Raw genomic sequence first — 113,705 nt, 5'->3', positions numbered from 1 at the left:
CGCCGACGCCGAGACGCTGTGGCGCACGCTGACCGCCCTGCTCGACCGGCTGGACGTGCCCGCCGCCCTCGCCGGCGTGGGCATCGGCTGCGGCGGCCCGATGACCTGGCCGGAGGGGGAGGTCTCGCCGCTGAACATGGGCGGCTGGCGCGGCTTCCCGCTGCGCGGGAGGCTGGCCGCGCGCTTTCCCGGCGTCCCTGTCCGCATCCACAACGACGCGATCTGCCTGGCCGTCGCCGAGCACTGGTGCGGCGCGGGGCGGGGGAGCGCGGCCATGCTGGGGATGGTCGTGTCGACCGGGGTCGGCGGCGGGCTGATCCTCGGCGGCAGGCTCATCGACGGTGGGACGGGCAACGCGGGTCACATCGGTCATGTCGTGGTCGATCCCGAGGGCCCGCCGTGCGGCTGCGGCGGCAACGGCTGCCTGGAGGCGATCGCCCGCGGCCCCGGCCTCGCCGCATGGGCGCTCGCCCAGGGCTGGTCTCCGGGCGATGCCGTCACCGAAGGGGACCTCTACCGGGACGCTCCCGGGGAGCTCTACCGGGAGGAGGGGACGGCCACCGCGCGCAGGCTGGCCGCCGACGCCGCGGCGGGCGACCCGATCGCGCTGGCCGCGATGGCCCGGGCCGGGCGCGCCCTGGGCGTTGCGATCGCCTCGGCCGTCAACCTGTGCGACCTCGACCTCGTGACCGTCGGCGGCGGGCTCAGCCAGGCGGGCGACCTGCTGTTCGGGCCCCTGGAGGAGGCATTGCGGGAGCACACCCGGATGGGGTTCGCCGGGCGGGTGCGGGTCGTGCCCGCCGCGCTCGGCCAGGACGCCGGTCTCGTCGGCGCCGCCGCCCTCGTGATCGCCGGAGACAGATACTGGTCGCCGGGCCTCTGAGGCGTGTCCCTCCCGGGAACCTGTGATGATTGGCGCATGGCTGTCCCACAGGTGACGTACGAGGACGTCGTCGCCGCGCGCGAGTTGCTGTCGGAAGTGGCGGCGCTGACGCCCGTCCTGCACTCACGGGTGCTGTCCGAGATCGTCGGCGGCTCGGTGCACCTCAAATGCGAGAACCTCCAGCGGGCCGGGTCGTTCAAGATTCGCGGGGCGTACGTGCGGGTCGCGCGCCTGAGCGAGGAGGAGCGGGCCAGGGGCGTGGTGGCGGCCAGCGCGGGCAACCACGCGCAGGGCGTGGCGCTGGGCTCGTCGCTGGTCGGGGCCAAGTCGACCGTCTACATGCCCGAGGGCGCGCCGCTGCCGAAGGTGGAGGCCACCCGGGCGTACGGCGCGGACGTGGTCTTCGCGGGGCACACGGTCGACGAGGCCCTTCAGGCGGCCAAGGAGCACGCCGACCGGACCGGCGCGGTGTTCATCCATCCGTTCGACCACCCCGACGTGGTCGCCGGGCAGGGTACGGTCGGCCTGGAGATCCTTGAGCAGCTTCCCGGCACGGCCACGATCGTGCTGCCGATCGGCGGCGGCGGTCTCGCTGCGGGGGTCGCGCTCGCGGTGAAGTCGCAGCGCCCGGGGATCAAGGTGGTGGGCGTGCAGGCCGAGCGGGCCGCGGCCTACCCCGACTCGCTGGCCGCGGGCCGTCCCGTCATGGTCGAGCCCACATCGACGATGGCGGACGGCATCGCGGTCGGGCGGCCGGGCGAGCTGCCGTTCGAGCTGATCCACTACCTGGTGGACAGCGTCGTGACGGTCTCGGAGGAGTCGCTGTCGCGGGCCCTGCTGCTGTGCCTCGAACGCTCGAAGCTGCTGGTGGAGCCGGCCGGGGTGGCGGGGGTCGCGGCGCTGCTCGACCAGCCGCACGCGTTCGAGCCGCCGGTGGTCGTCGTGCTGTCGGGCGGCAACATCGACCCGCTGCTGCTGGCCAGGGTGCTGCGGCACGGCCTGGCGGCGGCGGGCCGATACCTCGCCTTCCGCATCCGGCTGACCGACCGTCCCGGGGCGCTGGCCGCGCTGCTGGCCCGGCTGGCCGAACTCGGCGCCAACGTGCTCGACGTGGTGCACGAGCGGTTCGGCTCCCGGCTGCATCTGGAGGAGGCCGAGGTGCTGCTGCAGTTGGAGACCCGCGGCCCCGCGCACTGCGACGAGGTGCTGAGCGCCCTGCGGCGGGACGGCTACAAGCTGCTGTTCTCCTAGCCTCTCCCGAGCCGGCGGGGTCGTCCGGCGGTGTGGACCTCAGGTGATCGGGGCGGGACGCTTCGGCTGGAACAGCCAGGCGTCGAACAGCCCCTTGAGGTTCTTGCCGGACACGCGCTCGGCCAGCGCGATGAACTCCTGCGTCGTGACGTTGCCGTACCTGTGGGCGTCGGTCCACGCCCTGATCAGCGGGAAGAACTTGGCGTCACCGATCTCCCTGCGCAGGGCGTGCAGCGTCATCGCGCCGCGGTTGTAGACGGCCGCGCTGAACAGGTCGCCGGCGCGGGCCGCGCCCGGAGGGTAGGCCCAGATCGAGTCCGCCGCGTTCGCGTAGAAGCGCTTGAAGGCCGAATCGGCCGTGTACTGGCCGGTGTGCTCCGCCCACAGCCATTCGGCGTACGTCGCGAAGCCCTCGTTCAGCCACAGATCCCGCCAGCGCCCGATGCTCAGGCTGTCGCCGAACCACTGGTGCGCGAGCTCGTGTGCGATGATCGCGGGCTCGGGGGAGAAACCGCCGTAGATGGGCTTGGTCTGGTTCTCCAGCGCGTACCCCGCCGCGTAGTCGTCGATCACGCCGCCGGTCGAGGAGAAGGGGTAGGGCCCGAACACGGTCGACCAGTAGTCGGTGATCTTCCCCGTCTGCGTGAGGAGCTGGTCGAGCGAGCCGCGGAAGGAGTCGGCGACGGCGACGTAGATCGGCAGGCCCTTGTCGCTCGTGCCGGTGCGGACCTGGAACTTCCCGGTCGTCATGGTGGCGAGGTAGCTCGCCATCGGGTGCTTCTCCCGCCAGACGAAGGTCGTCTTGCCGCCCTTGGTCTGCGGCGTCCCCGTCATCTCGCCGTTGGCGATCGCGGTCAGCCCCTCGGGGACGGTGATCTGGAAGTCGTAGGTCGCCTTGTCCGACGGGTGGTCGTTCGACGGGAACCAGGTCTTCGCGCCGTTCGGCTCACATGTGACGAACGCACCGTCCGCGGTGGAGATGAAGCCGTACTCGCCGAGGTTGGCGGAGTCGCGCATCGGTTCGGGCACGCCGGAGTAGTCGACCGTGACCGCGAACCGGTCGCCGTTCGAGATCCGCTTGCCCGGCTCGATCACGAGCTCGTCCTGGCTGCGGGTGAACGAGGCCTCCCCGCCGTCCACCGTCACCCGGCTCACCGTGAGCCCGTGCAGGTCCAGGTCGAACGACGTGAGGTCCTGTGCGGCCTTCGCCTCGATCGTGGCGCTGCCCGTGAGCTTCCTGGACGACGGGTCGTACGACAGACGCAGGCCGTAGTGCTGGACGTCGTAGCCGCCGTTGCCGTCGCTGGGGAAGTCCGGGTCGCCGATGCCCGGGGCGCCGATGGTGCCCCTCGACGCGCCCGCGCCCGGCGATGCCGGGGCGACGGCCGCCTGGGACGGCGCGACCGCGCCCTCGGACGGCGCGCAGGCCGTTGTGGCCCCCACGGCCACGGCGCAGATCAGGGCGAGGACCGACCTGCCGGCCCGCCCGCCGGTCGGCGTGGCGGTCGGCGTCGTGGTCGGCGCTGGGCGCGGAGGAAGACGATGCGTGGACATATGTCTGGCAACTCTACGCGAGGCCGCGGTGTGGTCCGGGTAGTGACTCCGGACGTTTTCCCTGCTCGCAGGGGTCGCCGGGGGTCGCCGGGGGTCGCCGGGAGTCGCGGGGCGTCTCCGGGAGGGCGGGTCTCAGGCGTCCACGACGAGCGTCCGGGCCGCCTTGTCGTGCAGTGCCTGCCTCCTGCGGTCGAACAGGATCCACGCGAGGTTCACCAGCCCGAGGCAGCACAGCGAGCCCAGCACGATCTCCACCGCCTGCCGCACCGCGATCGGCCCGGGACCGGCCGGCTCCCCGGTCTCCCGCACGACGCGCATGCCGAACAATCTCTTGCCCATCGTCTGGCCGTTCCAGAACGACTGGAGCAGCCAGTAGTACAGGAACCCGATCACCCCGAGGAGAAGGCCGTTGCCGACCGGGACCCGCGCCACCGCCCCCGTCGTGCTGTCGTACACGACCCTCCAGTTGTCCCAGGTGAGCGGCGATGTGACGAGCCCGACGAGCACGGCGTCCACGATCCCGGCGAACAGGCGGCGCCAGCGGCCGGCGAGCCGCGGCGCCGTCTGCCCGAAGGGCGGGGGCGTCCAGGGAATCCTCGGTTCCTCGTACGGGCTTCCCGGAGGCGGCGGTGTTCCCATGGCTGAATGGTCACCCCGCCGCCCTTCGGGCAAAGCCGGGCGCGCGCAAAGGCTGGGGAGTGTCTGGCAAATCAAGCCTGCCGCGCGTGGCCCGGGCGGCGCCTCGCCGCGTTGGAGTCGCGACCCGAGGTCAGAGGGTGCCGCGGCGTTCCTGCTCGCGCTCGATGGCCTCGAAGAGCGCCTTGAAGTTGCCCTTGCCGAAGCCGAGGGACCCGTGACGCTCGATGAGCTCGAAGAAGACGGTCGGACGGTCCACCACCGGCTTGGTGAAGATCTGCAGAAGGTAGCCGTCCTCGTCGCGGTCCACGAGGATGCGGCGCTTCTTCAGCTCCTCGACCGGCACGCGGACCTCGCCGATGCGGGAGCGCAACTCCGGGTCGTCGTAGTAGGAGTCGGGCGTGTCGAGGAACTCGACCCCCGCCTCGCGCATGGCGTCGACCGTCGTGACGATGTCGTTGGTGGCCAGCGCGATGTGCTGCACGCCAGGGCCGCCGTAGAACTCCAGGAACTCCTCGATCTGGGACTTCTTCTTGCCCTCGGCGGGCTCGTTCAGCGGGAACTTGACCTTTCGGGTGCCGTCCGCGACGACCTTGGACATCAGCGCCGAGTATTCGGTGGCGATGTCGTCGCCGATGAACTCCGCCATCTTGGTGAAGCCCATGACCTTCTCATAGAACTCCACCCATTCCTCCATGCGCTCGACGTTGCCGACGCAGTGGTCGACCGCCTGGAAGAGCCGGCCGTTCTTCACCGCGGGCGGCGCGACGATGGGCTCGGCCGCGACGTATCCCGGCAGGTAGGGCCCGGTGTAGTTGGCGCGGTCGATCAGCGTGTGCCGGGTCTCGCCGTAGGTCGCGATGGCCGCGACCACGACCTTGCCGTGGTCGTCCTCGACCACGTGGGGCTCCTCCAGCCCCCGCGCCCCCTGCTCCAGCGCGTGGCGGTAGGCCGCCTCCACGTCCGGCACGTCCAGCGCGAGGTCGATCACGCCGTCGCCGTGCTCGGCCACGTGACGCGCGAGCGGTGTGCCCGCGCGTACGGCTCCGCGCAGCTCGAACCGGGCCGAGCCCGATACGAGGACGTACGCCACCTCGTCGCGACTGCCCGTCTCCGGCCCCCGGTAGGCCACCAGGCGCATCCCGAAGGCGGTCGAGTAGTAGTGGGCGGCCTGCTTCGCGTTGCCGACCGCGAAGACCACCGCGTCCATGCCGTGAACCGGAAAGACATCGTTCATACGCCAACTGTCCGTTGGCGTGGCCAATTTGCGCAACAGTGAGTTGATTCGGTGGACAATATGCTCAGTCTTCGCCTCGTACAAGGGGAAATCGTTATGACGATTGACCATCTCGACGCCCGGCTCGTCGCACTGCTGGCCACCGAGCCCAGGATCGGCGTGCTCGAGTGCTCCCGCAGGCTGAACGTCGCCCGGGGGACGGTGCAGGCCCGGCTCGACCGGATGGCCGAGAAGGGGGTCATCACCGGCTACGGCCCGGACATCGATCCGGCCGCGCTCGGCTTCGACGTGACGGCGTTCGTGACGTTGCACATCAGGCAGGTCGCGGGGCACGTGCCGGTGGCCGACCAGCTCGCGCTCATCCCCGAGGTCCTGGAGGTCCACACGATCACCGGCGGGGGAGACATGCTCTGCCGCGTGGTCGCCCGCAGCAACGCCGACCTCCAGCGCGTCATCGACCTGATCGTGGACGTGCAGGGCGTCGTGAGGACCGAATCGGTGATCGCGCTCGACACGCCGGTGCCGTACCGGACCCTTCCGCTCGTCCGCGCGGCAGGGGGCTGACGCGGTTTTCCCCAGGGGCCTTTGCCTGAGGCAGGCTTTTCCACAGACGTCGCGGGAAGTGCCGGACCATCGATGGCCATCGTTTACCGTGGTTCCATCCGCCCAGCTCAGAGGGCACAAGTGGGCGTAGCGGGGGTATCGGACTTATCGGGGGTCACAGCGTGGACAGCGCCGAGGAGGGCCCGATCGGGGAGGGCGCCGCGGATCCGCGGGCGTCACTCGGCGGCCCGGACGGGGGAGGAGGCGGCGGGGACGGCGGTGCGCCGGAGCCTCGCCGGCGAAGACGGCTGCCGCGTGTCCTCCTCGCGAGCCTGGCCACCGGGATCGTCGGGCTCGGGGTGTTCCTCGCCGTGGTGTGGGCGCTGACCCCCATCCCGGACAGCACCCAGGAGCTGGCGACGGCCCAGGGCTCGGTGATCTACTACCGGGACGGCAGGACGGTTCTCGCGACCGAAGGCGTCAACCGCAAGAACGTGCCGCTCACGCAGGTCCCCCAGGTCGTCAGGAGCGCGGTCATCGCGGCGGAGAACCGGACGTTCTATCAGGACCAGGGCGTCTCCCTGTCCGGTACGGCCCGCGCCGTGTGGTCGACGGTCACCGGTCGCCAGCTCCAGGGCGGCTCGACGATCACTCAGCAGATGGTCCGCAACTACTACAGCGGCCTGGGTCAGGAACGCTCCATCGGGCGCAAGCTCAAGGAGATCATGATCGCGCTGAAGGTGGATCGTTCCAAGCCGAAGGACTGGGTGCTGGAGCGCTACCTCAACACCATCTACTTCGGCCGGGGGGCTTACGGCATCCAGGCCGCCGCGCGGGCCTACTTCGACAAGGACGTGCAGAACCTGACGGCGGCCGAGGGCGCCTACCTCGCCGCCGTGATCCAGCAGCCCACCCGTTTCGCCAACCCGGCAGGGGTCGCGCTCGACGCGGTGAAGGCCAGGTGGACGTCGGTGATCAAGGGCATGCGCGAGATCGGCGCGATCACCCGTGAAGAGGCCGGCGCCCAGGTGTTCCCCACACTCGCCAGGCAGCGGGCGCCGCTGTCCCTCGGCGGCCAGAACGGCTACATGCTGGCGCAGGTGCGCGCGGAGCTGAACCGGCTCGGCTACACCGACGAGGACATCAACCACGGCGGCCTGAAGGTCACCACGACGTTCGACAAGAAGCTGATGGCGCAGGCCCAGCAGGCGGTCAAGTCGGTCCTGCCGGACGACACCCCCAAGAAGGTCCGCACCGGCCTGGCGGCCGTCGATCCCGCGACCGGCGAGGTCGTCGCCTTCTACGGCGGTCGTTACGAGACGAACCAGTACGACAACGCCTTCTCCGCCAAGGTCCAGGCCGGCTCGACCTTCAAGCCCTACACGCTGGCCGCCGCGCTCGAGGCCGGATACGGGCTCGACACGCTGGTCTACGGCAACTCCCCCATCCGCATCGGCTCCGCCGACATCCCCAACTCCGGGGGCAAGTCGTACGGGCAGGCGATCACTCTGCTCCAGGCGACGCAGTTCTCGGTCAACACCGCCTTCGTGGACCTGGGGCAGCGCATCGGCCTCGACAAGGTCGTCGCCGCGGCGCGGGCCGCCGGGATCCCCGCGGCGCAGCTCGCCCCCCACCAGAGCGCCGCCACGTTGCCCCTCGGCGTGGCGTCGGTGAGCGCCGTGCAGCAGGCCTCCGGCTTCGCCACCTTCGCCGCCGGGGGCATCCATCATGAGCCTCATGTGATCCGTGCGGTCACCGACAGCACCGGACTCACCCGGAAGTTCGCCCCACCCGGCACCCGCGCCTTCGGCGAGAACACCGCCGCCGACACGACGTACGCGCTGGAGCAGGTGGTGCGCAGCGGCACGGGCACGGCCGCGCGGCTGTGGGACCGCCCGGTGGCGGGCAAGACCGGCACCACCGACGAGTCGGCGGCCGTCTGGTTCTCCGGCTACGTCCCCCAGCTGGCCGTCGCGGTCGACATGTTCCGCGACGACAACAAGCCGGTGACCGTCCCCGGTTACGGCGAGTTGTACGGCGGCACGCTGCCCGCCGAGATCTGGAGGACCTTCATGAGCACCGCCATGGAGGACAAGCCGGTGCGGGAGTTCCCCGACCCGGTCACGTGGAACCCCTACTACTGGGACACCTACGGCATGGCCATGCCCCAGCAGAGTGGGGCTCCCACGGCGTATCCGTCGGGGCCCGCCGCGTCGCCGATGCCGTACGGGACGGGTGACGGGGTGACGGCGCCCGGCACCGGCGCGCCTGGCGCGCCCGGTGTGCCCGGCCCGCCCACAGGGGCGGACGAGGAGCAGCAGGGCGCGACCGGTCAGGACGGCGAGGCCGGCCCGAGAGGCGGCGCGAACGGCATCAGTGGTGCGACCGGCCCGAACGGCCCGACCGGCACGGGCCGTTCCCGCGATACGGGTGCCGCGGACCCCGCCACCCGCGCCGCCCCCGAGACGGGGACCACCAGGTCCGACGCGGGCGCCACCGGTACGGGCGCCAGGCGGACCGGCCAGACCGACCCGGGCGCCAGGCGGACGGGCCAGAACGGCCAGAACGGCCAAAATAGTCAGAACGGGCAGGGCGGCCAGAACGGGCAGGGGGGCCAGGGTGGTCAGACCGGCCCGGTCGCGCAGATCCCCGGACCGCAGCTCCCGGTCGCCCAGGTTCCCGCCCGCTGACGGCCCCAGCCGGGCACTCCGGCGGCGGGCGACCGGGACCTTCAGGCGAGGACGGGGAAGTTGCCGCGGAAGACGCCATGAGGGTCGTGGCGGCGCTTGACGTCACGGAGGCGGTCGAGCACGGCGGGGGTGAAGGCGTCGGCCACGCTCTCCTGCGGGTTGAGGAAGGTCAGGGGCTTGCGCCCGCTGACGGGGAGGGCTTCGACGAGTGCGCGCTGCGTGGCCCTGATCGCCTCGGCCGTCGCCGGGCCGGCCGGAACACCGAACAGGTAGAGCGCGTACGGCTCGGCCAGCGGTCCGTGCGGGCTGTCGGAGGGGCGGGCGAACGCGCCGCCCAGATGACGGATCTGCACGCTCAGCAGCGGGGCGACGGGGCCGGCGAGCAGCGTCTTGGCCGTCGTGTCGTCCAGCCCGGTCAGCAGCTCGCCGCGAGAGGAGCCGGCGCCGGGGTCGGTGGGTTCGGCGGTGATGGACCCGAGCTCGGAGACCGTCATGGTCCGCCGGGTGTCCGACAGCGGCCGGGGAAGGCGGGCCAGGGGAGCCAGCAGGTCGCGAGCCTCGGACGCCTCACCGAGGTATGCGGCGTCCACGGCCACCATGGGCGCTGAGCCGGGGAAATGCAGCAGATCCAGCCAGACGGTCAGCTCGTCCGGCGCGGCGGCGGTGATCCGCCGGTAGGCGTCCATCACGTCCGGCGCGTGCTCGGCGGACCACAGCACCCGCCCTCCATGGAGTCGTGGCGCGGGGTGGAGGGACAGCTCCAGCGCGGTGACGATCGCGAAGTCGCCGCCCCCGCCGCGCAAGGCCCAGAACAGGTCGGGGTCGGCGTCGGCCGTGACGCGCCGCTGCCGGCCCTCGGCGTCCACGATGTCGAAGGCCGTGACGCTGTCGGCGACCCAGCCGTGTGCCCGGCCGAACCAGCTCAGCCCGCCGCCGAGGGCGACGCCGGCCACGCTGACCACCGAAGAGCTGCCCGGCAGGCCGGTCAGGCCGTACGGCGCGGCGGCGGCCTGCAGCCGGCCCGAGGACACTCCGGCTCCGACGCGGGCCCGCCGGGCGACCGCGTCGATCTCCACGGAGTCCAGTGGCCGGGTGCGCAGCAGGACGGCGCCGTCGGTGCGGCCGGTGGCGCCGTGCCCGTTCGGCTGGGCGGCGACGGTCAACCCGGCGGCGCGTGCATGCCGGACCAGCGCGGCGACGTCGTCGGCGTCGGCGGCCTCGACCACGGCCGCCACCGGTTGTTCGACGGCCAGGTTCCACGGACGGCGGGCGGCGTCGAAGCCGGGGTCTCCGGTCGACCAGACCCGGCCGCGGACGGCGGAGCGCAGGGTGCTCAGAGCGTTCACGATCGTTTTCTTTCCGTGATGGCAGGTCAGACGGCTTCCGCACGGCCGAAGAAGGCCGTGGGATCGCCGGTGTACCAGGCGTTGTGGATGCGCATGCGGCGGATGACCCAGCGCTCGCCGTCCCGGACGAGTTCCACGTCGTACGGATTCTTGAGCAGGGCGAAGGTGGCGTGGTCGGCGGTGAGCAGGTGCTGGGCCTCCACCAGGGCGGTCAGGCGCGCGGTGTCGCCGTCGACCGAGATCCGGGGATTGGTGATCTGGTGGGTGGTGTCCACCCGGCCGGTGAACATGGCCAGGATCGTGCTGACGATCACCTCCCGCCCGGACATCAGGGGTGGCCGGCCGCCCCACCTGGCGGCCGCGGGGCGGAAGTCCAGCTCCGCCTCGGCGGCGAAGGCCGAGGCGAACAGTTCCTCGTCCTTCAGGTCCTGGCCCAGGCCGAACCGGTACAAGGCGTCCAGGATCTCGGCGTGGTCCCGCAGTTCCCGGACGACCGCGGTCATGTCAGCGGACTGGGTGGAGTGAGCGGACAGCGCGGATTCACGGGTGACGAACATCGGCCACTCCCGTCGCAGGTCTGAGGGGTCTTTCGAACGGGTCCACTCTCGGCCGGAGCCGGAAGCCGATCAACGCGGTCCTGTGCAATGATCGTGAAGCCTGAGTTAACGATGGGGGGAGCATGCTGGAGCGGCACGAGCTGGAGGCGTTCCTCACCCTCGCCGAGGAGTTGCACTTCGGCCGCACCGCCGAACGCCTGCGCGTGTCCACCGCCCGGATCAGCCAGACGATCGCCAAGCTCGAACGCCGTGTCGGCGTCCCGCTGTTCGACCGCACCAGCCGCCGGGTGGAGCTGACCCCGCTGGGACGCAGGCTGCACGAGGAGGTGCGGCCCGCCTGGCAGCAGATCACCTCCGCGTTCGAGCAGGCCGTCGCCGCAGGCCGTGGCCTCACCGGCACGCTGCGGGTCGCCTTCGTCGGCGCCGCCGGCGGGCAACTGCTCGTCGGGGCGGCCGAACTCCTGCGACAGCGCGAGCCCGGTTGCGACGTTCAGCTCCGGGAAGCGCAGATGGTCGATCTCATGCCCTGGCTGCGCGCCGGGGAGGTCGACGTCGCGCTGGGCACCTTCCCCATCGAGGAGCCCGGCATCGCCACCGGGCCGGTCCTGGTGTCAGAGGCGCGCATGCTCGCGGTGCCGTCCGGGCATCCGTTCGCCCGCCGGGAGTCGGTCTCCCTGGAGGACCTGGCCAGGGTTCCCCTGCTCCAGCTCCCCGGCACGCTTCCCGACTCCCTGCGCGAGGACCGCACCCCGCGCACCACGCCCTCCGGACGGGTGATCGAACCGGGCCCCTCGGCCGCCACGTTCAACGAGATGCTCACCCTCATCGGCGCCGGCCACGGTGTCTTTCCGGTCGGCGCCCAGGCCAGGCGCTACTACGTCCGGCCCGACGTCGCCTACATCCCGTTCAGCGACGCCCCACCGCTGCGATGGGGCCTGCTGTGGAGAGCCGACAACTCCACCGCACGCGTCCGCGCCTTCGTCCGGGCGGCCGGCGATCTGGTCGGCGGCCACGCCTGACCTGAGGGCGTCCCGCCCTGCCGCTTCCGCCCGTATTGCTTCTGCCCTGTCGCTTCTATCGGGCCAGTTCGGCGCGCAGCTCGGCGGGCGTGGTGACCGGCGCCCGGCAGGTGAACCGCCGGCACACGTAGGCCGCGGGCGAGCCGTCGACCATGCCCCGCCCCTCGAGCAGCGGCACGTCCACCGGCACGCTGTCTGCGGGCCCTGTGCCGACCTGTCCTGTGCCGGCGTGTCCTGTGCCCAGCGCGACGACCAGCCCCGGCGTGCCGGACATGAGGGCCGCCCTGTGCAGCGCGCGGGTGCGGGCGTCGTCGGCCGGGCCGACGATCGCCACCTCGGCGGGGCCGCGTAGCGCCGCCTCCGCCACCGCCAGACCCCACCCGGCGAACCGGGCGTACCGCTCCGCCAGCGCGGAGACCGTGCCCAGCGCCGCCTCGGCCGCCTCCCGGTGCCGGGCCGAACCGGTGAGCGCGGCGTACGACAGCAGCGCCCCCGCCGCCGCGAACTGGCCCGAGGGCGTCGCGTTGTCGGTCGGGTCCTGAGGCCGCTGGAACAGCCGCTCGCCGTCGTCGGGAGCGTCGTAGAACCCGCCCGAGCCGTTGGGGAACCGCGTCAGCACGGTCTCCAGGAGGTCCCCGGCGCGGTGGAACCACCGGCTCTCGCCGGTGACGCCATAGAGGGCGAGGAAGCCCTCGGCCGTGTTGGCGTAGTCCTCCAGCATGCCGGCGTTGGCCCCCGCCCGGCCGTCACGGGAGGTCCGCAGCAGCCGGGCCGGGGCGCGGCTCACCGTGTGCAGGTCGTCGAGCAGCTCGGCCGCCTCGCGTGCGGCCTCCAGCAGGTCCGGCCGGTCGAATAGCGCGCCCGCCTCGGCCAGGGCGGCGATCGCGAGCCCGTTCCAGGAGGCCACGACCTTGTCGTCCCGGCCGGGCCGTGGCCGCTGCTCCCGCGCGGCGCGCAGGGCCGTACGGACCCGGTCGAACCGGGCCGGGTCGTCCGGGTCGGCGAGAAGCTGGAGCACCGACGTGCCGTGCTCGAACGTGCCGGTCACCTCGAACACCGATGCGGCCCAGGCGGCATCGTCCTCCCCGAGGACCTCGCGGAGCTGCTCGGGGGTCCAGACGTAGAACACGCCCTCGCCGTGAACGCCGTCCGGTCCCTCGCTGTCGGCGTCGAGGGCCGAGGCGAACGCGCCTTCGGGCGTGCGCATCTCCCGCAGCAGCCATTCGGCGGTCTCCAGGACCACCCGCTTGGCCAGGATCGAGCCGGTCGCGCGCCACCAGTGGGCGTAGACCCGCAGCAGCAGGGCGTTGTCGTAGAGCATCTTCTCGAAGTGCGGCACCACCCAGCCGGCGTCGACCGAGTAGCGGGCGAAACCCCCGCCGAGCTGGTCGTACATGCCGCCCCTGGCCATCGCCTCCATGGTCGTCTCCGCCATGGCCACGGCCTCCCGGGTGCCGTGCCGCAGCAGGAACTCCAGGACCATGGACGGCGGGAACTTGGGTGCCCCGCCGAATCCGCCGCGCCGCTCGTCGAAGCTCTCCGCGAGGTTCCGTACGGCGAGGTCGAGGGTCTCGGCGGTGGGCAGCGGGCCCGAGGGCGCCCCGGTGCGCTCGCTGAGCGCCTCCACCACCTTCTCCCCCTGGGCCAGCACGCCCTCCCGGTCCTGCCCCCAGGCCTGCGACACGGCGTGCAGCAGCCGCTGGAAGTGCGGCCGGGGGAAGTAGGTGCCGGCGTAGAACGGATGCCCGTCGGGGGTGGCGAAGACCGTCATCGGCCAGCCGCCCTGCCCCGTCATCGCCTGGACCGCGCCCATGTAGACGGCGTCCACGTCGGGCCGCTCCTCGCGGTCCACCTTGACGTTGACGAACAACTCGTTCATCAGCCGCGCGGTGGCCTCGTCCTCGAACGACTCGTGCGCCATCACATGGCACCAGTGGCACGCCGAATAGCCGACGCTGATCAGCAGGGGGACGTCGCGCCCGCGCGCCTCCGCGAACGCCTCCTCGCCCCAGGGGAACCAGTCCACCGGGTTGTCCGCGTGTTGCAGGAGGTAGGGAGAGGTCTCGCCACCCAGCCGGTTCATAGGGCCAGCCTCTCACACCGTCGGAAAAGGACGATCCGAGTGAGGACGACGTGGTGGTCCGGCCGTTACGGACGCAGTTCCAGGGAGACGTACGGGGACAGCGCGCGGAGGAAGTCGAGGGCGTCGAAGATCTCGCCGGCGGAGGCGACGCCGACGGTCCTGGTCCGTCCGGTGAGGATGCGGTCGACCGCTTCCACCACCAGCGGCGCGGTGATGGCGTAGATGTCCTGGCCGCTCGCCACGGCACGCCGTTCGCTGCCGCCGGAGCGCACGACGACATCGACGAGGAAGGTCTGGTCGGACCGCCCGCGCTCGTCGACCGGGGCCGGCGCCGGCGTGTCCGGGTCCGACAGGTCCCTGGCGGCCTCGACCGTCATGTAGGTGCGCACATCGGGGATGGGCAGGTGGCTGGGAATGGTGACGACGTCGGCCATCGTGAACTCCCCGATGACGGCCCGAGGTCCCATCGGGTCGGGGAAGGGCCACTCCAGGGTCGGCGCCTTGTCGTCGCGGTACTCCAGCCGGCCGTTCGCGTAACGGACGCGCCGGCCGCCCCGCCGCTGCCCGGAGACCACGCCCGAGGCACGTGTCCCTGCGGTCGGGTGCCAGCTGCTCAGCCCGTACGCGACGTGCGCCTCGTCGGCCGCCGTCCAGTCGCCCATCGCGGCGGTGGCCAGCAGGTCGCCGAAACCGCCGTAGAAGGCCATCGCGGGGACGATCACGGCTCCCGCCGCACGGGCGCGCTCCGCGAAGTTCGCGAACGTGTCGACGTTGGCCTCGATCTCGGCGGCCACATCCACGTACGGGATCCCGGCGCGCAGTGCCGCCTCGATCACGGGAGCGGCCGTCGCGGCGAAGGGTCCGGCGCAGTTGACCACGGCCGCCGCACCGGCCAGTGCGCGGTCGAGCGAGGCCGGGTCGTCGACCGACGCCGGGCGGGCCTCCAGCCCGGATTCTGACGCCAGCACCTTCAACTTGCCGGCGTCGCGCCCGGACAGAACCGGAACGAACCCGCGATCGCGCAGCTGTGCCACCACAAAGCGCCCGGTGTGCCCGTACGCGCCGAACACCGTCACCGTGAGACCCGATCCCATCGGTTCTCCTCCTGCTCGAACGTCCCCTGCGATCTGTCGTGGACATCCTGACGAGGATGGGCGTCTCACACGAGTGTCCGGAACGCCATCACCCGTACAATTCCGGACATGAGCACTGTCGCGCTGGCCGTCACCGACGGGATGCTGCATTTCGAGCTGTCGTTGGCGTACGAGGTCTTCGGGACCGACCTGACCCACGTGGCCGATCCCTGGTACAGCCTCGTCGTCTGCGGGCCGGGCGCGGTGCGGGCCGGCCGGTTCCGGCTGGAGCCCGACCACGGTCTCGACCGGCTCCCGCACGCCGACACCGTGATCGTCCCGGGCTGGGCCGACGTCGACGTCGATCCACCCGCCGATCTGGTCGACGCGGTGCGCGCGGCCCACGAGGCGGGCGCGCGCGTGGCCTCCCTCTGCACGGGCGCTTTCGTGCTGGCCGCCGCCGGCCTGCTGGACGGGAAGCGCGCGACCACGCACTGGGCGCACACCCGGGATCTGGCCGCCCGCCACCCCCAGGTGCAGGTGGACCCGGACGTCCTGTACGTGGACAACGGCAGCGTGCTCACCTCCGCGGGCAAGGCCGCGGCCATGGACCTGTGCCTGCACCTCGTCCGCCTCGACCACGGCTCCTCGGTCGCCAACACGGTCGCCCGCCGCCTGGTCGTGCCGCCGCACCGGGACGGCGGCCAGGCCCAGTTCGTCACCACCCCGGTGCCCGCCCCCGACAACCATCCGCTCGCCGAACTGTTCCCCTGGGTGATCGAACGGCTGGACCACCCGCTGACCGTGGAGGACCTGGCCCGCCAGGCGCGGATGAGCTCGCGCAATCTGAGCCGCCACTTCAGGTCGGTCACCGGCACCACTCCGCTGCAATGGCTGCTGACTCAGCGGATCCGCCACGCCCAGGAGTTGCTGGAGACCACCGACGACGGCATCGACGCCATCGCGGAGGCCACCGGCATGGGCACCGCCACGACACTGCGCCGGCACTTCAACCGCACGGTCGGCGTGCCTCCGGACACCTACCGCCGCACCTTCCGCTCGCGGACCCGCCCCGGCCCGGGCGAGCCGCCACGTCCGGGGAAACTCGTGGGGGACCGCGGGGATGTGTTCCGGCCCGTCCCAGCGTAGGCTCACAGGACGTGGGCTTGGATCTGGACTTCGCTATCAGGCACTCGGGACGCCCCGCGGCCGCCATGACGCGGCGCGACGTCGCGCGGGTGCTGCTGGCCGTGCCGTCCGGACAGGCCCTGGTCGCCCTTCCCGACCTGCGGCGGCAGTTGCTCGCGGCGGGAAACCCGCTGTCGCCCAGGTTCTGGGAGTCGGCGAAAGCCGTGCTGATGAGCATCGAGTCCGGCGTGGCGACGGTCGGCGACGTGCAGCGCTGGCTGGAGTCCAGCGGGACCGAGCCGATCATGCTGACCCGCAGCTACTTCCTCTGGCCTGAGGAGAGCGAGCGCGGCCCGGTGGCCACCGAGATGTACGAGCGGCTGGTCGAGTTCCTGGAGGAGCGGCTGGCGGCCGGGGAGATCGACGCGGACGCGCTGGCCGCGGGGGATCCCGACGCCCGGCACGCCTACGAGGAGCTCCAGGAGCGCTGGCTCGGCACTCCGCTGCCGGACGGCCGGGTGCCCAACGTCGTGGTCAACGACGAGCAGGACCAGGAGCTGTACGCCGCCTGGGACGAGGAGGAGGCGTTCGCGCTGAGCGAGCTGCGGCGGGTGCTCGACGACCTGCCCGAGCCGCCCTTTCCTGCGGACGATCTCCGCTCGGCCGCCCGGCGGCTGCGCGTGACGCTGACCCGGCCCGGTTATCCGGGCAACGTGCTGCGCGCCTGCGCCGGGCTGGAGGACGGCGACCTGCCCGAACGGGACGAGGACCTGTGGCTCACCGTCGCCGCCGGGATCGCCGCGCCGATCTCCGACCTTCCGGACGAGGAGGACGCCGCCCGGTTCTTCGACATGGAGGGCGAGCTCAGCCACGAGGACTCGATACTGGCCTCGTTGTGCGCCATCCACCACGCCGACTGGCTCGCGTCGGTGATCACTCTGGTCCGCTACGGCCCGGGGGTGCTCGCCTCGCCCGAGCGGATCGCCCGGTTCATCGCCGACTCCGAGGACGTCGATGTGGACCCCGACGAGCCGGAGGACCTGGAGGCGACGGAGATGCTGTTCACGGCGGTGACGCCGCTGTGGGCGCACCTCGGCATCGTGGACCGGGCCGAGGTGCTGACCCCGCTGGGCTGGTGGGGCCTGCCCAAGGCGCTGGAGCGCGCCTGGTCCTCGGGCCCCGCGCTGCCCGACTGAGCGGCTCCCGGGCGAAAGGCCACACCGCCCGGCTGAGGGATCAGCCGGGCGTGTCGACCAGGTCCTGGTAGTCGTCGTCCACCAGATCGCGGTATTCCGGATGCCGCTGGATGTAGTAGGCCACGAACGAGCACAACGGCACGACCCGCAGGCCGGCCGCCCGGGCCCCGTCGAGGGCCCCGCCCACCAGCCTGCCGCCCAGCCCGCGGCCCTCGAACTCGCCGCGCACCTCGGTGTGCGGGAGGACCATCGAGCCGTCCCGCAACCGATACTGCGCGAACCCGGCGACCACGCCGTCCACGACGATCTCGTAACGCGACGCGGCGGGGTTGTCGACGACCCGGGTGCCCGCGCTCACGCCTCGGGCCCGTTCCCGCGCCGTTCGTCCTCATGGTGGTCGTGCGGCACCTGGATCTTCCGCATCTGTTTGTTCATGTTCTTCAGCAGGAAGAACAGAGCCAGACCGATCGCGGCGACGACGACGAAGCCCAGGAGACCCGGCCCGTAGCTGGTTGCATCCACGACTTCAGCTTACGAGCAGGCAGGGGTGACCTCGGCGGCGATCCCCGCGAACAGGTCGTCCTCCGGCAACGTGGTGTCCACGAGCGACCGCGCGAGGTGGTAGTCCTCGGTCGGCCAGATCTCCTCCTGCAGCTCACGCGGGCAGACGAACCAGAACCCGTCCGGGTCCACCTGTGTGGCGTGCGCGAGCAGGGCGAGATCGCGGATCTCGAAGTACTCCGCGCACGGGACCTTCGTGGTGACCTCCCACTTCTGGGGCCGGTCCTCCCACCGCGCGATCCAGTCGGCGTACGGCGAGCCCATGCCGCGCTCGGTCATGACGTTGTGCAGCGCCTCGAACCGCTCCCGGGTGAAGCCCATGTGGTAGTAGAGCTTCAGCGGCTGCCACGGCTCACCCGTGCCGGGGTAGCGGTCGGGATCGCCGGCCGCCTCGAACGCCTCCACCGACACCCGGTTGGTCATGATGTGGTCCGGGTGCGGATAACCGCCGTTGTCGTCGTAGGTGAGGATCACGTGCGGCCGGAACTCCCGGACGGCGGCGACGAGCGGCGCCGACGCCACCTCGAGCGGCTGCAGCGCGAAGCACCCCTCGGGCAGCGGCTCGTTCTCGTCCTCGGGAAGCCCGGAGTCGACGAAGCCGAGGAAACGCTGCTGGACGCCGAGGATCTCGCGCGCCTTCTCCATCTCCTGGCGGCGCACCTCGCCCATGTTCTCCAGAATGTCCGGCCGGTCCATCTTGGGGTTGAGGATCGAGCCGCGTTCACCACCCGTACATGTGACGACGAGCACCTCCGCGCCCTCCGCGACGTAGCGGGCCATCGTGGCGGCGCCCTTGCTCGACTCGTCGTCTGGGTGCGCGTGCACGGCCATCAGCCTCAACGGTGCACTCACGTCTCTCCTCAGGTGTTCTATGGCTACGAAAAGAGGTTAGCTTCTAAGGGACCGTGCGTTCCGGACCCGGTATGGCCCGCGTCGCCGACACGGTCGACTTGTGCGGACGATCGTCTCGCACAACACCGACAATCCTCAGGGAGATTCCGCGATGCCCACCGATGAGGCCGGCGGTCAGGGGACACGCCCGGTGCTCGGCACGCCGGACGACTTCGCGCCCCGCCCGGCGCGGCCCGCCAGGCTGGTGCCGTACATCGTGATCGCGCTGATCGTGGCGGTGATGGCGGGCGGCTGGGGCTATGTCATGCTCCGCGCGAACGGGAACCCCTCGGTGAGCGCCGACGTGATCACCTTCGACGCGAGCGCAGCGGACTCCGCCGTCATCACCTTCACCGTGCACAAGCCCGCCGACCGGGCGGCGATGTGCCGGATCCAGGCACTCGACACCCAGCACCTGGAGGTCGGCAGCCGTGAGGTCGACATTCCCAGGGGCCGGTCGAACCTCGAGTTCACCGAACGGTTGAGGACGAGTTCCCAGGCCACAGCAGTACATGTCGACTACTGCGATCTCGTATAGTGGAATCTTTGGGGAAGCGTTCGAAGGCGTTAACTTGACAGCCTTTCGAGTCACTTACGGAAACAAGGAGAGCCCGTGGCCGTCTCCCAGAACGACAACGTCACCTGGCTGACGCAAGAGGCGTACGACCGCCTCAAGGAGGAGTACGAGTACCTTTCGGGCCCGGGTCGCACCGACATCGCCAAGAAGATCGAAGCCGCCCGGGAAGAGGGTGACCTCAGGGAGAACGGTGGCTACCACGCCGCCAAGGACGAGCAGGGCAAGATGGAGGCCCGCATCTTCCACCTCCGGCAGATCCTGGACAACGCCAGGGTCGGTGAGGCTCCCCGCGCCGAGGGCGTCGTGGGTCCCGGCATGACCGTGACGGTCCGCTTCGCCGGCGACGACGAGGAGGTCACCTTCCTGCTGGCCTCCCGCGAGGAGAGCGGCGCGCCCATCGACGTCTACTCGCCGAACTCCCCCCTCGGGTCCGCGATCAACGGCAAGAAGATCGGGGAGAAGGCGACGTACACGCTGCCCAACGGCAGGCAGAACACCGTCGAGATCCTCGAGGCCGTTCCGTACATCGGCAACTAGGTTCCACCCTTTTCGCCCCGGCCGGGAATTCCAGAACCGTTTGCGGTATTCCCGGCCGTGCGGCAGTCTCGTCGTGGACCGGACCATTCGCCGCGGGAGGGGTGAGATCGTGCTCGATCGCCGAGCGCGTCCGTCCGCCCGTTTAGGCAGGAAGCTCGCGAGGGCCGTGTCCGAGGCTCGTCAGGATCTCGCCTTTCGCCCCCGTCTGCCCCGTCCGGGGCGCCTGCGCAGGACGGTTCCCCTCATCGCCGTGGCGCTCGTCGCCGTGCTGACGATCGACGTGCTCGTCCTCGGCGACCTCGGGTCGGAATCCGCCGACTCGGGTGTGATCACGGCCCTGTCCGAGCGGCGCACGGGCAACGGCTACGTGGCGGCGGCCCGGCAGGCCCGCGACGTGTCGGCCCCGACGCCGGGACGCCAGGCCCCGGCCGCCCAGACGGTGACGCAGCAGCCGGTGGCTCCGCTGGCGCGGCTGATCCGGCCGCACCTGTTCGTGGTGGCCAACCGGCCCCTTCCCCCCGAGGTGGTGGAGAAGGTGCGCAAGGAGAAGGGCGTGACCGCCGCCGAGGTGACCGGCGCGGCCGACGTGGCCGTGGACGGCAAGCGGGTGCCGACGATGGGCGTCGACCCGTCCACCTTCCGGTCGTACACGCCGAAGGTGACGGCATCCTCCGACGAGCTGTGGCGCAACATCGCCGCCGGTGACATGGCGGTCTCCTTCGAACTCGGCAACGACGGCGGCGTGCAGCTGGGCTCGCAGGTCCACAGCGGCGCCAGGCGCCTGCGCATCGGCGCGTACGCCACGGTGGGCATGGGCTCGATCGCGGCGATCGTCTCGAAGGGGACGGCGGCGGCGCTCGGCATCCCGGACGGCAACGCCCTGGTCGTGAGCGCGCCGAAGGTCGACTCCCGCAAGCTCCGCCTCAGGCTGCTGAAGATCCTGCCCAAGGGCAGTCAGGTCGCCACGATCAACCCGGTGGTGGTGACGCCCAAGGGACGCACGGTGTGGCCGCAGACCGCGTTCATGTCCGCGGAGCAGCTCAAGGTCGCGCTCACGGCGGCCGTCAGCAAGCTCGGCCGGCCGTACGTGTGGGGCGCAGAGGGGCCCGACAGCTTCGACTGCTCCGGGCTCGTGCAGTGGGCGTACGCGCAGGCGGGCGTGCGCATGCCGCGGGTGACGTACCAGCAGTGGGTCACCGGTCCGCAGGTGCCGCTGTCGCAGGCGCAGCCGGGAGACCTGCTGTTCTGGCGCAACGATCCGACCAACCCCGGCTACATCTCGCACGTCGCCATCTACTGGGGCAACGGGAAGATGCTGCACGCCCCGCACACCGGCGACGTCGTGAAGATCGCGAACGTCTACACCAAGAACCTCGCCGGGGTCGTCCGGGTCAGTCCGCAGATCTCCGCCCGCGTCCGCTGACCGCGCCGGCGGCCAGACCGTCCATGACGAGCGAGAACAGATGCTCGCGGCGCGCGGCGACGACAGGGCCCTGCTCGGCGATCCAGCCGACGGCGCTGATCAGCGCGAACACGTCCATCCCGTCGGCGTCGGGCCGGATGTGGCCGTCGTCCTGGGCCCGTTCGACCAGCCGTCCTGCGGCCTCCCGCATGGCGGAGCACGACGCGTGGAGGGGGGAGTCCTCATCGCTGATCGTCGTCATCATCGAGGTGGTCAGACCGCGGTAGGCGCTCGCGCCGCGGAGGAACTCCCGCAGCCACTGTCGTAGCGCCTCGTGGGAGTCGTCCGCCTCCTCCAGCTTCTCGGCGCGGGCCGCCAGATTGTCGAACCGCTGCCGGAGCAACGCCTCCAGCAGGGCCTCTCTCGTGGGGAAGTGCCGGTAGAGCGTGCCCATGCCGACCTCGGCGCGCCGGGCGATGTCGCGCAGCGACGCCTGAGTCCCCTGCTCCTCCACCACTGTCCTGGCGATCTCCAGGATGCGCTCGTAGTTGCGTTGCGCGTCCGCACGCTGCTGCCGGCCGGTCATGCGTCGATCCTCGCACCTCGGCATCCCGAGCATTGACATCCGGAGCGGTGCTCCGATTATTATCTGGAGCACCGCTCCGAATCGTAGTCGTCCAGGAGGATCGATGTCCGAGATGAAGGCCGTCCGCATGCACAGGACCGGCGAGCCCGGCGTTCTGGCGCTGGAGGAGGTTCCCCGCCCCGAGCCGGGAACCGGAGACGTGCTCGTCCAGGTGCACGCGGCCGGGATGAACCCGCCCGACTGGTACGCCCGCAAGGGCTTTTCGAACATCCCGGAGGAACTGCGGCCCGTGTTCCCCCTGCCGTACACCCCCGGCTCGGACATCTCCGGGGTGGTCGCCGCCGTCGGCCACGGCGTCACGGAATGGCAGGAGGGCGACGAGGTGTTCGGCCTCGTGCGCTTCCCCTCTCTGGAGCACGGGGGAAGGGGCTACGCCGAATACACCACCTCGCCCGCGCTCCACCTGGCCCGCAAGCCGGCGAACCTCAGCCACGTGGAGGCGGCCGCCGTGCCGATGGCGGGGCTCACCGCCTACCAGTTCATCTTCGACCACATCAAGCTCGACGAGGGCCGCAGAGTGCTGGTCAACGGCGCCGCCGGCGGGGTCGGCCACTTCGCGGTGCAGCTCGCCAAGGTGCTGGGCGCGTACGTGATCGGGGTCGCCTCGGGGCGGCACGAGACGTTCCTGCGCGAGCTGGGGGTCGACGAGTTCCTCGACTACACGACCACCCGTGTGGAGGACGAGGTGCGGGACGTGGACGTGCTCATCGACACCGTGGGCGGGCCGGACGGGCACCGCTTCCTGCCGGTGCTGCGGCCCGGCGGCGTGATCAGCCCGGTATTCCTCGGCGAGTACCACCGGGAGCGCGCGGCGGAGCTGGGCATCTCCTTCCGAGGCGGTCAGGTCCACTCTGACGGGGAGCAGATGGCCGAGCTGGGACGCCTGCTCGAAGAGGGCCGGCTGCGCGTCGGCCTGGACTCCGTCTTCCCGCTCGCCGAGGCCGCGAGGGCACATGAACGGGCCGAACGCGGGCACATCCAGGGGAAGATCGTCCTTCGGGTCGTGCCGGACTAGATCGGCAGCCCGGCCTCGAGATAGCCGAGAGCCTCGTCGACCAGATCGGGCAGCGGGGTGGCGCCGTCCCGCTCGACCCAGGTGAACAGGGCAGGGAGCAGGACCCCCATGACCGCGCCGACGAGGGCCCGTACGGCGAGGGCGCGGGGGTCGCGGCCCGCCCGCTCGGCCACCGCGCCCGCGAGCATGTCGATCGTGTCGAACAGCCCGTCCATGGTCCGCGCTCGCAGGGCGGGGACGGAGGCGGACAACCTGGTCCGGGCGAGCACCTTGTCGAGCTCTTCGGCCCGCATCGACGCGAAGGTCGTACGGAAGGCGGCGCGCAGCGCGGTCAGCGGAGGCAGGTCCGGCGGCTGAGCCTTGATCGTCGCCATGAGGATCGGGTCGTAGTCGCCCTGGGCGACCACGTCCTCCTTCGTGGGGAAGTAGCGGAAGAACGTGCTGGGGGAGACCTCCGCCGCCTCCGCGATCTGCTCGACCGTCGTGGCCTCGTACCCCTGCTCGGCGAACAGCCGCAGGGCCTCCTCCTGGATGGTCCTGCGGGTCTTGGCCTTCTTGCGCTCGCGCAGGCTCGTGACAACGCCGTCCGAGGGGTGCGTGGACCGGTCAGCGCGCTGTGGTGAGCTCATGTCCCGATTCTGCCGTTTTTCCATCCCTGCCCGTACTCCCCGGTAGGAGGACGCACTGACACGCACTGGGCCATTGCCGAGTAGCGATGTAATGTTGATTACATGTCTGCAGAAGAACAGTTGAGCGCCTGGTTCGCCGGCCGGTTGCCGGAAAACTGGTTCGCCGAGTCCCCCAAGGTCGTGGTGGACCGCGAGGAGATCACCGTGCTGGGCACGCTTCCGCCGCTGTCGGTGGCCGAGGGGCTCCCGGACGTGGAGCGCGCGGCGGCGATGGAAGGGTACGTCGAGCGGTTCCGCGAGGAGACGCGCGAGCGCAGGATCGACATCGCCAAGGAGGCCGAGCACCGCTTCCGCCGCAAGGTCTCCTGGGGCGTCGTCGTCGGTGACGAGACAGTGATGTTCACCACTCTTTCCGTCCCCGTCATGACCCGGCTGCGCCAGCCGGAACGGCAGGTCCTCGACACCCTGGTCGCTGCGGGTGTCGCACGCAGCCGCAGCGACGCGCTGGCCTGGTGCGTCAGGCTCGTCGGCAAACACACCGACACGTGGCTCGCTGACCTGCGCGATGCCCTCCAGCATGTGGACCGGATCAGGGCGGAAGGCCCCGGCGGATTGGACTGAACCAATTCCCGGAGAGGTCTGGACCATTCGAATTGGCCTATACCAATGTGTAAGGCCGGTCAGGCGGGTAAGGGGGAGAAGGACGTTTTTTCGACAGGGCCAGAGTGGGTAAGGTCCCACAACATCGCGGCCGCTGCCTGCGCTGATGCTGTCCGAGGCCGTGAAGTCGAGAATGGCGCCGATTTAACGGAGTGGAAACACGATGGTCTACTCCAATTGGATTCGGAGGCCATTCGTCGCTGATGATGCTCTGGCCCTGAGAGATTAAGGAGCCGCCCCCGTGTCCATTTCAGTAGAGGTACCGACGCCCACCACTCACAGCGATCTGGCGGCCTGGGTGACGCAGATCGCGGAGCTGACCCAGCCGGACCGGATCGAATGGTGCGACGGCTCCGAGGCCGAATGGACGCGCCTGACCAACCTTCTGGTCGAGCAGGGCACGCTCAAGCGGCTGGTCAAGCGTCCCAACAGCTTCTACGCGGCCTCGGACCCGAGCGACGTCGCCCGCGTGGAGGACCGCACGTTCATCTGCTCCGAGCGTGAGGAGGACGCCGGGCCGACCAACAACTGGATCGCGCCCGACGAGATGCGCCGCACGTTCGCCACGCTGTTCAAGGGCTGCATGCGGGGCCGGACGATGTACGTCGTGCCGTTCTGCATGGGCCCCCTCGGCGGGACCATCTCGCAGCTCGGCGTCGAGATCACCGACTCGCCGTACGTCGTGGTGTCGATGCGGATCATGACCAGGATGGGCGAAGCGGCGCTGCGCCTCATCGAGGAACGCGGAGCGGCGCGAAAGGCCCGAGAGAGCGAGGCACGAGCCAACGAGGGCCGCGGCAAGCGCGACCATGAGCACAGCGACTTCGTCAAGGCGGTCCACTCGGTGGGCGCGCCGCTGGAGCCGGGCCAGGCCGACGTGCCGTGGCCGTGCAGCCAGACCAAGTACATCAGCCACTTCCCGGAGACCCGCGAGATCTGGTCGTACGGCTCGGGCTACGGCGGCAACGCGCTGCTGGGCAAGAAGTGCTACGCGCTGCGGATCGCCAGCGCGATGGCCCGCGACGAGGGCTGGCTGGCCGAGCACATGCTGGTCCTCAAGCTCACGCCGCCGCAGGGCGAGGCGCGGTACGTCGCCGCGGCCTTCCCGTCGGCGTGCGGCAAGACGAACCTCGCCATGCTCCAGCCCACGATCCCGGGCTGGAAGGTCGAGACGATCGGCGACGACATCGCCTGGATGCGTTTCGGCCCCGACGGCCGGCTGTACGCGATCAACCCGGAGGCCGGCTTCTTCGGCGTCGCGCCCGGGACCGGCCAGTCCACGAACGCCAACGCGATCAAGACGCTGTGGGGCAACAGCATCTTCACGAACGTCGCACTGACCGACGACGGGGACGTCTGGTGGGAGGGCCTCACGGACGAGCCGCCCGCGCATCTCATCGACTGGAAGGGCCGCGACTGGACGCCGGAGTCCGGCGAGCCCGCCGCCCACCCGAACGCCCGGTTCACCACTCCGGCCGAGCAGTGCCCGACGATCGCCCGCGAATGGCAGGACCCGGCAGGGGTGCCGATCTCGGCCATCCTGTTCGGCGGCCGCAGGGCGACCGCGGTGCCGCTGGTGACCGAGTCGCTGAGCTGGCAGCACGGCGTCTTCCTGGGCGCGAACGTGGCCTCGGAGAAGACCGCGGCGGCCGAGGGCAAGGTCGGCGAGCTGCGCCGCGACCCGTTCGCGATGCTGCCGTTCTGCGGCTACAACATGGGCGACTACTTCGGCCACTGGCTCGAGGTCGGCAAGATGACCGACCCGGAGAAGCTGCCCAAGATCTACTACGTGAACTGGTTCCGCAAGGACGCGAACGGCCGCTTCCTGTGGCCGGGCTTCGGCGAGAACAGCCGGGTGCTCAAGTGGATCGTCGACCGGCTGAACGGCGTGGCCGACGCCGTGCCCACGCCGATCGGCAACCTGCCGGCGTCGCTCGACACCGAGGGCCTCGACATCGCGCCCGAGGACATGGAGCTCCTGCTCAGCGTCGATCCCGAGGTGTGGCGCGAGGAGGCCGCGCTGATCCCGCCCCACTTCGAGACCTTCGGCGACCACATGCCGAAGGAGCTGTGGGACGAGTACCGCGCCCTGGTGCAGCGGCTCGGCTGAGCCCAGCGGCTCGGCTGATTCGGGCCGTCCGGCCGGTCCGGGAGGCACGAGGGGCACACGAGGGGCCCCCGGACCTGGCCGAGGCCCTCGGGGCCGAGCTCGCCTCCCGGCCGCGGGCACGTGGGCGCCTCCGACCGCGAAGCGGGTTACTCCGGCCGTGCCCAGGAAAGCCTGAGGGCAGGGCATGCCGGTTCGCCCGCGATAATTGGTGATCGAGCCCACCGTCGCGAGGAAGAGGGTCGCATGAGCATGCGCGATCTCGTGTACAAGCTGTACGAGCGCAGGCTCGAACGGAAGCTGTCCTCCGACCAGATCCCCCGCCATGTCGGCGTCATCGTGGACGGCAACCGCAGGTGGGCGCGGGCCATGGGCCTGCGGGACGTCAGCCGGGGCCATCAGAAGGGCGCCGACAAGATCTCCGAGCTGCTGGTGTGGTGCCGCGAGGCCGGGGTCGAGTACGTGACGCTGTGGCTGCTGTCCACCGACAACCTCGCCAGGGACAAGGCCGAGCTCGAGCCGCTGCTCCAGGTGATCGAGAACCTCGTGCAGGATCTCGTGGACCAGGGATGGCATCTCAACCCCATGGGCTCGCTCGACCTTCTGCCCGATCACACGGCTCGTGTCCTCAAACACGCAAAAGAAACCACATCGCATCGTCCAGGCCTGATTGTGAACGTTGCCGTTGGGTATGGAGGAAGGCGTGAGATCGCTGATGCGGTGCGCTCCCTCCTCCAGGAGCACGCCAGCAAGGGCGCGAGTATCGAGGACCTCGTCGAGGTCCTCGACGTCGAGCACATCGCGGAGCATCTCTACACGCGCGGCCTGCCCGACCCGGATCTCGTCATCCGGACCTCGGGAGAGCAGCGACTCTCCGGATTCCTGCTCTGGCAGAGCGCCCACTCCGAGTTCTACTTCTGCGAGGCCTACTGGCCCGACTTCCGCAGAGTCGACTTCCTGCGGGCGCTCCGCTCGTACGCCGCACGGCACCGTCGGTACGGCTCCTGAGACGGTACGTGACCAGCATCTTTTAGCCTGCGTAAATCTATTGGGCTGGGGAGATTCGTTACGTAACGTGGTAGCTGAGCGGCCGTCGAGGGGATCGGCGGCCACCACCTCGGGAGAGGGCCCGTCCTTGCGCGACCACCATGCGAGGAGGGCCGGAGCCCCGGTCTGCCTTCGCAGGTCACGGGCCCGGTCCGTTCACCACCAGTCAAGGCAGGGCGCCCACCTCAGGCGCCCGGGGGAGAACGCGTGGCAGTGTCCTCGAGCAACCCGTCCACATCCCGCACCTACGTTCTGGACACGTCTGTCCTGCTCGCCGACCCGGCGGCGATGAGCCGCTTCGCCGAGCACGAGGTCGTCGTCCCGATCGTCGTCATCACGGAACTGGAGGCCAAGCGTCACCACCCCGAGCTCGGCTACTTCGCCCGGGAGGCGCTGCGCTTCCTCGATGACCTCAGAGTGCGGTACGGACGGCTGGATGAGCCCATGCCGATCGGCGACGGGAACATCCGGGTCGAGCTGAACCATAGTGATCCATCCTGCCTCCCGGCGGGCTTCCGCCTGGGCGACAACGACACCCGCATCCTCACCGTCGCGCAGAACCTCGCGGCGGAGGGCAAGGACGTGGTGCTGGTGTCGAAGGACCTTCCGATGCGGGTCAAGGCGGCGTCCATCGGCCTCAGCGCGGAGGAGTACCGCGCCGGCATGGTGGTCGAGTCCGGCTGGACCGGCATGGCGGAGCTCCAGGTCACCACGGAGGAGATGGACGCCCTCTTCGAGGCCGGCACGGCCGACATCGACGAGGCGCGCGACCTGCCGTGCCACACCGGCCTGCGGCTGCTGTCGAGCCGCGGATCGGCGCTCGGCCGCGTCCTGCCGGACAAGTCGGTACGTCTGGTGAGGGGCGACCGTGAGGTCTTCGGGCTGCACGGCCGGTCGGCGGAGCAGCGGATCGCGCTCGACCTGCTGATGGACCCGGACGTCGGCATCGTCTCGATGGGCGGCCGTGCGGGCACCGGCAAGTCCGCGCTGGCGCTGTGCGCGGGCCTGGAGGCGGTGCTGGAGCGCCGTCAGCACCGCAAGATCATCGTCTTTCGCCCCCTGTACGCCGTGGGCGGCCAGGAGCTCGGCTACCTGCCCGGCTCGGAGAACGACAAGATGGGCCCGTGGGCCCAGGCGGTCTACGACACGCTGGGCGCGGTGACGTCCCCGGAGGTCATCGAGGAGGTCATCGACCGGGGCATGCTGGAGGTCCTGCCGCTGACCCACATCCGCGGCCGTTCCCTGCACGACGCCTTCGTGATCGTGGACGAGGCGCAGTCGCTGGAGCGCGGCGTGCTGCTGACCGTGCTGTCCCGCATCGGGGCCAACTCGCGGGTCGTGCTGACCCACGACATCGCCCAGCGCGACAACCTGCGGGTGGGCCGGCACGACGGCGTCGTCGCCGTGGTGGAGAAGCTCAAGGGCCACCCGCTGTTCGCCCACATCACGCTGACCAGGTCCGAGCGGTCGCCGATCGCCGCCCTGGTGACCGAGATGCTGGAGGACATCACGCTCTAGGGAGGGCACAGATCACGGGGGGAGATGGCCGTCCTTGGGGGCCAGATCCCAGAACTCCCGGCAGGTGTGGACCTTCAGGGGGCCGTTCCTGTCGGGAGTCGCGTGAGCGATCTCCACGGCCCAGATCTCCGGGCGCAGCCGCGCCGTACAGGTGATCTGGGCCATGGCGGTCCTGGTGATCTTCCAGCCGCTCACGAACAGCCGTACGCGCAGGCTGAGGGTGTTGTCGGGGTCGTTGCGGCTGCCCGCGTCCGGGACGTACCTGACGAGCTGCACCTGGGCCAGCGTGAGCCCGGTCAGCGCGGTGGACAGTCGGTTCGACGTCCGCCCGCTGGCCGCGAACAGCGCGTCCAGCACGTCGTTGACGTGCGGCGAGCGCGCCGCGACCCGGGTGGGCCACAGCCGGCCGTCCCGCAGCAGGTAGATCGTGACGAGGGTGGGAGTGCCGCTGATGACCGGCGCAGGACCGGCGTCGACCACCCCGGTCGGCACGACCCCGCAGGCCGCCGGCGCCATGAGCAGCCCCGCGAGCAGGGCCGCGGCCGCGCGCCTGATCCGTCTCCCGCTCATGGTTTCGGGATCCAGACGCGAAAGAGGGTGCCGGGGTCGCATCGCTCGGCCATGATCGCGCCGCCGTGCAGTTCGGCGTTGGCCTTGGCGATGGCCAGGCCGAGGCCGCTGCCCACGCTCCTGGCCCGGTCGGTGCCCGCCTTGTAGAAGCGGTCGAAGACGTGGGGGAGGACCTGCTCCGGAATGCCGCTCCCGTGGTCGCGCACGGTCACCTCGAGCGCTCCGTGGTTCTCGCCGCCGACCGCCACCCGCGCGCTCACCACCACGGGGGGCGCGCCGTGGTTGAGCGCGTTGCCGACGAGGTTGGCCACGATCACGTCGAACCTCCGGGCGTCCAGGGAGAACGTGAGCCCGACGGGCACGGTGAGCTTCACCCGGTCGGCCCAGCCCCGCACCTCCAGGCAGTCGGCCAGCGTGTCGCCCACGTCGACGGTCTCCCGGCGGAGCGTGGCGGCGCCCGCGTCGAACCGGCTGATCTCGATGAGGTGCTCGACCAGCACCCGCAGCCGGTCGATCTCGCGGACGACGATCCGCACGGCCTCCCCGGCGTCGTCCGGCAGGTCGTCGGCGTCCTCCGACAGCATGTCCGTCACCGCCGTCATCGCGGTCAGCGGCGTGCGCAGCTCATGGGAGACGTCCGCGACGAACCGCCGCGACATCGACTCCAGCGTCCGCAGCTCCGAGACGGTGTCCTCCAGCGCCGCCGCCGTCTCGTTGAACGTCGCGGTCAGCTCCGCCAGCTCGTCCCTGCCCCGTACGGGGAGGCGGACCTGCAGCTCGCCGGCGCCGAGGGCGCGGGCGGCCGCGCCCAGCCGCCGTACGGGCAGCAGTACCCGCCGGGCCGACAGCAGGGCCAGGGTCAGCGCCAGGATGAGCGTGATGCCTCCGGCCTGCGCGAGGGCGGCCTTGAGGCGGGACAGCACGGCGTTCTCCTCCGACAGCGGCACGAAGACGTAGGCCGTCAGGCCCGTCGGGCGCAGCACGCCGTCGCGGGTGGCCCGCTGGATCTGCGTGGCGACGATCAGCCACGGATGGTCCCTGAGCAGCACCCTCTGGTAGACCAGCCGCCGAGCCGCCTGCCACCGGAGCTGGTCGGGCACGTCGGTCATGGTGAACCTGGCGCCGGTGTTGGAGCGCCGGTGGTCGCCGTAGGTGACGATGACGGTCCGCTCCGGGGCCTCGAGCGCCTGCACCACCCCGGCGAGGTCCTCCTCGGTGACGGTGGTGTCGCTCGGCCAGACCACGTCGCTCGCGCCGATCGGCAGGGTGATCCTGGACAGCGTCTCGCGCACGTCGGCGACCGCGCCCCGCTCCGCGCGCTCCAGGAGACCCCGCCGGACGATCTGGTATCCCAGGCCGGCCACCATGGCGGACGCGGTGACCGCCACCAGCAGGAAGGTGATCACCAGCCGGGCCCGCAGCCCGGTGGGCACCCAGGTCATGGCGGGCTGAAGCGGTACCCGAAGCCGCGCACGGTGTGGATGTAGACGGGGTCGGCGGGCACCGGCTCGATCTTGGCCCTGATGCGCTGCACGCACGCGTCGACCAGCCGCGAGTCCGCCACGTGCGTGTGGTCCCAGACGGCGCGCAGGAGGTAGCGGCGGTTGAGCACCTGACCGGGGTGGCGGACCAGTTCGAGCAGCAGGCGCAGCTCGGTCGGGGTGAGGTGGATCTCCTTGCCCGAGAGGCTCACCTTGAGGGCTCCGCGGTCGATCACGAGGTCGCCGAAGGTGAGGCGGTCGGGCGAGGCCGACTCGAGGCGGCGCAGGATGGCGCGGATGCGGGCGTCCAGGACCCGCGGCTCGACCGGCTTGACGACGTAGTCGTCCGCGCCGGCCTCCAGCCCCACCACCACGTCGAGGTCGTCGCCCCTGGCCGTGAGCAGGATGATCGGCAGCGGGTCGAGCCTGCGGATGCGGCGGCACACCTCGACCCCGTCGATGCCGGGCAGCATGACGTCGAGGATCGCGATCTCGGGACGGCGGGAGCGTACGTGGTCCAGGGCTTCCTCACCGGTGGCGTACGCGGTCACCGAGTGGCCCTGCCGGGTGAGCGCGAGCTCGAGTCCGGCACGGACCGAGGGGTCGTCTTCGACCAGGAGGATGCCTGCCACCAGGTCATTATGGTGCGGACCTCACCAATTCCCCTATTTGTCACAGTCCTGTGACCTCGTCCGCACGCCATCATCAAGAAGCAGGAGCAGGCTGGTGCCGGGCACCCATGCCTCTCCCTGTGGCGCAAAGTGTGACCAAAATCACATTATGGGGGAAAGTCCATGTGATCAGCGGTCGGGTCAAGACGTCACCAAACAGGTACCACGATTCGGTTGCGGAGCACCCCCCACCACAGGGCAAGCTCATAAGCCGTGAGCTCTGGTCAGCAGTTGAAGGATCGCCCCCGCGCCTCCCGGCCCCGGCGGGGAGCCGGCGGCCGCTCCGGGTCGGGCCGGCTGACTCCCAAGCGGATCGCGATCCTCGGCGTCAGCGTGGCCGTGGTCGCGGGCGGGACGGCCTTCGTGGTCCGCACCTCGATCGAGCACAGCAACGCGCCCAAGCAGGTGCTGGGCCCGGACAGCTTCCTCGCCCTCGATCCGAACGCGCCCGACCCCGAGACCGACATCCTCAAGGAACAGGCGGTCCAGGCGCTGCGCAAGGACAGGCTGCAAAGCACCCGTGACGACCGGAAGAAGGGTCTCGACCCGGTCGAGATCGCGCAGAAGGCCCCCGGCGGTGGCGGCTTCACCCCGGCCGACTTCCCGCCCGGCTCCACCCCGGACCCCGGCAGCAACAAGGCGCTCGGCAAGCAGATGGCCGAGGCGCGCGGCTGGGGCGGCGAGTGGGGCTGCCTGGAGAAGCTGTGGGACAGGGAGAGCCACTGGAACGAGCGGGCCATGAACCGCTACAGCGGCGCCTACGGAATCCCCCAGGCGCTGCCGGGCAGCAAAATGGCGAGCGCGGGCTCCGACTGGCAGACCAACCCCGCCACCCAGATCAAGTGGGGCCTCGGCTACATCGCCGGCCGCTACAAGACGCCCTGCGGCGCCTGGGGGCACTCCCAGTCCACCGGCTGGTACTAGACCGCGAAACTCTGGTCAGGGTTTCTCGACCTTTCGGCAAGCCCGCGCGTACGGCGGGGGTCGCACTGCACCCTTGGCCTCATGGGTGTGAAGGTCAGCGTGGTTATGCCCGTGTCCAACCCCGGGCTGTCGAATGACGCCTTCGGCGCGTGTGTGCGCTCGGTGCTGGAGCAGTCGCTCCCGCCGGAAGAGTACGAGGTCGTCTTCGCGGACGACGGGTCGACGGACGGGACCCGCAGGCGGCTCGACGTGATCGCCGAGCAGCGCGACAACGTGCGGGTCCTGCACCTCGACCACAGCGGCTCGCCCGCGCGCGGGCGCAACGTCGGCCTGTCGGTGGCCCGCGGTGAGTACGTCTACCTGCTCGGCCAGTACGACAGGCTTGAGCCGCACGCGCTGGAGCGGATGTACGACAGGGCCGTGGAGACCGACGCCGACGTGCTGATCGGCAGGCTCGCCGACCAGGGGCCGCCGCCGGCCGCCTTCGCCCGCGACCGGGACCGGGCCGACGTGCTGCGCGACCACCTCCTCGCCCTGCCGACGGCGAACAAGCTGTTCAGCCGCGACTTCCTGGAGACCTGCCAGCTCCGCTTCGCCGACCGGCCGCTGTCCGAGCAGGCGTTCGTGACCAGGGCGTACCTCGCCGCGAAGGTGATCGCCGTGCTGGCCGACGAGATCTGCTGCCACCTGGGCCCGGCTTCCTCAGGGACGGCGGAGGACGTGCCGGACGCCGAGGCGCTCTTCGACGGCCTCAACGCGATCTTCGACGTGGTGGACGCCTACACCGAGCCGGGCTCGCAGCGGGAGCGCATCCAGGCCCACTGGTATCGGACGCTCGGGCTGCGCCGTCTCGCGGGCGCGCGGTTCCTCGCCGCCGAACCGGACGAGCGGATGGTCCTGTTCTCCTTCCTGCGCCGCTTCACCCTCGACCGCTTTCCGGCCGCGCTCGACGTCCACCTGCCCGCGCACCTGCGCGCCCGTACGGCGCTGCTGCGCCTGGACCGCCTCGACGCGCTGGTCGCGCTGGCCGAGGCGTCCCGGGGCACCAGGCTCAGCGCGGAGCTGCGGGAGCTGCGCTGGGACCAGGGCGTGCTGCTGCTCGACCTGAGTGTGGAGATCCTTCGGGCCGGGGGCGCCCCGCTGTGGCTGCGGCAGCGGGGCGACCGGCTGCTGTGGACCCCGCCTCCCGGGGTCGAGGGCCTGCTCGACGGCCTGCTCGACGACGAGGGCGCCGACGTGACCGACGCGGTGCGCAGGGCCCGCGTGGAGGTCTGCGTCCGCCACGTGGAGACCGGCGTGGTCCACTCCCTGCCGGTCACCTGCTCGGTGGGCCGCGCGGGCCTCGGGGACCAGGCGCGCGGTGGTCAGGTGCGCGTGTGGGTGAACGGCCAGGCCCGCCTCGACGCCGGCGCGGCGGCCCTCGGACGGCCGCTGCCCGCCGGGCTGTGGGAGGTCCACGTGCGCATGCGGGGCGTCCATGCGGGCCGCACCCGGGTGGCCCGCCCCGCCCTGCCGATGAGCTGCGCGGGCGCGCTCGCCGGCGAGCCCAGGCGGCTCGTCGTGCCGTGCTGGTCCGAGCGCGGCGAGCTGGGCGTCTGCGTGGAGCCGAAGTCGTTCCCCGAGTCGATCGCGCTGGTCTCGTCCCGGGCCACCGTGGCCAGGCAGGAGGGGCACGTCTTCGTCGTCGTGCCCGTGCCGTACGTGCCGCCGAGCGGCGGGCCGCCGGCCGAGCTGGTGCTGCGCGAGCAGGACGGGCGCGGGCGCAGCATGGTCGTGCCCGCGCTGGTCGAGCCGGGGATACCCGGCCGGGTCGCCGGGCAGCTCGTCGCGCGGGTGCCGGTGAGCCGGATCGGCGGGGACGACTGCCTCGGCCCTGGGTCCTGGCGGCCCGCGCTCCGGGTCGACCAGAAGGACGTGGACCTGCTGTTCGGGCTGACGGTGCGCCGCGGCGGGCAGGTGCACGTCCTGCCCGCCGGGGCGTCGCCACAGGCCCCCTCACTGCTGCGGCGCATCGCCGTCCGCGTCCTGCGCGAGCGCCGCTGACCTCGGATCGCGCAGGGCTATCCGCGCAGGTGCGCGAGCAGCGCCGCGCGGAACTCCGCCGGCTTGTCGATGTGCGGGCCGTGGCCGGCGCCCTCGACGACGACCTCCCGGTAGACGCCGTAGCGGTCCAGCGCGGCCCGCGTCTGGGTCACCATGGGCTGGGCGGGCGTGCCGTCCCAGCCGGGCACGGCGCCGATCGCCCCCAGGTGCGCGAGGTCGAACAGCGACGTGTCCGAGACGATCACGTCCTGGTCTCCCCTGATCCAGAGGATGGGCGGCTTCGGGTCGATCTCGTGCAGGTCGTCGATCCGGAAGTTGGTCGGCGCGATCGTGTTGAGCACGCCCCGCTTGCCGGGGACCACGCCCGGCCAGGCGTCCGAGGGCAGGGAGTCGCCCGGGTAGTGGTCCTCGCCGATCCGGGTGGACAGCATCGACTCCACGAACGCGTCCTCCTCCTCACCCAGGTCGGTTCCTGCGGCGACGTACGTGGCGCGCAGCACGGACCGGGGCGAGACGGGGGAGTCGGCCGACCGGTCGCCCGCCTGGAGCGCCGCCACGAACTCGGGGTTGGCCGCGCCGCCGCCGGAGCCCACGCCGTCGGGGCTGGTGAGCACACCGTCCGTGCCCGTGGTGCCGCCGAAGCCGTACGGCGAGACGGGGTTGACCAGCGTCGCGCTGCGGACCGCCTCGGGCCGGTCGCGCATGGCCTGCATGACGACCCCGCCGCCGAGGCTCCAGCCCACCAGGTGCGCGGGCCCGAGCTGGTCGAGCAGCGCGAGCAGGTCGTCGGAGTAGTCGCGCACGCCCCGGCTCGCGTCCACAGGCTCGGGGTCGGAGTCGCCGAAGCCGCGCAGGTCGAGCGCGTAAGGACGGAACCCCTCCGCCGCGATCGCGGTCATCGTCGAGCGCCAGAACGCGCTGGAGGAGACGTTGCCGTGCACGAACACCACCGGGTCGCCCGACGAGTCCGGCACGGACAGGACGTTGAGGGTCAGCCGGGACGTGCTGACGCGCTCGGCGGATATCGGCAGGGTCATGGTGTTGCTCCCAGGGTGCAGGTGTTCTCGAGGTCGCCCGTGGCCGGGCGAGGCAGGGTGGCGTTCGGGGGCGGCGGCGTGCCGGTGCCGATCCACGCCTCCAGCGCGGTGAACGCGCTGCGGAAGCAGGGCAGCAGGGGCCGCAGGCGGTCGGGGAAGGCCGGGTAGAGGCTGTCGACGTGGTTGCCGCCCTCGACGCGGTAGTAGCGCAGCAGCCGGTCACGGTGCCGGTCGGCGATCATCTTGGCGTAGACGTCGGAATCCTCGCGGATCGGCAGCAGCGTGTCCAGGGTGCCGTGGACGACGATCAGCGGGCGCTTGATCTTCCCGCTGAGGCTCACCCTCGCGACCGCCTGCTTCACGGCAGCGGGCCTGGAGGCGTAGTCGTAGTCCGTGTCGCAGCCGGGCGTGCCGGAGGCGCAGAACGGCGTGCCCGCCTCGGCGTCGCCGTCGTAGGTCGGGTCGAACTCCTCGCGGTAGAGGCGCTGGGTGAGGTCCCAGTAGTACTGGTAGTGGAACGGCCACAGGAAGTCGGACTCGGGCGCGAAGCCCGCCGCCGCGACCCCGGCCGTGTCGCCCTTCGCGTACGCGCGCAGCGCGGGCGGCAGGAACGTCAGCAGGTTGGGCCCGTCGGCGGTGAAGAGCGTGCCCTCCCAGTCGACGCCGCCGTCGAACAGGTCGGGACGGTTCTCGATCTGCCAGCGGACCAGGTAGCCGCCGTTGGACTGACCGGCCGCGATCGTCGTGCGGGCCGGCCTGCCGTAACGCTGGCGGACGACGGTCTTGGCGGCGACCGCCAGCTCGCTGACCCGGCGGTTCCACTCGGCCACCGCGTCGCCGGGCCGTACGCCGTCGCGGTAGAACTGGACGCCGGTGTTGCCCTTGTCGGTCGCGGCGTACGCGTAGCCCTTGGCCAGCGCCCAGTCGGAGATCGTGAAGTCGTTGGCGTACGTCTCCCGGTTGCCGGGCGACCCGGCGACGACCAGGCCGCCGTTCCAGTGCTGGGGCAGCCGGATGACGAACTGTGCGTCGTGGTTCCAGCCGTGGTTGGTGTTCCCGGTTGAGGTGTCGGGGAAGTAGCCGTCGATCTGCATGCCGGGCACGCCGCTGGGGTTGACGGCGCCGGGGGAGTTGAGGCCCGACCAGTCCGACTGGTCGGTGTGCCCGGAGGCCAGCGTGCCCTTCGTGGTGAGGTCGTCGAGGCAGGCGATCACCTGCTTCTGCGCGCCGGGCACGGTCACCCCCGGGCAGGCGGCGGCCTCGGACGGGACGGCGGCGGCCAGGGGGAGGGCCAGCGCCAGCGCGGCCAGCATGACGGAGCCGAGGCGCATCAGGCCTCCTTCACGATCGCGGCGGCCTTGGCGGCGCCCGAGGTCGGCTCGATGGCGGACAGGTCGCGGTCGCGGGTCTCCCTGGAGGCGATCACCGCGATGATCGTGAGGATCGCCGCCGCGACCACGTAGACGGAGACCGGCACGCTCGATCCGTACGCGTCGAGCAGGGCGACCGCGATCAGCGGGGCCACGCCGCCGGCCGCGATCGAGGCGAGCTGGTAGCCGATCGACACGCCCGAGTAACGCATCCGGGTGGCGAACAGCTCGGAGAAGAACGCCGCCTGCGGGCCGTACATCGCGCCGTGGAGCAGCAGGCCGACCGTCACCGCCACGGTGACCAGCGCGAAGTTCTTGGTGTCGATCAGCGGGAAGAACGCGAAGGCCCACAGGCCGACGCCGACGGCGCCGAGAAGATAGACGGGCCTGCGGCCGATCCGGTCCGACAGCGCGCCCCACAGCGGGATCGTGATGAAGTGGAACGCCGAGCCGATCAGCACGGCGTTGAGCACGGTGCCCTTGGGCAGGCCCGCCGCCGTCGTGCCGTACACGAGGACGAACGCGGTGATCACGTAGTAGGAGACGTTCTCCGCCATCCGGGCGCCCATCGCCACCAGGACGTCGGCCCAGTGGTGGCGCAGCACGCCGACGATGGGGGCCTTCGGCGCGGGCTCCTGCCGCTCCAGGGCCTCCTGGAACACCGGCGACTCGGTGACCGTCAGCCTGATCCACAGGCCGATCAGCACGAGCACGCCGGACAGCAGGAACGCGATCCGCCAGCCCCAGGCGAGGAAGGCGTCGTCGGGCTGCACCGCGGCCAGCAGCGCCAGCACACCGGTGGCGATCAGGTTGCCGCCGGGAGCGCCGGCCTGTGGCCAGGACGCCCAGAAGCCGCGGTTGCGGGGGTCGCCGTGCTCGGAGACCAGCAGCACCGCGCCGCCCCACTCGCCGCCGAGGGCGAAGCCCTGCACCAGGCGGAGCGCGGTCAGCAGCAGCGGCGCGCCGGCGCCGAGGGCGGCGTACGTCGGCAGGCAGCCGATGAGGAACGTCGACCCGCCCATCATGAGCAGGCTGATGACCAGTAGTCGCTTGCGGCCGAGCCGGTCGCCGTAGTGACCGAAGACCAGGCCGCCGAGGGGCCGGGCGACGAAGCCGACGGCGTAGGTGAGGAACGCCAGCAGCGTGCCGGTCAGCTCGTCCTCGGTGGGGAAGAACAGCTTGTTGAATACCAGGGCGGCGGCCGAGCCGTACAGGAAGAAGTCGTACCACTCGATGGTGGTGCCGATCAGGCTGGCCCCGACGACCTTTCCGATCCGGGCAGGTGGGGTGTTTGCCATGGGAACTCCTCCGATGGGGGGTTCCGCACACGGTATGCAGTGACCGAGGTCACTCCTATGGGGCGCCGCCACACACCTCAGGCGTCCGGCATGTGGGTGCGCAGCCGGTGCAGCCGCAGGGCGAGCTGGATCTCCAGGGCGCGCTCGGGCTCCTGCCAGTCCTCGCCGAGCAGCTGCCCCACCCGGTCGAGCCGCTGGGTCACCGTGTTGACGTGGATGTGCAGGGCCTCGGCCGTACGCGACAGCGAGCCGCCCGTGCCGAAGTAGGCGTTCAGCGTCTTGACCAGGGCGGTTCCCCGGCGCGCGTCGTAGTCGAGCACCGGCCCGAGCGCGCCGGACAGGAAACCGGACACCTCGCGCCGCTCGCCCACCAGCAGGCCGACGAAGCCCAGCTCCTCGGCGCTCGCGCCGTCACCCGTACGGCCGAGGGCCACCAGCGCCCCGGCGCAGCGCCGGGCCTCCTGGTAGGCGGACGCCACCGCCGTCACCGGCCCGGAGGCCGGCGCGGCCCCCGCCGTCGCCGGGCGGCCGAGCGAGGCGCTCAGCTCGGCCGCGACGCGCCGGGCCAGCGCGCCGGGCCGGTCGCCGGGCAGCAGCAGCACGACCTCGTCGCCCCGGGCGGTGGCCAGGCCGTGCGCCAGCGTCGCCTGCGACGACGCCCAGAAGGCGCCGCGCTCCCGCTGCCCGTCGTGCCGTGCCACGACCAGCACGTGCGGCGCGTCGAGATCGACGCCGAGCCGCCGCGCCCGGTCGTCCAGCCCGCGCAGCTCGGGACGGGAGACCAGGTCGTCGAGCAGCTCGCCGCGCACCCGTCCCTCCGCCTCGGCCACGCTGCGGCGGAACAGCAGCAGCAGCGCGGTGACGATCGCGGCGCGCTCCAGGATCCGCTGGTCGGTGTCGGACACCGGGTCGTCGGTCCGCAGGACCAGCGTGCACAGCGGCGCCGCCCCGACGTCCACGGACGCGACGTACGCGTCGCCCCGCTTGACCGTGCGGCCCAGCGCCCGCGAGGACTGGGCGGCGTCGAAGACACCCGTGTCCAGGTCGCCGGACTCGCCCACGAGGGGGCGGCCCTCGTCGTCCAGCACGGTCAGGCGGCCGCCCAGCACCTCGGTGACGACCGCGGCGACGTCCTCGACCCCGCCGCCGCGCAGCACGAGGCCGGTCATCCTGTCGTGCGCGTCCGCGGCCCGCTCGATCGACTCGCTGTGCGCTCTGATCAGCGTGTTCGCCCCGCTCAGCTCGGCCAGCGCGGCCCGGGTCTCCTGCAGCAGCCGGGCGGTGTCGATGGCCACGGCGGCGTGCGCCGCCAGCGAGCACAGCAGCGCCACCTCCTCCTGCGCGAACGGCCTGGCGCTGCGGTTGGCCGCGAACAGCACGCCGATGACCTGCGTGCCGAGCCGCAGCGGCACCCCGAGGATCGCCACCAGGCCCTCCTCGTGGACGGCCACGTCGATCGTGTTCGTGTGCCGGAACCTGGGGTCGGCGAAGTAGTCCGCCGTGTTGTACGGCGTGCCGCTCTGCGCCACCAGCCCGCCCAGCCCGGCGCCCATGGGCAGCCGCAGCCGCCGGAAGCTCGCCGAGATCGACCCGTCGGTCACCCGCATGTAGGTGTCGCCGCGCTCGGGGTCGTTCAGCGTCATGTACGCGATGTCGGTCGCGAGCAGTTGCCTGGCCCGGTGCACGATGGCCTCGAGCACCGCGTCGAGGTCGCGCAGCCCGGCCAGGTCGCTCGCGGTGTCGAACAGCGCCGACAACTCCGCCTCCCGCTTGGCCCGCCGCCGCAGCACGGCCCGCACCTGCAGCGCCGCGACCTTGGCCCGCTCCAGCTCCTCCAGCGTCGCGGAGTCGGCCCCGGCCGCCCTGGCCTGCAGGATCGGGCCCTCGAACTCGACCGCCGAGGCCTCACGGGCGAGCAGGTCGAGGTAGGCCCGGGCGCCGTCCGTGTGCTTCGGGGCCGTCGCGTTCTTGGGAACCGGAGTGGTCAGCGCGCGCTCCATCCTCCGTCGACGGGGATCGAGACGCCGGTGACGAACGATCCCTGCGGGCCGCACAGGTAGGCGACCATCTCGGCCACCTCGTCCGGCTCGATCAGCCGCTTGATCGCCGCGGGGGCGAGCATGATCTGCTCCACCACCTCGTCCTCGCTGATCCCGTGGGTGCGCGCCTGGTCGGCGATCTGGTTCTCCACCAGCGGCGTCCGGACGTACGCGGGATTGACGCAGTTGGAGGTCACGCCGTGCGGCGCTCCTTCGAGGGCGATCACCTTCGACAGGCCCTCCAGCGCGTGCTTGGCCGTCACGTAGGCGGCCTTGAACGGCGAGGCGCGCAGGCCGTGCACCGAGGAGATGTTGACGATGCGGCCCCAGCCGCGCTCGTACATGCCGGGCAGCACGTCGCGCGCGAGCAGGAACGGCGCCTCGACCATCACCCGCATGATCTTGCTGAAGATCTCGGGCGGGAACTCCTCGATGGGGGCCACGTGCTGGAACCCCGCGTTGTTCACCACGATGTCGGCCTGGAGGCGGGTGTCCGGCGAGGGCGGGAGCTGGCCCCGCCAGGCCATCAGGAACTCCGGATCGGACAGGTCGACGGCCACCGGCGTGCCGCCGATCTCGGCCGCCACCTTGCCCGCGGCCTCGGCGTTCATGTCGGCGACGACGACGTGTGCGCCCTCGGCGGCCAGGCGCCGGGCACACGCCCGTCCGATGCCGCTCCCCGCGCCGGTGACGAGGGCCGTACGCCCTTCAAGGCTCATGCTGCCTCACGATAGGAACCAGGTTCCGCCCGGCACATGGCCGCCGACGACATAGATGCCCGCCTTCCTATGTGGGGCGGGTCATGGACAGCACGTCCAGTGCCTGGTCGAGCTGCTCCTCGGTCAGCGCGCCGCTCGCCACGTGGCCGCGCTCTATGACGACCTCCCGGATCGTCTTGCGCTCCTTCAGCGCCTGCTTGGCGATCTTGGCGGCCTCCTCGTACCCCACATATCGGTTGAGCGGGGTGACGATCGAGGGCGACGACTCGGCGTACTCGCGCAGGCGCTCCACGTTGGCGGTGATCCCGCCGACGCACCGGTCGGCGAGCAGCCGTGACACGTTGGCCAGCAGCCGGATCGACTCCAGCACGTTGCGGGCCATCACCGGCAGCATCACGTTGAGCTCGAACGATCCCGAGGCCCCGGCCATCGTGATCGCGGCGTCGTTGCCCACGACCTGCGCGGCCACCATCGTGACGGCCTCCGGGATCACCGGGTTGACCTTCCCCGGCATGATCGACGAGCCCGGCTGCAGGTCGGGCAGGTTGATCTCGGCCAGCCCCGCGCGCGGGCCCGACCCCATCCAGCGCAGGTCATTGGCGATCTTGTTGAGCGAGACGGCGATCACCTTGAGCATGCCCGACAGCTCGACCAGCCCGTCACGCGCGCCCTGCGCCTCGAAGTGGTCCCTGGCCTCCGTGAACGGCAGGCCGGTCGTCCGGCTCAGCTCGGCGATCACGGCCTGCGCCCAGCCGGGGCCCGGCACGTTCACGCCGGTGCCCACGGCCGTGCCGCCCAGCGGCAGCTCGGCCAGGCGCGGCAGCGCGGCCTGCAGCCGTTCGAGTGCCAGCTCGATCTGGGTGGAGTAGCCGCCGAACTCCTGGCCGAGCGTGACCGGCGTCGCGTCCATCAGGTGGGTGCGGCCCGACTTCACCATGTCGGCGAACTCGGTCGCCTTCTCCTCCAGTGCGGTCGCCAGGTGCTCCAGCGCGGGCGTCAGCTCGTGCACCACGGCGTACGTCGCCGCGACGTGGATGGAGGACGGGAAGACGTCGTTGGACGACTGGGCGGCGTTGACGTGATCGTTCGGATGGACGGCCCGGCCGAGCCGCTCCTGCGCGAGCGTGGCGACCACCTCGTTCATGTTCATGTTCGACGAGGTGCCTGAGCCGGTCTGGAAGACGTCCACAGGGAACTGGTCGTCCCAGCGTCCCTCGGCGACCTCCTCGGCCGCCTCCTGGACGGCCTGCGCCATGTCCTTGTCGATGACGCCGTACTCGGCGTTGACCTTCGCGCAGGCGGCCTTGATGCGGGCGAGCGCCGCGATGTGCGCCGGCTCGAGCCCCCGGCCGGACACCGGGAAGTTCTCCACCGCCCGCTGCGTCTGGGCCCGCCACTTGGCACGGGCGGGCACCCGGACCTCGCCCATGGAGTCGTGCTCGATGCGGAATTCGTCCATGTCCCAGTCCTTCAGCCTCTCCCCGTCGCATCGTTCCTGCCCGGATGCGCGCCTTCTGAACGGTCGGTCTCGACCACCGCGCCGCCCGTGACCTCTGCGGGCAGCTCCGAGCCCGTCGCCCTCCGGAAGGCCGCCGCGACTCTTTCAGGGTCGTTCCGGTACTCATCACGCAGGTCTGCCGTGATCGCCTCGATCGTCTCCCGCATTCCCTCGGTGAGTCGCCACGCGGCGGCCAGGTGCTCCACGGCTTCTTCGCTGTAGCTGAAGAGCTGGGCGGCGGAGCGGAGATCCGCGGCCATGACCGCCGGCTCGGCGGCAAGGGCCAGCCCGTCGAGTTCCGGGTCGCCGAGAAAATGCACCATGTCGAGTGTGTGAGGACCCGGCAGGGGTCCGTCCTCATCCCGCCCGGGTCCGAAGCCACCCACGCGCCGGTAGGCGGCATGGCCGATGTATCGGACGATCAGGTTGCGGTTGCCATGCCGGAATATCCGCTCGACCTGGAAGTGCCGGACCAGGCTCTCGAATGCCTCTCCGCTCAGGCGCGCGTACCAGAGAGACGTCAGGTGAGGCCAGGAGTAGACGGGACGCCTGTCGCCGGGGAACAGCCGGTCGGCGGTGATTCCGTCGGCGACGAGGGAGGCGAGGATCACGAGGTTGGCCGTGTAGTAGGCGCACCGGGTGACGAACGTGTTCCTCCCGGGCCGGTAGTCGGTGTGGCTCTGGACGGTCCGGGTCTCGGCGCCGTGCAGCAGCCGGACGAGCAGGTCCGTGGCCGGCTCGCGATCGAGAGCGGGCAGCAGGTCGCGGAGGAACGCCACGATCGGCTGTCGTTCGGTGAGCACCGAGAACGACAGCAGCGCGTAGAGGAGTCCGTCGTCCGGCTGCGGGCGGCCGGGGAACGGGTCGGCCGCAGTCGCGATCTCGCGGGCGACCATGCCGCGCAGGACGTCACGCGTCATCCGGGCGACCAGGTACTCGCCGAAGGTGGCGTGCAGGAACTCGTACGTCTGTAGCGAGGCGTTGTCCCGCACGGCGGACGCCTGGTGGACGAAGAAGAACTTCCCGATCACCCGGTCGGCTCGGGAGAGGGGTGCCTGGAAGCTCGTCGTCTGGGCCGCCGGAGCCGGGAGTAGCGCGGCCAGGTCGCCGTTGAGGTCGTCTGTCGTGACCCACTGCCTGCCCCGGTTGAACATCGCGAACGCCGCCACGGCCAGGGTGCGCAACTCCAGCTCCACGGCCTGCGCCGCCGCCGTCTCCGGCAGCCCCGGCTGGTGCTTGTCCACCTCCCGGCGGGCGAAGCGGGTCAGCAACCGCTCGTACAGTTCCGCCTGGCTGAGCCCGGTCTCACCGCGTTGCAGGGCATTGGCGTCGGCGTCGTACAGCGCGAGCATCAGCAGCAGCAGCGGTTGCGACGCCAGGTCGCCCTGCGCCAGCGCGGTCTCCGGCGACAGCGGTTCCAGGTCATGCGCGGTGAAGTAGTCCTGGTTCGCGGCGTTCCATACTGCCAGCCAGCGGTGGACCTGCTCCGCGCTGAAGGGGTCGAGCCGGATCGTCAGGCATCCCGGCGGGAAGCGCATCCGGTCGGCGACAGCCGTGCGTGTGGTCACGAGCACGACCGCAGGGCGGCCCAGCTCAGCCTCCCGGCGCTGGAAGTCGGCCACCCGGCTCAGATAGTCGGACCGGTGGACGCCCGTGGCCTGGAGCAGCTCGTCCAGCCCGTCGAGCATGATCACCGGCAGCGCGCCCTCCGCCGACCGCGTCAGCTCAGGCCAGCTGAGGTGCTCCCCGATGGCCTCCCGCACGGCGGCCTCGATCTGCTCCTGGATCGTCCCGTCGGCAGGCACCTCCCGCAGCGGCACCCGCACCGGGAGATAGTCGCCGGCCGGGAGGCGACCGGCCAGGATCTTGGTGAGCACGGACTTCCCGGCCCCGGGCTGGCCCAGCACGACCAGCGGCGTCCTGGTGGCCTCTGCCGAAGTGAAGTAGCGGGCCAGGAAGCCTGCGATGTCGTCGCGCGGCTCCCTCTGGTCCCACCACGATTCGGCGCTCGGATCGGCCTGCTCTCCGTACTCGGCCGGCCGGAAGTCCGGGTTCACGTACGCCTCGACGAGGGTGGGCATGCGCATGCCCGGGGGGACCTCGCCGGACTGTGCGATCGGGCGGTCGAGGACGGCCCGATGGGCGCGCGACAGCGTGTGCCCGTGCTCGGGTGCTCGGGTGCGGGCCGCGACCTCGGTGAGCAGCATCTCCAGCTCGCCCAGCCCGGTGGCGAGTCGCCGCCGCTCGATCACGTCCCGCCACAGCGCGAACTCGGGGATGTCCAGAGCCAGCCGCCGGTGCAGCTCCTCGTACTTCCGGCAGGCGGCCTCGGGCAGTTCCTCCTCGATCGCCGTTTTGGCGCGTGCCCATTCGGTCGCGTCCAGCCGGTCGCGGACCGCCAGCCCCGAGACGAACCCGGTCAGCGCCGACGCGAGCCCCTCGTAGTACTCCTCGATGGAATCGAGCAAGTCCGCGTAGGAGCGATCGGCCCGTAGACCGGCCGGCGCGATCCTCATCAGCGTGTCGACGATCGATCCCGGTCGTGGGCCGGATCCGGCCAGCATCCCCTCCTCGGCCCTGGTGAGGCGGAGTTCCTTCGGATCGAACGGCAGGGGCAGCTCGCCGAGGGCTTCGAAGAACGCCGCGACGACGAGGACGGCCTGGGCCGCCTCCAGCCGGGCCGTACGGTCATACCGGTTGAGGCCCGTCGCCCGGTCGCGAAGCACGCCGGTCGCCTCGCCCACCAGCCGTACGGCCTCGTCCTTGATGTCGAACAGGGACAACCCCGGCACGGCGTCGATCAGGGTGCCGGTGAGGGCCTTCACGACCTTGCTCTCCTGCCCGAGCAGGCGGACGGCATCGGCGTAGCTGATCCCTTTGCGCACCGGTCACTCCAGGGGATACCGAATCACTTGGCGAAGATGAAGACGCCCAGGAGGATCAGCACGAGGACGCCGAAGAGCGCGATCACCATCGTCACGAGCACCCGGACCTGCGTCTTGGCGTCCGGGCCGGCGGGACTCTGCATCGCGAACAGGTCCGTGCCCAGGCTGGGCGGCCTTCCCGGGCCGCCGTCCCCGGGCTGGAAGGCGCCGGGCTGGAAGGTATCGGGGTACGGCGGGCCGGCGGGAGGCCCCGGCATGACGGGCACGGGACGGTTCTGGGCGACAGGGCCGGGTGGCGGGGGCGTCGCCGGTCCCCGGCCGGGCAGCCTTCCGGGCACCGTGGTGCTGTGCCTGTCGGCGGCGTCGGGGACGGGCTCGCCTGCGGCGCCGTTCTGGGGCCCGCCCGGGGGCGGGGAAGGGAGGCGGAGGCCGCCTGCGGGGCGGGGGACGACCATGGTGCGGTTCGCGTCGTCCTCGTCGTCTCCGGTCATGTTCCCTCCGGGGGGTCGGGCGGCCGCCCCAGTGGCGGCCCCAATGGCGGCCCCAGTGGGGGCCGGGGCGCCGCCGCGAGACTCCGCGACGGGGGCATGGTCGGCCGAGCCGTTACCGTCAGGGCGCGCCTTCGCCTCACCTGGGGGAGCGGGGGCAGGCGGGGGCGATGCCGGGGGCATTGCGGGCACCGCGGGAATGGAGCCCGTGGGGGTGTCGGCGATCAGGCGCAGCATCGCGGCGGCGCGCTCCGGCGTGAGGCGCGCGGTGTGGTCCTTCACCAGCAGCCCGTCCAGGACCTGCCGCAGCGGCCCGGCCTGGGCGGGCGGGTCGGCCTCCTCTGTCATCAACGCGGCCAGCGTCTCGCCGACGGTCGAGCGCTCGTAGGCCGGTCGTCCCTCGACGGCGAAGTACAGCGTCGCGCCGAGCGACCACAGGTCGGACTCGGGGCCGGTGTAATCGCCCCGGGCCCGCTCCGGGGCGGTGTACCCCGGCGAGCCGATCACCATGCCGGTCTGGGTGAGCGCGTGGTCGCCCAGCGCCTTGGCGATGCCGAAGTCGGTCAGCACCACTCTGCCCGTCTCGGTCAGCAGCACGTTCGCCGGTTTGACGTCGCGGTGCAGGATGTCCTGGGCGTGGGCCGCCCGCAGCGCGCCGAGCAGGTCGTAACCGATCTCCGCGACCAGACGCGGCGGCAGCGGCCCCTCCTCGTCGATCACCTGTTCCAGCGAGCGGCCCTCGACGAGCTCCATGATGATCCACGGGATGCCGTCGGACACGATCACGTCGTGGATGGTGGCGACGGAGGGATGGCTCACGCGCGCGGCCATGCGGCCCTCGCGCATCATGCGTTCGCGCAGCTCCTGCCGTTGCCGTGGGCTGAGCGAGGGGTCCTGGCGGATCTCCTTGACCGCGATCTCCCGGCCCAGCGACCGGTCGTACGCCCGCCAGACGGTGCCCATGGTTCCCCGGCCGATGCGGGTGCGCAGCTCGTAGCGGTCGGCGAGCGGCCGAGGGTGCTGTTCCGGCATATCTAGAAAGATAGCGATTCCACCTTGGAAATCGCTTTCTGGTTACTTGATGAAGATTCTCGGCCAATACCGGCGCGGGAGCAGGATCTTGATCATCTTTGCCACGTGCCGCATCATGGGGATGCGTACGACGTGGTGGAGGGCGGGCTCCGGCGGCTTGCGGTGCAGGCCCTCGCTCGGCCGCCGCCGCTGGGACGGCACGGCCGGCGCCTCCCGCGAGTAGCCGAAGTCACGCGGATGGCCGCGGTGGTGGCCGGACTGCCCCGACTGCTGGTGCGGGCCGCTGAAGGAGCCGCTGTGCTGCCCGCTGTGTGGCCCGCTGTGCGGGCTGCTGTGCCGCAGCTGACCGCTCTGGCCGAACTGTCCATACTGTCCGGACTGCCCGTGCGGGCCGTACAGGTCGTACCGCCCGGAGGTGTACGGGTCGTACGACTGGGGCTGGACGTACTCCGCGGGCCGATGCGGCTGGCCGTACGGCCCCTGCTGGCGGTGGGGCCCGGAGTCGCGGTCACGCGGGGTCACCTTGGGTGTGGGCCGCGAGTCGGCCCGGTGCTGTCCCCGCTGGCTGCGCTGCGGCGGCTTGCGGGGTTCGGGAGCGGTGGGCTGCGGGGCGGTGGGCGGCGGCGTGGGCCGGCCGGCCCGGAACGGGGACCCGAACGGGTCCTCGGCCATTCCTCCGGCCGCGATCCTGGACAGCGCGTGGGCCGCGCGGACGCCGTCGAGCCTGGCCGCGGGGTCGATCTGGAGCAGGCCGCGAAGGACCGGGGCGAGCGGCCCCGCCTTGTCCATGGGGATCGGAGCGCCGCTGGTCAGCGCCGCGAGCGCGGCCGCCGCCGTACGGCGGCCGTGCAGGCCGCGGCCCTCGACCGCGGTGTAGAGGGTGGCGCCGAGCGACCACAGGTCGGCCGCCGGGCTCGCCTTGTCGCCGAGGACGCGTTCCGGGGCGATGTAGCCCGCGGAGCCGAGGACGATCCCGGCCTGGGTGATGGAGGCGTCGCCCTCCAGGGCGGCCAGCCCGAAGTCGGTCAGCACCGCCCGGTCGTCGTCGGTCACCAGCACGTTGCTGGGCTTCACGTCCCGGTGCAGGATGCCCTTGGCGTGGACGGCGCGCAGCGCGCCGAGCACCTGCCTGCCGAAGTCGGCCACCCGGCGCGGCGGCAGCGGGCCCTCCTGGCGGATCAGCTCCTCCAGCGACCGCGCCCTGAGCAGCTCCATCACGATCCAGGGACGGTCGTCCTCGGTGATGACGTCGAAGACCGTGATGACCGAGGGGTGGGCGACCATGGCGGTCGCCCGGCCCTCGCGTTCGGTGCGCGCGCACAGCTCCGCCCGCAGCTCCTCGTCGAGGACCAGCGGGAGCCGCACCTCCTTGACAGCAACCTCACGGTCGAGCAGCTCGTCACGCGCGCGCCACACAGTGCCCATCCCGCCGCGCCCGACCGGCTCGATCAGCCGATAGCGCGCGGCTAACAGGTATCCGGACGGCGCACGCATGGGTGGCAGCTTACCGATTTGTGCAGTGCGACCTGTAGAGACCATGCCGGGAAATTGTTGAGATCTTCTGTCAAAGATCCTGACAACCTCCCTGCAGATCAGCGCCGCCCGATGGTAAGGACGGGACCGGTCGTGTCGGCGAAGAAGTCGTTGCCCTTGTCGTCGACCACGATGAAGGCGGGGAAATCCACGACCTCGATTTTCCAGACCGCCTCCATGCCCAGCTCCGGATATTCCAGGACCTCCACCTTCTTGATGCAGTCCTGGGCCAGCCGGGCGGCCGGGCCGCCGATCGAGCCGAGGTAGAAGCCGCCGTGCTTCTGGCACGCCTCGGTGACCTGCTTGGACCGGTTGCCCTTGGCCAGCATCACCATCGAGCCGCCCGCCGCCTGGAAGCGCTCGACGTACGAGTCCATCCGCCCGGCGGTGGTGGGGCCGAAGGAGCCGGACGCGTAGCCCTCGGGGGTCTTGGCCGGGCCGGCGTAGTAGACGGCGTGGTCCTTCATGTACTGCGGCATGTCCTCGCCGGCGTCGAGCCGTTCGGCGATCTTCGCGTGGGCGATGTCGCGGGCCACGACGAGGGGGCCGGTGAGCGACAGCCGGGTCTTCACCGGATACTTGCTCAGCTCGGCGAGGATCTCCGGCATCGGGCGGTTGAGGTCGACGCTGACCACGTCGCCGCCGAGGTGCTCGTCGGTGGTGTCGGGCAGGAAACGGGCGGGGTCGGTCTCCAGCTGTTCGAGGAAGACGCCCTCCGGTGTGATCTTCGCCAGCGCCTGCCGGTCCGCGCTGCAGCTCACCGCGATGGCGACCGGGCAGGACGCGCCGTGCCTGGGCAGCCGGATGACGCGCACGTCGTGGCAGAAGTACTTGCCGCCGAACTGCGCGCCGATGCCCAGCTTCTGGGTCAGCTCGAAGACCTTCTTCTCCATCTCCAGGTCGCGGAAGCCGTGCCCGCTCGGCGAGCCCTCCGTGGGGATGGAGTCGAGGTAGCGGGCCGAGGCGTACTTCGCCGTCTTCAGGGCGTACTCCGCGCTGGTGCCGCCCACGACGATCGCCAGGTGGTACGGCGGGCAGGCGGCGGTGCCGAGCGAGCGGATCTTCTCCTCCAGGAAGGCGAGCATCCGCTTCTCGTTGAGCACCGCCTTGGTCTCCTGGTAGAGGAACGACTTGTTGGCCGAGCCGCCGCCCTTGGCCATGAACAGGAACTTGTACTCGTCCGGGTGGCCGTTCGGGTCCTCGGCGTACAACTCGATCTGGGCCGGCAGGTTGGAGCCGGTGTTCTTCTCGTCCCACATCGTCAGCGGCGCCATCTGCGAGTAGCGCAGGTTGAGCCTGGTGTAGGCGTCGTAGACGCCCCGGCTGAGGTGCTCGGCGTCGTTCCCGTCGGTCAGCACGTGCCGGCCGCGCTTGCCCATGATGATCGCGGTGCCGGTGTCCTGACACATCGGCAGCACGCCGCCGGCCGAGATGCTCGCGTTCTTGAGCAGGTCGAGGGCGACGAAGCGGTCGTTGCCGCTCGACTCGGGGTCATCGACGATCTTGCGGAGCTGGGCCAGGTGGGATGCCCGCAGGTAGTGCGAGATGTCGTGGATCGCGGTCTCGGTGAGCAGCCGCAGCGCCTCCGGCTCGACCTCCAGGAACCTGCGCCCGGCGGCCTCGGTGACCCGCACCCCCTCGCTGGTGATCAGGCGGTACTCCGTCTCGTCCGGTCCAAGCGGGAGCAGGTCGGTGTAGTCGAACTCCGGCATCGTCCTCGGTTCCTCGTGGTCTGCCTGGTCGGGCGCGCCCGCCGTGCGGACCGCCCATGGTCTTTGCACAGCGTACGGCGCGCGGGCGGCGGTCATCATGTCCGGGCTATGAGTAGGTTTTGAACAACTTCACACTGAATATTCGGCCACAAAGCGGGATAATTGAGACATGGGACAATAGGGGGGAGGGGTCATGAACGCCGAAGTATGGGTCATGGTCATCTTCGCGATCGGCATTCTCGTGGCCCTGGCGGTGTCGCTGCTCACGCTCGTGCTGCGGCAGGTCAAGGACGGCGACATCACCTGGTGGTCCCCTCCCGGGAGGCGAGTGACGCCGCGCGAGGAGCCTCGGCCGGCCGAGCAGCCTGCCGAGCACTCTGAGGAGCGGGCAGGCGAGGTGAGGGCGAGCGGAGCCCGAGGGCGATCCCGCTGATCACGAGGGCCGCTCCCGCGAGGTCGGCCACGGAGGGGACGGCGATCCCCAGAAGGGCGGCCGTGGCGAGCGCGCCGACGGGGATCATCCCGGCGAACAGCCCGGCCCGGTCCGCGCCCAGGTGGGGCAGTGAGCGGTACCACAGGAAGAACGCCACGGTCGTCACCACCAGGGCGAGGTAGGCGAGGCCGCCGGCCTCCGCGGCGGTCGGCACGCGCAGCACGTGACGACCGTCCAAGGCGAGACCGGCGACCAGCAGGAACGGCACCGCCAGCGCGGACGTCCAGGCCGACAGCCTGAGGGGGCCGATCAGCGGCAGCAGCGGCAGGGCCAGCAGCGAGAAGCAGAGCTCGCAGACCAGGGCGCCCAGGGACCACAGCAGTCCGGCCAGGTTGCCGCTGCCGGCGCCGGTCGCCAGCGAGGCTCCGGCGACCACCACCAGACCCGCGGCCACGACGCGCGGGGACGGCCGGGCCCCCGTGAAGACGGGGCCCACGAGGGCGAGCGCCAGCGGCACGGTGCCGAGGACGATGCCGGGCAGCGCGGGCCCGGCCGCACGGGTCGCCTCGACCACGCAGATGTTGAACAGCACGAGCCCCGTCAGCGACAGCGCGGCGAGCAGCGCCCATTGCCGCGGCCGGAGCCGCACGAGGCCGAGGCCGCGCCCCCGGGCGACGGCGAGCAGGATCACGGCGGCGAGGGCGTAGCGGAGCGCCTGACCCCCGTAGACCGGATAGTCCGCGATAACGCCGGAGACCGCCGCCAACGTCCCCACGAGGAACATCGCACCCGCCGCTCCGGCCACATGAGTGTTCATGTCAGGTGATGCTAGGGACGGCTTGGTCCTGGTTCATGGTCCAATCACCGGCCATTAGAGTGGGCCAATGGCCGATCTTCATCTCGTGGTCGACAGGGCCGCGGGCGGGCTCGCCGGGCAGATCGCCCGCGAGGTGCGCGAGGCCGTCCGGTCCGGGCGGCTCGTCCCCGGAGTCCGTCTGCCTGCCACCCGTGACCTCGCCCGCGATCTCGGCCTGTCGCGCGGCGTCGTGGTCGAGGCGTACGAGCAGCTGGTGGCCGAGGGAGTCCTCGAATCCAGAACGGGCGCGGGCACCAGGGTCGCGGCGGGTGCCGCGCGGCAGCCCGCCCCCGGGAGCCCCGGGGACGAGCGGGAGAGCTGCTGGCCCCACTACGGCCATCGGCCCACGTCGCCGGACCTCGGCCTCTTTCCCCGGCAGGCATGGCTCGCCGCCGTCCGTCACGTCCTGGCCACGCTGCCCAACGACGCGCTCGACTACGGCGACCCGGGCGGTGTGCCGGCCCTGCGCCGCGAACTCGCCGCGTACCTCGGCAGGGTGCGCGCGGCCGACGTGTCACCGGACGACGTCGTGGTCGTGACCGGGGTGGCTCAGGGGCTCAGCCTCGTCGTCCAGGCCCTGGTGCGGGACCGGGGCCGCCGCATCGTCCTGGCCGTCGAGGACCCGACGAGCGCGCGTCAGCTTCCGCTGCTCCGGCGCGCCGGGGCGGACATCGTCCCCGTGCCCGTCGACGGCGAGGGGATCATCGTCGGGGCCCTGCCGGCCGACGCCGACGCCGTGGTGGTCACTCCCGCGCACCAGTACCCGACCGGCGTCGTCCTGTCCCCGGCCCGCCGCGCCGCGCTGGTCGACTGGGCGGCCCGCACGGGCGCCCTCGTGCTCGAGGACGACTACGACGCGGAGTTCCGCTTCGACCGCGACCCCGTCGGGTGCCTGCAGGGTCTCGCGCCCGACCGGGTCGTGCTCGCCGGCAGCGTGAGCAAGGCCCTCGCCCCGGGGCTGCGGCTCGGCTGGATCGCGGCGCCCCCGCGCGTCGCCCGTGCCGTACGGCTCGCGCGCGGGGAGTTCGACCTCGGCTCGCCGGTCATCGACCAGTACGTGCTCGCCCACCTCATCGACGGCGGGGCGTACGACCGGCACCTGCGCCGGATGCGCCGGGAGTACCGGCGGCGCAGGGACGCCCTCGTCGACGCCCTGGCCGAGCACCTGCCGTGGATCACCGTGCGCGGCATCTCGGCCGGGCTGCACCTGTACGCCGAGGTGAACGGCGGGATGGACGGCGGGATGGACGGCGGGGACGACCCGCCCGGCCTGGCCGAGGCCGCCCGCGCCGCGGGCCTGTCCGCGGAGGTCGTGACGCCGGCCCACGGATCGCCGGGGCTGGTGCTCGGCTTCGCCCGCCTGCCCGCCCACCGTGTCGCCGAGGCCGTACGCGCCCTGGCGGGGAACGCCGGGGGGGATGTCAGGGGGTGACGACGGTGGTCGCGGTGGCCGGGTCGGCCGTACGCGGCTGGAAGCCGCGCGCGAGCAGGATGATCGCGGCGGCGAGGACGAGCGGCGCGGCGAAGGCGACGCGGAAGCCGGAGGCGTCGGCGAGGCCGCCGACGAGCGCGGCTCCGACGATGAACCCCACGTAGTTGAACATGTTGACCCGGGCGATCGCCACGCCGGTGCCCGCGGGGTCGAGGCGGCCGGCCGCGGAGAACGACTGCGGGGCGACGACGGACAGGCCGATCCCGGTGAGGGCGAAGCCCGCGATCGCCAGCGGCACCGTCGGGGCCGCCACGATCGCGACGAAGCCCAGCGTCGCGACGGCGCCCCCGGCGCGCACGATGGCCGCCGGGCCCCACCTGCGCACCGCGAAGTCGCCGCCGACGCGCACCAGGAACGTGGTGAGCTGGTAGGCCCCGAGGGCCAGCGGGATCACGGTCGCCGAGGCGTGCAGGACCTTGTCCATGAAGACGGTGCCGAAGTTGGAGACCGACGAGTCGCCGACGTAGAGGAACGCCATCGCGAGGCAGAGAGGGATGATCGGGCGCCACGCGACCCCGGCCGACCTGCCGGCGCCCGCGCTCGCGCCCGCGTCCTCGGCCCGGAGCGCGGCTGCGCGGTGCTCCTCCTCCGGCCGGTAGAGCCGGAGCGAGGAGAGGACGGCGACGGCGGCGGCCGGGACGAGGACGATCGTGAACGTGGCGGGCAGGCCGAGGCCGAGCGTGGCCGCCGCGGAGGCCCACAGCGACCCGATGACCGCCGCCACGCTCCACAGCGCGTGGAACCCGGTGAGCACCGCCCGGCCGTACTCGCGTTCGACCGCGACGCCCTGCATGTTCATGCCCGCGTCCACCCCGCCCAGGCCGAGGCCGAACAGGACGTTGGCCGCCACCAGCATGGGGACGTTCGGGGCGAGGCCCGCGAGCACGACGGCGGCGCAGGCGAGCGGCTGCACCAGACGAAGGATCAGGCGGCTGCCCCACCGCGACGCGGCGGCGCCGGCGAGCGCGCTCCCGGCTCCCGCGATGAGCGGGACGACGAGGAGCAGGATGGTCAGCTCGCCGTCCGACAGGCCGTGCTTCTTCTGCAGCGCCGCGACCTGGGTGAGCAGCGTGGCGAAGGTGAGGCCCTGAACGAAGAACACCGCGAACGTGGCGAGCCGCGCCTGCCGGTCGCGAGAAGCCGGCGCCGTGTCCGCTGCCGGCGCCGTGTCCTCCACTGGCATCGCGGGCCTCCAGGAACATGAGGGGGGTTCAAGTTTTCGCCAGCGTAGGAGCCGCCACCCGCCCGGTCAATGGGGTGAGCGGGTCAGGACCGGCCGCCGGCTTCGCGTGCGGCCATCCAGGCGGCGATCTGGGCCCGGGAGGCGAAACCGAGTTTGTCCAGGATGTGCTCGACGTGGCCCTCCACCGTGCGCTGCGAGATGACGAGGGTGGAGGCGATCTCCTTGTTGCTCCGTCCCTGGGCGATCAGCTCGGCGATCTCCTGCTCACGCCGGGTGAGCGGGGACGGCTCGGCCGCCGGGACCGCCGCCGTGGGGCGGCTCGGCGGCGTGGGCTCGGCCTCCGCGACCGTCTCGTCCGCGCGAGCGGGCTCGCCCTTGGCCCGCTCGCCGAGCGCCTCCTCGATCGCCTCGTCCGGCGTCATCCGGCGGCCCCGGCGCAGCTCCCGATGGAGAGCCTTGTCGCCCATCCTGCTCCGGAGCGTGTCCAGGCAGCTCTCGCGGAACTCGGCGAGCCGCTTGACCCTGGTCGGGGCCAGGCCCATCGTGCGTCCGATCTCCTCGACGGCTCCCAGGAGCCGCGCGGCGTCCGCGTGACGGCCTTTCCTCGTGAGGAGCCAGGAGAGCGTCTGCAGGTTCGTCGCGGCGTTCAGCCGGTCGCCGAAGTCGCGGCCAAGAACCAGTCCCTCGCGCGCCAGCGCGGTCGCCCGCTCGTCGTCGCCGCACTGCCACAGGTGGATCGCGAAGATCGCCAGGGCCCAGGCCCGGCCGGCTCTCTCCCCGTGGCTCCTGGTCAGCTCGATGCTCCGCTCGAAAAGTTCCGTCGCGCGTTCGCGGTCGCCGAGGTGGCCCACCGTCGCCCCCAGCGTGGTCAGGGATATCAGCATCCCGCTCTTGTCACCGGCGGCCTCCTGTTCGGCGAGGGCCAGGCTCAGCAGCTCCGCACAGCTCGGGTAGTCACCCCTGTAGTGCGCCGCCAATCCGGCGACCAGGGACGCGTGCGCCAGGATCTCCGGATCGCCCAGTTCCTCGGCCAGCGCCCGGCCCTCGTCGAGAAGGGGCAGGCCCGCCGCCGCGTCCCCTTGTGTGAGCGCCATGAAGGCGTCGGACAGCAGAGCGCGGGCACGCAGCGGGGTGCGCTCCGGCACCGCCGCCAGCGCCCGGTCGAGCCAGTGGCGACCCTCGCCGTAGAAGGCGTTCGCTATCCAGTAGGGCTCGGTCAGCAGGGTCGCCATGCGCAGCCCGGTCTCCGCCTCGCCGGGTTCCTGCAGGCAGAAGTCCATCGCCGCCCGCATGTTGGCCTGCTCCAGGTTGAACCGGCGACACCAGGTGATCTGATGCGGGCCGAACCACTCGCGCGCGGCCCGCTCGACCAGCCGGAGGTAGTGGTCCCGATTCCGCAGCAGCAGCGCGCGCCGTTCGACGGATCCGGTGAGCTGCCGCCGGCCGAACTCGCGCAGGGTGTCGAGCATGCGGTAGCGGACCGTGCCCGAGTGCTCCTCGCGCAGCAGCAGCGACTTGTCCAGCAGCGCGTCGAGCAGGTCGAGCACGTCGTCCCGTTCGATGCCGCCGTCGGTGCACACCGCTTCGACGGCGTCCAGGTCGAAGTGAGAGGGGAAGATCGACAACCGGGTCCACAGCGTCCGTTCGGCGCCGGGCAGCAACTGGAAGCTCCAGTCGACCAGCGCGTGCAGGGTCTGCTGACGCGGCACCGCCGTACTGCTGCCCCCGGTGAGCAGGCGGTAGCGGTCGCGCAGGCGCTCGACGAGCGCGCTCACCGACAGGGCCCGCAGCCGCACGGCGGCGAGTTCGATGGCCAGGGGGATGCCGTCGAGCTGGCGGCACAGCTCGGCCACGGCCGCCTGGTTGTCCTCGGTGACGGTGAAGCCGGGCAGGACCGCCGCCGCCCGTTCCGTCAGCAGGCTGATCCCGTCGTACAACTCCAGCGACCTGCGGCTGAGCGGCCGGTCCGGCTCCGGGACGGGCAGCGGCGAGATCTTCATCTGGTGCTCGCCCGTGATGCCGAGCGACTGCCGGCTCGTCGCGAGGATGCGCAGCTCGGGAGCCGCGCGCAGGAGCCGGTCGGCGAGCACGGCACAGGCGTCGCGCAGGTGCTCGCAGTTGTCCAGCACGAGCAGGGTCCGCTGCGAGGACAGCACGTGCTCCAGCCCGTCCACCGGGCAGGCCGCCGACTCGTCCCGCACGCCCATGGTCGCCGCCACGGTCTCCGCCACGAGCGCGGGATCGGTGACGGTGCTGAGGTCCACCAGCCAGACGCTGTCGAAGGCGCGGCGCTGCTCGGCGGCCGCCCGCAGGGCCAGCCGGGTCTTGCCGACTCCGCCCACGCCCGTGAGGGTCACCAGGCGCGACACCGAAAGCAGCCGCCTGATCTCCGCCAGCTCACGCCTCCGGCCGACGAAACTCGTCAAGTCGGCCGGAAGGTTGCCGACCTGCCGTGTCACCGCCCCCGCGACCACCTCCTCACGCTAAGCGGCCACGAAGTCCCTGGTCAATTCGGGTTAGACGTCTGGGGCCGCGTCGCGTGGTGACCGGCGCGCCTGGACCGCTTACTCTCGATGGTGTGAGCAGCAGCGAGTCCTCAGCCGTGAAGTGGATCTCCGCCTTCCTCTCGCCGCGCACCCCGGACACGCCCGACCCCTCCCTGCTGCGGGCGTCCGACGCCGATCGGGAGCGCATCGTCGCGGTGCTCGCGGACGCCGTCACCGACGGGCGGCTCACGCCGCTGGAGCACGAGGAACGGGTGGAGCGCGTCTGGGCCGCGCGGACCATCGGCGAGCTGGCCGAGCTGACCGTGGATCTGCTGCCGCCGGAGAGCCAGCCTTTCCGGGTGGACAGCCGTCCCGTCACGGCCTTCTTCCGTACGGAGACCCGCGGCGGCCGGTGGGTCGTGCCCTCCGAGGTGCCGGTGACGTCCCTGGGCGGCACGGTCACGATGGACCTGTGCGAGGCGCTGCTCCAGTCGCGGCACGTGGTGGTGCAGCTCGCCGTCATGGCCGGCACGGTCAACCTGACGGTCCCCGAGGGCGTGCGGATCGTGACCGCCCCGGACGCCCGCGTCCGGTCACTCAGGAACGAGGTGCGGCTCCCGCCGGGCGCGACCGGCTTCGCGCCGGACGCGCCCGTGATCGAGCTCGCCGGGTTCGTCTTCGGCGGCAAGGTCGTCGCCCGCTCGCCGAAGCGCCCCCGCCGCCGCCTGTTCGGCCGTTGAGGTCCTACACGGCCGTGTCGAAGTTGATGGCGCTGTAGGCGCCGAGCTTCCAGAGCTGGTGCTCGCTCTCGATCTTGCGGATCGTGCCCGACCGTCCCCGCATGACGAGGGAGTGCGTGACCGCCGCCCCGCCCTGGAACCGCACGCCGTGCATCAGTTCGCCGTCGGTGATGCCGGTCGCGGCGAAGAACACGTCGTCGGAGCGTACGAGGTCGTCGGTGGTGAGCACCTGGTCGAGGTCGAGCCCGGCGTCGAGGGCCTTGCGGCGCTCCTCCTCGTCGCGCGGCCACAGCTTGCCCTGGATGACGCCGCCCATGCACTTGAGCGCGCAGGCGGCGACGATGCCCTCGGGCGTGCCGCCGATGCCGAGCATCAGGTCGACACCGGTGCCGTTGCGCGCCGCCATGATCGCGCCGGCCACGTCGCCGTCGGTGATGAAACGGATCCGGGCGCCGGTCTCCCGGATCTCCTTGACGATCCGCTCGTGCCGGGGCCGGTCGAGGATCACCACGGTGACGTCGGACGGCTTGGCGCCCTTGGCCCGCGCCACGGCGCGGATGTTGTCGGCCACCGGGGCGTCGATGTCCACATGATCGGCCGCCTGCGGGCCCGTGACGAGCTTCTCCATGTAGAAGACCGCGGACGGGTCGTACATCGAGCCGCGCTCGCTGACCGCGATCACGGAGATCGCGTTGTTCATGCCGAGCGCGCACAGCCGGGTGCCGTCGATCGGGTCCACGGCCACGTCGCACTCGGGGCCGGTCCCGTCGCCGACCTCCTCGCCGTTGTACAGCATCGGGGCGTTGTCCTTCTCGCCCTCGCCGATCACCACGACGCCCTTCATCGAGACCGTGTTGATCAGTTGGCGCATGGCGTTCACGGCGGCGCCGTCCGCCCCGTTCTTGTCGCCGCGTCCCACCCAGCGCGCGGCCGCCATCGCCGCCGCCTCGGTCACCCTGACCAGTTCCAGAGCCAGGTTGCGGTCGGGTGCGCGTTCCCCCGTCGCCAGAGCGGCCGGTACGTGATCAGCCATTGATCCCCTTTTAGGTAGGTGCCCTTCTAGCGATCGTAGTTCGCGAAGCCGTTCTTGTCCGATTGGTCTGAACCTGTTGGGCCAGGTAGGAGGCCATTTGCGAGCGCGGACCCCCGGAACGGACGGGTCGGAGATATCGTCGCCGCATGAGCGGCGACACCGAACGACCAGTGACGATGCGTACGTCGGAGCGCGGCGCGGCGACCCGGGGAGCTCTCCTGGACGCCGCGAAGGAGACGTTCATCACGAGCGGCTTCGCCGAGGCGGGCGTCACCGACGTCGTGGCCAGGGCCGGCGCCAGCGTCGGCAGCCTCTACCACCACTTCTCCGGCAAGGCCGATCTCTACCTGACGCTGTTCGAGGAGTTCCAGAAGCGGCAGACCCAGCGCACCCGGCAGGCCGTGCAGGAGGCCCGGACGGCCGGGGAGACCGACCCGATGCCCCAGTTCCTCGCCGCCGCGCGGGCCTACCTGGAGGGCTGCCTCGCCGAGCGCGATCTCGCCGCGCTCTTCCTGCGCGGCGACGCCCCGCCCGGGTTCGAGGTCATCATGCGCGACCGCCTCCGGCAGTGGGCCAGGCGCACCGCGGCGCTGTTCGAGCACGAGGACGCCCTGGTCGTCGTCGTCACCGGCGCCCTGGCGGCCGTCGTGCAGGAGGTCACGCTGTCCGACGACCCGGAACAGGCCCGGAAGATGGCCGAGGACGCTCTTCGCATCATCGGCGTTATCCGGCACCCCTGACGGCCGGTACGGCCACCACCCGCTCCACCGACTAATCTCGCATTACGTGGGACGATTCACCCAGGGCTTCTACGGCTACGCGTTCGCGCTCTTCGTCTGCCTCGCCGCCGTCGGGGCGTTCCTGCTCATCACGCCGCAGAGCCGCACCGAGCACATCCCGCGGGTGGACTTCTCGATCGACCGGGTCAACGCGGCGCGCACGGCGCCGTACGAGGTCGTCGCCCCGAGCCAGGTGCTGCCCAACTGGGTGCCCAACAGCTCGTCGCTGACCCAGAAGAACGGCGCCGTGACGTGGCGGCTGGGGTTCGCGACCGCCAAGCGGCAGCACGCCATGCTCGCCCAGAGCGACGAGAGGCCGTCCGCGGACTTCGTCAACCGCATGGCCAACACCGACAAGCCCGGCGGGAGCCGCCAGATCGACGGCGTGACCTGGGAGGAGCGGGTCCGCCAGGACAAGAACCAGCGGACGCTGGTCCGCGTCTTCCCCGATCACGCGGTGGTCGTCACCGGAACGGCCGACTGGGACGAGCTGACCGCCCTCGCCCGGACCCTCACGCCGCAGCCCAAGCCCTCTCCGGTGCCGTCATCGGGCTGAGCCCGGATCCCGGCTGACCGTGGCCAGCAGGTGCGCGACCAGGGGGCTCAGATCGTCCTCGCGCCAGCCGACGGCGACCCGGGTGCGCGCGTTCGGTTCGACCGTGCGGAAGGCGACGCCCTTGAGCCGGATGCGCCGGATGCTCGCCGGGGCCAGGGAGACGCCCAGGCCGGTCTCCACGAGGGCGCACACGGTCTGCCACTCCACCGCCCGCTGGGCGACCAAAGGTGTGAAACCCGCCACCTCACACAGGCCGGTGATCTGGTCGTGGAGCCGCGGGCCGGCCGCGCGGGGCAGGAGCACGAAGGGCTCGTCCGCCAGCCGCGCGAGCCGTACGGTCCGCAGGGCGGCCAGCGGGTGGGCGGACGGCAGCACGGCCACGAAGGGCTCGGTGAGCACCGTCCTGAAGGCGAGTCCCGCCTCATCGGTGGGAGGTTCGCGCAGCAGACCGGCGTCGATGGTCTTGTCGCGCAGGGCGGCGATCTGCGGGGCGGTGGTCATCTCGCGGATGTCCAGGCGGACGCCGGGGAAACGCTCCCGGAACGCGCGCAGCAGACCGGGCAGGACGGTCAGGGCGAGGGAGGCGGCGAAGCCGATCCGCAGGCTCCCGGCCCGGCCGCTGCCGACGGCCCGGGCGGCGGCCAGCCCGTCGGCGAGATCGGTGAGGGCGTGCCGGGCGGCGGGCAGCAGTTCGCGACCCGCCGCGGTCAGGGCGACACGTCCCGGTTCGCGGGTGAACAGCGCGTGGCCCACCTTGTCCTCCAGGCGGCGGATCTGCTGGCTGAGCGGCGGCTGGGCGATGCCCAGGCGGGCCGCGGCGTGGCCGAAGTGCAGTTCCTCCGCGAGCACGACGAAGGCGTGCAACTGCGCAAGGGGGAGTTCGGGGCGCTCCATACGCACAGAGATATCAGCCCATGCCTGAGGATGTATTAGACGTATCGACGGCCGTCGCCCTAGCGTTCGGCGCATGACGGAGCGACGCGTGATCCTCGGCGGCTCGACGTTCGAGGAGCAGATCGGCTATGCCCGGGCCGTGGTGGACGGTGACCGGGTGCACGTTTCCGGGACGACCGGTTTCGACTACACCACCATGACGATCTCCGAGAACGTGGTGGAGCAGGCAGAACAGTGCCTGCGCAACATCGGGGCCGCGCTGGCCGAGGCGGGGTGCGGCTTCGGCGACGTGGTGCGGGTGCGCTACCTGCTGCCCGACCGGGCCGACTTCGAGCCCTGCTGGCCCGTCCTGCGCCGCCGCTTCGGCGACGTGCGGCCGGCCGCCACCATGATGGAGTGCGGTCTGGCCGACCCCCGCATGAAGATCGAGATCGAGGTCGACGCGCGGCGGCCCGGCGTCTGACGGCCCGTGCCGTCACGCCGGACGTACGCTCACGTCCGCGGATCACAGCCGTGGACGATGACCTCGACCATGTTCAGGACGACGTCCCTGCTGACGTGCTCCGGCGGCGCGCTGACCAAGGTGAACAGCGCACCCCCGTAGAGCGCGATCATGGCGGGGATCTTCTCGCGTGGAATGTCGAGGCCGAGCTCGTCGTGGTGGCCGGCGGTGACCAGCGACGCCTTGTCCTGCAGGCTCGCGAGAGCCGCGGCGAGCACCGGCCGGCGCGCGGCCTCCAGTTGCAGTTCGAAGATCGCCCGATAGCGGGTACGCAGCGTGGTCGCCGCGGTGAGCAGCGATTCCGTCAGCAGGTCGACCAGCGTCGCGGGCTGCTTGACGGCCTGGCCGGTGTCCGCGTGATGCAGCTCGGCGATCCGCTCCGCGGCCGCCACCAGCAGCGCTTCCCGGCTGCGGAAGTAGTTGGAAGCCGTTCCCGGCGGGACGTCCGCCGCCTTCTCCACCGCCCGGTGCGTCAGGCCGTGCACACCCGATGACGCCAGCAGTTCGATGGCGGCATCGGTCAGGGCGTGGCGACGGGCCGGATTAGTGGGCGGCATGGGCAGATGCTACCAATAGCCGTACTAGTACGACCGTAGTGAATGAGCGGGAGGTCCCATGCGGATCGTGGTGGTCGGCGCCGGGCTCGGAGGAGTTGCGGCGGCGGTGGGGCTGCATCGCCTGGGTCATGAGGTGACGCTCTTCGAACGGGCCGTCGAGCTGCGGGAGGCGGGCACCGGGATCGTGGTCATGCCCAACGGGCTTCGAGCGCTGGACGCGCTGGGGCTGGCCGAAGACGTTCGCGGGCACGTCATCCACACGGCTCGCGGGGGATTGCGGGACCGGCGCGGACGGCCGCTGCTGGTCACCGACCCGGCCCGGGCGCGGCAGGTGGTCCCGACCCCCGCCATGATCGACCGAGCGGAACTGCACCGGGCGCTGCGCGCCCCGCTGCCGCCCGAGCTGGTGCGGACCGCGACCCCCGTCGAGCGCCTGGAGCCCGACTCCACCGGGGTGACCGTGATCAGCGAAGGCGAGCCCGTCGCGAGAGCGGACGCCGTGATCGCGGCCGACGGCATCGGCAGCAAGCTGCGCGCACAGCTCTTCCCCGATCATCCTGGGCTGCGGCGGACCGGCCGGATGGACCTGCGCGGCATGCTGCCCCGCCCTCCCGGAATGGCGCCGGACCTGCTCACCAGCCAGTTGGTCGACCGCCGCAGCGGGGCGATGTTCGGCCTGTTCCCGGTCGGGGAGGACCGCCTGTACTGGTTCACCGACTCCCTCCTGCACGGCACGCCGCCCGGCGCGGACGAGGCGCGCCGGCAGATGCTGTCCCTGATGGCCGACTGGCACCCCCTCGTCACGGCACTGATCGAGGCCACCTCGCCCGACGACATCTACGTCGACCCGATCGCCCGCCTGGCCGAACCCCTGCCCTCGTTCGCGACCGGCAGGATCGCGCTCCTCGGCGACGCCGCGCACGCCATGCCACCCGACCTCGGGCAAGGCGCCAGCCAGGCATTCGAAGACGCCGCCGCGCTGACCCGCCACCTGGCCGACGCGGAGCCGGCCGACGTCGCCCAGCGGCTCCTGCGCTACGACGCCGCGCGCAGACCCAGAGCCAACCGCATGATGCTGGCGGCGTCCCGGCAGTCGTGGCTGACCTCTCGGACCGGCGTCGCCGCGTGGCTACGCGACACGTTGCTGCGGGCCGTGCCGTCCCGGCTGGCCACCCGGCAGCTCGCCGCCCTCTGGCACGCCTAGCCGCCTGCCCGGGGTCAGAAGGGGGCCTCCTCGGGGCCGTTCGGCTGGGGCTCCTGGCGCTGGGCCATCGCGGCGGCCAGCTTCGCACGGGCGCCCTGGAGCCACTCCTCGCAGATCGCCGCCAGCCGCTCTCCCCGCTCCCACAGCTCTATCGACTGCTCCAGCGTGAGCCCGCCGGTCTCCAGGCGGCGCACCACCTCGGTCAGCTCCTCGCGGGCCTGCTCGTACGACGGGGTCTGCCTGTCCGGCGGGGTCTGCTTGTCCTCAGCCACGTCCCCACCTTAGAGGCCGTGACCGACACTCCGCGGCCTCTTAGCCCTGTCCTGTTTGGGCATAAATCGCATAGTTTGTCCGTTACTTAGATGTACTAACCATGTTCGGGGGCGATGATCGGGGGGTCATCCTTATGTGTGGAATCAGCGGCTGGGTGGACTACGGACGCGACCTTCGTCGCGAACGGGAGACCGTGCAGGCCATGACGGACACGATGGCGTGCCGGGGGCCCGACGCCGAGGGGATGTGGCTCGCTCCGCACGCCGCGTTCGGCCACCGGCGGCTGGCCATCATCGACATCGAGGGCGGGCGCCAGCCGATGGCCGCCGAGGCCGGCGACGATGTCGTGGCCGCGCTCACCTACAGCGGCGAGGTCTACAACTTCAGGGAACTGCGCGCCGAGCTCGCCCAGCGCGGGCACCGGTTCCGGACCCAGAGCGACACCGAGGTCGTCCTGGAGGCGTACCTCGAATGGGGCGAGGACTTCGTCTCCCGCCTCAACGGCATGTACGCCTTCGCCATCTGGGACGCGCGCCGCGAGGAGCTGCTGCTCGTGCGCGACCGTATGGGGATCAAGTCCCTGTACTACTACCCGACGCCCAACGGGGTGCTGTTCGGCTCCGAGCCCAAGGCCATCCTGGCCAACCCGCTCGCCGAGCGGGTGATCGACGCCGACGGCCTGCGCGAGATCCTGGCCTTCGTCAAGACGCCGGAGAGCGCCGTCTTCCGGGGGATGCACGAGGTGCGGCCCGGCCAGGTGGTGAAGGTGCGGCGCGAGGGCCTGAGCAAGCGCCGCTACTGGCAGCTGGAGGCCCGCGAGCACACCGACGACCTGCAGACCACCATCCGGACCGTGCGCGAGCTGCTCGACGACATCGTCGAGCGGCAGCTCATCTCCGACGTGCCGCTGTGCACGCTGCTGTCCGGCGGGCTCGACTCCAGCGCCGTCACCGCGCTCGCGGCCCGCGCGCTGGCCGGCCAGGGCGGGGTGCGGTCGTTCTCCGTCGACTTCGCCGGCTACAGCGAGAACTTCCAGGCCGACGACATGCGCGACACCCCGGACACGCCCTACGTCCACGACGTCGTGCGGCACGTCGGCTCCGATCACACGGACATCGTGCTGGACTCGGCCGACCTCATGGATCCCGCCGTGCGTGCGGCCGTCCTGCGGGCGAGGGACCTCCCGCTCGGCATCGGCGACATGGACACCTCGCTCTACCTGCTCTTCAAGGCGATCAGGGGGCACTCGACGGTGGCGCTGTCGGGGGAGTCCGCCGACGAGGTGTTCGGCGGCTACCGGTGGTTCCACGATCCCGAGGCGGTCAACTCCGGCACCTTCCCGTGGCTCGCCATGCAGGGCCAGACGGGCCTGTCCAGCCGGGGCGAGTTCCTGAACGAGGAACTGCTGCGCAAGCTCGACATTCCCGCCTACCGCGCCGACAGCTACCAGCGGGCGCTGGCCGAGGTGCCCCGGGTGCCGGGGGAGACCGGGCTGCAGAAGCGGATGCGGGAGGTCAGCTACCTGCACCTGACCCGGTTCGTGCAGATCCTGCTCGACCGCAAGGACCGCATGAGCATGGCCGTCGGGCTGGAGGTCCGGGTGCCGTTCTGCGACCACCGCCTGGTCGAGTACGTCTTCAACGCCCCCTGGGCCATGAAGACCTTCGACGGGCACGAGAAGAGCCTGCTGCGCGCGGCGACGGCCGACGTGCTGCCCCGCTCGGTGGTCGAGCGCCGCAAGGTGCCCTACCCCTCGACGCAGGACCCGGCGTACGAGCGTGCGCTGCGTGCCGAGGTGACCCGCGTGCTCGCCGGCGACCCGGCCATCGGCTGCCTGGTGGACGCTGGCAAGGTGCGCACGATGCTCGACCAGCCCATGGGCGCGGTCAGCCTGCAGGGCGCCCGGACATCGCTGGAGGGCATCCTGCAGATGAACGCGTGGCTCGGCGCCTACGACGTGCGTCTCGCGATCTGACCCGCCGCGGCCCGTGGCGCGGGTCACTCGTCCTGGGCGGTCACCGTCACGCGGTCGTCGGAGAAGCGGATCGTGAGCTCGTCACCCGGTTTGACGTCCCCGGCCAGGCGGACGACCTCTCCGGAAGGACGCTGCGCGATGGCGTAACCCCGCTCCAGGGTCGCCGCGGGGGAGAGGGCCACGAGCCGGGCCCTGAGATGTTCCAGCGAGTCGGCCGAGCGGTCCAGGGACGCCGAAAGGCAGCGCCTGGACCGCTCGCGCAGCGCGTCGACCTGCTCGGCCCGCCGGTCGAGCTCCCGGACGGGATCGGCGAGCGACGGCCGGGAGCGCACGGACTCGAGCCAGGACATCTCGCGCTCGACCCAGCCCCGCAGCACCCGGCGGCCCCGGTCCCTGAGCTGGTGGACGAGCGTGAGCTGCTCGCCCACGTCGGGCACGACCTTCTTGGCCGCGTCCGTCGGGGTCGAGGCGCGCACGTCGGCCACGAGATCGAGCAGCGGACTGTCCTGCTCGTGGCCGATCGCGCTCACCACCGGCGTACGGCAGGCCGCGACGGCCCGCACCAGCGACTCGTCGGAGAACGGCAGCAGATCCTCAAGGGAGCCGCCGCCTCTGGCGATGATGATCACGTCGACCTCGCGGTCGGCGTCGAGCCTGCGCAGCGCCTCGGTCACCTCGCCCACGGCGTACGACCCCTGGACGGCGACCTGCTCCACCTTGAAACGGACGGCGGGCCAGCGGCGGCGGGAGTTCTCCAGCACGTCACGCTCGGCCGCCGAGTCGCGCCCGCAGATGAGCCCGACGGTTCCCGGCAGGAACGGCAGCCGTCTCTTCCTGTCGACGTTGAACAGGCCCTCGCCCGCGAGCACCTGGCGGAGCCGTTCGAGCCGGGCAAGCAGCTCGCCGATCCCGACCGGACGGATCTCCAGGGCCGTGAACGCGAACGAGCCCTTGTTGACCCAGAAGTCCGGCTTGACGTGCATCACGACGCGCGCGCCGTCGACGGGACGTGGCACGCTCGCCTCGTAGACCGCCCGCGCGCAGGTGATGCGCGCCGAGACGTTGGCCACGGGATCGCGCAGCGTCAGGAAGACGGTGCCGCCCCGGGCGGTCAGCTCGGTGATCTGTCCTTCCACCCAGACGGTGCCCAGCTTGCCGATCCACTGGGCGACCATCTGCAGCACCGACCTGATCGGCAGCGGCGCCTCCGGGGACGTCTTCGCGCTCAAATGCCCTCCTCGCCTGGCCCGGCTCGCACCTGCAGGCTAGCCGTACCTGCCGACAATCCACAGGCGACCAGGCGGAGGACGCCTCACCCGCCCGCCCGGCGTACGCCAGGGCGGGCGCGGGCGGGGATCAGGACTCGGACTGGAGCTTGGACAGCCGGTTCTGGAACATCCGGACAACTTCGGGGCGGTTGAGGTGCGCCTGCTCGTAGTCCAGCAGCGCGTGCACCTGCTCGGCCGACTTGCCGCGCATCCGCGCCCGCAGCGACGCCACGGAGAGGTCCGCGTAGCCCGGCATCGGCTCCGCCGTCTCGGTGGTCGTTTCGGTGGCCGTCTCAGCGGTCGTCTCGTCCGTCGCCGGCTGTTCCTCGGGCTGCTGAGCCGGCTCGGCCGCCGCCGCGGCGGGCTGCTCCGCCGGGGCCTCGGCAGGGCTCTCCGTCGCCTTCGCGGCGGCGGGCTTCCTGCGAGTCCTGGTGGCCTTCGGCGCGGCGGTGGTCGTGCTCTCGGCGCCGCTCGTGGTCTCGGCGGCCTCAGTGGCTTCGGGGGTTTCGGTGGCTTCGGCCGTGGCCTTGCGGCGCGTGCGCGGCTTCTTGGCCTCGGCGGGCGCGGCCTCTTCCGCGGTCTCCGCGGTTCCGGCGGTGGCCTTGCGGCGGGTGCGCGGCTTCTTGGGTGCGGCGGTCCCGTCCGGGACCTCGGCGACGGCCGGGGGCTCGGCCTCGGCGGCAGGGGCGGCCTCGGGCTTCGGCTCGGCCGCGGCCTCCACAGCCTCCACAGGCTCGACGGTTTCGACGGCCGGGGGCTCGGCGGGCGCCGCCTCGGCCGGGGCGGCCTCAGCGGCCGGAGTCTCCGCAGCAGGAGTCTCCGCGGCCGGGGCCTCGGTCGTCACCGCCTCGGCCTTCTCAGCCTTCTCGGGCTCGGCCTTCTCGGGCTTCTCGGTCTTGCTCGGGCGGGGGGCGAAGATGACGGGCTCCCGGCGAGCGGGCCGCTCCCCGGCGGCCTGCTCGGCCGCCTCCTCGGTGCGCGGCGCCTCGGCGGTCTCCCGGCGCTCGCCGTCCTGCGCCTCGCCGGCGAAGCGCTCCTTGATGGTGGTCTTGATCTTGTCGCCGACCAGCAGCGCCTGTCCGACCCCGTTCAGAGCGGTCTGAAGGACTGTCGTTATTGCTCTAAGGACGGACATTTCTGCTCCCGGGGAGATGCGTATCTGGTACACCCAGTCTTGCAAGACCAGGGTCAAGAGGTGGCTCGCGTTCCACATAGCATAGGAACATGGACGTGCAGACCTCAGCGCCCCGCCGTGTCCTGGTCGCCAAGCCCCGCGGCTACTGCGCGGGTGTCGACCGTGCGGTGCAGGCGGTCGAACGGGCGCTGGAGCAGTATGGCGCGCCAATCTACGTGCGCAAGCAGATCGTGCACAACACCCACGTCGTGAAGACGCTGGAGGAGCGCGGCGCCGTCTTCGTGGAGGAGACCGAGGAGGTCCCCGAGGGCGCCATCGTCGTCTTCTCCGCGCACGGTGTCGCGCCCGCCGTGCACGAGGAGGCCGCGAGCCGCCGGCTCCGGACGATCGACGCGACGTGCCCGCTGGTGACCAAGGTGCACAACGAGGCCAAGAGGTTCGCGGCCAAGGACTACGACATCCTGCTCATCGGGCACGAGGGGCACGAAGAGGTCGAGGGCACCGCCGGTGAGGCGCCCGAGCACATCCAGCTCGTGGACGGGCTCGACGGCGTCGAGGGCGTGTCCGTACGGGATCCGGAGAGGGTGGTCTGGCTCTCGCAGACGACCCTGTCGGTGGACGAGACCACAGAGACGGTCGCCCGGCTGCGGACGCGCTTCCCCAACCTCATCGACCCGCCGAGCGACGACATCTGCTACGCCACCTCCAACAGGCAGACCGCCGTCAAGCAGATCGCCGCCGAGTCGGACCTGGTCATCGTCGTCGGCTCGGCCAACTCCTCCAACTCCAAGCGGCTGGTCGAAGTCGCCAAGGACTACGGCGCCGCCGCGTCCTACCTGGTGGACGACGCCTCGTTCGTACGGGACGAGTGGCTGGAGGGCGTGCGCACGGTCGGCCTGACCAGCGGCGCCTCCGTCCCGGAGGAACTCGTGCGGGGAGTGCTCGCCAAGCTGGCCGACCACGGCTTCACCGAGGTCGAGGAGGTCGAGTCGGTGCAGGAGAGCATGCGGTTCGCCCTGCCCCACGAACTCCGCAAGGACCTCCGCACGGTCTAGCCAGGGTTCAGCGGGAATCCGGGTTCACTCGTCGGCGGCCCTGCCGTACACGCGGGGCTCGAAGTAGCCCTCCGGCTCCGGGTCGAACGTGCGGACGCGGCCACGGCGCGAACGGGAGCGGGAGGCCGGCGTCGGCTCGGGCGTGCCCGAGCCGCGCAACTCCCTCAGACTGTCGGGCAGGCCGCGCACCCACGCGATGCCCAGCGCCAGCGCGGACCCGAGGAACAGCCACGGCGCGCCGGACGACAGCGCGGTGAACATCCCGAGCCCGAACGTCTGGAGCATCGAGCCCGAGCTGAGCGCCCGCACGAGCTCCATCAGCAGCGCCGCGACGAAGAAGACCAGCGGAGGCGTCACCACCAGCGGCAGCAGGTCCCGGGGACGCACCAGCAGGACCGCCGCGAGGCACCCGGCCACGAACGCGGGCCCGGGCAGGAACGGCATGCCCACCAAAGTGATCACGAAGAGCATGACGATCGCCCCCCGAGCGGTCAGCCGCAGCCCCGCTCGACCGGTGCCTGTCATCGGGCCCCCCTTACGACAAGTCTCGCGTCAATTTACCGTTCTGACGATGCGGGGGAGGGGGGCTTACCCGCTCTTCACCTTCGAGTTCGGGGATGGCGACCGGCCGGGGGACCTCCTCCACCGCCGACGGGGCGTCGAGCGAGTAGTCCACCAGACCGAGGTCGTTCATTCTCCGCGCGCTGACCAGGACCCTGCTCTCCAGCGAGCCGACCGTCTGGTTGTACGCGGTGACCGCTCTCGTGAGCGCCTTGCCCAGGGCGTCCACGTGCCGTCCGAGGCCGCCGAGCCGCTCGTACAGTTCCTTGCCCAGGTCGAAGACGGCCTTGGCGTTCTCACTGACCGCGGTCTGCTGCCAGGCGTACTGCGCGGTGCGGAGCATCGTGACGAGCGTCGTGGGAGTGGCGATGTGGACGCGCCTGCGCATCGCGTACTCCAGCAGTCCCGGGTCGCGCTCCAACGCGGGCGCGAGGAACGCCTCGCCGGGGATGAACAGGACCACGAACTCGGGCGACGGATTGAACGCCTGCCAGTAGGACTTGGCGGCTAACCGGTCCACGTGCTCGCGCACGTGCCGCGCGTGGGCGTCCAGCCGGGCCGAGGCGAACGCGGGATCGGCGGCCTCGGCCGCCTCCAGGTAGGCCGCGAGCGAGACCTTCGCGTCCACGATGACGTTCTTGCCGCCGCTGAGCCGTACGACCATGTCGGGCCGGACCACACCGTCGCGGGTGACGGCGCTCACCTGCTCGTCGAAGTCGCAGAAGCGGGCCATTCCGGCGATCTCCGCCACGCGGCGCAGTTGCAGCTCACCCCACCGTCCCCGGGCCTCCGGCCGCTGGAGCGCCCGCACCAGCGCGTCCGTCTGGGCCTTGAGCCGGTCGGAGCTCTCCCGTACGAACTCCATCTGCTTGCTCAGCTCGGCGCGGGCGGCGCGGGCGCCCGACTCGCTCTCCCTGAGCTGGCTCTCCACCTTGGAGAGCGTCTCACGCAGCGGCGCGACCAGGTTCTCGACCGCCTGCCTGCGCTGGTCGAGGTCCCCGGCCGCCTCGGCCCTCGTGGTGTTCAGCCGGTTCTCGGCGAGTTCGAGGAAACGCAGGTTGGCCACGTCGAGGGCGTGCGCGGAGATGGCCTGGAACCGCTCGGTGAGCTGGTTTTCCATGTAGGCCACCTTGTCCTCGGCCGCCCGCGTCCGCGCCTCGGCCTCGGCCACCCTGGCGGCCTCCTGGGCGGTACGGCCCGCGGCCCGCATCCCGGCCAGGGCCGCACCGACCACGACGCCGATCACCAGTCCCAGTGCGAGAGCCACGACATCCACGGTCTGGATGATTTCAGGCATTGGCGTGCCAAACAGGGAGGCGCGCCTGGGAGTGGCCCGAGGCCGTCGATGTCCGGCGCACCCTCCGGGGCCCCTAAACTCGTGGTACGTGAGCCTGAGCATCGGCATCGTCGGCCTGCCCAACGTCGGCAAGTCCACGCTTTTCAACGCCCTGACCAAGAGCGGGAACGCCCTGGCGGCCAACTACCCGTTCGCCACGATCGAGCCGAACGTGGGCATCGTCGGCGTGCCGGACTCCCGTCTGGACAAGCTGGCCGAGATCTACAACTCCGCGCGCGTCCTCCCGGCCAAGGTCGAGTTCGTCGACATCGCGGGCCTGGTGAAGGGCGCATCGGAGGGCCAGGGCAGGGGCAACCAGTTCCTCGCCAACATCCGTGAGACCGACGCGATCTGCCAGGTCATCCGGGTCTTCTCCGACCCCGACGTCACCCACGTGGACGGCGAGGTGGCGCCCGGACGCGACATCGAGACGATCAACACCGAACTGATCCTCGCCGACCTGCAGACGATCGAGAAGGCGCTGCCCCGCCTGCAGAAGGAGGCGCGCAACAACAAGGACCGCAAGGTCCTCCTGGAGGCCGCCGAGGCCGCGGCGAAGCTGCTCGACACCGGCACGACCCTGTACGCCGGGGGCAAGGCGGCCGGGATCGACCCCGCCGACCTGCGCGAGCTCCACCTCCTCACGGCCAAGCCGTTCCTGTACGTCTTCAACCTCGACGCCGACGAGCTGACCGACGCCGACCTGCGGGCGAAGCTCTCGGCGCTCGTGGCGCCGGCGGAGGCCGTGTTCCTCGACGCCAAGATCGAGTCTGAGCTGGTGGAGCTGCCCGACGACGAGGCGCTGGAGCTGCTGCAGTCCGTCGGCCAGGAGGAGTCGGGCCTCGCCCAGCTCGCCCGGGTCGGCTTCGAGACGCTCGGCCTGCAGACGTACCTGACGGCCGGGCCCAAGGAGGCCCGGGCCTGGACGATCCGCAAGGGCGCGACCGCTCCCGAGGCCGCCGGGGTCATCCACACCGACTTCCAGCGCGGTTTCATCAAGGCCGAGGTCATCTCGTTCGACGACCTGGTGGAGGCGGGTTCGATGACCGCCGCCAGGGCGGCGGGCAAGGCCCGCATCGAGGGCAAGGACTACGTGATGCGCGACGGCGACGTCGTGGAGTTCCGCTTCAACGTCTGAACCGGCGCTGTCCGCCCTGCTCATGCCTCCGGGGCCTCGTTCTGGGGCAGCGAGAGAACGAGGTTGGCGTTCTCGTGCCCCAGACGCTCGGCCACGACGATGACCGATTCACCCTGCATCAGCAACAAGGCGGCCCGAAGCCGGGCCGCACGCGCCGCCGCCTCCCGCTGGCGCTCCCGGCGGCCGGTTAAGAGCCCGCCGGACGGCTGGCGCGGATGAGTCGAGGCGGGCCGCCGCGCGACAGCACAGGTCTGATCACGGGCGAGGGCTGAGCTGGAACAGCCGCCAAGTGCCGCGCTGCACGTGGTTGCGCCTCCGGCGGGGGCGCTCCGGCTCCGGGATGGCATCGAACACATACGGGTGGTGGGGTGGCTGGTGCGGGAGCCATCCCGCCCGCCATCGACCCCAGGCAAGCCCAGCAGCCCGCCTCCTCCGCCGCAAGCCCGGCTGTGACAGTTGCGTCCAATGGCCGTGGAAGGTGCACAGGCGAAGGGACACGTTAAGCCGGGCTTGCACCTCCGTCGTCGGCCCGCTGCCGCTCCGCGGTGGGGTCGACGGCAGACAGTGATGATGTAGATGAGCGCCTCCCGGTGGCCGGCCTTTCGCTGCTTCCGGTTCCCGAGCCATCACGGAGTGCTCGCTTTCGCATGGGAGCGGGCACGCTCTGTGGCAAAACCTTTTCCTGTCCTAAGCTCGGGCCTCCCGGGGCTTCCCAAGATGCGGCGAAGAGCGGATCCTCGTCCGCGACCAGCTCTGGCACGCAGCCGGACACCGATGGGAGAACGAGCGGCGATGAGCACGTGGAGGACGGCGGTCGCTCTGTCGCTCGCGAGCATCGTGCTGGCTGCCACGGCTGCCTGCCAGCCTCGGGAGGCTCGTTACCTGCACATCGAGAACCGGCTGCCTGAGCCGGTGTCGGTGCGGTGGATACACGAGAAGGACCTCACCACCGATATCGGTCCGGGTGAGGAGTTCGACCTCAAGGTGGGCGATCCAGGCTGCTTCGTGGGGGTGCACGACGACGTACTGGTCGCGACCACGCGGAGCGGCAGGACGGTCACCTTCGGACCTTCCGCTTGCATGGGCAGGACATGGACCATCCGATGGCCGGCCAGTATCCGATAACCGCCATCGGGAACGTCCTGCGGGGCTACGGCCGGGATGCCTCGACCGAGCTCTTCGGGCTTCGCCATGGCCAACTACCGGCGGACGTCGTCAACTGTCGGGCTGGCCCGGGTCGCGCGCGGCCTTCGAGCTGATCCGTGCGGACGCCGTCTTGTCCATGCTGGTCATGCTTACAGCCATACCCCACGCCACCGGGGCACGTACGGGGCACAAGACACCGTGAAACGTCGAAAAAGTGATGATCACGACGTAAGGCCAGAAAGGCCGCTCGACCAGCGCAGCAACCCTTCCGGCCCACGTCGCCAGGACGGCGATCACAGTTCCGCTTCAACGTCTGACCGTTCTCAGACGAGGTCGCGGTAGTAGTAGAACATCGGCTCGGTCGCTCCGGGCTCGCTGTTGGCGAAGCCGTGCGCCTCGTAGAAGCGGCGGGTGTCGGTGTCCTCACCGTCGACGTTGATTTCGAGCGTCTCCGCGCCGCGTTCCCGCGCGAGGCGGCACGCCGCTTCCAGCAGGGCGTGCCCGAACCGCTGTCCGCGCATGCCGGGCCGCACGTACAGCTCGTCCAGGAGCGCGGCCGGACCCTCCTGCCAGACGTTGGGCCGGAAGGACATCACCGCGACGCCGACGGCCGGTTCGCCGGTGAGAAGGGCGACGAGGCGGTCCCCGGCGATCATTCGGCGCAGGCGTGCCGTGAGCACGTCCGTTCCCGGTGACGGCGCGTCGAACTCGCGGTTGAAGGCGTCCAGCAACTCGGCGACGACAGCGGCGTCGGACGCCGTCGCCTGCCGCACCAGGTGCTCTCGCTGAGGTATGGCCACCTGCGCACCCTTCCTGCTCGGCCCGGCGGACCGCAAGATATTTTCGAGCATCCGCGGAAGAGGCCGGTGACCATTCCCGGCCCGATCGCGTCTGGTCTGTTGTGACAGACACGAAGACGCGGGGGGCATCATCATCGAGGAGCTGTACCGCGAGCACTGGACGCTCGTGTGCGGGTTCCTGTTACGCCGCACCCGCGATCCCCACCTCGCCGAGGACCTGGCCCAGGAGACGTTCGTCAAGGCGACCAGGGCGCTGCTCGGCTGGCGCGGCGGGAACGCGGCCGCGTGGCTGCTCACCATCGCCCGCAACGTCCTGGTCGACCACGTCCGGCGCCACCGCCGGGAGCTGGACCTGCCGCATCCCGACGAGCTCGGCGTGCCCCCGCTGCACATCGAGTCGCTGGCCGTGCGCGACGTCCTGGACCGGCTGCCCGAGGAGCACCGCAGGCTGCTCACCCTGGTCTACTTCGAGGGCTTCTCGCTGGTCGAGGTGGCCGCGATGACCGGCAAGAAGAACACCACTGTCAAGACGGCCGTGTGGCGGGCCAGAGCGGCCTTCGCCGATCTCTACGGAGGTCCTCATGACTGACGACGACCTGCTGCCGGCCATGCCCGACTTCGATCCCAAGGCGACCCGCCGGGCCGTCCGGCGGGGTGTCGCCCGCACCGCGATCACGGTGCTGGCGGCACTGCTCGTCCTCGTCCTGGCGGCGACGGTGGGCTCCGACGTGATCCAGCGGCGCGGCGACCGGGAACAGCGCATGACCGACGTGCTGGGCACCGCCTTCAAGATCTACAACCCCGGCTACGACATCGAAGTGCGAAACTGGGGTGCCACGACACCGCTGTCGATGTCGTTCACGGTGGCCGCCCGGCCCATGCGCGCCGTCGGGGGTTTCGTCGAAGGTTATGGCGGCGTCGAGCACGTCGTCACCCAGGACTTCTTCGGCCACGTGGGCAGGCTGCCACTCGGTACCTACGCCGGCACCACGTTGAGCATGGCGCTGATGAACGTGGGGACGGGCAACCAGCCCAAGGAGGACAGCCGCAAGGTGCTGGCCAGGCTCCCGGAGGGGCTCAACGCGCTGGCGGTGGTCGAGTTCGCCAAACCGCTCACCAACGACGAGCTGGCCGCCTTCACCGCCAGGTACAAGTCGCATGCCGACAAGGTGGTCTTCGAGCGGCGTCCAAGGTCGATCCCCATCACGTGGGGAGGGCCGACGATGTGGGACCGGGCCCCGATGCCGGGATCCGATGCTGAGCCGATCAAGTCGGACCTCGCGAAGTTCCGCCGCTGGGTCGGCATCCTCAAGGACTACGACGACGACAACCTGCACGACTTCGATCTGAGCCTGGCGCGGCTGCGCAAAGCCGCGAACGACGGCCTGGTCTACGCCTACGTGGACTCGTCGGCCACGATCGGGGAGCTGCGCAAGATAATCGAGGATCCGCTGGTCCGCACGGTCCGTGTGGCGGACGTCACCTACGATCTCGAACGGTCCTGAGACGGCCGGGTCGCGCAAAGCGGCGGTCAGGTGGTGAGCGGCATCACCCGCCACACCTCTCCCTTCGGTCAGATCCTGCACGGCCGGCGGAAACGCTTGGGCCAACTGCCCTGGACGCATTCGTGAGGCTCGTTGAAGCATCGAGATGAGGCCGTTTGGCGCGAAGTCGCCGTTTGAATCCCTTTTCGCAACAAATCTCATCGGTGCCGTAATCCGGCATGGCGGGAGGGGGCGGCCGAATTCGGGCACCGGGGAAAGCCCAGGTGGCCTGACGTGGCGAGGCCCGACCGGGCCCAAGGGGGGGACCATGCATCGGAAATCCAGGCAGCTGACTCTCGCGGCGATTTTCGCCTCGACGCTCACGGCCGGCGGAATCGCGCTGCTCGGCGGCACCGCCTCCGCGGCCACCGGCGCACCGGGAACGGCGTGGGCGCCGCAGGCGAGCGAGCCCGGCGGCTCGGTGCGGGCGGCGTCGTACACCACCATCAGCGAGCCGCTGCTGGTGAGCGAGGCCCTACCCGTGGCCGGGACGGTGCCGATCGGCCTGCCGAGGATCACGATCGCTGAGTTCCCGGCGCAGTGGTCCGCCGGGCAGTACAGCGGATCGAGCCTGCGGAGCGAGGCGCTCCCGGGCATGGGCGCGTCGATGGAGCAGATGGCGGAGGAGGCCCGCCAGAGCATCAGGGACGAGGCGAGCAGCGCCAAACAGCAGATCATGCAGGAGGCGGCGAGCGCGCAGCAGCGCATCGAGCAGATGTCCCAGCGCGCGCAGCAGCAGGTGTCGGAGCAGGCGCAGTCACAGTCGCAGTCGTCGGCGAGCCAGTCGCAGAGCTCCTCGCTGCCGGAAAGCGCTCCGGGCAGCGCTCTGGGCAGTGCTCCGGAGAACGTCCCGCCCGCGATCTCGGGTCCGGAGAGCGCCCCGCCGGCGGGCCTCCCGCCCACGTCGAGTGAGTGGTCCTCCTCGGAGTCGTCCTCCTCTGGGGCGTGCCAGTGAGGGCGCGGGCGTAGTTCGCGACGCGACGGCCCCGCTCCGGCGGGGCCGTCGTGGGGCGTACGGTCGGTTTCGTTATGCCTGCGAGCTGCGAAGACAGCAATAGGTGGCGGTTAGGTAATCGATGCCCCCGCTGGCCAGGCGTAACGTGCTTTTCCGCGGAGTGGATAGCTGTGGGGCGCCTCTACGGGATGTAGACCTGGTTTGCTCGGTCGCGGCGATGCTTGCACCATGGGCGTGGCTTACCTGGAAGAATTGGTGAGACCGCTAGGGTGAATACTTCAATGCGGTTAACCGGATCGAGAGCAAGAGGAAACCGCGCCAGCCGGAGGGATCGGCGCGAGCGGAGGCGTGATGGCTCGCAGGTCAGACGTCCAGCAGGATCCTCGGATCGCTGGCGACCCTGACCCGTACCCACTGGAAGGCTTCGAGGCGGCGAGCGCCGCGCACGGCGCGGCCCCCCGGCGCGGAGGCTGGAGCGGCGGTGGAGGCCGCTGGCTCGTCTGGACCGGGCGGGTCATCCTCTGGGCACTGATCGTCGTCATCGTGGTCAACGGCGTCCGCGCTCCGTTCGAACGGCTGACGCAGGACGACCCGGCCGGCGTGACCCCCACGGGCACGGCCACGTCCGGGTTCCCGGCGACGGAGGCCGAGGCCTTCGCCAACCAGTTCGCGGCGGTCTACCTCAACTACGACGCGGCCAACCCCCAGCAGCGCGCGGAACGGCTGAAGTCGTTCCTGCCGGAAGGCGCCGACGAGCAGTTCGGCTGGAACGGCTACGGGCGCATGTCGGCGGGGGCCTTCCAGTTCGCCGGGATCGACGTGATCGACGACCACAACGCCCGGGTGACCGTGACATACCAGTCGGGGGGCAGCCGTGGTCTGCTGTCCGTCCCGGTCTACTACGACAACGGCAGGTTCGTGGTCTCGGCCCAGCCGGCCCTGCTGCCCGCGCCGGGTCCGGCGGGCCTGCCGCAGCTCCCGGACCCCGACCGCGACTCCGCCACCGAGGCCGAACTGCGTCCCCAGCTCGAAGGCTTCTTCAAGGCGTACGCCGCGGGCAACCAGGTCGACCTCCAGCGCTACGTCGCGAGCGGGGTGACCGTCAACGGGTTCAACGGAGAGTTCACCCTCGCCGAGCTGAAGGACGTCGTGGTCCCGCCGGACGGCGCCGACAGCAGGAAGGTCACGGCGGTGGTCGTGTGGGCGGTGGCGTCCGGACAGTCGACGGCGGTGGCGAGCCCGTCGCAGGATCCGGCGGCGCAGCCGGCCGGACTCGAGCAGGCCTATCAGTTGACGATCGAAAAGCAGGGCGGCAAGTGGTTCGTCAGGGACATCCAGGGTGCGAACCGGTCCGTGGGGTAGCGCATGCCCGGCAAAGACATCGCTGATCCATACCCCCGGGAGGGCGAGAGTTGATACTGAAGACCATCGCGGACCACGTCCTTGATCTTGCCGCGCCGTCACCTGCGCCGACGACGGGCATCAACACCGAAGGTCTCGCCGACTTCCTCCGGAAGTTCTTCGCTCCGCTCTTCCTCGCGGTCGTCTCCGTCGTGGCGATCTTCTTCCTCTTCACCCGCGAGATCACCAGGTTCGTCCAGTTCATCATCCTGGCGATCGCGATCGGCGTGATCTTCTATGTTCCCAACATCATCGAGGTGACGGCGAAGGCGATCGCGGGCGCACTTGGCATCAAGTGATCGGGCGGAGAGGAGGTTCGGGGTGGATCTGCCCACATATACCAATATCTGGCGTATTGAGAAGCGGCTGTACAAGCTGTACGACCTACGACTGCCAATGCCGCTTCCGGTCGTCTGGATCGGTGTGTTCGTGGGTGTCTCCGTGCCGTGGTGGGTCTTCCTCTACCTGATCGGACTGCCGTTCGCGGCCCCCTGGCACGTCATCTACCTCGTTCCCCCGGGCGTGCTCACCTGGCTCTCCACCCGTCCCGTCATCGAGAGCAAGCGTCTCACCGAGCTGCTCCAGTCGCAGCTCCGCTACATGAGCGAGCCCCGGACATGGTGCCGCATGGCCCCGTTCGACGAGCCGGACGAGATCGCCTTGACGGCGCGTGTCTGGCGGACCACGCCGCCGGCCGCGGCGGCGCACGCCAGGGCGGCCCGCAAGGCGCGCCGCGCGGTCTCGGTCAAGGTGCCCGTCCCGAAGGTCTCCAGGACCGGCGGACGAGCGGCCTCGGGCGCCGGGCGGGTCGGCGCGCACCAGGTGGACCCCTCGCGGGTCGTGCGCCCGGCCGTGGCGGCCGCGGCGGCCGCCGCCGCACCGGTCACCGACACACCCCCCACCACCCCCTCCCGCAGTGGTGCCGCCGCCCGGGCCGGGGCCACCGGTGAGCGCGTCTTCTACCTCACGGAACCGCCCGCACCGTCTGCACCGCCCGCACCGCTCACACGCCCGGCGGAGCCGCAGACCGGCCTCGTCACCGGCCCGGATAGCGAACACGAGCCGCATGAGGGACATGGCGGGGGACATGACGCCCCCCAGAGCCATGAGAGCCATGAGCAGGACCCTGTGCGGGACTCCGTGCAGGATTCTGTGCAGGACTCCGTGCGGCAGGCGCCCCCTGCCGCTCCCGCCGAGGCTTCGGAGGAGCCCGCCGTCCCGCCCATCGGCACCGAGACGCTGCGCCGCCTGCGCCGGCTCGCCGCTTCGGCCGAACCCCGCGCCGTACGGCCGTCCGGGGTGGCCTCCTTCACCGAGCCGGCCACGGTAGAGCCCGCGCACGAGGAGCGTCCTCGCGACGAGCGCGCGCACGACGCCGAGCCCGGCGAGGAGAGCGCCGACGCCATCCACACCGCAGACACCGAGGCGGAGGCCGCGCCCCGGGAGCCCGCCGACGACGCGGGCCGGGAGAACACGGGCCCGGAGAACACGGGCCGGGAGAACACGGCACCGCGGGACGCCGAGGCCCTTGAGCAGCATCGCAAGGGCCGTCCGCCGAGGCTCGTGCGCCCCCGCGTGCCGGGCGGCGCATGGGGCGAGCCGGCGGGCGAGGTGCCCGCGGCCGAGCAGGACACGGAGCCGGACGAGCACGTGCCGGACGAGCACGTGCCGGCCGCGGCGGCTCCTCCGGCGGACGCCACGACCGAGCACGCGCCGGAGGCCGACGCCTCCGACGCCTCCGACGCTTCCCTGCAGGACACGCCCACCTGGATCAGACCGTCCCACGCGCCGCAGGAGGTTCCGGACGACGCCGGTCCCGCCTCGCACCCTGCCTCGCACCCCGTCTCGCATCCCGTGCGGGAGGGGACGCATGCGCCGGAGCCCAGGCCGTTCCACGTGCCGGGGTCCAGGCCGTACGAGAGCGTCACGGGCAAGGGGGACGTGACGCCGCCTCCGGCCGGTCCGGCGGGGGTGTCGATCCGTGCCGTGCCCGCGGGGCCCCGCGCGGCCGGCCCGGCCGGTCCCGCCCGGCCGTCGCTGCCCACTCCGGGAACGACCGCCCCCGGCAGGCCGGCGCACGAGGAGCCGCCGCGGCTGCGCCGCGTCGAGGCCGTCGTCGGGCGCGACACCTCGGGCGGCTGGCGGCGCCTGGCGCAGGTCGTTGTGGGCGGCAGCCGTACGGACGGCATGGAGGTCGACGAGGCCCGGACCCGCATCCCGCTCACCACGAGCAGGCGGATCATGGTGCTCGGCTGCACGGGCGGCGCCGGGCAGACGACCACGGCGTTAATGCTGGGCCACACACTGGCCCGTTACCGCGAGGACCGCGTGCTCGCGCTCGACGCGAACACCGGAGAGGACACGCTCACGACGAGGATCGCCGCCGAGTCGCCCGAGACGCTGAGCTCGCTCATCGAGGGCTCGGAAGAGGTGACCGGCTACCTCGGCATGCGGGCGTACACGACGCGCTGCGAATCGGGACTGGAGGTCGTCGGGGCGGACACCGACGACCGGGTGACGCAGCGCCTGGCGGAACGCGCGTTCCTGGCCGACTGGCGCAGGACGCTCGCCGCGCTCGACCGGCACTACCGGCTTACCGTGATCGACCCCGCGGCCGCGCTGGCGGCCCGGCTCCTGCCGTACGCCGACCAGCTCGTGCTGGTGGCCCCCGCGAGCGAGGACGCCTCCGAGGCGGTGGCGATGACCTACGAATGGCTCGACGGGCACGGCTGCTCCGACCTGCGGCGCCGCGCCGTGATGGTGATCAACGGCGTGAGCCGCCGCAGCCTCCCCGACGTGGAGCAGGCCGAGGCGGTGGCCAGCGGCCGCTGCCGGGCGATCGTCCGGGTGCCCTGGGAGGACGAGCTGGCCCCAGGGCGGCCGGGACCGGTCGACGTCAATCACCTCCGAATGGGCGGCCGCAGGGCGTACGTTGCGCTTGCGGGAGTGATCGTGAGCGGTCTGGCGGCTGTCCAGGCCAAGCAGGAGGTGGCCAGATGAGGGGCGAGCGAGGAAGCTGGTGAGAGGTCGATGAGCAGGGCGCGCAGTCGCCTCGCGGTGCGTTACTTCGACGATCGCGTTCTCCTCACCGACTCGGCGGCCTGGGCCTACTTCCGGCTGCCGACGGTGAGCTACGAGTTCCTCACCCCCGAGGAGCGCGAGGCGCTGGCCACCAACGTCACGATCGCGCTGGCCGCGATCAGGATGCCCGACGCAGAGGTGCACCTGCGGATCGCGCACCGGGCCTATCCGGCGGCCGAGTGGGCGATGGCGCTCAACGCGACCTCCGACGAGGGCCCGGGCTGGCGGGAGTACCTGGAGGAGATGTACCGCCACGTCTGGGCCAAGGACTTCTGGAGCAAGGAGATCTACCTCGGCGTACGGCTCGGGCCGCGCGGCGCGCAGCTCGGCACCGGCGTGCTGGCCCAGCTCTTCGGCTTCTACCAGCGCAGCGAGAAGGCGCTCGGCATCGAGGACGACCACGTGCCGGACAAGGAGATCGCCCGGTGGACCGAGGCCGCGGAGCGGCTCGGCCGGGCCCTGGCCTCCAGCGCGCTGTACGCCCGCCACGCCACCTCCACGGAGATCGCCTGGCTGTTCCAGCACGCGGCGGCGGGCGGTCTCGGCGAGCCGCTGGCCTCGGCCACGCCGCGCCGCAGGTGGGGCAAGGGCGAGATCGAGGCGCTGGTCGAGGGGCAGATCCACAACGGCAGGTCGCTGCTGCGGATCGAACAGCCGGCCGGAGACTCCTACACCGCGCATCTGTCGTTCGCCCGGTTCCCCGATCTCATGCCGTTCCCCGACGGCGAGCCGTGGCTGCACTTCGCCGACCAGTTGCCGTTCCCGGTGGAGGTCTCCAGCCGGATGCGGCTGATCCCCCCGGTCAGGGCGAGCAAGGACGTGGCGCGCAAGCTGGCCCACGCCCGCGACATGGACATCCACATCCGTGAGGCGGGCGCCGAGGCGCCGCTCGCGCTGGCCGAGCAGATCGACGCCGCCCGCATGCTGGAGCACGGCATCACCAAGGAACGCCTGCCGTTCGTGTACGGCTGGCACCGGCTGAGCGTCAGCGCGCCGACCGAGGAGATGTGCGTCCAGCGGGTCGAGGCCGTCGTGGAGCACTACCGCGACCTCGGCATCGACGTCGTCAACTCCACCGGCGACCAGTTCTCGCTGTTCTGCGAGGCACTTCCCGGCGAGCGGCTGCGGGTCAACGCGTACGCCCAGCGGCAGCCGCTGCGCACGATCGCGGGCGGCATGGCCACCGCGACCGTCGAGCTCGGCGACCGGGTGGACGAGTCGAACGCCGGCTGGATCGGGCCGTACGTCGGGGAGACGCTGGGACGGGCGCGCAGCATCGTGCACTTCGACCCGCTCGTCGCGGCGGCGCGCAACCGCCCGACCGCCATCGCGATCACCGGCGAGCCGGGCGGCGGCAAGACCACGCTCGCGCTGCTGCTGATCTACCAGATGGCGCTGCGCGGCGTCACGATCGCGGTCATCGACCCCAAGGGCGACGCCGAGTCGCTCGTACGGCTGCTGCGCAACCGGGGCCGCAAGGCCAGGGTCATCCCGCTGGGGTCGGCCGCGCCGGGCCTGCTCGATCCGTTCTCCTTCGGCGACGACATCGCGACGAAGAAGACGATGGCGACCGAGACCCTGCGGCTGCTGCTGCCGAGGATGTCGGAGGAGCGCGAGTCCGCCATGATCCAGGCGGTCGCCGCGATCTCCAACGAGCCCGACCCCTCGCTGGGCAAGGTGGTGGACCACCTGGAGCAGTCCACCGACCCGGCGTCCAAGAACCTCGGCGCCGTGCTGCGGTCGATGTCGGAGATGCACCTGGCCAGGCTGTGCTTCGACGCCTCGGGCGGCGAGCAGATCGACACCGAGGGCTGGACGACCGTGTTCACGCTGGGCGGCCTCACGCTGCCCGACGTGATGACGGTCAGGGACGACTACTCCTATGAGCAGCGGCTGTCGGTCGCGCTGCTCTACCTCGTGTCGCAGTTCGCGCGCCGCCTGATGAACGGGCTCGACCGGCGTACGCCGAAGGCGATCTTCCTCGACGAGGCGTGGGCGATCACGTCCACCCCCGAGGGCGCCAAGCTCGTGCCGGAGGTCTCCCGGATGGGCCGCTCGCGCAACACGGCGCTCGTCCTGGTCTCGCAGAACGCCGGCGACCTGCTCAACGAGCAGGTGACCAACTGTCTGTCGTCGGTCTTCGCGTTCCGTTCGACGGAACGCGTGGAGGTCGAGCACGTGATGGAACTCCTCGGCGTGGACGCGTCGGAGGAGCACAAGGCGGTGCTGCGCTCCCTGGGCAACGGGGAGTGCGTCTTCCGGGATCTGGACGGCCGGGCCGGCCGTATCGGGGTGGACCTTATCTCGGAGGAACTGCTGCGCTGGCTTGACACCAATCCGACACACGACAAACCCAACGAGAACGTGCATGATCTTCTTGACGGGGGCTCCGGTCGGTCGGGGGTCGCGCAGGAGGTGCGATCGTGAGCGTGGGCAGGAACGGTCCGAAGGGTCGCACCAGGGAGGGTGCCAGACGCGGCAGGAGGATTCGCCGGAGCCTGGCGCTGCTGTTCGTCGCGTTCGTGGCGTTCGTGACGCTGCCGCTGGTCTTCCCCACCGGCACGGCGAGCGCGGTCGGGCCCTGTGACCTGTCGCCCAACCTCGCTCCCGAGATCGTGGGCGGCGGAGTCGACGGGCTGGTCCAGCCGCCGTCGACCGAAGAGGCGACGGCCACCGGCCAGGGGGCACAGCAGAACACCACGCAGGCGCCGAAGCAGCCGGCGACCAACTACGAGCGGTACGGCATGGCCGGCCAGTTCTGGCACACCTACGACCTCGGGTGCTCCGACGTCACGGCCGTGCTCGGCAACGCGTGGGCCAACACGGTCTTCTCGTGGGCCAAGGCCGTCGACCGGCTGACGATCAGCACCTACCAGGCGGCGGCCACCGAGGGCCCGCTTCAGCCCATCAAGGACGTCGCCGACGAGATCGTCACCAACCTCGCCAACGCGATGTACTGGCCCTACCTGCGGCCGATCGTCATCCTCGGCGCGATCTGGCTGGCGTGGTACGGCCTGATCCGCAAGCGCGCCACGACGACCACCGAGGGCGTCATCTGGATGGTCCTCGCGGTCACGGTCGCCATCTGGTTCTTCAGCCGCCCGGGTGACTTCACCAGCCTCGGCAAGACCGTGACCGACAAGACCGGCGAGATCGTGAACTCGGCGTTCTCCGGGCTGCCGGGGGCGGGCGGGGCGTCCTGCCTGCCGATGGAGGAGACCGCGCCGGGCGAGGTGCCGAGCGCGCCCACGGCGGGCGGCTACGGCCGCCAGGGCACGCCCGGCGTGGCGCAGAACGCCGACGCGCTGTGGTCGGTCCTGGTCTGCAAGCCGTGGCTGATGGGCGAGTTCGGCACGGCCGACCCCAACGCCGGTCTCGTGAAGGGCCTGGGCGCGAAGACCCTGAACCTCCAGGCGATCGATGCCCAGGAACAGGCGGCCGGCCAGGTCCCGAGCACCGACGAGCACCAGAAGCGGTTCGAGGAGGAGATCGCCAAGCCGATGCAGAGCACCCCGGCGTACTTCCTGTTCCAGGGCAAGGACTGGACCAGCCGCCTGGGCATCGCGATCGGCGCGTTCATCGCGGCGATGGTCGCCGGTCTGCTCATCTTCCTCGTGGCGGTGTCGCTGCTCGTCCTCAAGGTCGGCTTCCTCCTGCTGCTGATGCTCGGGCCGATCTTCCTGCTGATCGGCGTGCATCCGGGCTCGGGCCGCATCATCGCCATGCGCTGGGTGGAGATGCTGGTCGGCACCCTGCTGCGCCAGGCCGTGCTCGCCCTGGTGCTCGGCGTCCTCGTGTACGGCTACGCGCTGATCATCTCGACCACCCTGCCCTGGGGCATGCAGATCCTGTTCATGGCGCTGCTGACGATCGCGGTCTTCTTCTACAGACGGCCGTTCCAGCACCTGTTCGCCTCGATGGACGGGCACACGCTCACCACCCGGATGCTCGGCGAGGCCGCCACCGCGCCGACCCTGTCGCGGGCGGCCAACGCGCTGCCGCCGGTCGCGGCGGCCCGGGCGGCCCGGTGGGGCCTGCGCAAGGCCGAGCCGGTCATCGGCGCGGCCGCCATGGCGACCGGTGCGGGCACGGCGGCGGCCGCCGCGGCGGGGGTGGCGCAGGGCCGCGTGCGCGGCGAGGAGGGCGCGGGCAACGTGCCCGCCCAGGCCGGAGCGCGTGCGGGGGCACAACCCGCGCCGCTCGACGCCGACGCGCAGGGGGCCGGTCGCCGCAAGGCCGGGGTCACCGCCTCACGTCCGGGAACGGCCCCGCCGCTCAACCTGTCGGGGGTGCGTCCCGCCGGGTCCGCACGGGCGTCCATGCCGTCCGGTCCGGGCATGTCCTCCGCCGTCCGGGCCGCGTCGGCCGCGGCGTCGTCCGGCGGAAGCCCGGCGGCCCCGCCGCAGCGGGTCACCGGCGCCTCCGCCGCGCCCGCGCCGTCCGCGGCACAGTCCGCCGCGCCGTCCCGCGGCCGTCCCAGCGGCGGATCGAGCGGTGGTTCCAGCGGTGGTTCCAGCGGTGGTTCCAGCGGTGGGTCCGGCGGGGGATCCGGTGGCGGCTGGTTCGGCGGCAGGTCCGGTGGTGGCTGGGCCTCCCGGCCGTCGTCCAGCAGGCCGTCCGGTGGGAGCTCGGGCGGGTTCTTCGGCGGTTCGCGCGGCTCGTCGGGCGGGTCGAGCAGGTCGGGTGGCTCGGGTGGCTCGGGCGGGCTGTTCGGCGGCTCCTCCGGCAGGTCCTCGAACAGGTCGTCCGGTGGTTCGTCCGGTGGTCTGTTCGGCGGGTCGTCCCGGCGGGGCGACGGCGGCCGTTCCCGGCCCGCCCCGCCGCGTGACTCCGGTTCGTCCGGCGGCTCGTCGTCCAGCCGTCCCCGTTCGGCCGAACCGCCCCCGCTCTGGCTGCCGAGCAGGGGAGAGGGCACGCGCCGTGACAGCGACGCGCCGACCCCGTTCTGGGCCAAGCCCGCCGACGGCGACTGATGAGAAGCCGGAACAGCGATCGGGGGAAGGGGCTCGCCTTCGCGGCGGCCGTCGTGGTGCTCGCCGCCGTCGGCGTCTACCTCACGATGAGCCCGCCGTCGAGCTCCTCCTCCGAGGGCGACGAGCAGACGAGGGAGCAGTCCGTCGTGGCCACCCCGCGGGCGACGGCCGCCGTCCGGGAGCCCAGCCCGGTCGCCACGACTCCCGGCGCCTTCGACGTGTACGCGTACCTGCCGCTGTCGAGGGAGGAGATCGGCGCGGCGGCCGACCTGGCGCGCCGCTTCACCGAGGCGTACGGCACCTTCTCTCCCGGCGAGGAGCCGGCGGCGCGGGCCGACCGGCTGAAGCGGTTCGCGACCGACGAGTTCGCCGGTCAGCTCACCAGGACCGTCACCGACCCCGCGGTGGTGGAGCAGAACGAGGCCGATCAGGTGACCTCCAAGGGGTCGGCGAAGGTGACGACGATCCGCGACATGACGGCCGATCAGGTGGTGTTCGTCGTCGACTCGGTTCGTCACGTGACGGACAAGAACGGCCAGAAGGACGTGCCCGAGCAGTTCGCCGTGACCGTGATCAAGGCGGGGACCGACTGGCGGGTGTACGACCTGCAACTGGCCGACGCCGGTCAGGACGGGGACAGCTCGCCGTGACCACTCCGCCGCGCATCACTTCGTCCGGCGCCTCGACGCGCGTCGTACGCAGGCTCGCGTTGGCGGGGCGGGACTGGCGGACGATCGCCGTGGCCCTCATCGTGATCGTCCCGGCCACGCTGTTCGGCTCGATCATCCTGATGACCCCGAGCCCGTCGATCCTCTTCGGCGGCGGCGCGGCCGAGAACTGCGCGGAGGCGGCCACGGGGGAGGCCGCCGCCGACGTCTCGCAGACGGCCCAGGGGGACATCCCGAACGACTACCTGGAGCTCTACAAGAAGTTCGGCAAGCAGATCGGCGTGCAGTGGAACGTCCTGGCCGCCATCGGCAAGCGGGAGACGAACCACGGCCGCTCGACGCTGCCGGGCGTGCGCAGCGGCACCAACTACGCGGGGGCCGCGGGGCCGATGCAGTTTCTCATCAGCACCTGGGGCGGCCAGGCCAAGATGAAGATCGAGCCGGGCATCAACGGCTACGCCTCCGACGGCGACGGGGACGGCTACGGCGACATCTACAACCCGGCGGACGCCATCCTCGGCGCGGCCAAGATGCTCAAGCGCAACGGCGCGCCCGACGACCTCAGAAGGGCGATCTTCGTCTACAACCGGGCCACCTGGTACGTCGACCAGGTGCTGGAGATCGCCAAGCGCTACGCGGCGACCGGAGACATCGGCGTCCCGCCCGAGGCCGACCCGGCCTGCGACTCCGGCTACGTCGACAGCGCCCCCGACGACGTCGTACGCAAGATCCTCGAGTACGCTCTGGCGCAGCGGGGCAAGCCGTACCGGTGGGGCGGCACGGGCCCCGACGCCTTCGACTGCTCGGGGATCATCTACATGGCCTACCGCAACGCGGGTCTGACCATCCCCCGCACGACCTTCGGCCAGTGGCCCTTCGGCGAGAAGATCGAGGAAGGCCAGGAGCAGCCCGGCGACCTCGTCTTCTTCAACGCCGGTCCCGGTACGTCCAAGGACAGTCCGGGGCATGTCGGGATGGTCGTGTCGCCCGGCAAGATGATCGAGGCGCGGTGCACGCTGTGCGGGCCCATCAAGATCTCGACGTACCGCGACCGGCCCAACATCGTGGGCTTCACCCGGCCGCTGGAGAACGAGACGGTCATCGCGCAACTGAAGCGGGCGCAGACGTGACAGAAACACGGCTCGTCGTCGGAGCCGCGATCGTCGAGGGCGGCCGCCTCCTGGCCGCCCAGCGGTCCGGACCTCCGGCGCTGCGCGGTGGCTGGGAGTTCCCCGGTGGGAAGGTCGATCCGGGGGAGGACGAGCGCGCGGCGCTGGTGCGCGAGTGCGCCGAGGAGCTCGGGGTCCAGGTTGTCCTCGGACGCCGCGTCGGCGGCGACTGGCCCCTGCACAGCGGCTACCTGATGCACGTGTGGCTCGCCACCGTCGTCGCGGGCGTGCCCCGCCCGCTGGAGCACCTCGCGCTGCGCTGGCTGGAGCCGCACGAGTTGTACGACGTGCCCTGGCTTCCGGCGGATCTGCCGGTCGTCGCCGCGATCGAGAAACTGTTGCCGAGCCGGGATGTATAGTCGCCGAATCGTTCGCAAGATCCGGCTTTGCTCCTGCTTTTACCGAACTACAATCGGTCTTGACCTCGAAGCCGGGCCGACAGGAGGCGAGCCGTGATCGGACGCGCGTACATGAGAGCCGCGTCCTCGGCTGTCGCGTCTGTGGCCATCGCCACGCTGGCGATCATTGCCGTGGGTCCGGTGATCGGCGCCAACGCCGACCCGGTGGAGCCGTGCGACCCCACTCAGGACCCGCAGTGCGCCGTGGTCACGGTCACCGTCACCCAGACGCCGCCGGCCACCTCCTCGGCGAACGCGAGCCCCACGGCCGAGCCCGTGGTGACCAAGACCGTCACCATCACGCCGACGCCGAAGCAGACCAAGACCAAGACGCCCAAGCCGGCCACGACGACGACCGCTCCTCCCGCGTCCACCACGGAGCAGAACCCGCCGCAGTCGACGCAGACGCTCCCCACGCAGACCGACCTCTCCGTCCCGGAGCCCAGCCCGAGCCCGGAGGACAACGGGCAGGTGAGCCTGCCCCCCGCGTCGACCCCGACGCCGGACACGGTGCAGCAGACCCCCAGCACGGGCGTGTCGTTCGAGCAGCCCGATCCCGAGACGGTGCCGATCGAGATCCGCAATGCGTCTCCCGAGTACGACAAGCCGACGCTGGCCCACCGGCTCGCCATCCCCGCCGGGGTGCTCGTGGGCATCGCGCTGATCGCCTGGCTGATCTTCGAAGGCCGGCTCCGCAGGATGGCGCACGCCGCCGCGGTACGGCGAGGAGGCCCGGCCGCGGCGCGGACGCCGGCTCCCGAGGCGGCGGCCTACCCGGCGGCGGCCACCCCCGGCTACGCCCCGATGATGGGCTTCGTGCCCGTCCAGCCCTACACCGTGAGCTATCCGCAGCAGCCGTACGGCTACCCGGTGCCGTACGGCTACGCCCAGCCGTACGGGTACCCGGTTGCCGACCCCGCCCAGATGCAGGCGCAGCAGGCGCAGGGCCAGCAGTACCCGGGCGCGGCCCCGATGCCCCCGGGCGCGGCGGATCCCTGGAGCCAGGCGGTCGGTGAGGCCCAGGCCGGGGTCTGGACCGAGGCCACCCGGCCCGGCCACCTTCCGCAGCCGCCCACGGGCGAGGACCCGGCCACCGGGCGCTGACCAACAGAAAGGCGCCGATCGGACGGACCGATCGGCGCCTTTGCAAAGGCTCAGCGCTGGCGCTTGAAAATCTTCGAGCCCAGCCAGACCAGCGGATCGTACTTCCGGTCGACCACGCGCTCCTTCATCGGGATCAGCGCGTTGTCGGTGATCTTGATGTGCTCGGGGCAGACCTCGGTGCAACACTTGGTGATGTTGCAGTAGCCCAGGCCGTGCTCCTCCTGCGCCGACTCCTTGCGCTCCAGCACGTCGTACGGGTGCATGTCGAGCTCGGCGATCCGCATGAGGTAGCGCGGGCCGGCGAAGTTCGGCTTGTTCTCCTCATGGTCGCGGATCACGTGGCAGACGTTCTGGCACATGAAGCACTCGATGCACTTGCGGAACTCCTGCGAGCGCTCGACGTCGACCTGCTGCATGCGGTACTCGCCCGGCTTCACGTCGGCGGGCGGCGTGAACGAGGGGATCTCGCGGGCCTTCTGGTAGTTGAACGACACGTCCGTGACCAGGTCCTTGATGACCGGGAACGTCCGCAGCGGCGTGACCGTGATGGTCTCGCTCTCCTCGAAGGTGGACATCCGGGTCATGCAGCCCAGCCGGGGCTTGCCGTTGATCTCCATCGAGCACGAGCCGCACTTGCCGGCCTTGCAGTTCCAGCGGACCGCCAGGTCGGGGGTCTGCGTGGCCTGGAGCCGGTGGATGACGTCGAGGACGACCTCGCCCTCGTTCACCTCGACGGTGAAGTCCTCCAGACGGCCCTCGCCGCCCTCACCGCGCCAGATGCGGAACTTCGCCTTGTATCCCATCACGACTCCTTGACCGCGGCGTCGTATTCCGCCAGCTCTTCCTCGGTGAGGTACTTCTCCAGCTCGGAGCGCTCGAACAGCCTGATCAGGTCGGGGCGCATGGGCGGCTGGACCTTCTCCTCGATCCGCACGCCCGACTCGTCCGGGGCCAGCGACACGAGCAGCAGCTTCCTGCGCCACTCCGGCGACATACCGGGGTAGTCGTCGCGGGTGTGGCCGCCGCGGCTCTCCTCCCGCAGCAGCGCGGCCTTTGCCACGCACTCGCTGACCAGCAGCATGTTGCGCAGGTCGAGCGCGAGGTGCCAGCCGGGGTTGTAGATCCGGCTGCCCGAGGAGGCGGCGTTCTTGGCCCGCTCCTTGAGCTTCTCGACGACCTGGAGGGCCTCGCTGATCTCCTCGGACTTGCGGATGATGCCGACGAGGTCGTTCATCGTGCGCTGCAGCTCGTGGTGGACCTCGTACGGGTTCTCCCCGCCGCTCCGCTCCAGTGGGGCCAGGGCCTCGGCCTTGGCCTCCTCGATGCCGGTCACGGTCGGCCGCTTGGCCAGCCCGTCCACGTACGCCGCGGCTCCCGCGCCGGCCCGGCGGCCGAACACCAGCAGGTCGGACAGCGAGTTGCCGCCGAGGCGGTTGGAGCCGTGCATGCCGCCGGAGACCTCGCCGGCCGCGAACAGTCCGGGGACCGACGCCGCGCCGGTGTCGGCGTCCACCTCGACGCCGCCCATGATGTAGTGGCAGGTCGGGCCGACCTGCATGGGCTCCTTGGTGATGTCGACGTCCGCCAGCTCCTTGAACTGGTGGTGCATCGACGGCAGCCGCTTGATGATCTCGGCGGCGGGCAGGCGGGTGGACACGTCGAGGAACACGCCGCCCTGCGGTGAGCCGCGCCCGGCCTTCACCTCGGCGTTGATCGCCCTGGCCACCTCGTCACGGGGCAGCAGCTCCGGCGGACGGCGGTTGTTGGCCTGGTCGTCGTACCAGCGGTCCGCCTCCTCCTCGGTCGTGGCGTACTTGTCCTTGAACACGTCCGGGATGTAGTCGAACATGAAGCGGCGGCCCTCGGAGTTGCGCAGGACGCCGCCGTCGCCGCGCACCGACTCCGTCACCAGGATGCCGCGCACCGATGGGGGCCAGACCATGCCCGTCGGGTGGAACTGGATGAACTCCATGTTGATGAGCTTCGCGCCGGCGAGCAGGGCCAGCGCGTGACCGTCACCGGTGTACTCCCAGGAGTTCGACGTGACGACGTACGACTTGCCGATGCCGCCGGTGGCAAGCACCACGGCGGGGGTGTCGAAGACGATGAAGTCGCCCGTCTCACGCCAGTAGCCGAAGGCCCCGGAGATGGCGTCGCCGTCCTTGAGCAGCCGGGTGATCGTGCACTCGGCGAAGACCTTGATGTACGCCTCGGGGTCGCCGTGCAGCTTCTCGTCCTCCTGCTGCAGGGCGACGACGCGCTGCTGGAGGGTGCGGATCAGCTCCAGGCCGGTGCGGTCGCCGACGTGGGCGAGGCGCGGGTACTCGTGGCCGCCGAAGTTGCGCTGGCTGATCTTGCCGTCCTTGGTGCGGTCGAACAGCGCGCCCCAGGCCTCCAGCTCCCAGACGCGGTCCGGGGCCTCCTTGGCGTGCAGCTCCGCCATGCGCCAGTTGTTGAGGAACTTGCCTCCGCGCATCGTGTCGCGGAAGTGCACCATCCAGTTGTCGTTCGGGTTGACGTTGCCCATCGCCGCGGCGGCGCCGCCCTCGGCCATGACCGTGTGGGCCTTGCCGAACAACGACTTGCAGACGATCGCCGTCCGCTTGCCCTGCTGCCGCGCCTCGATCGCCGCACGGAGCCCCGCTCCACCGGCCCCGATGACGACGACGTCGTATTCGTGACGCTCCACTTGAAATCCTTAAGCGAACGGGAAGTTGATGACGCCCTTGGCGACGAGCCGGACGTACAGGTCGGCGATCATGACCGAGAACAGCGAGGCCCAGGCGAACTGCTGGTGCCTGGCGTTGAGCTTCGAGACCAGGGTCCACGCCTTGTAGCGCAGCGGGTGCTTCGAGAAGTGGTTCAGGCGCCCGGCGGTGATGTGACGGCACGAGTGGCAGCCGAACGTGTAGCAGAGAATCAGGGCCGCGTTCGCGAGCAGAATCCAGCTGCCCAGCCCGGCGGGCTTGTGCACCAGCGCGAGCACCGCGTCGTACGTCAGGATCAGGCCGATGACGATGGCCAAGTAGAAGAAGTAGCGGTGGATGTTCTGCAGGATCAGCGGCAGACGCGTCTCGCCGGTGTACTTCCCGTGCGGCTCGGCCACGGCGCAGGCCGGCGGCGACAGCCAGAACGACCGGTAGTAGGCCTTGCGGTAGTAGTAGCAGGTGAGCCGGAAACCGCCCGGCAGGCCGAGGATCAGTATCCCGGGCGGCAACGTGTACCAGTCGCCGAACGGGGCGAGCCCGAACAACCGGGCCCCCTCGGGACAGGACGTCGCCAGACACGGCGACGAGAAGGGCGCTATGTACGGGTCGACGAAGTAGCTCTTGTCGAAGATCGCCCAAAATCCGTAAATCAAGAACAACAGGAGTCCGGCGAACGTGAACGCCGGAGCCAGCCACCATCGATCGGTTCGAAGAGTGCGCACCCTGATCTGCGCGCGTTGTTTCCTTGCCGCGCTCTCGGCCGTTGTCTGGGTCATCGGAGACCTTCCACCCTCACTGACTCCGCGCACGCCGGAGTGACCGCGCCGTACTGCTCAGGCCGTGCGCGTTATTGGTGGGGCACACATTACGACGAGCACATCACGAAGTGTGAGGAGGGTCACTCCTCCCCGCTGTGATCTCGGTCACTTCCCCGGCAGCTTGACCACGGTCACGAAGAATTCGTCGATCTGCCGTACTACCCGGGTGAACTGGTCGAAATCCACGGGTTTGGCGATGTACGCGTTGGCGTGCAGGTTGTATCCCCGCAGGATATCCTGCTCGGCCTCCGATGTGGTGAGGATCACAACGGGGATGGTCCGCAGCGAGGGGTCCCTCTTGACCTCCTCCAGCACCTCGAAACCGTTGACGCGCGGCAGGTTGAGGTCGAGCAGCACCAGGTCGGGCCGGGGCGCCGAGTCGTACTGCCCCTCGCCGCGCAGGTAGGCCAGCGCCTGCTCGCCGTCGTTGACCACGTGGAGGTTGTTGCCGACCTTGTTGTAGGAGAACGCCTCCTGGCAGAGCAGGACGTCGCCCGGGTCGTCCTCGACCAGGAGGACCTCGATCGGGCGGAACTCACTCATCGGCGCTCACTCATCGGCGCTCACTCATCTGCGCTCACTCATCAGGGTCTCCCAAGGCCGGCAGGGTCCAGCGGAACGTGGCTCCGGCGTCCTCGCTCGTGTCGAGCCAGATCCGGCCGCCATGATATTCGACGATTTTGCGGCACAGGGCCAGTCCGATGCCCGTCCCGGGATAGACGTCCCTCGGGTGCAGACGCTGGAAGATCAGGAAGATGCGGTCGGCGTACTTCGGCTCGACGCCGATCCCGTTGTCCGAGCAGCTGAACTCCCACATGTCGCCGTCCCGCCGTACGCCGATGTGGACGCGGGGAGGCTCCTCGGAGCGGAACTTGAGCGCGTTGCTGACGAGGTTCTGGAAGAGCTGGGTCAGCAGCGTGCGGTTGCCGACGACCTTGGGCATGTCGTCGTGGGTGACGGTCGCGCCGGTCTCCGACAGCCGGGCGTCGAGGTTGCGCAGGGCGCCGGCCAGCGCGTCGCCCGTGTCCATCTCCTCTCGCTCGCCGCCGACCCGGCCCACCCGCGAGAAGTCGAGCAGGTCGTTGATGAGCAACTGCATGCGGCGGGCGCCGTCGACCGCGAAGCCGATGTACTGCCGGGCGCGGTCGTCGAGCCGGTCGGCGTAGCGCTGCTCCAGCATCTGGGTGAAGCTCGCCACCTTGCGCAGCGGCTCCTGCAGGTCGTGGCTGGCCACGTAGGCGAACTGCTCCAGCTCGCGATTGGAGCGCTTGAGCTCCTCGGCCTGCTCGGCGAGCTGCTGGCGGGCCTCGACGGACGACTGCCACTCGGTCATGATCCGGTGGCGCATGCCGTCGATGTGACCCGACAGCTCCCACAGCTCGGCCGGCCGCTCGACCCCGAGCTCGTGGTCGAAGTCGCCCGCGGCCACCGCCCGGACCTGCCGGGTCAACCGCGCGATAGGGCCGGTGACCGCCCGGCGCACGATCAGCGCGCAGAACACGATCGCCAGCACCATCGCGCCGGCCAGCGCCGCGATCGCCACATAGATGGTGTTCCAGCCGGAGTAGAGCCGGTCCCTGGCGACGTCGTGCAGCCGCCCCAGCAGCGCCTGCTGCGTGTCGAGCGCGCTCCTGACCGCCGAGAAGCGCTGGAGGTTGTTCTTGGCCAGGTCGGTGAGCGAGCCCGGACCGCTCTTGAGGGTCCGCTCGACCACGGGCTCGGCGTAGTCGCGCCGCCACGCGGTCGTGGCATCGGTGATCTGCCGGATCTGGCGGCGGACGCCGTACCCCTGGGGCAACTGGGGGACGAGCCTGGCGATCGCGTCGGTCGCCGACCGCTCCTCGGAGACCCCCTGCCGGTAGGTGTCGAGGTACTGCTGCTCGCCGGTGAGCCCGTATCCGCGGATCGCGCCCTCCTGCGCCTGCACCGCGCGGGCGATGCGCAGCGTCTGCAGGGCGGCGGGGTCGACCGCGTCGACGAGGGTCTGCCGGGCCTCGTGCGTCGTGGAGAGCGCGAGCAGGATGGCGCTGACCGCGATCACGAAGATGAGCAGGACGCCCGCTCCGGCGAGCACGAACCACCGGCTGACGGGCAGGCGCGCGCCCCGTGCGGGCGGCGCCAGCGGGGGCAGCGGGGCCGGTGCGGCCGCATGCGCCTCCTCGTGCGCCTCCGGCGCGCTCATGCCCTGCTCTCCCGTACGTCCTGCTTCTCGTGGCCGCGGGCGACGAGGACGGCCGCGACGTCGTCGTGCATGGCGCCGTCGAGACTGGCGATGATGCGGTCGAGGTCGATCCCCGCCTGGGCGCGGATCAGGTTCGCGAGCCCCTCGGTGCCGAGCAGGTCGCGGTTCTCGCCCACCGTGGCCTCGATCAGCCCGTCGGTGTAGAGCAGCAGCGACCACCGATCGCCCAGGGTGACGTCGATGGGCGTCCACACGATGTCCGGGAAGATCCCGAGGGGCGGGCCCGACGGCGTCTCGGTGACCACACCGAGCACGCCGTCGCGCAGCAGCAGCGGCGGCGGATGGCCGATCACGTGCAGACGGGCGGTGGTCAGGTCGGGGGCGATGGTCGCGGTGCACATCGTGGTGAAGATCTCCGGCGACTTGCGCTCGTGCCGCAACAGCGTGTCGAGCGTGCGCAGCACGTCGTTGCCGCTCTGCCCGGCCAGCACCAGCGTGCGCCAGGCGATGCGCAGCGCCGTGCCGAGGGCGGCCTCGTCGGGCCCGTGCCCGCACACGTCGCCGATCAGCACGTGCACCGCCCCGTCGGGCGTCTGCACGGTATCCCAGAAGTCACCGGCCAGCAGCCCGCCCGAACGCCCGGGAAGGTAGCGGGCCTGATGGTGGAGAAGCTCGGGGTCGAGCAGGGAGACGGGCAGCAGGCCGCGTTCGAGCCGGGAGTTCTCCTTGCTGACGATGCGTTCCTGCAGCAGTTCGCGCATGGCGAGGTCGGCGCGCTTGCGCTCGATGGCATAGCGGATGGCACGGATCAGCAGCCGGGCGTCGACGTCCTGCTTGACCAGGAAGTCCTGCGCTCCGGCGGCCACCGCCTCGATGCCGACGTGCGCGTCCCCGAGCCCGGTGAGGACGAGCACCGCCGTGTCCGTGGCCATGGCGAGGACCTGCTGCAGCGCCTCGAGCCCGGACGCGTCGGGAAGGGAGAGGTCGACGAGCACGCACTGCACGTCGTCGGTGAGCCGCGCGCGTCCCTCGGCGAGGGTCCGCGCCCAGGTGATCTTCGGCGGCCTCTCGGCGCCCGCCAGCAACTCCTCGACGAGAAACGCGTCACCGGCGTCGTCCTCGATCAGCAGGAGGGTGAGCGGATCGGGCAGATCAGGGGAGACCGGGGTCACGAACGCCTCTCGTCAGCGTCGGCATCATCGTCGTGCAGCATCGTGTGCACAAACCTATCGTCTGGAAACCGCTCGGTTAGGACTCACACGTCAACGAGCGCCTCTATTCCCTGGGGAAGGGTTCCATCACGCGCGGCCTCGCCGAGGAACGACAACAGCGTCCCACGGAAGGCCTGCGCCGCCCGAGTCGGCTCCACGTCCTTGCGGTGGGCGAGGGCGACCGTACGGCGCAGCCCGGGCAGCAAGGGCGTGCCCGTCAGCCTCGGCCGGTTCTCCAGGACCATCGAGGGCACCACCGCGATGCCCAGACCAGCCTCGACGAACCGCAGCACCGCGTCCATCTCCCCGCCCTCCACCGAGAAGCGCGGCTCGAACCCCGCCTGCCGGCAGGCCGCCAGCGTCGTCTCGCGCACGTCGTAGCCCCTGCGGAACATGACCATGGGCCGTCCGCGCAGGTCCTCGATCCGCATGTACGACCTGTGCCCCCGGGTCGACGCGGAGGCCACGACGAGGTTCTCGCTCAGGATCTCCTGGGTCACCAGGGACGGGTCGCTGCTCTGCAGCGGCAGGATGATCAGCGCCAGGTCGAGCTGGCCCCGGGCGAGGTCGCGGACGAGGTCGCGGGACCCTCCCTCCTCGACCTTCAGCTCCACGCCGGGGTAGTCGCGGTGGAAGCGGGCCAGCGCGTCGGCCAGCAGCCCGGCGCACAGCGAGGGGGTCGCGCCGAGGCGCACCCGCCCGCGCCGCAGCCCGGCGAGCTCGGCGACCTCGCGCCGGGCGGTCTCCGCGTCGGCGAGCATGCGGCGCGCGAGCGGGAGCAGCGCCTCACCCGCCGCGGTGAGCGTGACGTTGCCCCGGGCCCGGCTGAACAGGGGCGCCCCCAGCTCGGTCTCGAGGCTCTTGATCTGCTTGCTCAGCGACGGCTGGGCGACCCGCATCCGCTCCGCCGCCTGGGTGAAGTGCCGCGTCTCGGCCACGGCCATGAAGTAGGCCAGTTGCTGGAGCTGCACATTCAATAGCCTAGGGCTATCGCCGAAGCCGGCTCGATGCGCCCCCCGTGGTGTGAACGCGGTGTGAAATTCGTCGCACACTCTAGGGACCTTCGACTCTTGGAAACCGTGCGGGACAGAGCGCATAGCCGGGGGCTATCGAAACCAGATCTGTCATGACTTGGACGTCTGAACTGCGCGAACCTAGCGTGTGCATTCGTGACTGCCACTGTTGACCACTCTGTGGACTCCGCTTCCGCGGACCCTGCTTCTGCGGATAGGGGCTCGGCGACCGCTCCGGTTCCCACGCATGACGCACCTCGCAAGCCCGCCGCGCCCGCGCCGCGTACGCCCGCCCGTCGCGGCCTGCTCGGCACCTCGGCCGGCAGGAAGGCCCTCATGGCCGTCACGGGCGCGGTTCTCGTGCTCTTCCTGATCGGCCACATGCTGGGCAACCTCAAGATCTTCTTGGGCGCCGACTCCTTCAACCACTATGCCGACTGGTTGCGCACCGTGGGCTCGCCCGCGCTGCCGAACCGGACCCTGTTGACGATCACCGAGATCGTGCTCGTGGTCTGCGTCGTGCTGCACATGTGGGCGGCGGTGTCGCTCGCCCGCCGGGCGGCCAAGGCGCGGCCCGTGAAGTACGCGGCCAAGCGGAAGTCACAGGCCAACGGGTATGCCACGCACACCATGCGGTATGGCGGCGTGATCATCGTGCTGTTCGTGATCTGGCACCTGCTGGACATGACCTTCGGCACCGTGAACCCCAAGGGCGCCGACGCCACGCCGTACGACCGGATGATCGCCGGCTTCCAGCCCGACCGCTGGTGGGTGGCGCTGTTCTACCTCGTCGCCATGGTGATGGTCGGCCTGCACCTGCGCCACGGCCTGTGGAGCGCCTTCCAGTCGCTCGGCCTGACCCGCCGTCCCCGCGTCCGCAGCGCGCTGCAGACGACCGCCGTCGCGGTCTCCGCGGTGCTGGTGCTCGGGTTCGTCGCCGCGCCCGTCTGCATTCTGATCGGAGTGGTCAAGTGAAGTTCCGCCGCCGCGCCCAGCAAGAGAACCAGCAAGAGAACCAGCAGGAGAGCGCACCGCAGCAGAGCCGGAGCGCAGGAGAACCGGCCGTCGTCGGGCATTACCGAGTCGGCGAGCCGATCAGGGACACCAAGGCGCCCGAGGGCCCGATCGAGGACCGCTGGGACAAGCGCCGTTTCCAGGCCAAGCTGGTCAACCCGGTCAACAAGCGCAAGCTGACCGTCATCGTCGTCGGCACCGGCCTGGCCGGTGGCTCCGCCGCGGCCACGCTCGGCGAGCTGGGATACAAGGTCAAGTCGTTCTGCTACCAGGACTCGCCCCGGCGGGCCCACTCCATCGCCGCGCAGGGCGGCATCAACGCCGCCAAGAACTACCGCGGCGACGGCGACAGCGTCTACCGGCTGTTCTACGACACGGTCAAGGGCGGCGACTACCGCGCCCGCGAGTCGAACGTCTACCGCCTCGCCCAGGTCAGCGTGAACATCATCGACCAGGCCGTGGCGCAGGGGGTGCCGTTCGCCCGCGAGTACGGCGGCCTGCTCGACACCCGGTCGTTCGGCGGCACCCAGGTGTCGCGCACCTTCTACGCCCGCGGCCAGACGGGCCAGCAGCTCCTGCTCGGCGCCTACCAGGCCCTGGAGCGGCAGGTCGCGGCGGGGAACGTGGAGGTCCACACCCGCCACGAGATGCTGGAGCTCATCGTCAGCGGCGGCCGGGCCCGGGGCATCGTGGTCCGCGACATGGTCACCGGTGAGATCGAGACCCACCTCGCCGACGCGGTCGTGCTCGCCAGCGGCGGCTACGGCAACGTGTTCTTCCTGTCCACCAACGCCAAGGGCTGCAACACCACGGCGATCTGGCGGGCGCACAAGAAGGGCGCCTACTTCGGCAACCCCTGCTACACGCAGATCCACCCGACCTGCATCCCGCAGAGCGGCGACCACCAGTCGAAGCTGACGCTGATGTCGGAGTCGCTGCGCAACGACGGCCGCGTGTGGGTGCCGAAGCTCAAGGGCGACAACCGGGCCCCCGGCGACATCCCCGAGGACGAGCGCGACTACTACCTGGAGCGCATCTACCCGGCGTTCGGCAACCTCGTGCCGCGTGACATCGCCAGCCGTGCCGCCAAGAACGTCTGCGACGAGGGCCGCGGCGTCGGACCCGGCGGGCTCGGCGTCTACCTCGACTTCGCCGACGCCATCAGGCGGATGGGCCGGGAGGCCGTCGAGAAGAAGTACGGCAACCTCTTCGAGATGTACGAGCGCATCACCGGTGAGAACCCGTACGAGGTGCCGATGCGCATCTACCCGGCCGTCCACTACACGATGGGCGGGCTGTGGGTGGACTACGACCTGCAGTCGACCATCCCCGGGCTGTTCGTGGTCGGCGAGGCCAACTTCTCCGACCACGGCGCGAACCGCCTGGGCGCCTCCGCCCTCATGCAGGGCCTCGCGGACGGCTACTTCGTGCTGCCCACGACGATCGGCGACTACCTGGCCGGGGCCGGCACGTTCGGGCCGGTCGAGGAGGGCGACGTCGCGGAGGCCAGGAAGGCCGTCCAGGACAAGATCGACAAGCTCCTGTCCGTGAACGGCAACCGCACCGCCGACTCCTATCACCGGGAGCTCGGCCGGATCATGTGGGACTACTGCGGCATGGAGCGCACCGAGGAGTCGCTGCGCAAGGCGCTGGAGCGCATCCCCGAGCTGCGCGAGGAGTTCTGGAACAACGTCAAGGTGCCGGGCGACTCCGAGGGGCTCAACCAGGCGCTCGAACGCGCCGGCCGGGTGGCCGACTTCTTCGAGCTCGCCGAGCTGATGTGCATCGACGCGCTGCACCGTACGGAGTCGTGCGGCGGCCACTTCCGGGCCGAGTCGCAGGACGCGGACGGCGAGGCGCTGCGCGACGACGAGAACTTCGCCTACGTCGCGGCGTGGGAGTGGACTCCGGAGGGCCCGGTCCTGCACAAGGAAGAGCTGAACTACGAGTACGTCAAGATGACCCAGCGGAGCTACAAGTGAACCTGACCCTCAAGATCTGGCGGCAGAACGGCTCGTCGGACAAGGGACGGATGGTGACCTACCGGGTCGAAGACGTCTCTCCGGACATGTCGTTCCTGGAAATGCTCGACGTCCTCAACGAGCGGCTGATCCTGGAGGGCGACGACCCGGTCGCCTTCGACCACGACTGCCGCGAGGGCATCTGCGGCATGTGCGGCATGGTCATCAACGGCGTCGCGCACGGCGAGCAGAAGCTCACCACGACCTGCCAGCTGCACATGCGGCACTTCAAGGACGGCGACGTCATCACGATCGAGCCGTGGCGGGCCGCGGCGTTCCCGGTGGTCAAGGACCTCGTCGTGGACAGGTCGGCGTTCGACCGGATCATCCAGGCGGGCGGCTTCATCTCCGTTCCCGCCGGGTCCGCCCCGGAGGCGCACTCCGTCCCGGTGCCGAAGGCCGACGCCGACGCCGCCTTCGACGCCGCCACCTGCATCGGCTGCGGTGCCTGTGTCGCGGCCTGCCCGAACGGCTCGGCCTCGCTGTTCACCGCGGCGAAGATCACTCACCTGAGCCTGCTGCCGCAGGGCCAGCCGGAGCGCGAGTCGCGCGCCAGGGCGATGGTCGAGCAGATGGACGCCGAGGGCTTCGGCGGCTGCACCAACACCGGCGAGTGCACGGCGGTGTGCCCCAAGGGCATCCCGTTCGACACGATCGCTCAGATGAACGCCGACTACCTCAAGGCCGCCTCCAAGTAACACGAGTTATCGCACGGCCGGCGCACGGATTCACGCCGCGCGCCGGCCGTGTCGTCACTGCCGGAACATAATCACCCCTCCTCCCGGGTAACGTGTGATTTGTGTTGGCGTAACACGCCTGCCGTGTCCCCGCAGGCGAGGGAGTGAGCATGCCCGTGACCGGTCCACGTTCCACCTTGAAGGTCGCGTCCGCAGTCCGTGGCGCGGCCGTAGTCGTGCGTGTGGAAGGCGATCTCGACGCCGGCACCGTTCATCTGCTGCACGACGAGTTGCACCGGGTCTGGGAGTCGTCAGGGACGTCCGTCCTCGTGATCGACGTCGCCGAGCTGGAGTTCTGCGACTCGCGCGGGCTGAGCGAGCTGATCTCCGCGTTGCAGCGTGGTCAGGCCCTGAACGTCCGGTTGATATTGAGCGGCGTGCAGGGCGTGCTGCGCCGGGTGCTGACGATCACGGGCCTGCGCAACGTGTTCGAACAGCACCCGACGGTCGCCGAGGCGCTCGGCCACGCGGCGGACGCGGGTCCGCGCCACCCCCGGCCGGGCGGCGAGCCCGACCCGGGCTCCGACGCCGGTGGGTTGTACGAGATCGCCGGCGACCGCTGAGCACGACCGGTCCCCGCCCTCCCGTCCTCCTTGCCTCCCCCTGCCTCGCGGGGTAAGTAGAGGTGTAACTTCTCTGTAGATCTTTGACCAGGAAGATCTCTCGGGACGAGGACAGGCGATGACGACGAGACTTGGCGTCACGGTGAGCCATGAGGCGACGCACATTCTCGTCACCTTGACCGGCGAGCTGGACGTGATCTCCGGAGAGCGGCTGCGCACCGTGTTCGGCAAGTTGTCGGAGGAGGGCGGCACCCGGTTGGTCGTGGACACCTCCGAGCTGACCTTCTGCGACTCCATGGGCCTGCGGCTTCTTCTGGAGGCGCACGACCGCGCCGTGGAGGCGGGCGGATTCATGAAGCTCGCCGGCGTGCGGGGCGTCTTCCGGAGGATCCTCACGGTGACCGGGCTGCACGCGGCGTTCCCCATCTACGAGACCGTCGCGGACGCCCTGGCGGCTGTGGCCGACTGACACGGCCGACTGACACGGCCCTCTGACACGGCCGTCACAGGCCGCTCTTCACCTCCTCACGGAGCTCGGACAGGTCGATCCCGGCGTCGGCCAGGATGCGGACGCCCAGGCCCTCGCCCTCCCGGATGACGCCGAGGAGGATGTGCCCGTCGCGGATGTCCTTGCTCTTCAGCGCGATGGCCTCGCGCAGCGCGAGTTCGAGCGTCTTCTTGGCCCGGGGACCGAACGGGGCCCGGCGCCCGCTGAGGAGCGCGCCCCGACGGTCGCGGCGCGGTTCCCGGTCGAGGGCTCCGACGCCGAAGACCTCCTCGATCCTCTCCCGGACGGCCGACAGGTCGATGCCGATCGTCTCCAGGGCCTCGGCGTCGATGTCCCCGCCCGTGGCGTCGCCGAGGATCCGGGCGACCTCCCCCCGCACCCGCTCATGGGTGATCCCGCGGGCGGTGAGGAGCCGGGCGGACAGCGTCTCCGGGCGGCTCAGCAGGCCGAGCAGCAGGTGCTCGGTGCCCACCTGCCCGTGCCGGAGCTCCCTGGCCTGCTCGTTGGCGTGCATGACGACCTGCCGCGCGTCGTCGGTGAATCTCTCCAGCATCTACTTCTCCCGTCTCAGCAGTCCTCGCCCGCCCGCGTACTTCTTGTGCACCGCCTGCCGGGACACCCCGAGCAGGAGCGCGATGTCCTGCCACGACCACCCCGCGGTGCGCGCGTTCTCCACCTGCAGCGCTTCGAGCCGTTCCACCAGGAGCCGCAGGGCCCGTACGGCCCGCAGACCGACGGCCGGATCGCGGCTGCCGGCGTCGCTCGCCAGTTGTGCCGTATCGCTCATGACGTCAACATAGGTTGACACGCTCGCTCATGTCAACCTTGGTTGACGCATTGATCGGCACGGGAAAACGATTTGCCGGTCGACCTGCGTGTTTGCGAGCCTGGAACGACCATGCGCTCTCTTCCTGTCGCCGATCCCGGCACTCCCGACGCCCGCGGGCCGCTGCGCTACCTGTGGTGGGTGGCGCGCGGCCATGCCGCCCCGATGCTGGCCGGAGCCGGCCTGGCGGTGCTGTGGTGGCTGGGGCAGGCGCTCGTGCCGGCGGCCCTGGGCAAGGCGATCGACGCGATGGCCGCGCGGGACGCGGGCACGCTGCTCAGGTGGTCGGCGGTGGTGCTCGGTCTCGGCGTGGTCCAGGCGGTCGCCGGTGTCACGCGCCACCGCTTCGCCGTCTTCACCTGGCTGGGGGCGGCCTACCGCACCGTGCAGGTGACCGTACGGCAGGCGGCCAGGCTCGGGGCGACGCTGCCGAAACGCCTGTCGACCGGTGAGGTCGTCAGCGTGGGCAACTCGGACATCGCGCACATCGGCAACGCCATGGACATCCTTCTGCGCGGCACCGGCGCGGCCGTCGCCGTCGTCGCGGTGACCGTGATCCTCCTCGCCACCTCGGTTCCGCTGGGCCTGGTCGTGCTGGTCGGAGTGCCGCTGATGGCGGCCGCGGTGGGTCCTCTGCTCAAGCCGCTGCACCGGCGCCAGCACGAGCAGCGCGACCTGCAGGGCGATCTGGCCACCCGGGCCGCCGACATCGTGGCCGGCCTGCGGGTGCTGCGCGGCGTCGGCGGCGAACAGGTCTTCGCCGCGCGCTACCGCGAGGAATCGCAGCGCGTACGGCAGGCGGGCGTGCGGGTGGCCTCGGTGGAGTCCCTGCTGGAGGGCGCCCAGATCCTGTTGCCCGGCGTGCTGATCGCGTGCGTGACCTGGCTCGGCGCGCACTTCGCGCTCGACGGACGCATCACTCCCGGTCAGCTCGTCGCGTTCTACGGCTACGCGGTCTTCCTGATCGCGCCTCTGCGCACGCTGACCGAGGCCGCCGACAAGCTGACCAAGGGGCATGTGGCGGCGCGCCGCGTCTGCCGGATCCTGTCCCTGGAGCCCGAGATCACCGGCGGCGACGGCCGCTTGTTCCCCGGAGCAGGCATACTCCGCGACGGCGAGTCGGGCGTCGAGGTCAGGCCCGGCCGGCTCACGGCGCTCGCCGCGGCCGCGCCGGAGGACGCCATCGCCATCGCCGACCGCCTGGGCAGGTTCGCCCCCGGCGACGTCACGCTCGGCGGCGCGCCGCTGGCGAAGCTGCCGCTCACCGAGGTCAGGCGGCACATCCTGGTGGCCGACAACGGCGCGCGGCTGTTCACCGGACGGCTGCGGGACGAGCTCGACGTGCGGGGCACGGCCAGCGACGAGGACGTACGCCAGGCGCTGTACGCCGCGTGCGCCGAGGACATCGTGGCGGCGCTGCCCGAGGGCCTGGACGCGCACGTGGCCGAGTCGGGCCGCGAGTTCTCCGGCGGCCAGCAGCAGCGGCTGCGGCTGGCCCGGGCGCTGCTCGGCGACGCGGAGATCCTGATCCTGGCCGAGCCCACCAGCGCCGTCGACGCGCACACGGAGGCGCGCGTCGCCGAACGGCTGGGCAAGGCGCGGTCGGGCCGCGCGACCCTGGTCTGCACGACCAGCCCGCTCGTGCTCGACCGGGCCGACCACGTGCTGTACGTCGAGGGCGGCGTCGTACGGGCCGAGGGCAGCCACCGGGTGCTGCTGGAGACCGAGCCCGCCTATCGGGCCACCGTCACACGCGAGTTGACGCGAGGGGAAGACTGAGCATGGCCCGCGAGATCCTGCCGGTCGCCGACAGGGCGCAGGTGCGCGCCTACGCGCGGCGGCTGACGCTGAAGTATCCCCGCGAGCTGGGCCTCGCGCTGGCCCTGCACGCGCTGGCGGCGGCCGCCGGGCTCGTCGCGCCGCGCATGCTCGGCGACCTGGTGGAGGGCCTGGCCAAGGGCCGGACCGACCTGCGTGTGGACGCCGTCGCCCTGGCCATCGGCGCCTTCGTTGCCGTGCAGGCCGTGCTGGTCAGGTTCGCGGTGTACGCGTCGTCGCGGCTGGGCGAGAAGGTGCTGGCCGAGCTGAGGGAGGACTTCGTCGGCCGGGTGCTCGCGCTGCCGCTCTCGACGGTCGAGCGGGCCGGTTCCGGCGACCTCATCACCCGTACCTCCAGGGACGTGGACGCGCTGTCCCGGAGCGTGCGGCACGCCGTGCCCGAGACGCTGATCGCGATCGTGACCGGCGTCTTCGTCGTGGGCGCGGTGGTCCTCGTCGGGCCGGTGATGGCGGTGCCGTCGCTGGTCGCCGTGCCGCTGCTGTGGGGCGCCACCCGGTGGTACCTCAACCGCGCCAGGGACGGCTACCTGCGGGAGAACGCGGCGTACGCCGACATGACCGAGGGCCTGGCCGAGACCGTCGAGGGCGCCCGCACGATCGAGGCGCTGGGGCTGGAGGGCCGCCGCCGGGACCGTACGGACCGGGACATCGCCCGGTCGTTCGCCGCCGAGCGGTACACCCTGGGCCTGCGCATGGTGTGGTTCCCTGCCGTCGAGTTCGGCTACGTGGTCCCGGTCGTGGCGACCCTGCTCATCGGCGGGCTGTTGTCCATCGAGGGCTGGGTGACGGTGGCCCAGGTGACGACCGCCACGCTCTACGTCCAGCAGCTCATCGACCCGCTCGACCGGCTGCTCTCGTGGGTGGACGAGCTTCAGGTCGGCGGGGCCTCGATGGCCCGGCTGCTGGGCGTGGCCAACGTGCCCGACGACCGGGTCGCGGGCGACGCCCGGCCGGTGGGGGAGGAGCTGAAGGTCAGCGGCGTACGGTACGCCTACCGCGAGGGCCATGACGTGCTGCACGGCATCGACCTCGACGTACGCCCGGGGGAGCGCCTGGCCATGGTCGGGCCCTCAGGGGCGGGCAAGTCGACGCTGGGCCGCCTCATCGCCGGGGTGCACGCGCCGGGGAGCGGGTCGGTCACGGTCGGCGGGGTGCCGCTGGTCGAGCTGCCGCTCGACGAGCTGCGCGGGCACGTCGCCCTGGTCACCCAGGAGCACCACGTGTTCCGGGGGACACTGCGCGACAACCTCCTGATCGCCAGGCCCGACGCCTCGGACGCCGAGGTGCGCCGAGCGCTGGAGGCCGTGGACGCCTGGGAGTGGGTGGCGGCCCTGGGCGATGGATCCGGCGAGGAGTTGAACACGGCGGTGGGCTCGGGCGGCACGGCGATCTCCCCGGCCCAGGCGCAGCAGCTCGCGCTCGCCCGGCTGGTGCTGGCCGACCCGCACACGCTCGTCCTGGACGAGGCCACCTCGCTGATCGACCCGCGGGCCGCCCGCCACCTGGAGCGGTCGCTCGCGGCCGTGCTGGAGGGCCGTACGGTGATCGCCATCGCGCATCGGCTGTACACGGCGCACGACGCCGACCGGGTGGCCGTGGTGGAGGACGGCCGGATCAGCGAGCTGGGCTCTCACGACGACCTGGTGGCGGCGGGCGGTGCCTACGCCGCGCTGTGGGACAGCTGGCACGGCACCGCCGGGTAGTCCCGTCAGCCGGTGATGTGCAGCGACTTCTTGAGGAAGTCGAGCTGCAGGAGCAGCAGGTTCTCCGCGACGACCTCCTGCGGCGTCATGTGGGTGACGCCCGACAACGGGAGCACGGTGTGCGGGCGGCCGGCCGCGAGCAGGGCCGACGACAGCCGCAGCGTGTGCGCGGCGACCACGTTGTCGTCGGCCAGGCCGTGGATCAGCAGCAGCGGACGCTCCAGCTTCTCCGCGTCTCCCTTCTCCGTGTCTCCCTTCTCCGCGTCACCGAGGAGGGACGACCTCTCGTAGTGCCCCTCGTCGGGGTGGCCGAGGTAGCGCTCGGTGTAGCAGGTGTCGTACAGGCGCCAGTCGGTGACCGGCGCCCCGGCGACGGCGGCGTGGAACACGTCGGGGCGGCGCAGCACGGCGAGCGCGGCGAGGTAGCCGCCGAACGACCAGCCCCGGATCGCCACCCGGGAGAGGTCGAGGTCGCCCGGGTGCAGGGCGGCCACGCCCTGGAGGGCGTCCACCTGGTCCTCCAGCGAGATCGTGAAGTCGTGCAGCATCTCGCGTTCGAAGGCCGGGCCGCGCCCCGGCGTGCCCCGCCCGTCGGCCACGATCACGGCGAAGCCCTGCTCGGCCCACCACTGGGACTCCAGGAACATCCGCCGGGCCGACAGCACGCGCTGGGCGTGCGGCCCGCCGTACGGGTCCATCAGGACGGGCAGCGGGCCCGAGCCGGGCACGTGCCACGAGGGCAGCAGGATCGCCGTGGACAGCTCGCGCGAGCCCGCCCGGACGAGCGACACGCGCGGCTCCAGGCCGGGCCGCTCGGCGAGGGACTTGACGGAGACCGAGCCCTCCGCCCGGACGACCGACACCGTCGTGCCCTCGGTGTCGAGGCTCTGCCGGGCGACGAGCGTCACGCCGCCCGCCCGCCGGCCGGAGTGGACGCCCGGTTCTGTCGTGACGGCGCTGATGGTGCCCGCCGTGTAGGTCCACAGGTGGATCTCGGTGGGCTCTCCGCTCGCCTGGAAGAGCACGGTGTCGCCGTCGACGTCGAGCACCGCGCGCACCTGCAGGGACGGCGGCGTGACCGGCTCGTCGCCGACCACGAGGCGGCGGCCACCGTCGGCGTCGGCCACCCATACGAGCGTCCCGTCGGACAGGCGGGCCGGGACGCCGGTGACGATGTCCACCCAGGCCGGGTCGGTGTCCTCGCGCAGGAGCGTCGTCTCGCCCGTGTCCGGGTCGGCCGACAGCAGGCGCATGGTCCGCTGGTCGCGGGAGAGCGTGACGATGGCGAGGCCGTGGGCGTCCCAGACCGCCGTCACCAGGTACTCCTGGTCGAACGGCACCGCCGTACGCGCGCCGTCCAGGCCGATGACGTGCAGCGTGACCTCGGCGTTGGCCGTGCCGGCGGCGGGGTAGCGCTGCGGGACGGGCTGACGATCGGGGTTGGCCGGGTCGGCGATGTGCCACAGGGGCACCGGCGACTCGTCCACGCGGGCCACGAGCAGGCGGTCGCCGGAGGGCGACCACCAGTAGCCGCGCATCCGCTCCATCTCCTCGGCCGCGATGAACTCCGCGAGGCCGTAGGTGACCGTGTCACCCTCCGGCGCTGCGATCACGGTGTCAGCTCCGGTGTCCGCGCCGGTGGCGATCTCCAGCACGTGCAGGGCGCCCCCTGTGACGTACGCGACCCGGGTGCCGGTGGGGTCGAGCCGGGGGTCGATGACCGGCCCGGCCGCCGGGAGCCGCCGCACCTCGCCCGAGGCGAGACCGGCCAGGTAGAGGTCGCCCGACAGCGCGAAGACGGCCTGCCGGACCTCCCGGTCCGTGGCGTACGCCACCACGCCGCCCGCCGACTCCCGCGACCGCTCGCGGCGGGCGCGCTCCTCCGGCGGCAGGTCCTCGTCGGCGGCGCCCAGAGCGAGAGGGTCGACGACGAGCCGCTCGGTTCCGGACGCGACGTCCAGCTCCCACAGGCAGGTCACCGGGTCTGTGCCCGACCTCGTCCTGAGGAAGGTCACCCGACCGCCGTCAGGGGAGATCGTGAAGTTGCGCGGCACCCCGAGGGTGAACCGCCGGGTCCTGGCATGCAACCGTGGGAAGCTCTCCGTCATAGCTCCTCATACTGCCAGCACGGGGGCACTACCCTCGGAGGCATGACTGACCGTCGCTTGCTGCTCGTGCACGCCCACCCCGACGACGAGTCCATCACCACCGGTGCGACCATGGCCAAGTACGCCGCCGAGGGGGCGCATGTGACGCTCGTGACCTGCACCCTGGGGGAGGAAGGCGAGGTCATTCCCCCGGAGCTCGCCCACCACGCCGCCGACAGGGACGACACGCTCGGCCAGTACCGCATCGGCGAGCTGGCCGCCGCGTGCAAGGCGCTCGGCGTCACCGATCACCGCTTCCTCGGGGAGGCCGGCCGCTGGCGCGACTCGGGCATGATGGGCGCGGCGACCAACGACCACCCCGGCTGCTTCTGGCGGGCCGACCTCGACGAGGCCGCGGGCGAGCTGGTCAAGGTGATCCGCGAGGTCAGGCCCCAGGTCCTCGTCACCTACGACGAGAACGGCTTCTACGGCCATCCCGACCACATCCAGGCGCACCGCGTCTCCTGGCGGGCCTTCGAACTGGCCGCCGACCCCGCGTTCCCCGGCGGTGAGCCGTGGCGGATCGCGAAGTTCTACCTCACCGCCATGCCCAAGTCGGTGCTGCGTCGGACCATCGAGACCATGCGCGAGGCCGACGTCGACTTCTGGGTGCCTGAGTCGATCGACGACATGCCGGGATGCGCCGACGAGGACGTGACGACGGAGATCGACGCCCGGCCCTACGTGGAGGCCAAGCTCGACGCGATGCGGGCGCACGCGACGCAGATCGCCGTGGACGCGCCGTGGTTCGCGCTGTCGAACAACGTCGGCCAGCAGGCCCTCGGGGTCGAGCACTTCATCCTGCGTGCCGGAGTCCCCGGCAAGCCCGGCATCGGCGCCCCGCCCGAGGCCGGCGGCCTTGGCGAGCCGTACAACCGCGAGGCCGACCTGTTCGCCGGCGTCGGATAAGTTGAGTGGCATGACCCAGGAGACGCAGGTCGCCGTCGAGACCGAGGACGCTCCCGGCCCGCTGGCCGGGGCCGTGACCGGTGCGGCGTACGGCGTGCTCTTCCTGCTGGGTGTGGTGCTCGGCGTTGTCGGGGGCTTCCAGCACGCGTGGTACGTCGGGCAGGTGCCGGTCGCCGCGATCGCCTGGCTGGTCGCCCTGTTCGCCGTGCCGTACGCCATGGGCCGGCTGATGGGCGGCAAGCTGGGCGCGCTCGTCCCCGCCGCCGGCTGGCTCCTCGCCTCGTTCCTGCTGGCCACGCCGCAGCAGGCCGGCGACCTCGCCATCGCGGGCAACTCGGCCGGCTACTGGTACCTGTACGGCGGCGCCGTCGCCGTCGCGGCCGCCGTGGTCGTCACGCGGTCCGCCGGTTCGTGGCTGCTGCGCTCGTACGGCCGTCAGTAAGGTTGTCTGAACGAGAGTGGTCGCGGATCCTGGGGACATGCGGCGGTCGCACCGGGTCCGGCAGGTCATCAACTACGTCAACCTCTCCACGCCCCTCGGGCTGCTGATCGCGCGGATCGGCGGAGCCCGCACCCACAGGGGGGAGCGGGGCCTTGTCTACGCGCACGGCTACCGCATCCCGTTTCCCGTCGCCGGGGCGTTCACCGTGGGAAACGTGATCCTGACCAAGCACGGGGAGGGCTATCTCACCGGCTGCCTGCTCGACCACGAGTCCCGCCACGCCACCCAGTACGCGTTCTGCGTCGGCCTGCCCATGCTCGCGCTGTACGTGCTCGCCTCGGCCGTCTCGTACGCCGTCTGCGGTCATCCGGCCTCGTGGAACCTTTTCGAACGGATGGCCGGTCTGGACGACGGTGGTTATCCCCGGGTGCATCCGTGGTGGAGGAGAAGGTGGAGGAGGTCGCGTTCCACCTGAAGGCGGAGGAAACATGAAGTGAATCGACCGGTCGTAGGAGGAATAATTTCGGCTCTGCGGGGATCATGGAGAGCGGAAGGGAGTTCCCCATGTCGCAGACGATTCAACCGGAAAGCCCTGAGGCACCAGAAATCCCCGTTTCTCCCGTTCCGAAAGCGCCGAGTGCGCCGATTGTTCGGCCTGCCGGACCCCGCCGGTGGCCGTCCAGCTTCGCCGACAGGCTGACCGCCCCTCTTCCGGACTTCCGCGAGGTCACCAGTGTCATGTGGCACGGGCAGCTGCGGCCCGACATCGGTGACAGCGACCAGATTCCCGTCCACCGTGTCGGCCTTCCCCGCGCCGCCGCGACCGAGACCGTGGCGACCTGGGTCGGCCACGCGACGTTCGTTCTCCAGATCGGCGGGCTGACCGTGCTGACCGATCCGGTGTGGTCCCGCAAGATCCCCGGTGTGCGCCAGCGGCTGACCCCTCCCGGCGTCGCCTGGTCCGACCTGCCCGAGGTCGACGCGATCGTGATCAGCCACAACCACTACGACCACCTGGACGCGCCGACGATCCGCCGCCTGCCGAGGGACACGGCCGTCTTCGTGCCTGCCAAGCTCGGCGGGTGGTTCCGGCGGCGCGGCTTCCGCGACGTGACCGAACTGGACTGGTGGGAGTCGGCCCGCCTCGGCGACGTGACGTTCGACTTCGTCCCGGCTCACCACTGGAGCCGCCGTACGCTCTGGGACACCTGCCGCACCCTGTGGGGTGGATGGGTGCTCACCTCCCCCGAACACCGGGTCTACTTCGCCGGCGACACGGCCTACGGGGAGCGGTTCGCCCAGATCGGCGAGCGTTACCCGGGCATCGACCTCGCTCTCATGCCGGTCGGCGCCTACGAGCCGCGCTGGTTCATGAAGGTCTCCCACGTCGACCCCGCCCAGGCCGTGCAGGGCTGCCTCGACGTGGGCGCGCGGCGGATGGCCACCATGCACTGGGGGACGTTCGTGCTGTCGGGCGAGCCGCTGCTGGAGCCCGTGCGCGAGGCCCGCGCCGTATGGGAGTCACGCGGCCTCGACCCCGCCGACCTGTGGGACCTCGCCGTCGGCGAGAGCCGTACGCTGCCCTGACGGGCTGGTGCCGGGGACGGCGCTTGCGGGAGGGCGGCTACGGCCGCTCTCCGAGCATCGCCGCGGCATCGGCCAGTCGCGTTCGCAGATGCCGGCGGAACGCCCGAGGCTCGGGGCAGGGCGTCTTGATCATCATCTGCTGGGCCTCGATCTCCGTCGTCAACCGCACGGTCAGATAATCCACCTGCAGCTTGCAGCGCATGTCCGCCGCCGCGGTGGCCGCCTCCCGCTTCTCACCCGGTTTCCGCCAGCACGGATCCACCCACGCCTTCACCGGCGTGGGATAGGCGTTCACCGCCCCCATGCAGCCGCCCTCCGGCACGCGGATGCCCCTGACCGTCTTCGGCCGCTGCCCGTCTTCGGCCCCTGCCCGCCCAGGACGGCACCCGCTGCCTGGCACGGGCGACGCGGTGACGGCGGCTCCGCTCGTCTGACACTCGCCGAGTGCGACAGCGGCGAGCACGGCGAGTGAAAGCAGACGAAAGCGCGAAACATCGTGCACGCCTGCATTCTTTTCGGCATTTACGGAATGGCGAACCGCGCATTTCCGGGCGGTGGCAACGGCCCCGGCCCGGCGGCACCAGGTCGAAGGTGCCGCCGGAAAGCGGCATCGGCGGCCCTGGCACAATGCGGCCATGAGCTTCGCGACCGCTGATCTCTACGACGCCCACGGCGACGCGCTGCGCAGTTGCGTCACCCAGTTCCGCTCGTACGGCTCACGGGCGCGATTCTCCGGCCAGATCTCCACGGTCCGCTGTCTGGAGGACAACGCGCTCGTCAAGCAGGTGCTCGCCACGCCAGGCGAGAGCCGGGTGCTGGTGGTCGACGGCGGCGGATCGCTGCGCACGGCGCTGCTCGGCGACATGATCGCCACCTCGGCGGTCGAGAGCGGCTGGGCGGGCGTGGTGATCCATGGCGCGGTACGGGACACGGCGGCGCTGGCCGGGCTCGACCTCGGCGTCAAGGCGCTCGGCGCCAACCCTCGCAAAAGCGCCAAGACCGGCCTGGGGGAGATCGACGTCCCGGTGACCTTCGGGGACGTGACCTTCGCTCCGGGAGAGTGGCTCTACAGCGACGAGGACGGCATCCTCGTCAGCGACCACCGCCTCGACGTCTGAGCTCCCCGGTGCCCCGGTCTGCTCGTGCCGCCACCCGCGGCCCGCTACACCCGCAATCGCCTGGTGTGGGTCGGCTGGTAGGTGAAGGTCCAGCGGTCGGTGCCGGTCTTGCGGCGGGTGTAGCGGTCGGGGTGGCGATAGCGGTCGCGGTTGTGGAATTGGCAGGCGGGGCCGAGCAGTTTGAGGTTGGTCAGGCCGCCGGTGCTCCAGTTGTCGGCGTGGTCGATCTGGCACATGGTCGCGGGTAGTGGGCAGCCGTCGATCCAGCAGGTGGCGTAGCGGGCGTAGATCGCGCGTCGTTGGGCGGGGGTGGCCAGGCGGACCTTGCGGCCCATGTCCAACACCTGCCCCTCGGCGTCCATCACCAGCCGCACCAGGGTGCTGGTGCGGGCAAGCCGGTGCACGCTGGAGACCGGCAGCACCTGCCCGGTGGCCAGCAACAACCCCGGCGCTGTCCCCAGCACCGCCCCCGGCAATGACCCCGGTGACGCTCCCGGTGACGCTTCCTGCGCCGCCCCGAGCGGCGTTCCCGGCGCTGTTCCCGGTGGCCTCCCCGGCGGTGTGCCCGGTTCTGGTCCCGGCGCTGTTCCCTGCACGCCCGGTGCCGTTCCCGGCGTCTCGGGTGTCCCCGTCGCACAGGAGCACCGCGCCTCGCCGCCGCACCCGAACACGCCAAGGCCAAATGCCACGTCCTGTTGAGCCTGGCCCTGCTCATCGCTGCCTTGCTCGCCGCCGCGCCCGCCCGTGCCCTGGCCATCCGCCACGTCCGGCTCATCGCCGTCCGGCTCGTGGCGGCGGTCCGGCTCATGGTGGCTCTGTCCACGGCGCACGTCGTTGTGGCCTTCGGGCGTGCCCTGCGCATGCCGGCGGTCCCCCGCAGGCTGGTGCCCGGCGTGGGCGTGATGCGCAGCGGCGTCCTCGGGAGGAGGATCCGGCAATTGCGCTGTGTGCGGAGGCGCCGTGTCCGGAGGCGTGCTACCTCCGGATGCAGGCCATGCTGCTGCGTGCCTGGCACGCGTTGTTCCAGTGCGGGCCGCAGCACGATCGCAGTCTCCGCCCTTGGCGCGCACGGTGCCCTCGCCCTCGGCAGCGGCCTTGCTCGCGTCAACATCACCCTCGGCAGAGGCGGCGCTCATGGGGGCGTGGTCGCCGGTGTCTTCGGTGTCGTTTGGGTCGGTGTCGTTCGCGTCGGTGGGGGAGTCGTCTTCGGAGTGGTCGTTGTCGAGGTCAGCGGGTTGGGGGTCGGTGGGGAGGGATTCGGCGTTGACCAGGACCAAGAGCTCGGTGGCGATCTTCTCCTCCAGCAGCGCGATGAACGCATCCGCGTTACGCACTCGCAGCGGGCGGTCATCGCCCTCCGCGCGCGGTTTTGCATACGCGTCCAGCAGCGCCCGTAGCCGGGCGGCCGCCTCGCGCGGGAGGTAGAACTCGCCTTCCAGCCCGCCAGCTTTGGTGGGGCGGACCCGCAGGAACCGCCGCGCGTAGTCGGCCTGCTCGTCGCGGTCTTCCCCGTCGGGGTCGAGCACCGCGCGTAGGTAGCGGCCGGCTTTGGCCACCTCCGCCGCCCCGGCCTTGCCC

Annotated in this window: 100 protein-coding genes (1 of these 100 running past the window's edge); 51 read left to right on the top strand and 49 right to left on the bottom strand. The window is 71.2% G+C overall.

The features are described from left to right. Both FLW16_RS34005 and ilvA read left to right on the top strand, forming a co-directional pair. Nucleotides 1-883, top strand: partial view of an ROK family protein gene (locus FLW16_RS34005; RefSeq protein ID WP_142564423.1) — the 3' portion only. Its footprint begins 110 nt before the window's first position; only the last 883 of its 993 coding nucleotides appear in the window; its start codon lies off the left edge, out of view; it ends in the stop codon at nucleotides 881-883. A gap of 36 nt (nucleotides 884-919) precedes the next feature. Beyond that, nucleotides 920-2,134 (top strand): threonine ammonia-lyase, encoded by a 1,215-nt coding sequence (gene ilvA, locus FLW16_RS34000; RefSeq protein ID WP_142564421.1) that lies wholly within the window; start codon nucleotides 920-922, stop codon nucleotides 2,132-2,134. A gap of 39 nt (nucleotides 2,135-2,173) precedes the next feature. Here ilvA and FLW16_RS33995 read toward each other — a convergent pair whose 3' ends face one another. The 3 genes from FLW16_RS33995 to hppD form a co-directional block, all read right to left on the bottom strand. After that, a complete protein-coding gene (locus FLW16_RS33995; protein WP_142564419.1) occupies nucleotides 2,174-3,688 on the bottom strand; it encodes a M1 family metallopeptidase in 1,515 nt (504 codons plus the stop codon). A gap of 132 nt (nucleotides 3,689-3,820) precedes the next feature. After that, nucleotides 3,821-4,327, bottom strand: a complete 507-nt coding sequence (locus tag FLW16_RS33990) for an RDD family protein (RefSeq protein WP_142564418.1) — start codon at nucleotides 4,325-4,327, stop codon at nucleotides 3,821-3,823. 130 nt (nucleotides 4,328-4,457) lie between these two features. Beyond that, a complete protein-coding gene (gene hppD / locus FLW16_RS33985) occupies nucleotides 4,458-5,561 on the bottom strand; it encodes a 4-hydroxyphenylpyruvate dioxygenase (RefSeq protein WP_142564416.1) in 1,104 nt (367 codons plus the stop codon). Between the two features lie 96 nt (nucleotides 5,562-5,657). Between hppD and FLW16_RS33980 the strand changes: the two genes are divergently transcribed. Both FLW16_RS33980 and FLW16_RS33975 read left to right on the top strand, forming a co-directional pair. Next, nucleotides 5,658-6,125 carry an Lrp/AsnC family transcriptional regulator gene (locus FLW16_RS33980; RefSeq protein ID WP_142564414.1) on the top strand — a complete coding sequence of 156 codons (468 nt, stop codon included), beginning with the start codon at nucleotides 5,658-5,660 and terminating at the stop codon, nucleotides 6,123-6,125. 161 nt (nucleotides 6,126-6,286) lie between these two features. Further along, nucleotides 6,287-8,794: a transglycosylase domain-containing protein gene (locus tag FLW16_RS33975; RefSeq protein WP_260615871.1), complete on the top strand. Its 2,508-nt coding sequence runs from the start codon at nucleotides 6,287-6,289 to the stop codon at nucleotides 8,792-8,794. Nucleotides 8,795-8,835: 41 nt separating this feature from the next. Here FLW16_RS33975 and FLW16_RS33970 read toward each other — a convergent pair whose 3' ends face one another. Then, nucleotides 8,836-10,140 (bottom strand): FAD-binding oxidoreductase, encoded by a 1,305-nt coding sequence (locus tag FLW16_RS33970; protein WP_142564411.1) that lies wholly within the window; start codon nucleotides 10,138-10,140, stop codon nucleotides 8,836-8,838. Between the two features lie 26 nt (nucleotides 10,141-10,166). Continuing rightward, nucleotides 10,167-10,697, bottom strand: a complete 531-nt coding sequence (locus FLW16_RS33965; protein WP_142564410.1) for a nuclear transport factor 2 family protein — start codon at nucleotides 10,695-10,697, stop codon at nucleotides 10,167-10,169. A 122-nt stretch (nucleotides 10,698-10,819) separates the two neighbouring features. Between FLW16_RS33965 and FLW16_RS33960 the strand changes: the two genes are divergently transcribed. Beyond that, nucleotides 10,820-11,716 (top strand): LysR family transcriptional regulator, encoded by an 897-nt coding sequence (locus FLW16_RS33960; protein WP_142564408.1) that lies wholly within the window; start codon nucleotides 10,820-10,822, stop codon nucleotides 11,714-11,716. 55 nt (nucleotides 11,717-11,771) lie between these two features. On the opposite strand, the gene FLW16_RS33955 is transcribed toward FLW16_RS33960, so the two are convergent. Further along, a complete protein-coding gene (locus FLW16_RS33955) occupies nucleotides 11,772-13,799 on the bottom strand; it encodes a thioredoxin domain-containing protein (RefSeq protein WP_142564406.1) in 2,028 nt (675 codons plus the stop codon). Nucleotides 13,800-13,864: 65 nt separating this feature from the next. Continuing rightward, on the bottom strand, nucleotides 13,865-14,893 hold the full coding sequence (locus FLW16_RS33950; RefSeq protein WP_142564404.1) for a trans-acting enoyl reductase family protein: 1,029 nt from the start codon (nucleotides 14,891-14,893) through the stop codon (nucleotides 13,865-13,867). Between the two features lie 108 nt (nucleotides 14,894-15,001). Between FLW16_RS33950 and FLW16_RS33945 the strand changes: the two genes are divergently transcribed. Together FLW16_RS33945 and FLW16_RS33940 are read left to right on the top strand one after the other, a co-directional pair. Beyond that, entirely contained in the window at nucleotides 15,002-16,021 is a 1,020-nt protein-coding gene (locus FLW16_RS33945) for a helix-turn-helix domain-containing protein (protein WP_142564401.1), read from the top strand. An 11-nt stretch (nucleotides 16,022-16,032) separates the two neighbouring features. After that, entirely contained in the window at nucleotides 16,033-17,196 is a 1,164-nt protein-coding gene (locus tag FLW16_RS33940) for a hypothetical protein (protein ID WP_142564399.1), read from the top strand. A gap of 40 nt (nucleotides 17,197-17,236) precedes the next feature. On the opposite strand, the gene FLW16_RS33935 is transcribed toward FLW16_RS33940, so the two are convergent. The 3 genes from FLW16_RS33935 to mca are packed head-to-tail and all read right to left on the bottom strand — an operon-like array spanning nucleotide 17,237 to nucleotide 18,609. Beyond that, nucleotides 17,237-17,554, bottom strand: coding sequence for a GNAT family N-acetyltransferase (locus FLW16_RS33935; protein ID WP_142564397.1), 318 nt, complete (start codon nucleotides 17,552-17,554; stop codon nucleotides 17,237-17,239). Then, nucleotides 17,551-17,718, bottom strand: coding sequence for a hypothetical protein (locus FLW16_RS44085; protein ID WP_185949714.1), 168 nt, complete (start codon nucleotides 17,716-17,718; stop codon nucleotides 17,551-17,553). The genes FLW16_RS33935 and FLW16_RS44085 overlap by 4 nt, the downstream gene beginning before the upstream one ends. 9 nt (nucleotides 17,719-17,727) lie before the next feature. Further along, nucleotides 17,728-18,609, bottom strand: a complete 882-nt coding sequence (gene mca / locus FLW16_RS33930; protein WP_142564395.1) for a mycothiol conjugate amidase Mca — start codon at nucleotides 18,607-18,609, stop codon at nucleotides 17,728-17,730. Nucleotides 18,610-18,760: 151 nt separating this feature from the next. On the opposite strand from mca, the gene FLW16_RS33925 reads away from it, so the two are divergent. The 3 genes from FLW16_RS33925 to FLW16_RS33915 all read left to right on the top strand — a co-directional run bounded on the left by FLW16_RS33925 (nucleotide 18,761) and on the right by FLW16_RS33915 (nucleotide 21,185). Beyond that, on the top strand, nucleotides 18,761-19,186 hold the full coding sequence (locus FLW16_RS33925; RefSeq protein WP_142564393.1) for a DUF4307 domain-containing protein: 426 nt from the start codon (nucleotides 18,761-18,763) through the stop codon (nucleotides 19,184-19,186). Between the two features lie 75 nt (nucleotides 19,187-19,261). Then, nucleotides 19,262-19,762, top strand: a complete 501-nt coding sequence (greA, locus tag FLW16_RS33920; protein WP_142564391.1) for a transcription elongation factor GreA — start codon at nucleotides 19,262-19,264, stop codon at nucleotides 19,760-19,762. A gap of 250 nt (nucleotides 19,763-20,012) precedes the next feature. Continuing rightward, the gene (locus FLW16_RS33915; protein ID WP_260615868.1) at nucleotides 20,013-21,185 is read left to right on the top strand and encodes a C40 family peptidase; all 1,173 of its coding nucleotides are present in this window, start codon (nucleotides 20,013-20,015) and stop codon (nucleotides 21,183-21,185) included. Here FLW16_RS33915 and FLW16_RS33910 read toward each other — a convergent pair. Beyond that, the gene (locus FLW16_RS33910; RefSeq protein WP_142564389.1) at nucleotides 21,154-21,750 is read right to left on the bottom strand and encodes a TetR/AcrR family transcriptional regulator; all 597 of its coding nucleotides are present in this window, start codon (nucleotides 21,748-21,750) and stop codon (nucleotides 21,154-21,156) included. The two genes, FLW16_RS33915 and FLW16_RS33910, sit on opposite strands and share 32 nt — an antisense overlap. A 103-nt stretch (nucleotides 21,751-21,853) precedes the next feature. Between FLW16_RS33910 and FLW16_RS33905 the strand changes: the two genes are divergently transcribed. Further along, nucleotides 21,854-22,825 (top strand): NADP-dependent oxidoreductase, encoded by a 972-nt coding sequence (locus FLW16_RS33905; protein ID WP_221891419.1) that lies wholly within the window; start codon nucleotides 21,854-21,856, stop codon nucleotides 22,823-22,825. Here the strand turns inward: FLW16_RS33905 and FLW16_RS33900 are convergent. Beyond that, nucleotides 22,822-23,454, bottom strand: coding sequence for a TetR family transcriptional regulator (locus FLW16_RS33900; RefSeq protein ID WP_142564387.1), 633 nt, complete (start codon nucleotides 23,452-23,454; stop codon nucleotides 22,822-22,824). The genes FLW16_RS33905 and FLW16_RS33900 overlap by 4 nt on opposite strands. Nucleotides 23,455-23,556: 102 nt before the next feature. Between FLW16_RS33900 and FLW16_RS33895 the strand changes: the two genes are divergently transcribed. The 4 genes from FLW16_RS33895 (at nucleotide 23,557) to FLW16_RS33880 (ending at nucleotide 28,786) form a co-directional block, all read left to right on the top strand. Further along, nucleotides 23,557-24,075, top strand: coding sequence for a hypothetical protein (locus tag FLW16_RS33895; protein WP_142564385.1), 519 nt, complete (start codon nucleotides 23,557-23,559; stop codon nucleotides 24,073-24,075). 280 nt (nucleotides 24,076-24,355) lie between these two features. Beyond that, entirely contained in the window at nucleotides 24,356-26,224 is a 1,869-nt protein-coding gene (locus FLW16_RS33890) for a phosphoenolpyruvate carboxykinase (GTP) (protein ID WP_185949713.1), read from the top strand. Nucleotides 26,225-26,467: 243 nt separating this feature from the next. Further along, nucleotides 26,468-27,229 carry an isoprenyl transferase gene (locus FLW16_RS33885; RefSeq protein WP_079315659.1) on the top strand — a complete coding sequence of 254 codons (762 nt, stop codon included), beginning with the start codon at nucleotides 26,468-26,470 and terminating at the stop codon, nucleotides 27,227-27,229. Between the two features lie 246 nt (nucleotides 27,230-27,475). After that, entirely contained in the window at nucleotides 27,476-28,786 is a 1,311-nt protein-coding gene (locus tag FLW16_RS33880; protein WP_142564383.1) for a PhoH family protein, read from the top strand. Nucleotides 28,787-28,798: 12 nt separating this feature from the next. Here the strand turns inward: FLW16_RS33880 and FLW16_RS33875 are convergent, their stop codons facing one another. From FLW16_RS33875 to FLW16_RS33865, 3 genes are read right to left on the bottom strand one after another with little or no spacing between them, the layout of a single operon-like run. Then, a complete protein-coding gene (locus FLW16_RS33875) occupies nucleotides 28,799-29,356 on the bottom strand; it encodes a hypothetical protein (RefSeq protein WP_142564381.1) in 558 nt (185 codons plus the stop codon). Then, nucleotides 29,353-30,798 (bottom strand): cell wall metabolism sensor histidine kinase WalK, encoded by a 1,446-nt coding sequence (locus tag FLW16_RS33870; RefSeq protein ID WP_142564379.1) that lies wholly within the window; start codon nucleotides 30,796-30,798, stop codon nucleotides 29,353-29,355. Before FLW16_RS33870 ends, FLW16_RS33875 begins: the two co-directional genes overlap by 4 nt. After that, nucleotides 30,795-31,469: a response regulator transcription factor gene (locus FLW16_RS33865; RefSeq protein ID WP_142564377.1), complete on the bottom strand. Its 675-nt coding sequence runs from the start codon at nucleotides 31,467-31,469 to the stop codon at nucleotides 30,795-30,797. The genes FLW16_RS33870 and FLW16_RS33865 overlap by 4 nt, the downstream gene beginning before the upstream one ends. Nucleotides 31,470-31,739: 270 nt before the next feature. On the opposite strand from FLW16_RS33865, the gene FLW16_RS33860 reads away from it, so the two are divergent. Both FLW16_RS33860 and FLW16_RS33855 read left to right on the top strand, forming a co-directional pair. Continuing rightward, nucleotides 31,740-32,432, top strand: coding sequence for a lytic transglycosylase domain-containing protein (locus FLW16_RS33860; protein ID WP_260615865.1), 693 nt, complete (start codon nucleotides 31,740-31,742; stop codon nucleotides 32,430-32,432). An 81-nt stretch (nucleotides 32,433-32,513) separates the two neighbouring features. Beyond that, complete coding sequence (locus tag FLW16_RS33855; RefSeq protein ID WP_142564372.1) at nucleotides 32,514-34,475, top strand: glycosyltransferase family 2 protein; 1,962 nt, start codon at nucleotides 32,514-32,516, stop codon at nucleotides 34,473-34,475. A 17-nt stretch (nucleotides 34,476-34,492) separates the two neighbouring features. Here the strand turns inward: FLW16_RS33855 and FLW16_RS33850 are convergent, their stop codons facing one another. The 11 genes from FLW16_RS33850 to FLW16_RS33800 all read right to left on the bottom strand — a co-directional run bounded on the left by FLW16_RS33850 (nucleotide 34,493) and on the right by FLW16_RS33800 (nucleotide 51,336). Beyond that, nucleotides 34,493-35,512, bottom strand: a complete 1,020-nt coding sequence (locus FLW16_RS33850) for an alpha/beta fold hydrolase (RefSeq protein WP_142564370.1) — start codon at nucleotides 35,510-35,512, stop codon at nucleotides 34,493-34,495. Further along, nucleotides 35,509-36,843 (bottom strand): 3-hydroxybutyrate oligomer hydrolase family protein, encoded by a 1,335-nt coding sequence (locus tag FLW16_RS33845; protein WP_142564368.1) that lies wholly within the window; start codon nucleotides 36,841-36,843, stop codon nucleotides 35,509-35,511. Before FLW16_RS33845 ends, FLW16_RS33850 begins: the two co-directional genes overlap by 4 nt. Continuing rightward, on the bottom strand, nucleotides 36,843-38,180 hold the full coding sequence (locus FLW16_RS33840; RefSeq protein WP_142564366.1) for an MFS transporter: 1,338 nt from the start codon (nucleotides 38,178-38,180) through the stop codon (nucleotides 36,843-36,845). The genes FLW16_RS33845 and FLW16_RS33840 overlap by 1 nt, the downstream gene beginning before the upstream one ends. 77 nt (nucleotides 38,181-38,257) lie before the next feature. Continuing rightward, a complete protein-coding gene (locus FLW16_RS33835) occupies nucleotides 38,258-40,180 on the bottom strand; it encodes a helix-turn-helix domain-containing protein (protein WP_142564364.1) in 1,923 nt (640 codons plus the stop codon). Further along, complete coding sequence (locus tag FLW16_RS33830; protein WP_142564362.1) at nucleotides 40,165-40,938, bottom strand: 3-hydroxybutyrate dehydrogenase; 774 nt, start codon at nucleotides 40,936-40,938, stop codon at nucleotides 40,165-40,167. Before FLW16_RS33830 ends, FLW16_RS33835 begins: the two co-directional genes overlap by 16 nt. Before the next feature lie 67 nt (nucleotides 40,939-41,005). Then, on the bottom strand, nucleotides 41,006-42,397 hold the full coding sequence (locus tag FLW16_RS33825) for an aspartate ammonia-lyase (RefSeq protein ID WP_142564360.1): 1,392 nt from the start codon (nucleotides 42,395-42,397) through the stop codon (nucleotides 41,006-41,008). Nucleotides 42,398-42,408: 11 nt separating this feature from the next. Continuing rightward, on the bottom strand, nucleotides 42,409-45,321 hold the full coding sequence (locus tag FLW16_RS44080) for an NACHT domain-containing NTPase (protein WP_185949712.1): 2,913 nt from the start codon (nucleotides 45,319-45,321) through the stop codon (nucleotides 42,409-42,411). 23 nt (nucleotides 45,322-45,344) lie between these two features. Continuing rightward, nucleotides 45,345-46,841, bottom strand: a complete 1,497-nt coding sequence (locus tag FLW16_RS33815) for a serine/threonine-protein kinase (RefSeq protein WP_142564358.1) — start codon at nucleotides 46,839-46,841, stop codon at nucleotides 45,345-45,347. 42 nt (nucleotides 46,842-46,883) lie between these two features. Then, the gene (locus FLW16_RS33810) at nucleotides 46,884-48,335 is read right to left on the bottom strand and encodes a serine/threonine-protein kinase (protein ID WP_142564356.1); all 1,452 of its coding nucleotides are present in this window, start codon (nucleotides 48,333-48,335) and stop codon (nucleotides 46,884-46,886) included. A 98-nt stretch (nucleotides 48,336-48,433) separates the two neighbouring features. After that, a complete protein-coding gene (locus FLW16_RS33805) occupies nucleotides 48,434-50,086 on the bottom strand; it encodes a fumarate hydratase (RefSeq protein ID WP_142564354.1) in 1,653 nt (550 codons plus the stop codon). Nucleotides 50,087-50,385: 299 nt separating this feature from the next. Beyond that, nucleotides 50,386-51,336, bottom strand: a complete 951-nt coding sequence (locus FLW16_RS33800) for a DMT family transporter (protein WP_142564352.1) — start codon at nucleotides 51,334-51,336, stop codon at nucleotides 50,386-50,388. Between the two features lie 67 nt (nucleotides 51,337-51,403). On the opposite strand from FLW16_RS33800, the gene FLW16_RS33795 reads away from it, so the two are divergent. Continuing rightward, entirely contained in the window at nucleotides 51,404-52,807 is a 1,404-nt protein-coding gene (locus FLW16_RS33795; RefSeq protein ID WP_142564350.1) for a PLP-dependent aminotransferase family protein, read from the top strand. Here the strand turns inward: FLW16_RS33795 and FLW16_RS33790 are convergent. Both FLW16_RS33790 and FLW16_RS33785 read right to left on the bottom strand, forming a co-directional pair. Continuing rightward, a complete protein-coding gene (locus tag FLW16_RS33790; RefSeq protein ID WP_142564348.1) occupies nucleotides 52,797-54,050 on the bottom strand; it encodes an MFS transporter in 1,254 nt (417 codons plus the stop codon). The genes FLW16_RS33795 and FLW16_RS33790 overlap by 11 nt on opposite strands. An 83-nt stretch (nucleotides 54,051-54,133) precedes the next feature. Beyond that, nucleotides 54,134-56,524, bottom strand: coding sequence for a LuxR C-terminal-related transcriptional regulator (locus FLW16_RS33785; protein ID WP_185949711.1), 2,391 nt, complete (start codon nucleotides 56,522-56,524; stop codon nucleotides 54,134-54,136). Between the two features lie 104 nt (nucleotides 56,525-56,628). Between FLW16_RS33785 and FLW16_RS33780 the strand changes: the two genes are divergently transcribed. Further along, nucleotides 56,629-57,276 (top strand): DUF1707 domain-containing protein, encoded by a 648-nt coding sequence (locus FLW16_RS33780; RefSeq protein WP_260615862.1) that lies wholly within the window; start codon nucleotides 56,629-56,631, stop codon nucleotides 57,274-57,276. 4 nt (nucleotides 57,277-57,280) lie between these two features. Here FLW16_RS33780 and glpX read toward each other — a convergent pair whose 3' ends face one another. Beyond that, nucleotides 57,281-58,309, bottom strand: coding sequence for a class II fructose-bisphosphatase (glpX, locus tag FLW16_RS33775; protein WP_142564344.1), 1,029 nt, complete (start codon nucleotides 58,307-58,309; stop codon nucleotides 57,281-57,283). A gap of 146 nt (nucleotides 58,310-58,455) precedes the next feature. Here glpX and FLW16_RS33770 point away from each other — a divergent pair, with 146 nt between their 5' ends. Then, nucleotides 58,456-59,049, top strand: a complete 594-nt coding sequence (locus FLW16_RS33770) for a TetR/AcrR family transcriptional regulator (RefSeq protein WP_142564342.1) — start codon at nucleotides 58,456-58,458, stop codon at nucleotides 59,047-59,049. A 46-nt stretch (nucleotides 59,050-59,095) separates the two neighbouring features. Next, entirely contained in the window at nucleotides 59,096-59,644 is a 549-nt protein-coding gene (locus FLW16_RS33765; RefSeq protein WP_142564340.1) for a DUF4245 domain-containing protein, read from the top strand. On the opposite strand, the gene FLW16_RS33760 is transcribed toward FLW16_RS33765, so the two are convergent. Next, a complete protein-coding gene (locus FLW16_RS33760) occupies nucleotides 59,633-60,538 on the bottom strand; it encodes a LysR family transcriptional regulator (protein WP_142564338.1) in 906 nt (301 codons plus the stop codon). The genes FLW16_RS33765 and FLW16_RS33760 overlap by 12 nt on opposite strands. 73 nt (nucleotides 60,539-60,611) lie before the next feature. Between FLW16_RS33760 and FLW16_RS33755 the strand changes: the two genes are divergently transcribed. After that, nucleotides 60,612-61,001 (top strand): RidA family protein, encoded by a 390-nt coding sequence (locus tag FLW16_RS33755; RefSeq protein ID WP_142564336.1) that lies wholly within the window; start codon nucleotides 60,612-60,614, stop codon nucleotides 60,999-61,001. Between the two features lie 29 nt (nucleotides 61,002-61,030). Here FLW16_RS33755 and FLW16_RS33750 read toward each other — a convergent pair whose 3' ends face one another. Then, complete coding sequence (locus tag FLW16_RS33750) at nucleotides 61,031-61,597, bottom strand: TetR/AcrR family transcriptional regulator (RefSeq protein ID WP_142564334.1); 567 nt, start codon at nucleotides 61,595-61,597, stop codon at nucleotides 61,031-61,033. A gap of 58 nt (nucleotides 61,598-61,655) precedes the next feature. Here FLW16_RS33750 and FLW16_RS33745 point away from each other — a divergent pair, with 58 nt between their 5' ends. Beyond that, on the top strand, nucleotides 61,656-62,801 hold the full coding sequence (locus FLW16_RS33745) for an NAD(P)/FAD-dependent oxidoreductase (RefSeq protein WP_142564333.1): 1,146 nt from the start codon (nucleotides 61,656-61,658) through the stop codon (nucleotides 62,799-62,801). Between the two features lie 14 nt (nucleotides 62,802-62,815). Here FLW16_RS33745 and FLW16_RS33740 read toward each other — a convergent pair whose 3' ends face one another. Beyond that, complete coding sequence (locus tag FLW16_RS33740) at nucleotides 62,816-63,073, bottom strand: exodeoxyribonuclease VII small subunit (protein ID WP_139577372.1); 258 nt, start codon at nucleotides 63,071-63,073, stop codon at nucleotides 62,816-62,818. Between the two features lie 101 nt (nucleotides 63,074-63,174). On the opposite strand from FLW16_RS33740, the gene asnB reads away from it, so the two are divergent. Continuing rightward, nucleotides 63,175-65,049: an asparagine synthase (glutamine-hydrolyzing) gene (asnB, locus tag FLW16_RS33735; RefSeq protein WP_312847176.1), complete on the top strand. Its 1,875-nt coding sequence runs from the start codon at nucleotides 63,175-63,177 to the stop codon at nucleotides 65,047-65,049. Between the two features lie 23 nt (nucleotides 65,050-65,072). Here the strand turns inward: asnB and xseA are convergent, their stop codons facing one another. Continuing rightward, nucleotides 65,073-66,278 (bottom strand): exodeoxyribonuclease VII large subunit, encoded by a 1,206-nt coding sequence (xseA, locus tag FLW16_RS33730; protein WP_142564329.1) that lies wholly within the window; start codon nucleotides 66,276-66,278, stop codon nucleotides 65,073-65,075. 127 nt (nucleotides 66,279-66,405) lie between these two features. Beyond that, entirely contained in the window at nucleotides 66,406-67,452 is a 1,047-nt protein-coding gene (locus FLW16_RS33725; protein ID WP_142564327.1) for a hypothetical protein, read from the bottom strand. Nucleotides 67,453-67,541: 89 nt separating this feature from the next. Between FLW16_RS33725 and FLW16_RS33720 the strand changes: the two genes are divergently transcribed. After that, on the top strand, nucleotides 67,542-68,507 hold the full coding sequence (locus FLW16_RS33720) for a 4-hydroxy-3-methylbut-2-enyl diphosphate reductase (RefSeq protein WP_142564325.1): 966 nt from the start codon (nucleotides 67,542-67,544) through the stop codon (nucleotides 68,505-68,507). 24 nt (nucleotides 68,508-68,531) lie between these two features. Here FLW16_RS33720 and FLW16_RS33715 read toward each other — a convergent pair whose 3' ends face one another. Together FLW16_RS33715 and FLW16_RS33710 are read right to left on the bottom strand one after the other, a co-directional pair. Further along, complete coding sequence (locus tag FLW16_RS33715) at nucleotides 68,532-69,032, bottom strand: DUF6542 domain-containing protein (RefSeq protein WP_142564324.1); 501 nt, start codon at nucleotides 69,030-69,032, stop codon at nucleotides 68,532-68,534. Between the two features lie 10 nt (nucleotides 69,033-69,042). After that, entirely contained in the window at nucleotides 69,043-70,344 is a 1,302-nt protein-coding gene (locus FLW16_RS33710; RefSeq protein ID WP_142564322.1) for a DNA recombination protein RmuC, read from the bottom strand. Nucleotides 70,345-70,453: 109 nt separating this feature from the next. On the opposite strand from FLW16_RS33710, the gene ychF reads away from it, so the two are divergent. Both ychF and FLW16_RS33695 read left to right on the top strand, forming a co-directional pair. Then, nucleotides 70,454-71,542, top strand: coding sequence for a redox-regulated ATPase YchF (ychF, locus tag FLW16_RS33705; protein ID WP_142564320.1), 1,089 nt, complete (start codon nucleotides 70,454-70,456; stop codon nucleotides 71,540-71,542). Nucleotides 71,543-72,334: 792 nt separating this feature from the next. Further along, nucleotides 72,335-72,667, top strand: coding sequence for a hypothetical protein (locus FLW16_RS33695; protein ID WP_142564316.1), 333 nt, complete (start codon nucleotides 72,335-72,337; stop codon nucleotides 72,665-72,667). A gap of 344 nt (nucleotides 72,668-73,011) precedes the next feature. Here the strand turns inward: FLW16_RS33695 and FLW16_RS33690 are convergent, their stop codons facing one another. Then, nucleotides 73,012-73,488, bottom strand: a complete 477-nt coding sequence (locus tag FLW16_RS33690) for a GNAT family N-acetyltransferase (RefSeq protein ID WP_221891418.1) — start codon at nucleotides 73,486-73,488, stop codon at nucleotides 73,012-73,014. A gap of 91 nt (nucleotides 73,489-73,579) precedes the next feature. Between FLW16_RS33690 and FLW16_RS33685 the strand changes: the two genes are divergently transcribed. The 12 genes from FLW16_RS33685 (at nucleotide 73,580) to FLW16_RS33625 (ending at nucleotide 88,781) form a co-directional block, all read left to right on the top strand. Further along, nucleotides 73,580-74,077, top strand: a complete 498-nt coding sequence (locus tag FLW16_RS33685) for an RNA polymerase sigma factor (RefSeq protein ID WP_142564311.1) — start codon at nucleotides 73,580-73,582, stop codon at nucleotides 74,075-74,077. After that, the gene (locus tag FLW16_RS33680; RefSeq protein ID WP_142564310.1) at nucleotides 74,070-74,993 is read left to right on the top strand and encodes a hypothetical protein; all 924 of its coding nucleotides are present in this window, start codon (nucleotides 74,070-74,072) and stop codon (nucleotides 74,991-74,993) included. Before FLW16_RS33685 ends, FLW16_RS33680 begins: the two co-directional genes overlap by 8 nt. 307 nt (nucleotides 74,994-75,300) lie before the next feature. Then, nucleotides 75,301-75,987 carry a hypothetical protein gene (locus tag FLW16_RS33675; protein WP_142564308.1) on the top strand — a complete coding sequence of 229 codons (687 nt, stop codon included), beginning with the start codon at nucleotides 75,301-75,303 and terminating at the stop codon, nucleotides 75,985-75,987. Between the two features lie 351 nt (nucleotides 75,988-76,338). Next, nucleotides 76,339-77,349 (top strand): conjugal transfer protein, encoded by a 1,011-nt coding sequence (locus FLW16_RS33670; RefSeq protein ID WP_142564306.1) that lies wholly within the window; start codon nucleotides 76,339-76,341, stop codon nucleotides 77,347-77,349. A 50-nt stretch (nucleotides 77,350-77,399) separates the two neighbouring features. Beyond that, nucleotides 77,400-77,687, top strand: a complete 288-nt coding sequence (locus tag FLW16_RS33665; protein WP_139577384.1) for a hypothetical protein — start codon at nucleotides 77,400-77,402, stop codon at nucleotides 77,685-77,687. A 22-nt stretch (nucleotides 77,688-77,709) separates the two neighbouring features. Beyond that, nucleotides 77,710-80,388, top strand: a complete 2,679-nt coding sequence (locus FLW16_RS44075; RefSeq protein WP_185949709.1) for a TcpE family conjugal transfer membrane protein — start codon at nucleotides 77,710-77,712, stop codon at nucleotides 80,386-80,388. Nucleotides 80,389-80,418: 30 nt separating this feature from the next. Then, a complete protein-coding gene (locus FLW16_RS33650) occupies nucleotides 80,419-82,896 on the top strand; it encodes an ATP-binding protein (protein ID WP_142564304.1) in 2,478 nt (825 codons plus the stop codon). Then, nucleotides 82,893-85,442 carry a type IV secretion system protein gene (locus tag FLW16_RS44070; protein ID WP_260615860.1) on the top strand — a complete coding sequence of 850 codons (2,550 nt, stop codon included), beginning with the start codon at nucleotides 82,893-82,895 and terminating at the stop codon, nucleotides 85,440-85,442. The genes FLW16_RS33650 and FLW16_RS44070 overlap by 4 nt, the downstream gene beginning before the upstream one ends. After that, nucleotides 85,442-86,092: a hypothetical protein gene (locus tag FLW16_RS33640; RefSeq protein ID WP_142564302.1), complete on the top strand. Its 651-nt coding sequence runs from the start codon at nucleotides 85,442-85,444 to the stop codon at nucleotides 86,090-86,092. The genes FLW16_RS44070 and FLW16_RS33640 overlap by 1 nt, the downstream gene beginning before the upstream one ends. Further along, nucleotides 86,089-87,240: a bifunctional lytic transglycosylase/C40 family peptidase gene (locus tag FLW16_RS33635; RefSeq protein WP_260615859.1), complete on the top strand. Its 1,152-nt coding sequence runs from the start codon at nucleotides 86,089-86,091 to the stop codon at nucleotides 87,238-87,240. The genes FLW16_RS33640 and FLW16_RS33635 overlap by 4 nt, the downstream gene beginning before the upstream one ends. Beyond that, nucleotides 87,237-87,638, top strand: coding sequence for a (deoxy)nucleoside triphosphate pyrophosphohydrolase (locus FLW16_RS33630; RefSeq protein ID WP_142564300.1), 402 nt, complete (start codon nucleotides 87,237-87,239; stop codon nucleotides 87,636-87,638). Before FLW16_RS33635 ends, FLW16_RS33630 begins: the two co-directional genes overlap by 4 nt. A gap of 93 nt (nucleotides 87,639-87,731) precedes the next feature. Then, nucleotides 87,732-88,781 (top strand): hypothetical protein, encoded by a 1,050-nt coding sequence (locus tag FLW16_RS33625; RefSeq protein ID WP_142564298.1) that lies wholly within the window; start codon nucleotides 87,732-87,734, stop codon nucleotides 88,779-88,781. Between the two features lie 50 nt (nucleotides 88,782-88,831). Here the strand turns inward: FLW16_RS33625 and FLW16_RS33620 are convergent, their stop codons facing one another. The 7 genes from FLW16_RS33620 to FLW16_RS33590 form a co-directional block, all read right to left on the bottom strand. Next, entirely contained in the window at nucleotides 88,832-89,584 is a 753-nt protein-coding gene (locus tag FLW16_RS33620; RefSeq protein ID WP_142564296.1) for a succinate dehydrogenase/fumarate reductase iron-sulfur subunit, read from the bottom strand. Beyond that, nucleotides 89,584-91,470 carry a fumarate reductase/succinate dehydrogenase flavoprotein subunit gene (locus tag FLW16_RS33615; RefSeq protein WP_142564293.1) on the bottom strand — a complete coding sequence of 629 codons (1,887 nt, stop codon included), beginning with the start codon at nucleotides 91,468-91,470 and terminating at the stop codon, nucleotides 89,584-89,586. Before FLW16_RS33615 ends, FLW16_RS33620 begins: the two co-directional genes overlap by 1 nt. A gap of 9 nt (nucleotides 91,471-91,479) precedes the next feature. Beyond that, complete coding sequence (locus FLW16_RS33610; protein WP_142564291.1) at nucleotides 91,480-92,265, bottom strand: hypothetical protein; 786 nt, start codon at nucleotides 92,263-92,265, stop codon at nucleotides 91,480-91,482. A gap of 147 nt (nucleotides 92,266-92,412) precedes the next feature. After that, the gene (locus FLW16_RS33605; RefSeq protein WP_142564289.1) at nucleotides 92,413-92,850 is read right to left on the bottom strand and encodes a response regulator; all 438 of its coding nucleotides are present in this window, start codon (nucleotides 92,848-92,850) and stop codon (nucleotides 92,413-92,415) included. Nucleotides 92,851-92,884: 34 nt separating this feature from the next. Further along, a complete protein-coding gene (locus FLW16_RS33600) occupies nucleotides 92,885-94,489 on the bottom strand; it encodes an ATP-binding protein (RefSeq protein WP_142564287.1) in 1,605 nt (534 codons plus the stop codon). Then, nucleotides 94,486-95,661: a PP2C family protein-serine/threonine phosphatase gene (locus tag FLW16_RS33595; protein WP_142564285.1), complete on the bottom strand. Its 1,176-nt coding sequence runs from the start codon at nucleotides 95,659-95,661 to the stop codon at nucleotides 94,486-94,488. Before FLW16_RS33595 ends, FLW16_RS33600 begins: the two co-directional genes overlap by 4 nt. 83 nt (nucleotides 95,662-95,744) lie before the next feature. Continuing rightward, nucleotides 95,745-96,671, bottom strand: coding sequence for a LysR family transcriptional regulator (locus tag FLW16_RS33590; RefSeq protein WP_142564283.1), 927 nt, complete (start codon nucleotides 96,669-96,671; stop codon nucleotides 95,745-95,747). 198 nt (nucleotides 96,672-96,869) lie between these two features. Here FLW16_RS33590 and FLW16_RS33585 point away from each other — a divergent pair, with 198 nt between their 5' ends. From FLW16_RS33585 to FLW16_RS33565, 5 genes are all read left to right on the top strand, one after another. Then, nucleotides 96,870-97,688, top strand: coding sequence for a succinate dehydrogenase cytochrome b subunit (locus FLW16_RS33585; RefSeq protein WP_260615856.1), 819 nt, complete (start codon nucleotides 96,870-96,872; stop codon nucleotides 97,686-97,688). Between the two features lie 119 nt (nucleotides 97,689-97,807). After that, nucleotides 97,808-99,709 carry a fumarate reductase/succinate dehydrogenase flavoprotein subunit gene (locus tag FLW16_RS33580; RefSeq protein ID WP_142564446.1) on the top strand — a complete coding sequence of 634 codons (1,902 nt, stop codon included), beginning with the start codon at nucleotides 97,808-97,810 and terminating at the stop codon, nucleotides 99,707-99,709. Beyond that, complete coding sequence (locus FLW16_RS33575; RefSeq protein WP_139579333.1) at nucleotides 99,706-100,446, top strand: succinate dehydrogenase/fumarate reductase iron-sulfur subunit; 741 nt, start codon at nucleotides 99,706-99,708, stop codon at nucleotides 100,444-100,446. Before FLW16_RS33580 ends, FLW16_RS33575 begins: the two co-directional genes overlap by 4 nt. Nucleotides 100,447-100,595: 149 nt before the next feature. Continuing rightward, a complete protein-coding gene (locus tag FLW16_RS33570; RefSeq protein WP_142564281.1) occupies nucleotides 100,596-101,048 on the top strand; it encodes an STAS domain-containing protein in 453 nt (150 codons plus the stop codon). Between the two features lie 118 nt (nucleotides 101,049-101,166). After that, the gene (locus tag FLW16_RS33565) at nucleotides 101,167-101,517 is read left to right on the top strand and encodes an STAS domain-containing protein (RefSeq protein ID WP_142564279.1); all 351 of its coding nucleotides are present in this window, start codon (nucleotides 101,167-101,169) and stop codon (nucleotides 101,515-101,517) included. A 34-nt stretch (nucleotides 101,518-101,551) separates the two neighbouring features. Here FLW16_RS33565 and FLW16_RS33560 read toward each other — a convergent pair whose 3' ends face one another. Both FLW16_RS33560 and FLW16_RS33555 read right to left on the bottom strand, forming a co-directional pair. Then, nucleotides 101,552-102,109: a Clp protease N-terminal domain-containing protein gene (locus FLW16_RS33560; protein WP_142564277.1), complete on the bottom strand. Its 558-nt coding sequence runs from the start codon at nucleotides 102,107-102,109 to the stop codon at nucleotides 101,552-101,554. Beyond that, complete coding sequence (locus FLW16_RS33555; protein ID WP_079316659.1) at nucleotides 102,110-102,343, bottom strand: RNA polymerase subunit sigma-70; 234 nt, start codon at nucleotides 102,341-102,343, stop codon at nucleotides 102,110-102,112. It lies immediately after the preceding gene. A gap of 111 nt (nucleotides 102,344-102,454) precedes the next feature. On the opposite strand from FLW16_RS33555, the gene FLW16_RS33550 reads away from it, so the two are divergent. Both FLW16_RS33550 and FLW16_RS33545 read left to right on the top strand, forming a co-directional pair. After that, nucleotides 102,455-104,161, top strand: coding sequence for an ABC transporter ATP-binding protein (locus tag FLW16_RS33550; protein WP_142564275.1), 1,707 nt, complete (start codon nucleotides 102,455-102,457; stop codon nucleotides 104,159-104,161). Between the two features lie 2 nt (nucleotides 104,162-104,163). Next, complete coding sequence (locus FLW16_RS33545; protein WP_142564273.1) at nucleotides 104,164-105,924, top strand: ABC transporter ATP-binding protein; 1,761 nt, start codon at nucleotides 104,164-104,166, stop codon at nucleotides 105,922-105,924. A gap of 5 nt (nucleotides 105,925-105,929) precedes the next feature. Here FLW16_RS33545 and FLW16_RS33540 read toward each other — a convergent pair whose 3' ends face one another. Beyond that, on the bottom strand, nucleotides 105,930-108,032 hold the full coding sequence (locus tag FLW16_RS33540; RefSeq protein WP_142564271.1) for a DPP IV N-terminal domain-containing protein: 2,103 nt from the start codon (nucleotides 108,030-108,032) through the stop codon (nucleotides 105,930-105,932). 42 nt (nucleotides 108,033-108,074) lie between these two features. Here FLW16_RS33540 and mshB point away from each other — a divergent pair, with 42 nt between their 5' ends. The 4 genes from mshB (at nucleotide 108,075) to FLW16_RS33520 (ending at nucleotide 111,009) form a co-directional block, all read left to right on the top strand. Then, the gene (mshB, locus tag FLW16_RS33535; protein ID WP_142564269.1) at nucleotides 108,075-108,980 is read left to right on the top strand and encodes an N-acetyl-1-D-myo-inositol-2-amino-2-deoxy-alpha-D-glucopyranoside deacetylase; all 906 of its coding nucleotides are present in this window, start codon (nucleotides 108,075-108,077) and stop codon (nucleotides 108,978-108,980) included. Nucleotides 108,981-108,990: 10 nt separating this feature from the next. Further along, a complete protein-coding gene (locus tag FLW16_RS33530) occupies nucleotides 108,991-109,422 on the top strand; it encodes a DUF6113 family protein (protein ID WP_142564268.1) in 432 nt (143 codons plus the stop codon). A 37-nt stretch (nucleotides 109,423-109,459) separates the two neighbouring features. Then, nucleotides 109,460-109,897, top strand: coding sequence for a hypothetical protein (locus FLW16_RS33525; protein ID WP_142564266.1), 438 nt, complete (start codon nucleotides 109,460-109,462; stop codon nucleotides 109,895-109,897). Nucleotides 109,898-110,160: 263 nt separating this feature from the next. Beyond that, the gene (locus tag FLW16_RS33520) at nucleotides 110,161-111,009 is read left to right on the top strand and encodes an MBL fold metallo-hydrolase (RefSeq protein WP_260615854.1); all 849 of its coding nucleotides are present in this window, start codon (nucleotides 110,161-110,163) and stop codon (nucleotides 111,007-111,009) included. 37 nt (nucleotides 111,010-111,046) lie between these two features. On the opposite strand, the gene FLW16_RS33515 is transcribed toward FLW16_RS33520, so the two are convergent. Further along, nucleotides 111,047-111,313, bottom strand: a complete 267-nt coding sequence (locus FLW16_RS33515) for a hypothetical protein (protein ID WP_142564262.1) — start codon at nucleotides 111,311-111,313, stop codon at nucleotides 111,047-111,049. Nucleotides 111,314-111,644: 331 nt separating this feature from the next. On the opposite strand from FLW16_RS33515, the gene rraA reads away from it, so the two are divergent. Continuing rightward, on the top strand, nucleotides 111,645-112,127 hold the full coding sequence (rraA, locus tag FLW16_RS33510; RefSeq protein WP_142564260.1) for a ribonuclease E activity regulator RraA: 483 nt from the start codon (nucleotides 111,645-111,647) through the stop codon (nucleotides 112,125-112,127). A gap of 44 nt (nucleotides 112,128-112,171) precedes the next feature. On the opposite strand, the gene FLW16_RS33505 is transcribed toward rraA, so the two are convergent. After that, nucleotides 112,172-113,705, bottom strand: a 1,534-nt coding sequence (locus FLW16_RS33505) for an HNH endonuclease signature motif containing protein (RefSeq protein WP_142564258.1), incomplete at its 5' end; no start/stop codon positions are given.

The sequence above is a fragment of the Microbispora sp. KK1-11 genome (assembly GCF_006874435.1).
Taxonomy (GTDB): Bacteria; Actinomycetota; Actinomycetes; order Streptosporangiales; family Streptosporangiaceae; genus Microbispora; species Microbispora catharanthi.
The sequence above is the reverse complement of the archived record's forward strand: the minus strand, read 5'-3'. Positions and strand labels throughout refer to the sequence as shown.

What these genes read in the sequence shown, in the direction of transcription:
- ilvA (WP_142564421.1), top strand. Translation starts at nt 920, where the DNA reads ATGGCTGTCCCACAGGTGACGTACGAGGACGTCGTCGCCGCGCGCGAG.
- FLW16_RS33995 (WP_142564419.1), bottom strand. Translation starts at nt 3,688, where the DNA reads ATGTCCACGCATCGTCTTCCTCCGCGCCCAGCGCCGACCACGACGCCG.
- FLW16_RS33990 (WP_142564418.1), bottom strand. Translation starts at nt 4,327, where the DNA reads ATGGGAACACCGCCGCCTCCGGGAAGCCCGTACGAGGAACCGAGGATT.
- hppD (WP_142564416.1), bottom strand. Translation starts at nt 5,561, where the DNA reads ATGAACGATGTCTTTCCGGTTCACGGCATGGACGCGGTGGTCTTCGCG.
- FLW16_RS33980 (WP_142564414.1), top strand. Translation starts at nt 5,658, where the DNA reads ATGACGATTGACCATCTCGACGCCCGGCTCGTCGCACTGCTGGCCACC.
- FLW16_RS33965 (WP_142564410.1), bottom strand. Translation starts at nt 10,697, where the DNA reads ATGTTCGTCACCCGTGAATCCGCGCTGTCCGCTCACTCCACCCAGTCC.
- FLW16_RS33960 (WP_142564408.1), top strand. Translation starts at nt 10,820, where the DNA reads ATGCTGGAGCGGCACGAGCTGGAGGCGTTCCTCACCCTCGCCGAGGAG.
- FLW16_RS33955 (WP_142564406.1), bottom strand. Translation starts at nt 13,799, where the DNA reads ATGAACCGGCTGGGTGGCGAGACCTCTCCCTACCTCCTGCAACACGCG.
- FLW16_RS33950 (WP_142564404.1), bottom strand. Translation starts at nt 14,893, where the DNA reads ATGGGATCGGGTCTCACGGTGACGGTGTTCGGCGCGTACGGGCACACC.
- FLW16_RS33945 (WP_142564401.1), top strand. Translation starts at nt 15,002, where the DNA reads ATGAGCACTGTCGCGCTGGCCGTCACCGACGGGATGCTGCATTTCGAG.
- FLW16_RS33925 (WP_142564393.1), top strand. Translation starts at nt 18,761, where the DNA reads ATGCCCACCGATGAGGCCGGCGGTCAGGGGACACGCCCGGTGCTCGGC.
- FLW16_RS33910 (WP_142564389.1), bottom strand. Translation starts at nt 21,750, where the DNA reads ATGACCGGCCGGCAGCAGCGTGCGGACGCGCAACGCAACTACGAGCGC.
- FLW16_RS33905 (WP_221891419.1), top strand. Translation starts at nt 21,854, where the DNA reads ATGTCCGAGATGAAGGCCGTCCGCATGCACAGGACCGGCGAGCCCGGC.
- FLW16_RS33900 (WP_142564387.1), bottom strand. Translation starts at nt 23,454, where the DNA reads ATGAGCTCACCACAGCGCGCTGACCGGTCCACGCACCCCTCGGACGGC.
- FLW16_RS33895 (WP_142564385.1), top strand. Translation starts at nt 23,557, where the DNA reads ATGTCTGCAGAAGAACAGTTGAGCGCCTGGTTCGCCGGCCGGTTGCCG.
- FLW16_RS33885 (WP_079315659.1), top strand. Translation starts at nt 26,468, where the DNA reads ATGAGCATGCGCGATCTCGTGTACAAGCTGTACGAGCGCAGGCTCGAA.
- FLW16_RS33875 (WP_142564381.1), bottom strand. Translation starts at nt 29,356, where the DNA reads ATGAGCGGGAGACGGATCAGGCGCGCGGCCGCGGCCCTGCTCGCGGGG.
- FLW16_RS33870 (WP_142564379.1), bottom strand. Translation starts at nt 30,798, where the DNA reads ATGACCTGGGTGCCCACCGGGCTGCGGGCCCGGCTGGTGATCACCTTC.
- FLW16_RS33855 (WP_142564372.1), top strand. Translation starts at nt 32,514, where the DNA reads ATGGGTGTGAAGGTCAGCGTGGTTATGCCCGTGTCCAACCCCGGGCTG.
- FLW16_RS33850 (WP_142564370.1), bottom strand. Translation starts at nt 35,512, where the DNA reads ATGACCCTGCCGATATCCGCCGAGCGCGTCAGCACGTCCCGGCTGACC.
- FLW16_RS33845 (WP_142564368.1), bottom strand. Translation starts at nt 36,843, where the DNA reads ATGCGCCTCGGCTCCGTCATGCTGGCCGCGCTGGCGCTGGCCCTCCCC.
- FLW16_RS33840 (WP_142564366.1), bottom strand. Translation starts at nt 38,180, where the DNA reads ATGGCAAACACCCCACCTGCCCGGATCGGAAAGGTCGTCGGGGCCAGC.
- FLW16_RS33835 (WP_142564364.1), bottom strand. Translation starts at nt 40,180, where the DNA reads ATGGAGCGCGCGCTGACCACTCCGGTTCCCAAGAACGCGACGGCCCCG.
- FLW16_RS33830 (WP_142564362.1), bottom strand. Translation starts at nt 40,938, where the DNA reads ATGAGCCTTGAAGGGCGTACGGCCCTCGTCACCGGCGCGGGGAGCGGC.
- FLW16_RS33825 (WP_142564360.1), bottom strand. Translation starts at nt 42,397, where the DNA reads ATGGACGAATTCCGCATCGAGCACGACTCCATGGGCGAGGTCCGGGTG.
- FLW16_RS33815 (WP_142564358.1), bottom strand. Translation starts at nt 46,841, where the DNA reads ATGCCGGAACAGCACCCTCGGCCGCTCGCCGACCGCTACGAGCTGCGC.
- FLW16_RS33810 (WP_142564356.1), bottom strand. Translation starts at nt 48,335, where the DNA reads ATGCGTGCGCCGTCCGGATACCTGTTAGCCGCGCGCTATCGGCTGATC.
- FLW16_RS33805 (WP_142564354.1), bottom strand. Translation starts at nt 50,086, where the DNA reads ATGCCGGAGTTCGACTACACCGACCTGCTCCCGCTTGGACCGGACGAG.
- FLW16_RS33800 (WP_142564352.1), bottom strand. Translation starts at nt 51,336, where the DNA reads ATGAACACTCATGTGGCCGGAGCGGCGGGTGCGATGTTCCTCGTGGGG.
- FLW16_RS33795 (WP_142564350.1), top strand. Translation starts at nt 51,404, where the DNA reads ATGGCCGATCTTCATCTCGTGGTCGACAGGGCCGCGGGCGGGCTCGCC.
- FLW16_RS33790 (WP_142564348.1), bottom strand. Translation starts at nt 54,050, where the DNA reads ATGCCAGTGGAGGACACGGCGCCGGCAGCGGACACGGCGCCGGCTTCT.
- glpX (WP_142564344.1), bottom strand. Translation starts at nt 58,309, where the DNA reads ATGGCTGATCACGTACCGGCCGCTCTGGCGACGGGGGAACGCGCACCC.
- FLW16_RS33770 (WP_142564342.1), top strand. Translation starts at nt 58,456, where the DNA reads ATGAGCGGCGACACCGAACGACCAGTGACGATGCGTACGTCGGAGCGC.
- FLW16_RS33760 (WP_142564338.1), bottom strand. Translation starts at nt 60,538, where the DNA reads ATGGAGCGCCCCGAACTCCCCCTTGCGCAGTTGCACGCCTTCGTCGTG.
- FLW16_RS33755 (WP_142564336.1), top strand. Translation starts at nt 60,612, where the DNA reads ATGACGGAGCGACGCGTGATCCTCGGCGGCTCGACGTTCGAGGAGCAG.
- FLW16_RS33750 (WP_142564334.1), bottom strand. Translation starts at nt 61,597, where the DNA reads ATGCCGCCCACTAATCCGGCCCGTCGCCACGCCCTGACCGATGCCGCC.
- FLW16_RS33745 (WP_142564333.1), top strand. Translation starts at nt 61,656, where the DNA reads ATGCGGATCGTGGTGGTCGGCGCCGGGCTCGGAGGAGTTGCGGCGGCG.
- asnB (WP_312847176.1), top strand. Translation starts at nt 63,175, where the DNA reads ATGTTCGGGGGCGATGATCGGGGGGTCATCCTTATGTGTGGAATCAGC.
- FLW16_RS33725 (WP_142564327.1), bottom strand. Translation starts at nt 67,452, where the DNA reads ATGTCCGTCCTTAGAGCAATAACGACAGTCCTTCAGACCGCTCTGAAC.
- FLW16_RS33720 (WP_142564325.1), top strand. Translation starts at nt 67,542, where the DNA reads ATGGACGTGCAGACCTCAGCGCCCCGCCGTGTCCTGGTCGCCAAGCCC.
- FLW16_RS33715 (WP_142564324.1), bottom strand. Translation starts at nt 69,032, where the DNA reads ATGACAGGCACCGGTCGAGCGGGGCTGCGGCTGACCGCTCGGGGGGCG.
- FLW16_RS33695 (WP_142564316.1), top strand. Translation starts at nt 72,335, where the DNA reads ATGAGCACGTGGAGGACGGCGGTCGCTCTGTCGCTCGCGAGCATCGTG.
- FLW16_RS33680 (WP_142564310.1), top strand. Translation starts at nt 74,070, where the DNA reads ATGACTGACGACGACCTGCTGCCGGCCATGCCCGACTTCGATCCCAAG.
- FLW16_RS33675 (WP_142564308.1), top strand. Translation starts at nt 75,301, where the DNA reads ATGCATCGGAAATCCAGGCAGCTGACTCTCGCGGCGATTTTCGCCTCG.
- FLW16_RS33670 (WP_142564306.1), top strand. Translation starts at nt 76,339, where the DNA reads ATGGCTCGCAGGTCAGACGTCCAGCAGGATCCTCGGATCGCTGGCGAC.
- FLW16_RS33650 (WP_142564304.1), top strand. Translation starts at nt 80,419, where the DNA reads ATGAGCAGGGCGCGCAGTCGCCTCGCGGTGCGTTACTTCGACGATCGC.
- FLW16_RS33640 (WP_142564302.1), top strand. Translation starts at nt 85,442, where the DNA reads ATGAGAAGCCGGAACAGCGATCGGGGGAAGGGGCTCGCCTTCGCGGCG.
- FLW16_RS33620 (WP_142564296.1), bottom strand. Translation starts at nt 89,584, where the DNA reads ATGGGATACAAGGCGAAGTTCCGCATCTGGCGCGGTGAGGGCGGCGAG.
- FLW16_RS33610 (WP_142564291.1), bottom strand. Translation starts at nt 92,265, where the DNA reads ATGACCCAGACAACGGCCGAGAGCGCGGCAAGGAAACAACGCGCGCAG.
- FLW16_RS33605 (WP_142564289.1), bottom strand. Translation starts at nt 92,850, where the DNA reads ATGAGTGAGTTCCGCCCGATCGAGGTCCTCCTGGTCGAGGACGACCCG.
- FLW16_RS33600 (WP_142564287.1), bottom strand. Translation starts at nt 94,489, where the DNA reads ATGAGCGCGCCGGAGGCGCACGAGGAGGCGCATGCGGCCGCACCGGCC.
- FLW16_RS33570 (WP_142564281.1), top strand. Translation starts at nt 100,596, where the DNA reads ATGCCCGTGACCGGTCCACGTTCCACCTTGAAGGTCGCGTCCGCAGTC.
- FLW16_RS33565 (WP_142564279.1), top strand. Translation starts at nt 101,167, where the DNA reads ATGACGACGAGACTTGGCGTCACGGTGAGCCATGAGGCGACGCACATT.
- FLW16_RS33560 (WP_142564277.1), bottom strand. Translation starts at nt 102,109, where the DNA reads ATGCTGGAGAGATTCACCGACGACGCGCGGCAGGTCGTCATGCACGCC.
- FLW16_RS33555 (WP_079316659.1), bottom strand. Translation starts at nt 102,343, where the DNA reads ATGAGCGATACGGCACAACTGGCGAGCGACGCCGGCAGCCGCGATCCG.
- FLW16_RS33550 (WP_142564275.1), top strand. Translation starts at nt 102,455, where the DNA reads ATGCGCTCTCTTCCTGTCGCCGATCCCGGCACTCCCGACGCCCGCGGG.
- FLW16_RS33545 (WP_142564273.1), top strand. Translation starts at nt 104,164, where the DNA reads ATGGCCCGCGAGATCCTGCCGGTCGCCGACAGGGCGCAGGTGCGCGCC.
- FLW16_RS33540 (WP_142564271.1), bottom strand. Translation starts at nt 108,032, where the DNA reads ATGACGGAGAGCTTCCCACGGTTGCATGCCAGGACCCGGCGGTTCACC.
- mshB (WP_142564269.1), top strand. Translation starts at nt 108,075, where the DNA reads ATGACTGACCGTCGCTTGCTGCTCGTGCACGCCCACCCCGACGACGAG.
- FLW16_RS33530 (WP_142564268.1), top strand. Translation starts at nt 108,991, where the DNA reads ATGACCCAGGAGACGCAGGTCGCCGTCGAGACCGAGGACGCTCCCGGC.
- FLW16_RS33525 (WP_142564266.1), top strand. Translation starts at nt 109,460, where the DNA reads ATGCGGCGGTCGCACCGGGTCCGGCAGGTCATCAACTACGTCAACCTC.
- FLW16_RS33520 (WP_260615854.1), top strand. Translation starts at nt 110,161, where the DNA reads ATGTGGCACGGGCAGCTGCGGCCCGACATCGGTGACAGCGACCAGATT.
- FLW16_RS33515 (WP_142564262.1), bottom strand. Translation starts at nt 111,313, where the DNA reads ATGGGGGCGGTGAACGCCTATCCCACGCCGGTGAAGGCGTGGGTGGAT.
- rraA (WP_142564260.1), top strand. Translation starts at nt 111,645, where the DNA reads ATGAGCTTCGCGACCGCTGATCTCTACGACGCCCACGGCGACGCGCTG.